The following is a 115,343-nucleotide window of genomic DNA, read 5'->3' as shown; positions in this document are numbered from 1 at the left end:
CCGCTGGTTGCGCGGCGTCCTGCCGATGGCGTCGGCCGCGATCGCGTGCGGCGCGGCCGTCGTCCTGGAGTGGTGGGTGACGCCGTCCGCCGGGGCCGTCCTGCTGGCGGGGCTGCTGGTCGGCGGGCTCGTCGCGCCCGTGCTGGCCGCGTCGGGCGCGCGCCGCGCCGAACTCCACGCCGCCGCCGCGCGCGCCACCCTCACCGCCCGGACCGCCGAGACCCTGGACGGCCTGCCCGAGCTGACCGCCTTCGGCGCGCTCCCGGACCGGCTCGCCCTGCTGAGCCGCGCCGACCGCGCCGTCACCCGCGCGGCCTTCCGGTCGGCCTGGACGGCCGGACTCGGCTCGGCGCTGACCGTCCTGGCGACCGGTGCGTCCGTGCTGGGGGCGCTCGCCTTGGGCGTCCCGGCCGTCCGCGAGGGACGGCTGCCGTTCGTGCTCCTGGCGGTGATCGTGCTGACGCCGCTCGCCGCGTTCGAGGCCGTCGCCGAGCTGTCCCAGGCGGCGCAGCGCCTCCTGCGCGCCCGCGAAGACGCCCGCCGCGTCGCCGCCGTCCTGTCCCTGCCCGAGCCCGTGACCGAGCCGTCCGTCCCCGCGCCGATTCCGGGCGGGCCGCCCCACCTGCGCATCGACCGCGTCACGGCCCGCTGGCCGGACGCGCCGTCCGACTCGCTCAGCGAGCCGGGCCTCCAGCTCGACCTGCCGCCCGGCCGCCGCCTTGTGATCATGGGTGCGAGCGGCGCCGGGAAGTCGACGCTCGCGGCCGTCCTCGCGCGCTTTCTCGACTACCGGGGCTCCGTGACGCTCAACGGCGCCGAGCTGCGCGACCTCTCACCGGACGCCGTGCGCCGCGTGATCTGCCTCGGCGGGCAGGAGGCGCACGTCTTCGACACCACGGTCGCCGAGAACGTCCGGCTCGCGCGGCCCGGCGCGTCCGACGAGGACGTCGCGGACGCGCTGCGCCGCGCCGGGCTCGGCCCCTGGCTCACCGTCCTCCCGGCCGGCCTCGCGACCCGGGTCGGCGAGCACGGCTCGGCCGTCTCCGGCGGCCAGCGCCAGCGCATCGCCCTCGCCCGCGCGCTCCTCGCCGACGCGCCCGTCCTCGTCCTGGACGAGCCGGACGCCCACCTCGACGACGCGACCGCCGTGACCGTCCTCACCGACCTGCTCGCCCGCGCCGGTGACCGCACGGTCATCCTCATCACGCACCGCGACGCCGTCCCCGGCGGCGACCCCGTCCTCCGCCACGTCCACGAGGTCGTCACGCTGTCCTAGCGGATCGGACCGGAGGCGTAGTAGGCCCTGCATGTGCCGCCGACCGCGTCCGTGGCGACCTCCAGCAGCGTGCGGCCGTCGGCGGACGGCAGCAGCGACGAGCTGTAGTTCTGGCACGGCAGGACGAGCCGCTTCTGCTCCGGCGTCAGCTTCTCGTCCCGGAAGTTCGTGATCCTCACCGGGGACGCCATCGTGCGCCAGCGGCCCGCGCCGCCCGCGTCGTTCACCAGGATCGTGGTGCCGCTGGCCTTCTTGTCCACCCTCGCGGGCGACCACTCGACCAGCCGCGCGACCAGCAGCAGCCGGCCCTTCGAGCCGCCCTTCGTCCACGCCAGCGTCGGCGCGTGGGCCAGCTCGCGGCCGTCCGGCGTCCTGACCAGCGTGCCGGGCTTGCGGGCGTCGCCCCAGTTCCAGCCGTCCTTGGACGTGCGGAAGTACACCCGGCAGCCGTGCCCGCTCGGCTTCGCGGAGGTGTCGCAGTACTCGAAGACCATCGCGTAACCGCGGCCCGGGTAGTGCCGGACGACCGGCATGCCGGGCGAGTCCTGCCTGCCGCCCACGGCGACCGTGTTGACCTTGCCGCTCCACGCGTCGCCGCCGTTCAGCGACCGCACGCGCGCGAGGACCTGCCCGTACTTCCGCTGCACCTTGTCCGAGAAGTGGACGACCAGGCCGCCGCCCGCCGCCGAGAACTCCGGCTCCCACAGGCCGTGCCCGCCCGCGCCCGTCACGATCGGCTTCGGCAGCGCCCTCCAGGTCCGTCCGTAGTCGGTGCTGCGCCAGCCGACGATCGCCGAGTGCGGGTCCGGCTTGGCGTCCCCGCCGCCGAGGTAGTTCACCGAGGCCGCCCAGACGAGCGTCCCGGCCGGGTAGCGGCCGAGCTTCTGCGGGTACTCGAACAGCGTCGAGCAGCACGAGAACTGGCCGCTCGCCATCGGCGTCCGGATCTCGCTGAGGCGGTGGAACGTCCGGCCGCCGTCGGTGCTCTCGGAGAACGTCCCGCCCGCGTTGGTGTTGGTGGAGACCACGATCCGCCCGCGGTGCGCCTTGTCGGCGGAGAACGACAGCCGGACGGCCCGCGGGTACCAGGCGGGCCCGCTGTGCAGCGGCGTCCCCTTCGCGACGTTCTGCGACTGGACGTCCGCTACGGCCCCGGCGCTGCCGCTCTTGCCCGCGTCCCCGCCCGTGCTCGCGACCGCCACGGCGACCGTGCCGCCGAGGACGACCGCGCCCGCCGCCGCGCCGATGATCCTGCCCCGCGTTGTGATCATGCCGGGCAGGGTAGCGATGTCCGGCCGATCCGGCAGCCGGCGGCCGGAGGCGGCCACCGGGGCGGGACGGTCGGAGGGGTCAGAGGGGGATGGTGAGGAGGGTCGTGGACTGCTGGTCGTCCACGCGGACCTCGAAGCGGGTGATCTCGGGGCGGGTCAGGGCGGTCCCGCCGTGGATGACCAGCGGGGACGGGGCGCCCGGGACGCCGTAGCCCTTCGCCGGGACCTTCCAGCCGGTGACCACCGTGCGCTCGCCCGTCGCCGAGACGGCTTCCAGGTGGCAGCGGAGGGGGCCCTTCACGCCGCGCAGCTCCAGCCCGACGTGCGTGCCCCAGCCCTTCTTCTCCAGGCCGATCGTGCCCGAGACGCCGGACGCCGCGTCGGACGCGGAGTGCTTCTCGCCCGTCAGGACGAGCGCCGTCGCGGGGGAGTGGTCGTGGCCGAGGGATCCGTCGTTCCCGGTGAGCTGGGTTCCGATCACGATCCCGGCCGCGAGGACGGCGGCGGCCGCGGCGGAGCCGATCACGTACGTGCCGCGCCGGTGCCGCCGGTCGGCCTCGCGCCGGCGCCGCATGAGGTCCACGACGTTGCTCCGGGGCGGCTCGTCCGCGGCCGGGGCCTCCTCGGGAGCCTCCCGGGGGGCCTCCTGGGGGGCCTCGTCGAGCGGGGTGATCCCGGCCAGGGCGTCGGCCATGCCGGACATCTCGTCCAGCTCGGTGCGGCACGGCGGGCAGCCGCGCAGGTGCTCCTCGAACGCCCGCCGGTCCTCGTCCTCCAGCAGGCCCAGGGCGTACGCCCCCACATCGGTGTGCTCGACATGCCCGGTCACGGCGTGACCCCCCTCTCCTCAAGCGCGACGCGCAGGGCGCGCAGGGCGTAGTAGACGCGCGACTTCGCGGTGCCGACGGGGATGCCCAGGGCGTCGGCGGCCTGGTTGACGGTGCGGTCGCGCAGCACCGTCTCGGTGAGGATCTGGCGGTGCGCGGCGGACAGCGAGTTCAGCGCCTCCGCGACCATGACCTTGCGCAGCAAGCCGTCCACCTCGTCCGCCGCCGGGAGGTTCTCCAGCGGCCCGTCGCCCACCTCGGGAGGCCGGACGTCGCGCGACCGCCGGTGGTCGATCACGATACGCCGGGCCACCGTCGCCAGCCAGGGCATCAGGGAGCCCGCGTCGGGGTCGAGGGTCCGCGCGCTGCGCCAGGCGCGGACCATCGTCTCCTGCGCCACGTCCTCGGCCCAGCCCCGGTCGCCGCCGGTCAGCCGCAGCACGAAGGCCAGCAGCGGCCGGTGGTACTCGCGGTACAGCGCGGCGACGATCTCCTCGTCGCCCGGCGGAGGGGCGTCCGAGGAGTGCCGGCGGCGGGCGGCCAGGCCGCGGAGTGCTGCCATTGCCGTGCGTCTCCGTCCGGTCGGGAGCGGCGGTCGGCAGGCAGTACGTCCCCGCTCCCGGCGGGGGTTCAACGCTTTTGAACCCGGCTTAAGGCCCACTTCCGGTTCCCGGGTTTCCGGACCTGTCCTATCGGGGGGTTTCGGAGACGTTCACCTGGCGCTTACGGTCCCTGCCCTACTGTCCCTGTCACGTGGCGGCCGGGTTCGCGGTGCGGGTGTGAGGGAATCCGGCCGCCCGGTTCAACGCGTCGGGGATGGCAGGTGCGGGAACTCACGGTCGGGAGCGCGCTCGCGAGCTGGACGGTTGATCCCGCCATGCTCGTCCTCGTGGTCGCGCTCGCTGCCTGGTACCTGCTGAGCGCCCGCCGCGCGGACGGCTGGCCCCTGTCCCGGACGCTCAACTTCGTCGGCCTCGGGCTCGGCAGCGTCCTCGCCGTCACCGTCACGTTCGTCGGCGCCTACGACGGCACGCTCTTCTGGCCCCGCGCCCTCCAGGTGATCACCCTGCTGGCGGTCTCGCCGCTGTTCCTCGCCAACGGCGCGCCGTTCTCGCTCCTGCTGGAGACCATGCCGAACGGCCCGCGCCGCGACCGGGTCAAGCGCGTCCTGGACAGCCGCGCCGTCGCCGTCCTGACCTCGCCGCCCGCCGGGACGGCCGCGCTCGTGGTGACACCCTGGCTGCTCTACTTCAGCCCGCTCTACGAGCTGACGCTGCGCAACGCCGCCGCGGACGAGGCCGTGAAGATCGCGCTCGTGCTGATCGGGCTCGTCTACTACTGGGCGCGGCTCCAGGTCGACCCGATGCCGCGGTCCTACCCGCACGTGCTGTCGATGGGCATCACGTTCGCCGAGGCCATGTTCGACGGCGCGCTCGGCCTCACGATCATGCTCCGGCACCACCCGCTCGCCGCGTCCTACTACGAGCACGTGCACCGGACGTGGGGCCCGTCGGTCCACCGCGACCAGCAGATCGGCGGCGGCCTGCTGTGGATGGTCGGGGACTTCGCGGGCATGCCCTTCCTGGTCGTCCTGGCCATCAGGATGCTGCGCCAGGACCGCGTCGAGGCCGAACGCGTCGACCGCGAGCTGGACGCCGAGCAGGAGCGGCAGGTCGCCGAGCGGGCCGCCGAAGGCGTCGTCGTGGACGAGCCGGAGATGATGCGCCCCTGGTGGGAGACCGATCCCGTCCTGTCCCGCCGCTACGGAACCGGCGGACGGCGCCCGCCCGGCTGAGGCTGGCGCCGTCCGGGAACGGGATCGGGATCAGCGGTGGCCGGAGCGGACCAGCTCGCCGCCGCGCTTCGACACCGCCCTGGCCTGCCGGGACGCGACCTTCGACGCCGCCTTCGAAGCGGACCTCGCCTGCTTGGAGGCGATCTTGGACGCGGCCCTGGCCTGCTTCGACGCCGCCTTCCCGCGCTTCGCGGTCGCCTTGCCCGCCTCGGCCAGCCCGCTCTTCACCGACGGCTTGCCCGAGCCGGACGAGACCGCGCCCTGGATCAGCCGGCCGAGCCCGGCGGGCTTCCGGGCCCGCTGCCGCGCCTTCCACACCCTGAGCGCCGCGTCCCGCTGGGCCGCCCTGGCCTCGCTGCGCGCCTGCCGCCGCAGGGCCTTCACCTCGGTCGCGGCCTGCTTGCGCAGCGCCTTGCCCTCCACGGCGGCCCTGGTCTGGGCCTCGTGCAGCTGGTGGCGCAGCTCGGCCGTCCGGCCCCGGCCCGGCGATCCCGCCACCATGAGCAGGGCGCCGAACAGCGCGGCGTTCTTCAGCAGGTGGGACCGCTCGCTCCGGCGCCGCTCCGGGTCGTCCTCGGTCCAGTAGCGGTGCTCTGTGGCCAGCGCCGGGACGAGCTGGACGGCCGCCAGCAGCGTGGTGAACCGGCGGAACCGGCCGGTCAGCAGCAGCGCTCCCGTGCCGAGGCTCAGCGCGCCCTGGATCCGCACGAGCGCCACCGGGTCCTTCGTCGGCAGCCAGTCCAGGCGGTCCGCGATGGGCTTGACGGCGGGCGCGACCTGCTCGGCGCGGGGGCCGGGATCGCGCAGGGCGTCCAGGCCGGTGATGATGTAAGGGGCCGCCACCAGCGGGCGGGCCGGGGTCGTGATGGGTCGCATGCTGAGCTACATGCCCACGACTTTGTCGGTCAAGCGCGGGAGGATGAGGCCATGTGCGGACGCTATGCCACCACGCGGGCGCGCCAGGAGCTGCTCGACCAGTTCGCGATCCAGGCGGACGAGACCGGCGGCGAGCTGGAGCCGGACTACAACGTCGCGCCCACCAAGCAGGTCCCGGCCGTCTTGATCCGCCGCCCCGGCGGCGATGACGAGCACGAGGAGGAGGCGCTCCGGCAGCTGCGCACGCTGCGCTGGGGCCTGGTCCCGTTCTGGGCCAAGGACCTCTCCGCCGGGGCCCGGATGATCAACGCGCGGGTCGAGACCGTCGCGGAGAAGCCCGCCTACCGCCGGGCCTTCGCGCGCCGCCGCTGCCTGCTGCCCGCCGACGGCTACTTCGAGTGGTACACGCCGGAGGGCGACCCGGCCGCCGACGAGAAGGGCACGAAGAAGAAACCGCGCAAGCAGCCCTTCTACATCCACCCCAAGGACGGCGCGATCATGGCGATGGCCGGGCTCTACGAGCTGTGGAGGTCGCCCGAGGACGAGTGGGTCTGGACCTGCACGGTGATCACCACCGACGCGCCGGACGACCTCGGCCGGATCCACGACCGGATGCCCATGATCGTCACCCCGGACCGCTGGGACGCCTGGCTCGACCCGGAGCTCACCGCCGCCGAGGAGGTGCGCGGGCTGCTCACCCCCGCCCTCGCGGGCACGATGGACGCCTATCCCGTCTCCACCGCCGTCAACAACGTGAGAAACAACGGCCCGCAACTCATAGATCCCGCCACGAACGGGGATAGTCCAGGCAGCACTTCCGGAACCCTGTTCTGACGCCCCGCCACGCGGATCTGGCGCGACCCCCCGCGCCCGGGCTCCGGGAGGAGAACGGAGCGCCGTGGACACCGTCGACACCGTCACCGCCCGCGCCCGCCTGGAAGAGCAGCGGGCCGGCCTGGACCGGTCGATCGAGATCCTGACCGGGGAGCGCCCGGCGACCGAGTCCTCGGTCGCCGACGCGGGCGCCTGGCTCACCGACGCCGACCGCGTCGAGGCCGCCCTCGCCTCGCTGCGGGCGCAGCGCGCGGCCGTCCAGGCCGCCCTGGACCGGATCGCCGAGGGCGGCTACGGCCTGTGCGTGACCTGCGGCAAGCCCGTCCCGCCCGGCCGCCTGGAGGCCCGCCCCGAGGCCGCCCGCTGCGTCTCCTGCCAGTCCAGGCACGACCGCCACCGCTACTGAGCCCGGCCGGTCCGGCCTTCGGGGCCCGGGGCCCGGGGCCCGGTGCCCGCTCCCGCTAGACGCGGACGGCGCTGGCCAGCAGGTGGATGCCCAGCGACTCGTCCCCCGGCGGGACGTTGAGCTCGGTCCGGACGAGCCGGGGCAGCGCGCTCGGCGAGGTCGCCAGGACGTGCTCGACCGTGGACGCCGACAGGGCCGTCCGCGGCCTGATCCACTCGACCTCCAGGCCCGCGTCGGCGAGCAGCTCGCGCAGCTCGTCGGTCTGGAAGCAGCGGGTGATCGTGCCGTCCGGCCAGGGCACCAGGACGACCTCGGCGCGCGGCACGTCCGACAGGTGCGCCCAGCAGTTCTGCTCGGCCAGCAGCGCCATGCCGAGGGTGAGCGAGTCCACGGTCAGCAGGACCCGGCCGCCCGGCCGCAGCACCCGCGCGATCTCCGCGACGGTGGACTCGGCGACCAGGTGCCGCGACAGCATCCGGTTCTCCGCGACCACGGCGTCCACGCTGGCGTCCGCCAGGAACGCGGGCGCGCCCGGGTCACCGACGACGCGCTGGACCGCCCCCGGCGGGACGGCCGGACGCGCCGGCACGAGCCCCGGGATGCGCGCCGCCCCGGCGGGCGCCCGCGCCGCGGACCCGTTCAGCCCGGCCTCCGGCGGCCTCCCGTCCGGCGGCGCCGCGTCCTGCGGCCCGCCGTCGGCTGGCGGCTCGTCCGGCGGTCTGGCGGGCGGCGTCGGGCCCGCCCCCGGCGCGGACCCGTTCAGCGCGCCGTCCGGGGGTTCGGGCGCCGGGGCGGCCGGTGGGCGGTCGAGGACCTCGACCACGGTGTGGCCCGACCGCGCGGCCTGCCGGGCGAACCGGCCGCCGCCGCCGGACAGGTCCAGCACGCGCGCGGGTTCGCGGGGGAGCCACCGGGCGAGCTGGGCCGCCGCTACCGCCCAGTAGAACGTCCAGTAGGGACCGAGGGCATCGCCGTCGGCCTCGCCGGAGGCGCCGGGGGCCTCGCGAAGACTGGCGATGGTGGGTTCTGGAGGCTGCGCCGGCACCGGTAGCAACGCTTTGCTCCTGTTCTCGCCGTGTATGAGCTTTCTTCCCCGCCAGCCCCGGACATCACCCTCCGTGCTGGCCGGGGGAAGGTGAACCGAACCATCCGGAAACTTGCCCCCCGCGTTACCCCCGGTGAGGGAATCGACCGGACCCTCCGTGCGTTGTCACGCACTGCACGTTCTACACAGACGGTCCGCACGCGTCGCGGAGCGAGGCACAGTAGTACAACGGAGGGGCCCTTGATGACCACAGCCGTTGCCGGGGCACGAAACGGTAAAACCGTTCCCCAGCCGCGGGGCACCGCCCCCGGCGGCGTGATGCGCGTCGCCGGACCGATATCGTCTGTTGGGTACGACGCCAAGGGGGGCGTCACCACAGCCGAGGGGGTGGGTCTGGTAGCGGGCACCACGGAGACCGTCGAGGAGCGCCAGGAGCGCTTCCAGCGCGACGTGCTCCCGTACTTGGACCAGCTGTACTCCGCAGCGCTGCGCATGACGCGCAACCCGGCGGACGCCGAGGACCTCGTGCAGGAGACGTTCGCGAAGGCGTTCGGGTCCTTCCACCAGTTCAAGGAGGGCACGAACCTCAAGGCCTGGCTGTATCGCATCCTGACCAACACCTTCATCAACTCCTACCGCAAGAAGCAGCGGCAGCCGCAGCAGTCGGCGACCGAGGAGATCGAGGACTGGCAGCTCGCGCGCGCCGAGTCGCACACCTCGTCCGGCCTGAAGTCGGCCGAGGCCGAGGCGCTGGAGCACCTGCCCGACTCCGACGTCAAGCGCGCCCTGCAGGACCTGCCGGAGGAGTTCCGCATCGCGGTCTACCTCGCCGACGTCGAGGGGTTCGCCTACAAGGAGATCGCCGAGATCATGGGCACCCCGATCGGCACCGTGATGTCGCGGCTGCACCGGGGCAGGCGCCAGCTGCGCGGCATGCTGGAGGACTACGCTCAGGACCGTGGCCTGACGCGCGCGGGGGAGGGGTCGAAATGACCCGCTCCCCGGACCGTGACGGCGTCCGCCCCCTGGAAGGTGAATGAGCGATGAGCTGCGGCGACCACCACGAGACCCCATGCAGTGAGGTCCTCGCCCGGGTCTACACCTATCTCGACGGGGAGCTCGACGAGGGCGGCTGCGGCGAGGTGCAGGAGCACCTGCACGAATGCGGCCCCTGCCTGCGGGAGTACGGCCTCGAAGAGGCCGTCAAGAAGATCGTGAAGAAGGGCTGCGAGTGCGAGTCCGCCCCCGAGGACCTGCGCGCCAAGGTGCTCGGCCGGATCGAGCAGATCTGCACCGAGCTCAAGCAGACCGAGACCGGCACCGCCGGCACCGTCTGAGCGGCACGTCTGAGCGGCGCCGATAGGGTGCTGGGATGCGCGTTCTGGTCACCGGCGCGGCCGGGTTCATCGGATCCCACCTGGTGGATCGGCTGCTGGCCGACGGCCACGAGGTGGCCGGGGTCGACGATCTGTCCACCGGCCGCCACCGCGACGAGGCCGTCGAGCTGTGGCGGCTGGACGTCGCGGACCCCGCCCTCGCCGAGCGCGTGGCGGCCTTCGGCCCCGAGGTGGTCTGCCACCTCGCGGCCCAGGTCAGCGTGCGGGTGAGCGTCGGCGACCCGCTCGCCGACGCGCGCACCAACGTGATCGGCACCGCGAACGTCCTGGAGGCCGCGCGCCTCGCGGGCGCGCGCAAGGTCGTGTTCACCTCCAGCTGCGCCGTCTACGGGGTGCCGGACGTCCTGCCCGTCCCGCCGGACGCGGAGCTGCGGCCCGCGTCGCCGTACGCGGCGTCCAAGGTGGCGGGCGAGGTGTACGCCCGGATGTACACGGCCCTGCACGGCCTCGACCACACCGTCCTGACGCTGGCGAACGTCTACGGACCGCGCCAGACGCCCGAGGGCGAGGCGGGCGTGGTCTCGATCTTCACCGACGCGCTGCTCACCGGGAGGCCGACACGGGTGTTCGGGGACGGCGGCCAGACCCGCGACTACGTCTACGTCCTGGACGTCGTGGACGCCTTCGCCCGCGCCACCGGCGACGGCGGGTCCGGGATGCGCCTCAACGTCGGCACCGGCCTCCAGACCACCGACCGCGAGCTGCACACCCTGGTGGCCGAGGCCGCCGGCGCCCCCGACGATCCCGAGTTCGCCCCGCCGCGCCTGGGCGACCTGCCCGCCATGTCCATCGACGCGTCCCGGACGCGCGAGGCCCTGGGCTGGCAGCCGCGGACTCCGTTGCTCGAAGGGCTGAAGGCCACCGTCGCGTGGGCCCGGGGCGTCCGTCCCGGGGCGTGAGAGGCGAATGCACGTGCAGGTGGCTTGTGCGTGTACTGCGGGTAAGGCTTCACCGGCGCTTCGCGACGCAGGGTGACTGAAAGTTCACGCTTTGCTCACGATTCCCGGCACGCCTGTGTGACCTGGGTCTCCCAGGTTAGGCTGGTGCCCGAAATCAGCGACGGGAGCACGTGCACGCCCGGGTAGGGACGGAGACGGGCTCGCCCCGGGCGGAGCCGGCCGCGGAAGCGGTCCGGACGGTCCCGGATGACGGGGGAGGCTTGCAAGCCATGTTCGCATCACCGCAGTGGACCGGTACCGGCCGTTCCGGGCATGCCGAGGTGTCGTCGCTGATGGTGCCCAAGGGCGTGTCCTGGGCCTAGGGGCGCGGCCGCGTCCCCGGGCCGGGCGGCGCCCGCGTACCGTCGAGGGGGGACGGCCCCCTCGCAGGCCTCCGCCCCCGCAGGGGCGGGGGCGTCGACTCCCGGAGGGGGCGGCATTGCGTGGACTACCTCTGGCTGCCTGGGCGTACGTCTGCGGTGTGGTGGCCCTCGCGGTCGGGCTCATCGGCACGGCGTCGTACGCGGAGGTGGACTGGCGGACGCTGGCCGTGCTGGCCGTGCTGTTCCTGGTCTGCGACTCCGCGCCCGCGCGGCTGAACGTCTCCAGCGCCAAGGTCTCGCTCAGCTTCGCCGCCAGCCTGGCCTCGGTCGTGCTCGTCGGCGCGGCCGGCGCGGCGCTGCTCGGCGGCTGCGCGCTGGTCACCGGCCAGCGCTTCTTCGCGCCGGAGAAGCGGCTGTTCAACGGCGCGCAGTTCGCGCTCAGCGGCTTCACCGCCGGGACGGTCTTCGAGCTGCTCGGCGGGCACCGCTTCGAGCCGCAGCAGGCGCAGTGGGCCGAGCACGTCATCGGGCCGTTCCTCGGCGCCCTCGTCACCTTCGTCTTCGTCAACATGGCGCTGACCGCCGGGATCCTGGTGCTGTCCCGCCAGGCCGCGCCGCGCGAGCTGGCGCGCGAGTCCGGCACGGTCGTGGTCGGGTTCCTCGGCTACGGCATGTTCGGGCTGCTCATCGCCGGGCTGTGGCCGCGGGTCGGGCCGTTCGCGGCGGTGCTGGTGCTGCTGCCGCTGTTCATCGCGCGGTGGGCCTTCGAGCAGGCGCACGACCAGCGGCAGGCGCACGCGGCGACGCTCGCTGCGCTCTGCCAGGCGGTCGAGACCAAGGACTACTACACCCGCGGGCACTCCGAGCGGGTGTCCCGCGGCTCGGTGATGATCGCGCAGGAGATCGGGATGCGGCCGGACCGGGTCGAGGCGATCCGGTACGCCGGGATGCTGCACGACGTCGGCAAGCTCGGCGTCCCGACCAAGGTGCTGCGCAAGTCCGGCAAGCTCACCGAGGAGGAGTTCGCGGCCGTGCAGCTGCACCCGATGCGCGGGCTGGAGATCGTCCGGGAGATCGGGTTCCTGGACGAGGCGCTCGCCGGGATCATGCACCACCACGAGAAGGTGAACGGCCGCGGCTACCCGATGGGCCTCGCCGGGGACGAGATCCCCGAGTTCGCCCGGGTGATCTCGGTGGCGGACGCGTTCGACTCGATGACCTCCACCCGGTCCTACCGGGCCGCGCGCAGCATCGAGGAGGCCGTCGCCGAGCTGCGCCGGGGCATGGACGACCACTTCGACCCGCTCATGGTCGAGGCGTTCCTGCGCGCGCTGGACCGGGACGGCTGGGAGCCGCCCGACGCCGCGCCGCCCCCGGACGACGACGTGGTGGAGACCACCCAGCAGGACCACGACGACCCGAGCGCCCCGATCCGCGTCGAGGGCGACGAGCGCGTCCCCCGCCAGGAGAGCGCCGAGAACGCCGCGCGGACGGAACGGCCGGGGGCGGCCGGGGACGGGGCGTGGCGGCGGTGAGCGCGCCCTCCCGCGGCGCGGCCCCGCAGGCGGCCCGGCAGCCGGTGGCGCGGCCGGCCTGGCAGGCGGTGGACGCGGGCCAGCTGCTGCTGGTCTCGGCGGCGGTGCTGCTGGTGATCGGCGCGGTGACGCAGGTCGCCGCGTCCGGGCTGCGGCAGTCGAACGTCGCGGTGGTGTTCGGCGTGCTGATCGCGCTCGGCGAGCTGTTCCGCATGGTGATGCCCGGCAACCGGGAGGTCGCGCCGATCGCGTCCGCCGGGGCGGTCGGGTACGCGCTGCTCGTCGGGGTCGGCCCGCGCGGGGCGCCCAAGGACGCGCCGTTCGGCGGCGTCCCGGCGACGCACTCGGCGTTCCAGGTGGTCGCGGTGACGGCGGTCGCCGCGCTGCTCGGCTCGCTGCCGCACCTGGCGGTGGGGCGCCCGCCGCGTCCGGACGCGGTGTCGCGGCGGCTGATCTCGGTCGCGGTGGTGGCACTGTGCTTCCGGCCGCTGCTCGCGCTGCACCTCGGCTGGCGGCTGCTGCTGGTCGTGATGGTGATCGCGGTGGTGCTGGCCTGCGCGGTCGACCTCGGGCTGGCCGCGCTGATCCGCGCGGAGGCGGTCCGGGCGCGGTTCGGCATCGCCGTCCGGGACGAGTTCAACGCCAAGGTCGGGCTGTGCGCGGCGACCGGCGCGACGGCGATGCTGATCGCGGTCGCGACGACGGCGCTGGGCCCGGTGGCGCTGGCGGTGTTCACCGCGCCGATCCTGGTCACGCAGGTCGCGTTCCGCCGCTACTCGGGCATCCGCGCGACCTACCTCCAGACCGTCCGGGCGCTGTCGCGGGTGACCGAGGTCGGCGGGTACGTGGAGCGCGACCACTCGCGGCGGGTGTCGCGGCTGGCGGTCGCGATGGGCCGCGAGCTGGGCATGTCCGAGAGCGAGCTGCTGGAGCTGGAGTACGCGGCGCTGATGCACGACATCGGCCAGCTGTCGCTCGGCGACCCGATCCCGGGCGGCGCGACCGTGCTGGCCTCGCCGGGCGAGCAGCGCCGGATCGCCCGGCTGGGCGCGGGCGTGATCGAGCAGACCGGCGTGCTGGACGGGGTGGCGAAGATCGTCCGGCTGTCGTCCGACCCGTACCGGGCCCCGGCGGCGCCGCCGTCGGACGGGCGGGTCGAGACCGACCGGCAGCTGCCGCCGGGCCCGCCGCTCGCCAGCCGCATCATCAAGGTCGCCAACGCCTACGACGACCTGGTGGGCGACTCCAACGACCGGGACCGCGGCGCGGCGGTGCTGGAGCGGCTGCGGCTCGACTCGGCCGCCGAGTACGACCCGTCGGTGGTGGAGGCCCTGAGCCGCGTGGTGGACCGGCGCCCGCGCACCTAGCCGTTAGGTTGGGAAGCCGGCCGCGGGTTCGGAACACGCCCGCGGTCCGGAACCGACCATGAAGGGTGTGTCCGCTCGTGTTCGAATCGGTCCTGGTGGCCAACCGCGGCGAGATCGCGAGCCGCGTCGTGCACACGGTGCGCGGGCTCGGCCTCAAGGCGATCGCCGTCTACTCCGAGGCCGACGCCGACCTGCCGTTCGTGCACGAGGCGGACGAGGCGGTCCTGATCGGCCCTCCCATCCCGGCGCAGAGCTACCTGGACGCGCCCGCCGTGCTGGAGGCGGCCCGGCGGCACAACGCCCGGGCCGTCCACCCCGGGTACGGGTTCCTGGCGGAGAACGCCGACTTCGCGCGCGCCGTCCAGGCCGCCGGTCCGGCCTGGGTCGGCCCGCCGCCGCTGGCGATCGCGCGGCTCGGCGACAAGATCAACGCGCGGAACCTGATGAAGGAGGCGGGCGTCCCGGTCGCGCCGGGCGTCTGGGAGCCGGTCCCGGACACCGAGACCGCGGTCGAGGAGGCCGCCCGGATCGGCTACCCGGTGATGGTGAAGGCCGCGGCCGGGGGCGGCGGCATCGGCATGGGCGTCGCGCACGACGAGGCGCGGCTGCGCGCGGTGTACCCGGCGGCGCGGTCCCGCGCGGAGATGTTCTTCACCAGCACCGACGTGCTGCTGGAGCGGTACGTGCGCGGCGCGCGGCACGTCGAGGTGCAGGTGCTCGGGCTGCCGGACGGCTCGGTCGTCGCGCTCGGCGACCGGGAGTGCTCGGTCCAGCGCCGGTTCCAGAAGATCGTCGAGGAGGGGCCGGCGCCGGGGCTGCCGGCGGCGCTCCGGGCGCGCCTCTACGCGGCGGCGGTCCGGGCGGGCGAGGCGGTCGGCTACCGCGGCGCGGGCACGGTCGAGTTCCTGATCGACCCGGCGTCCGGCGAGTTCTCCTTCGTGGAGATGAACGCGCGGCTCCAGGTCGAGCACACCGTGACCGAGGCGCTGACCGGGCTCGACCTGGTCGAGCAGCAGCTGCGGATCGCGGCGGGCGAGCAGGTGTCGTTCGACGGCGTCCAGTCCCGCGGGCACGCGATCGAGCTGCGGGTGTACGCCGAGGACCCGTTCCGGTTCGTCCCGCGGCCGGGCCGGATCAAGGTGTGGGAGGAGCCGGTCGGACCGGGCATCCGGATCGACGCCGGGTACGCCGAGGGCAACATGGTCACGCCCTACTACGACCCGCTGCTCGCGAAGCTCGTCGTCCACGCCGACACGCGCGAGGCGGCGCTGGAGCGGGCCCGCGCGGCGGTCGCGGCGTTCCGGATCGAGGGGACGCTGACCACGAACCTGCCGTTCCTGGCCGAGCTGCTGAAGAACCCGGAGTTCGCGTCCGGCGCCTACGACACCGGCCTCGTCGCGCGCATGCGTCCCGCGTCGAACTGACGGATCGATAATCGGGCGCGTGGCGGTACGGTGCATCTCGTGGAGAGCGATGCCTACTGCGACCGCTGCGGGGACGAGCTGGCCGGCGGCGACCATGCCGCGTGCCAGGCGGCCCGCGCCCTCGAACCGCCGCGCTACTGCGGCCGCTGCCGCCGCCGGATGGTCGTCCAGGTGACCCCCGCGGGCTGGACGGCCCGCTGCGTCGAGCACGGCAGCCTCAGCTCGGCCTAGCCGGGGCCCGGCCGGTCAGACGCCGGTGGTGGCCCGCGGGTAGGCGATGCCGGGGTCGGTCACGACGTTGACCAGGTACGGGACGTTCGCGGCGAAGGCACGGCGCAGGGCTCCGGCGAGGTCGGCGGGACGGGTGACGGTCTCGCCCGCGCCGCCGAGCGCGCGCACGACCTCGTCGTACCGGCAGCCGGGCTGGAGGTCGGCGGCGACGTCGTAGCCGTACAGGGCGCGCATCGGGTGCTTCTCCAGGCCCCACGCGCCGTTGTTGCCGACGATGATCACGACGGGCAGCCGGTGCCGGACGAGCGTGTCGGCGTCCATCAGCGAGAGCCCGGCCGCGCCGTCCCCGAGCAGTAGCACGACCTGCGCGGACGGGCGCGCGATCCGCGCGGCCATGGCGTAGCCGAGGCCGGTGCCGAGGCAGCCGTACGGGCCCGGGTCGAGCCAGGTGCCGGGGCGCTTCGGCTCGACGTACCGGCCCGCGTACGAGACGAAGTCGCCGCCGTCGCCGATGACCACGGCGTCGTCGTCCAGCACGCGGTTCAGCTCGCCGTACACGCGCAGCGGGTGGATCGGGTCGGCGCCGGAGTGCAGGAGCGGGCCGTCGGCGGCGGAGGCGGCGCGGACGGCGTCGCGGAGCCGGGCGAGCCAGTCCGGGTCGGTCTTGAAGCGGGGGAGCGCGGCGAAGACGGCGGACAGGTCGCCCGCGACGCCGGTCGCGTCCAGGTGCGCGGCGAGCGCGGACGGCGCGTCCGCGAGGTGCACGACGCGGGCGTCGCCGAACACGCCGTAGCCGAGCCGGAAGTCCAGCGGCGTGCCCGCGACGATCACCAGGTCGGCCTCGGTGAACGCGGTCCGCCGGGCGCGGGTGACCAGCAGGTCGTGCCCGCCGGGCAGCACGCCCCGGCCCTGCCCGTTCGCGACGACCGGGACGCGGACCTCCTCGGCGAAGGCGCGGGCCGCGTGCTCCGCGCCGTCCGTCCAGACGCCGGAGCCGATCACCAGGACGGGCCGCCGCGCGCTCTGCAGGACCGGCGCCAGATCGTCCAGCGGCGGGACGCCGGCCGGGCGCGGCGGACGGTCCGGACGGGCCGCCTGCGGGACGGCCGGGGCGAACAGGTGGTCCATGTGGATGTCGAGGAACACCGGCCCGCGGTGCGGGGCGAGCGCGGTGTCGAAGGCGCGCGTGACGTCGGCGTCCAGGGTGCCCGGGCCGGACGCGGTGCCCGCGGACTTGGTGATCGGCGCGACGAGCGGCGGGTGGTCGAGCTCCTGGAGCGCGCCGGAGCCCCAGCGGGAGGCGGGCGCGCGCCCGCCGAGCACGACGAGCGGGGAGCCGTTGAAGTGCGCGGTCGCGATCGCGCTGACGCCGTTGGTGACGCCCGGCCCGGCGGTGAGGACGGCGAGCCCGGCCCGGCGGGTGAGGCGCGCGGTCGCCTCGGCGGCGAACACCGCGGACTGCTCGTGCCGGACGTCCACGATCCGGGTGCCCGTCCGGACGGCCGCGTCGTACAGCGGGAAGACGTGCCCGCCCGAGAGGGTGAACATGGTCTCGACGCCGAAGCGCAGCGCGGCCGTGAGCGCGGTGTCGCCGCCGTGCCGCAGGCCGCCGCCGTGCCGCTCGTCCGGACCGCCGCCGTTCTCCGCACCGTCCATCTACGGACGTTAACAAGCGCTTTCTTGCCTGACCAGGCCCGACGCGCACCGAGTGCCAAAGGCCCGGCGCGGCTTTAGTAGTTAGGGCCTTGACGACGGCCGTGCCGGGCGGCTTGATTGGACGGGACAGGGAACCGGAGGGAGCCGCCGCGATGCCGATACCCCGTTCGATCCTCACCAAGGACGACCCTGCCGATCTCGACCTGGAGCTGGTCGCCGGCGCCTGGCCGGACGACCTGACCGGGCACTTCGTCGTCAGCTCGTCCGACCAGCGCACGCACCCGGTGCACGCGTTCTTCGGGGACGGGGTGGTCGCCCGGCTCGCGCTGCGCCCCGGCACGGACGGCGCGCCGCCGGGCCGGTTCGCGTGGCGGTCGCGGGTGACCGACACGCCGTCGGTCCGGCTCCGCCGCAGGCGCCCGGACCTGTTCCTGCCCGGCCCGGTCGGGACCAGCTCGCCGTGGGGGTTCGTGAACTGCGCGAACACCGCGCCGCTGCCGTGGGGCGACCGGCTGTTCACCGCCTGGGACGCGGGCCGCCCGGTCGAGGTGGACCCGGTCACGCTCGGCTTCGTCGCCGAGGTCGGGCACCGCGACGGCTGGAAGCCGACGATCGACCAGGCCGTCCTGCCGCTGGTGGCGTCGTCGGCGCACCCGGTCGTCGACCCGGACCGCGACTGCCTCTGGACGGTCAGCCGCGACGTGATGACCGGCGCCGTGTCGGTCGTCCGGTACGACGGGCACGGCCGGAACGTCCGCCGCTGGGAGGTCGAGGGCGCGGCGCTGCCGCAGGCCACGCACACCATCGCGCAGACGCGGGACTGGCTCGTCCTCGCCGACACGGCCTACAAGGTGGACGTCCAGGAGATCTTCGGGGCGGACCGGACCGTCGCCAACAATCCGGACGGCCCGGTCCTGCTGATCCGCAAGGACGACCTGGACGCGTCCCGGACGACCGTCGGCTGCCGCGAGTTCCGCATCGCGCCCGAGGTGAACCACTTCTACGCCCGCTACGACGACTCCGGCGGCCAGGTCGAGATCGTCATGGAGCACACGCCGGGCGTCGACATCGGCATGTACCTGCGCGAGGACGACCTCGACCTGCTCGGGCGCCCGATCGACCCGGCGCTGCGCGGCATGTACTGCCACGGCATGACGCCCGCGCTCACCACCGTGCTCCGCTTCGACCCCGAGACCGGACGCGTCGCCGAGCGGGCCCGCGCGTACGACCCGTCCCGGTGGTGGCAGGCGGAGCTGTCGGCGATCGACTGGAGCCGCGAGGGCCTCGCGGACCCGACCCGGCACCACCTGCTGTTCGCGGGCTTCCACCCTGAGGCGATCAACCAGCGGGCGCTGCGCAACTACGGCGACCGGATCGACCGGTCGCTGTTCCCGGCCGAGGAGACGCCCGCCGTCCTCGCCAGCCTCGACCGCGGCGACCTCAAACCGCTGTCGGAGTGGACGTTCGCGCTGGACGACTACCCGACCTCGCCCTCGTTCGTCCCGCGCGGGCTCGGCGCGCCGGGCCGCAGCACCTACGCCGGGGCCGACCCGGGCGGCCACGACGGCTACCTGGTCGTCGCCGTGCACAACGACGACCGCTTCCGGATCGAGGTGTTCGACGCGGCGGACGTCGCGCGCGGCCCGATCGCCGTGCTCGCCCCGCCGCGCGGGACCGTCCTGCCCTTCCTGATCCACTCGGCGTGGATGCCGCGCGCCGTGCCCGCCCCGTCCGACGTGGAGCGGCACCGCTTCTCCGACGACCTGGACGCCCGCCTGGACACCCTCGAACCCGAGCTGGCCGCCGTCGCCCGCGAGGTCGCCGCCGAACTGGACGAGCCCGGCTAGCCCGGGTCCTTTGCACGATCCGGGCCGCCGTGCGTTGAGCGGCCTGCGCCGCCGCCTTGAGCGATCAAGCCAAGGCGGCGGCGTTCGTCTTGGCGGAAGATGCCAAAGTTCGCCGGGCCGCCGAGCTGGTTCGGTGCCTTAACTGGGGTGGTCGCCGGGCGGCGCGGCGGCCGCTTCCGGCGGGGCTTGCCGGGCGGCGGACGGCTGGTTACGGTGCGGCTTAATTGAAAAGAAACTTTCCTAACTGATCAGTAGTAGCGCCATCGGGGTTCGGGGATCGGGGTTCCACGTCCGTCCGTCGTCACCGTGCCTCTGGAGTCGCGTTGCGCTCTCTCGTCCGCTCCCTCGCCGCCGTCGCGGCACTCGTCGCCGCCCTGCTCGTGCCGCTCGCCGCGTCCCCGGCGTCCCCGGCGCGCGCGGACGGCACGCCGACCGCCACCTTCACGAAGGTCTCCGACTGGGGATCGGGGTGGCAGGGCCAGTTCACGCTCAGCAACGGGTCGTCCCAGGCGGTCAACGGCTGGAAGGTCGCGTTCGACCTGCCCTCGGGCACGACCGTCGGCTCGTACTGGGACGCCCTGCTCACCTCGTCCCCGCCCCACTACACCTTCACCAACCGGGACTACAACGCGTCCATCCCGCCCGGCGGGACGGTCACGTTCGGCTTCCTCGGCTCGGGCTCCGGCGCGCCGTCGAACTGCACGCTGAACGGCGCGTCCTGCTCCGGCGGGACGACCCCGCCCGGCGGCGGCGTCGGCGCGCCCGGTACGCCGACCGTGAGTGCCCGCACCGACACGTCCCTCACCCTGACCTGGACGGCCGGCACCGGCACCCCGACCGGCTACCGCGTCTATGAGGGGACGGCCGTCAAGGCCACCGTCACCGGCACGTCCGCGACGCTGTCCGGCCTCACCGCCTGCTCGACGCACACCTACACGGTCAAGGCGTACGACGCGAACGGCGAGTCCCCGGCGAGCGCGTCCGTCACCGGCACGACCACCGGATGCGCGACCGGTCCGCTGCCCAAGCACTTCCTCACCGGCTACTGGCAGGACTTCGTCAACTCCGCCAAACCGCTCAAGCTGGCCGACGTCCCGAGCGAGTACGACCTGATCGCCGTCGCGTTCGGGGACGCCACGAGCAAGCCGGGCGAGGTCGCGTTCAGCCTCGACCCCGGCCTGTCCAAGGCGGTCGGCGGCTACACCGACGCCCAGTTCAAGGCCGACATCGCCGCCCTGCACGCCAAGGGCAGGAGGGTGATCCTCTCGGTCGGCGGGCAGAACGGGACGGTCCAGGTCAGCGACTCCTCGTCGGCGGGCAACTTCGCGACGAGCATGGGGAACCTGATCTCGTCCTACGGGTTCGACGGCGTCGACATCGACCTGGAGAACGGCGTCAACCCGACCTACATGGAGCAGGCGCTGCGGTCGCTGCGCTCCGCCGCCGGCGCGAACCTGATCATCACGATGGCGCCGCAGACCATCGACATGCAGTCCACCGGCGCGTCCTACTTCCAGCTCGCGCTGAAGATCAAGGACATCCTCACCGTCGTCCACACCCAGTACTACAACTCCGGCTCCATGCTCGGCTGCGACCAGAAGGTGTACGGGCAGGGCTCGGTCGACTTCATGACCGCGCTCGCCTGCATCCAGCTGGAGAACGGGCTGCGGCCCGACCAGGTCGCGCTGGGCCTGCCCGCCGGGCCGGGCGCGGCGGGCGGCGGCATCGTCTCGCCGTCGCTGGTGAACGGCGCGCTCGACTGCCTCGCGCGCGGCACGAACTGCGGCTCGTTCAAGCCGCCGCACACCTACCCCGACATCCGCGGCGCGATGACCTGGTCCATCAACTGGGACGTCTCGGACGGCAACGGCTTCGCGAAGACCGTCCGGCCGCACCTCGACACGCTCCCGTAGCCGCCTCCCGGAAGAAGCTCCACCCCGAAAGACGCTCCCCACCCCGAAAGAAGGATGACCATGCGATCTGCCCACGCGAAGGTCGCTCTAGCGGTCGCCGCCGTCCCCGCGGCGTCCGTGGTCGCCGTGCTGGCGACCCCCGCCGCGCCCGCGAACGCGCACGGCACGCTGTCCGACCCGCCCAGCCGCGTCTTCGTCTGCAAGCAGGAGGGCCCGGAGAACCCGAAGTCCGACGCCTGCAAGGCCGCCGTCGCGGTCGCCGGAACCCAGCCGTTCTACGACTGGAACGAGGTGTCCCGGCTGGACGCGGGCGGACGGTCCCGGGAGATCATCCCGGACGGCCAGCTGTGCAGCGCCGGCCGCGCCAAGTACCGCGGCCTGGACCTCCAGCGCGCCGACTGGCCCGCCAAGGCCGTCCGGCCGGGGCCGCTGACCGTCACCTACTACGCCACCGCCCCGCACCAGGACAGCAACTTCGAGTTCTACATCACCCGGGACGGCTGGGACCCGACGCAGCCGCTCCGCTGGGGCGACCTCGTCCCGCTGGCCACGTTCCTCGACCAGCACCCGTCCACCTACACGCAGTGGACCCTGAACCTGCCGCAGCGCACCGGCCGCCACCTGCTCTACTCCATCTGGCAGCGGGTCGTCGGCAGCGACGAGGCGTTCTACACCTGCTCGGACGTGGACTTCGGCGGCTCCACCACGCCCACGCCGCCCCCGACCACCCCGCCTCCCACGACTCCGCCGACGACTCCGCCGCCCACCACGCCGCCCACGCAGACGCCCGGCGACACCTGGGCGGCCGGGAAGACCTACGCCACCGGTGACCAGGTCAGCTATGGCGGCGTCACCTACACCTGCCTTCAGGCCCACACCGCGATCGCGGGCTGGGAACCGCCCAACGCTCCGGCGCTGTGGCGGGCCGCGTGACGGTCCGGTGGGCCGTCCTCGCCGTGGCCGCCGCGTGCGCGCTGCTCCTGCTCGGACGATGCGGGTCTGCTGGTGGCCCCGCGTCGTCGGCGGCGGCGCGCGGCGGCCCCGGCTTCAACCCCACCGATGTGATGTTCCTGCAGATGATGGCGCCGCACGAGGGTCAGGGCGTGACCCTGGCCCGGCTCGCCGCCGGCCGCGGGCGGGCGGTGCGGCCGCAGGTCGCCCGGCTCGCCGCGGCGATCGCGAGCACGCAGCTCACCGAGGTCCGGGCGATGTCGGCGCGGCTGCGCGCCTGGCACCGCCCGGCGACCGCCGCGCCCGGCTCGCACGCCGCGCACGGCGGGCTGCCGGCGACCTCGCCCGCGGCCGTCCGGTCCGTCCAGCGCGCCGCGCCGGACGGCTTCGAGCGCGCCTTCCTCAACCTGCTCATCGCCCATCAGGACGACGCGGTCCAGATGGCCCGGATGGAGACCGCCCACGGCCAGGACGCCTGGGCGCGGTCGCTCGCCGCGACCATCGACCGCTCACGTTCGGCGGAGATCGCCGCGATGCTGGCGCTCCTCGACCCCCGAAGTAGGTGACGGCCATGCGCCGACTGCTCGCCGCCCTGATATCCGTGTTCGCCGCCGTGGCGCTGGCACTGACGCCCGCGCACGCGGCGGACGGACGCCTCACCGCCGCCTTCAGCCTGTCCGGGACGACCGGCAAGTACGTCGTCTCGAACCCGGGCACGACCGCCGTCTCCGGGTGGACGCTGGTGTTCGAGCTGCCGTCCGGGGTGACCGCGTCCAACCCGCAGAACGCGACGCTCACCCAGAACGGCACGAAGGTCACGCTCAAGCCCGCGTTCTACATCGCCACTGTCCAGCCCGGGAAGAACACCGAGCCGTACAGCCCGACGTTCAGCCTCAGCTCCGCCGTCCAGCCGACGTCGTGCCTGCTCAACGGCGCGAACTGCGACGGCTCGGGCGCGCCGCCGCCGACCCTGACCGGTGTCACCGCCGACTACTCGGTCAGCGGGACGACCGGCACGTTCGTGATCGCCAACCACGGCACGACCGCCGTGAACGGCTGGACGGTCGTGTTCACGCTGCCGTCCGGAGTGACGGCGAGCAACGCGAGCAACGGCTCGATCAGCCAGTCCGGGACGACCGTCACGCTCACTCCGGCTTACTACAACACGACGATCGCGGCCGGGAAGACCACCGATCCCTACAGCCCGACGTTCTCGCTCAGCTCGTCCGGGGCGTCGCCGACGTCCTGCCGGGTGAACGACGCCAACTGCGGCGGGACGCCCGACACGCCGCCGTCCGCGCCGACCGGGCTCAAGGTCGTCGTGAAGACCACCAAGTCCGTCACGCTCGCCTGGGACGCGGCGAAGGCCGGGAGCCTCCCGGTCTCCGCCTACGACGTCTACAACGGCTCGGCGCTCGCGACCACCGTGTCCGGGACGACGGCGACGATCGGCGGGCTCACCCCGAACACCGCCTACTCGTTCACCGTGAAGGCCAAGGACCGCAAGGGCGGCACGTCCCCGGCGAGCGCGCCCGTCTCGGTCACCACCAACAACCCCTCGGACGACACGACCCCGCCGTCCGTCCCCGGGAACCTGCACAGCACCGGCAAGGACGCGTCCAGCGTCAAGCTCGCCTGGGACGCCTCGACCGACAACACCGGCGTTGCGAACTACGACGTCCTCGTCAACGGCAAGACCGCCGCGACCGTCACCGGGACGAGCGCGACCGTGACCGGCCTGTCGCCGTCCACGACGTACTCGTTCACCGTCCTCGCCCGCGACCAGTACGACAACGTCTCCGCGCAGAGCGCGCCGATCCAGGTCACCACCAGCGACGTGGTCAGCGGCTACGCCCGCGTCGGCTACTTCGTCCAGTGGGGGATCTACGGGCGGCAGTACTTCGTCAAGAACCTCGACAGCACCGGCAACGCCGCGAAGCTCACCCACATCAACTACGCGTTCGGCAACATCGACCCGACCAACCTGACCTGCCTCGAAGGCGTCACCAAGGGCACCACGTCCGACCCGGAGGACCCGAGCCAGGGCGACGGCGCGGGCGACGCGGACGCCGACTACGCCCGTCCGATGTCGGCGGCGCAGTCGGTGGACGGCCAGGCCGACACCGGCTACGAGGCGCTGCGCGGCAACTTCAACCAGCTGAAGAAGCTCAAGGCCAAGTACCCGAACCTGAAGGTCCTGATGTCGATCGGCGGCTGGACCTACTCCAAGTACTTCTCCGACGTCGCCGCGACCGACGCGTCCCGGAAGAAGTTCGTCGCGTCCTGCCTCGACACCTACATCAAGGGCAACCTGCCGTCCTACAGCGGCGCGGGCGGCCCCGGCACCGCCGCCGGGATCTTCGACGGCATCGACGTCGACTGGGAGTGGCCCGGCGCGGACGGCCACCCCGGCAACCACGTCAGCCCCAACGACAAGGCGAACCTGACGCTGCTGCTCGCCGAGTTCCGCACCCAGCTCGACGCGCTCGGGCAGCAGACCGGCAAGCGCTACCTGCTCACCGCGTTCACGCCCGCCGACCCCGCGAAGATCACCGCGGGCTGGGACCTCACCGGCACCGCGAAGTCCCTCGACATCTTCAACGTCCAGGGCTACGACTTCCACGGCTCCGGCAGCGACAACTCGTGGGAGCCCAACCGGACCGGCCACGCCGGGAACCTCTACGCCGACACCAACGATCCCTACTCGTTCCACTTCAGCGTGGAGAACGCCGTCAACGCCTACCTCACCGCAGGCGTGAACCCGCGCAAGCTCACCATCGGCCTCGCCTATTACGGACGCGGCTGGCAGAGCGTCACCGACGGCGGCGTCCACGGCCAGTGGCAGGCCGCGCAGGGCGCCGCGCCCGGCCAGTTCCAGGAGGAGGCCGGGACGCGCGGCTACAGCAACCTGATCTCCAGCGTCCCGAACTGCACCGTCTACCACAACGAGCAGGCCGTGGCCACGTACTGCTTCACCGGCGACAAGGGCCAGTGGTGGTCCTTCGACGACCCGTGGTCGATCGGCAAGAAGACCGCGTGGCTCAAGAGCAAGGGCCTGCTCGGCGCGATGATCTGGGAGATGTCCGGCGACACCGGCACCCTGACCACCGCGCTCGACACCGGCCTGAACCAACCCAGCCTGAACCAGCCCGCCCTGAAGAAGTAGCGATCACCCGGAGTTCCCGCCCGGCCACCCACGTCCCCGGTGGCCGGGCGGGTTTCGTGTTCGTGAGGCGGCTAGGCGAGGTCGTCGCAGGACTTCTCGTCCGGGAGCAGCGGCCGGTACCGGACGCTGTAGACCTGGCCGCCGCTGGTGAACTGGCCGACCGGGGCCTTCTCCGCCAGGCCGCGGACGCGCGCCGCGTCCCCGCCGGAGTAGACCGTGCACAGCCCGCCGCCGACCTGCTTGCCCTTGGTGAGCGGCGCCAGCGGCCACGCGGGCGTGCTGGACGACGCGTGCTCACCCGTCCCGAGCGCGCTCACCGCGTACCGCTCCGGCACGTACGTGTCGGGCGGGGACTGCTGGTCGCTCTGCTTCCACTGCTCGGGATGCAGCTTGTTCCACAGCCGCGTGGCCGGGACGCTCTGCGCCTCGGGCTGGACGATCTCCGTCCGCGCCTTCCCCAGCCACATCACCAGGGTCATCGCGTCGGCGATCTGGCCGTGGGGACCGATCTTCCGGGGCTGCGCCAGCCCGGCCGCGGTCGCCTCGTCGAACAGCGCCCGGGCCGCCTGCGGCTTCAGGTGGTACCGCTTGAGCCGCCCCTTCGCCCGATCGCCGGGGACGATCGCCGTCCCGTCCGGGTACAGGGAGAACTCGGGGACGGTGAACGCGCCGCCCAGCCCGGCGATGCCGCCGGTCATCCGCCAGCGGAGCACCAGCCCGGCGCCATTGTCCGTCGAGGGGTCGCCGCCGGACGGAGCCTGGGTGGCGGAGGTGGAGTCGTGCACGCCGCCCGCCTTCGTGCCGCCGGTCTGGGATCCGCAGCCGATGAGCAGGGACGAGCCCACCAGCACCGCTGCCACGCCACGGGCCATCATGCCCGCCGATCGTACGGAGGGAACCGCCATGGAGGTTGGACGCCATGCCGCGCCGCCCGGTTCCGTCCGGAACGGGCCGTCCGGAACCCGGGCGCGGACGGCCCGGATACAAACCGGGTCGTCCAACACTGTGGGATTCCGCGAGCGATCGTCCAGGGACGTCGCGCTATCGTGCCGGACGTGAGCGTGCTCGTGGTGACCGGGACCTGCACCGGAGTCGGGAAGACGGTGGCGACCGCGGCGGTGGCGTCGCTGGCCGCCGCGCGCGGATCGTCCGTGGCCGTGGTCAAGCCCGCCCAGACCGGCGTCGGGCCGGACGAGGACGGCGACCTCGCCGAGATCGGACGCCTCGCGGGCGTGTCCGACCTGCACGAGTTCGCCCGGTTCCCCGACCCGCTGTCCCCGGCCGCCGCCGCCCGGCACGCCGGGATGCCGCCGGTCGACCTGCCGTCCGCCGTCGCCCGGGTCACGGGCCTGGCGGCCGAGCGCGAGCTGGTCCTGGTGGAGGGCGCGGGCGGGCTGCTCGTCCGCTACGACGACGAGGGCAACACGGTCGCCGACCTGGCCCGCTGGCTCGGCGCGTCCGTGCTGCTGGTCGTCCGGCCGGACCTCGGCACGCTCAACCACACCGCGCTCACCCTGGAGGCCATGGCGCACCGCGGCCTGAACCTCGCGGGCGTCGTGATCGGCTCCTGGCCGGACGCCCCGGACCTCGCCATGCGCAGCAACCTGCGCGACCTGGAGACGCTCGCCGCGCGCCCCCTCGCCGGGGCGCTGCCGGCCGGCGCGGGCGCGCTCGACCCCGCCGAGTTCCTGGTCGCCGCGCACCGCGGCCTCGCCCCGGTGTTCGGCGGCTCCTTCGACGCCGCCTCGTTCCGCGACACCCACGCCCCCACCAAGGAGAGCCCGTGACCGACATCCTCGACATCGCCCGGCGGCAGGTCCTCGACGAGGGCCGCGGCCTCGACGCGGCGCAGACGCTCCAGGTGCTGACCCTGCCGGACGACCGCGTCGCCGACGCGCTCGCCCTCGCGCACGAGGTGCGGATGCGCTGGTGCGGCCCCGAGGTGGAGGTCGAGGGCATCGTCTCGCTGAAGACCGGCGGCTGCCCCGAGGACTGCCACTTCTGCTCGCAGTCCGGCCAGTTCACCAGCCCCGTCCGGTCCGTCTGGCTGAACATCCCCGAGCTGGTCGAGGCCGCCAAGGAGACCGCGAAGACCGGCGCGACCGAGTTCTGCATCGTCGCCGCCGTCCGCGGCCCGGACGAGCGCCTGATGTCCCAGGTCCGGGACGGCGTGAAGGCGATCAACGACGCCGTCGAGATCAACATCGCCTGCTCGCTCGGCATGCTCACCCAGGACCAGGTGGACGAGCTGGCCGCGATGGGCGTGCACCGCTACAACCACAACCTGGAGACCGCCCGCTCCCACTTCCCGAACGTGGTCACCACCCACTCCTGGGAGGAGCGCTGGGACACCCTGCGCATGGTCAAGGAGGCGGGCATGGAGGTCTGCTGCGGCGGCATCGTCGGCATGGGCGAGACCGTCGAGCAGCGCGCCGAGTTCGCCGCCCAGCTCGCCGAGCTCGACCCCGACGAGGTCCCGCTGAACTTCCTGGCCCCGCGCCCGGGCACCCCGTTCGCCGGCTACCCCGTGGTCGAGGGCACCGAGGCCCTCAAGACCATCGCCGCCTTCCGGCTGGCCCTCCCGCGCACCATCCTGCGCTACGCCGGCGGCCGCGAGGTCACCCTCGGCGACCTCGGCACCCGCGACGGCATGCTCGGCGGCGTCAACGCCATCATCGTCGGCAACTACCTCACCACCCTGGGCCGCCCGGCGGAGCAGGACCTGGACCTCCTCACCGAACTCCAGATGCCCATCAAAGCCCTCTCCAAGACCCTCTGACCCGGTCTGATCCGGCTGGCGACGGCGGCTCTCGGTCCTACCAGGTAAACCAGGACGTGGTGTCGATCTGAAGGTCGAACGGGTCGGGGAGATGGACGGTCTGGCCGAATGCCCAGGACTCGTCGTGCAGGTATGCCGCCGCGCCCTCGTCCGGAATGGAGTACAGAGTCGTCCTTGCGACCTTGGGGTCGGCGTCCACCAGCAGGTAGTAGGGGATGCCGCTCGCGGCGTAGCTGTTCCACTTGCTGGGGACATGCTGCGGTTCGAGCGGCCTTCGGTCGGCTTCCGCATTGCCCGGTGAAGTGATCTCGACGACGAGCTCGATCTCGTCGGCGGAGAACCGCTTCGTTCTGGACTCGTGGACGGCTTTGAGGACGTCCGCCGAGAGGATCATGAGGTCGGGGACGCAGCCTCGGGCCGATGCGCCGAGCCCCAGGCCACTGCCCGCCTCCTTGGTCCAGGGGAAGTCCGAACGGAGGTGCTGCGCGAGGGCTACGGCGTCGCCGATGACGGTGACGATGCCGTTGTGAATGGGAGCGGCGGAGGGAGACGCGACGACCTTGCCTTCGACGACCTCGACGCGCCAGCCGTCGGGGATATGGACATAGTCCGCGAGTTCGTCGCGCATCCACAGGTCGAACACGGTCTCGGCGGGAACCAGCGGCTCCCTGTAGTCGACCGACATGGGGAGCTTCACGTTAGGCGACCTTTCGCTCACGGTGTGCTCCGGCCATCGTAGGGAACGTGTGTTCGCATCGTACCCGGAATCAAACGATTGGTCGCTGAGAGTGAAGGGTGACGGAGGCCGGGGGAGACACGACGATCTCACCTCCGATGATCTCGACACGAGTCCCGTCGTGCGGGAGGCGGAGAAAATCGTGCAGCTCCCCGCGTGCCCACATGTTGGCGGGCGTGTCGGGGAGCACGGCCTTGTGCGCGGGAACGTCCACGATGATCACGTTCAGCCACCCTTCGTTCGCGATGCGCTCCGTCATCGTAGGGAACGAATGTGTCTGAACGTGCGGGGAATCGCACGCTCGGTATCAGAGGGTTATCGAGGCCGGAGGTGGGTCAGTCGCGGCGGAGGCGGGTGATGAACTTGTAGCGGTCGCCTCGGTAGAGGGACTGGGCCCATTCGACGGGCTGGCCGGTGGCGTCGAAGGCGTGGCGGGAGAGCAGGAGCATGGGGAGGCCGACGTCGACGCCGAGGAGCTGGGCGTCGTGCGGGGTGGCCAGGACGGTCTCGATGGTCTCCTCGGCCTCGGTCAGGTGGACGTCGTAGGCCGTGGCGAGGGTCTCGTAGAGGGAGCGGTGCCGGGCGAACTCGCGGCGCAGGCCGGGGAAGCGGCGGGCGGGCAGGTGCGAGGTGTCGATCGACATGGGCTCGCCGTCCGCGAGGCGGAGGCGGTGGATGCGCAGGACGCGGCCGCCGGGGCGGATCGCCAGGAGCGTCGCGAGGCGCTCGTCGGCGCTGACGTAGCCGGCGTCCAGGATGCGGGTCTCCGGGTGCAGGCCGTGGTGGCGCATGTCCTCGGTGTAGGAGACGAGCTGGAGCTCCTGGGAGACCTTGGGCTTGGCGACGAAGGTGCCCTTGCCCTGGATGCGCTGGAGGCGGCCCTCGACGACCAGCTCGGCGAGCGCCTGGCGGACGGTGGTGCGGGACGTCTCGTACTTCTCCGCGAGGGTGCGCTCGGGCGGCAGCGGGCTGCCCGGGGGGAGCGAGAGGATCAGCTCGACGAGCAGTTCCTTCAGCTTGTAGTACTTGGGGATGCGCGGCGCGGAGGCCGAGTGGTGGCGGCCGATGTCGCTGAGCGGTGTGCGCTCGTACCCGCCGGCGTGGCGGGTGGGTGTGCCCCTGACCTCCGTCACGGCCTCTCCTCACGTTCATCATCGGTTGTCCCCGATGTTACGTGTGCAGACTACGGCCGGTAGAGCGTGCGATCACCTCCAGGGCGCCCCGGAGGACGGTGAGTTCCGCCTCGTCCAGGGTGGCGCGCGCGGTCAGCCGCAGGCAGGACCGGCCGTCCGGGACCGACGGTGGCCGGAAGCAGCCGACCTTGAGGCCGTTCTTGCGGCACAGGTCGCGGGCGTGCAAGGCGTCCTCGGGGGCGCCGAGGAAGACCGGGACGACGGCGGCGGCCGGGTCCGGGGTGGTCTCCAGGCCCAGGCGGGCGGCGGACGCGGCGATCCGGCGGGCTCGGTCGCGGGCGCGTTCGGGCAGGTCGGGCTCGGTTTCGAGGACGTCCAGGGCGGCGAGTGCGGCGCCCGCGGCGGCCGGGTTGAGGCCGGTGTCGAAGATGAACGCGCGGCTGGCGTCCACCAGGGTCTCGATCACCTCGGGCGCGCCGAGCACCGCGCCGCCCTGGGACGCCAGCGACTTCGACAGCGTGAGGGTGAGGACGACGTCCGGCTCGCCGGCGATCCCGGCGGCGTGCGCGGCGCCGCGGCCGCCGTCCCCGACGACGCCGAGGGCGTGGGCCTCGTCCACGACAAGGAGAGCGCCGTGGGCCCGGGCCGCCTGGTGCAGCGCGGCGAGTGGCGCGACGTCGCCGTCCACGGAGAAGACGGCGTCGGTGACGACCAGGGCGTGGCGTTCGTCACGTTCGGCGAGGGCCCGCTCGACGGCGGCGACGTCCCGGTGCGGGGTGATCACGACCCGGGAGCGGGAGAGGCGGCAGGCGTCCACGATCGAGGCGTGGTTGGTCCGGTCCGAGACCACCAGGACGTCCCGCCCGCCCAGCGTCGCGATCGCGCCGAGGTTGGCCAGGTAGCCGGACGAGAAGACCAGCCCGGCGGCCGTCCCGGTGAGCGCGGCGAGCCTGCGGTCCAGCTCGGCGTGCAGCTCGGTGGTGCCGGTGACCAGCCGCGACCCGGTCGAGCCCGTCCCGTACTCGCGGACGGCGGCCTCGGCGCCCGCCGCGAGCCGCGGGTCCCGGCACAGGCCGAGGTAGTCGTTGGACGCCAGGTCGATCAGCCCGCCGTGGCCGCCGTCCCGGGGCAGCAGGACCCGGCGCAGTCCGGCGGCCTCCCGGGCCCGCGCGGCGGCGCGCAGCCGCTCCAGCGGATCGGCCCAGGCGCCGCCCGCCTCCGCCGCCGTCCCCCGCTCCGTCATGGCGTCCGTCATGTCCGGCATCCTGCCAGGTCAACGGGCCGTGCGGAGCACAGAATCGGTAGGCGATGATTGGACCGTGCCTACCTTGACCGATCTGGTCCGCGACCACACCGACCTGACCGACGAGGACCTGGAGTGGCTGCACGCGCTGGTCTCCGACTGGCAGCTGCTCGCCGACCTGTCGTTCGCCGACCTGGTGCTGTGGGTGCCGCTGCGGTCGGACGCGGTGCTGCCGCCCGCCGACCGGCGCGCCCGCCCGCAGCCGCCCGGCTCGGTGCCCGGCTGGGTCGCGATCGCGCAGATGCGGCCGACGACCGGCCCGACCGCCTACCCGGACGACCTGGTCGGCAAGGTCGTCCGGTCCGGGCGGCGCGGGCTGATCGACGTGGCGTGGCGGGAGCGGCGGATCGTCCGGGAGGGCGACCCCGAGTGGGGCAGCGGCATCCCCGTCCGGGAGGAGTCGATCCCGGTCCGGCGCGGCGCGAAGCTGCTCGGGGTGATCCAGCGCAGCACGAACCTGTCGTCCGCGCGGACCCCGTCCCGGCTGGAGCTGACCTACCTGCAGAGCGCCAGCGACCTCGCGCAGATGATCGCCGAGGGCCGGTTCCCGGTGCCGGGGGAGGAGCCCAACCTCGTCCGGTCGCCGCGCGTCGGGGACGGCCTGATCCGGCTCGACCGGTCCGGGCACGTCACCTACGCCAGCCCGAACGCGCAGTCGGCGTTCCGGCGGCTCGGCCTCGCCACCGACCTGGTCGGCGAGTCCCTCGGCCGGGTGACCGGCGACCTGTGCGACACCGGCGAGCCGATGGAGGAGGCGCTGCCGGTCGTGCTGTCCGGCCGCGCCCCGCGCGAGGTCGAGGTCGAGGCGCACGGCTCGGTCATGCAGCTCCGCACGATCCCGCTGGTCGTCGGCGGCAACCGGATCGGCGCGATCGTGCTCTGCCGGGACGTCACCGAGCTGCGCTGGCGCGACCGCGAGCTGATGACCAAGGACGCCACCATCCGGGAGATCCACCACCGGGTGAAGAACAACCTGCAGACCGTCGCGGCGCTGCTGCGCCTCCAGGCCCGGCGGCTGCGCATCCCCGAGGGCCGCGCCGCGCTGGACGAGGCCGTCCGGCGGGTCGGCTCGATCGCGATCGTGCACGAGACGCTGTCGCACACCCCGGACGAGCTGATCGACTTCGACGACATCGCGGACCGGGTGATCACCATGGCCGGGGAGGTGTCCACCCCCGAGTCCAAGGTCGTGCCGAGCCGCACCGGCAGCTTCGGCGTGCTGCCCGCCGAGGTCGCCACGCCGTTCGCGATGGCGCTGACCGAGCTGCTGCAGAACGCGCTGGAGCACGGCCTCGCCAACCGCTACGGGACGCTGGAGGTGCGCGCGTCCCGGTACGGCGACGGCGTCCCGGCCACCCCGCAGGGCGGCATCCGGGTCTGGGGCGACTGGCCCGCGGACGAGCCGTCCGCGCCGTCCCCGGACGGCTCGCCGGCGGGCGGCGGGTCGGAGCCGTCCGGCCGGCGGCTCGTGGTGATCGTCTCCGACGACGGAGTGGGGCTGCCGGAGGACTTCGACATGGAGGCCAGCAACAGCCTCGGCCTGCAGATCGTCCGGACGCTGATCGTCGGCGAGCTGGGCGGCACCCTGGAGTTCCGCGCCCGCGAGGGCGGCGGCACCGAGGTCGTCGTGGACGTCCCCCTCGACCACCACCAGCGCCCCCCGTCCGCCCCCACCGTCCCGTAACACCCGCCCCGCAGGGCCTCGAAGGCCCGCCCGGACGGGCCTGGCGGAAGCTTCGGCGAGCCGGACGCGGCCCACCCCGGACGCGGCCCACCCCGGAAGCGGGCCGTCCCGGACGCGGGCCGTCCCGGACGCGGGCTAGTCGGGGTCGATGGCGGCGAGGAGGTCGCGCAGGGTCTCGCGCTGCTCGGGGGAGAGCGGCGCGAACATCTCCTCGGCGGCGCGGATGCGGGTCTCGCGCATGCGGACGAGCGTCCGCCGCCCGTCCTCGGTCAGGACGACCCGGGTCGCGCGCCGGTTGGACGGGTCGGCCTCGCGGCGGATCAGGCCCGCCTCCTCCAGCGCGTCCACCAGCGTGGTCGCCGAGCGGGGCACGATGCCGAGCCGCTCGGCCAGCTCGGACATGCGCGGCGGCTCGCCGCCCTTGCCGATCACCCGCAGCGCCCGGCCCTGGGCGGGGGTGAGGCCGAGCGGCGCGAGCCGTCCGGACATCCCGCGGTGCACGCGCTTGGCGGCCCGCAGGAACAGCTCGCCCAGCTCGGGCCGCTCGCCGCCCTCGCGGCCCGGCTCGGGCCGCTCACCGCCGTCCGCCCGGCTCCCGGGATCCTTCCGCGTCATGGGTCTGAGTGTATCTCACTGTTGCATCGGAATAATTGTGAGCTAAGCTCAGTTATCACCTGGCGTCGAACCCCCCGAAGAGGAGCCGCCCGTGCCGAGCCCGTCGAACGCCGTGAATCCCCAGAACCCCTCGACCTCCAAGAAGGAGCGGCAGCTGCTCCGGATCGTCCGGTTGTTCCGGCCGTACCGGGCGCGGCTCGCCGCCGTCGGCCTGCTGGTCGGGCTGTCCGCGGTCGTCTCGCTCGCCTCGCCGTTCATGCTGCGCGAGGTGGTGGACGTGGCGCTGCCGCGCGGCCGCACCGGGCTGCTCACCCTGCTCGTCCTCGGCATGATCGCCGTGTCGGTGCTGACCAGCGTGTTCAGCGTCCTGCAGACCTACATCTCGACCGCCGTCGGGCAGCGCGTCATGCACGACCTGCGCACCGCCGTCTACGCCCACCTGCAGCGGATGCCGCTGGCCTTCTTCACCCGGACCCGTACCGGCGAGGTCCAGTCGCGCATCGCCAACGACATCGGCGGCATGCAGTCCACCGTCACCTCGACCGCCACCCAGCTGGTCTCCAGCCTGACCACGGTCGTCGCCAGCCTGGCCGCGATGCTCGCGCTGGACTGGCGGCTCACCCTCGTCTCGCTGCTGGTGCTGCCGTTCTTCGTCTGGATCAGCCGCCGGGTCGGCAACGAGCGCCGCAAGATCACCTCGGCCCGGCAGAAGCAGCTCGCCGCGATGTCGGCGATCGTGGAGGAGTCGCTGTCGGTCAGCGGCGTCCTGCTCGGCCGGACGATGGGCCGCTCGCGCGCGCAGACCGACCGGTTCGCCGCCGAGTCCGAGGGCCTGGTCGACCTGGAGGTCCGCGCCAACATGGCCGGCCGCTGGCGGCAGTCCACGATCTCGATCGTGATGGCCGCGATGCCCGCGATCGTCTACTGGGCCGCGGGTCTCACCGTCTCGCAGGGCCACCCGCTGGTCACCATCGGCACGCTCGTCGCGTTCACCACGCTGCTCACCGGCATGTTCCGGCCGCTGATGATCCTGCTCCAGACCGGCGTGGAGGTGCAGAGCTCGCTGTCGCTGTTCGACCGCGTCTTCGAGTACCTCGACATGGTCCCCGACATCCGGGAGCCGGACGCCCCGGCGCCGCTGGCCGGACGCCCGCGCGGCGAGGTCCGCTTCGAGCACGTCGGGTTCTCCTACGACCCGGACGGCGCGCCCGCCCTCCGCGACGTCGACGTGACCGTCCCCGCCGGGACGAGCCTCGCCGTCGTCGGCGAGACCGGGTCCGGCAAGACCACCCTCAGCTACCTCGTCCCGCGCCTGTACGACGTCACCGAGGGACGCGTCGCCATCGACGGCGTGGACGTCCGCGACCTGTCCTTCAAGGACCTGTCGGACACCGTCGGCGTCGTCTCCCAGGAGACCTACCTGTTCCACGCGTCCGTCGCCGACAACCTGCGCTTCGCCAAGCCGGAGGCCACCGACGAGGAGCTGGTGGCCGCGGCCCGCGCCGCCCAGATCCACGACCACATCGCCGGGCTCCCGGACGGCTACGACACCCTCGTCGGCGAGCGCGGCTACCGCTTCTCCGGCGGCGAGAAGCAGCGCCTCGCCATCGCCCGGACGATCCTGCGCGACCCGCCCGTCCTCGTCCTGGACGAGGCGACCAGCGCCCTGGACACCCAGACCGAGCAGGCCGTCCAGCAGGCCATCGACGCCCTCTCCCGGGGCCGCACGACGATCACCATCGCGCACCGGCTCTCGACCGTCCGCGAGGCCGACCAGATCATCGTCCTCGACCACGGGCGCGTCGCCGAGCGCGGCACCCACGCCACCCTCATGGCCGCCGAGGGCCGCTATGCCGCCCTCGTCACCCGGGACGCCGCGCTGGCCCCCGCCGCCTAGGGATGGAGAAGAGAACAACGGCGGGACGGCAATTCCGTCACTTCTCTCCCTTTCGTTGTGCCCACTCGTCATTCCGCGACGCGCCGAACCCGCGGCCGGAAAAGGGAAACGCCGGGACCGTGGAGAGTCGCCGCCTTGTACGGCGGAGGCCCTCCACGAGCCCGGCGTAATTCTCGTTATCGCGCTTGCGCCGTACCGACCAGGGGGTTCGGGTGGCGAAGGCGCCGAATTCAGGTGTGGTTCAGCGTCGCGACGCGTTCAGGCGGCGCGGCGGTGGTTCAGACGGCGCGGCGGTGGTTCGGACGGGGTTCAGGCGGTGGCGCGGGCGCGGGCCCGGGCGTTGCGGCGGCGCAGCGCACGGCGCTCGTCCTCGCCCATCCCGCCCCAGACACCGGAGTCCTGGCCGGAGCCGAGGGCCCAGCGCAGGCACGCCTCGGTCACCTCGCAGCGGCGGCAGACCTGCTTGGCCTCCTCGATCTGCAGGATCGCGGGCCCGGTGTTGCCGATCGGAAAGAACAGCTCGGGGTCCACGTCACGGCAGGCTGCCTCATGGCGCCAGTCCATGCGTCCACTCCTTCGTCAGCGGTGGCGGAAGTCACTCCACTTGTGAACGGATTCACATGTCGCGAACACCCCGGAACGGTCAAGGTTTCGTCAGGGGTGACAGTTCGGCGGCGCTGCGATCAGGTGGCTGCCTCATTGGGCCCCTGACGACCGGCGCACTTTGAGCGTGTCAGGGGGGCGTGGACAGACGCAAGACCTTTGAGAAAGGTTTCTCAAAGTATGAGTGTCGCATGTGTCACACGGGTGGGTCGGCCGTGTGACTTTGTTGTTAACAGATCACCGGATCGGCCTCAAATGACGATCCGTATCGCCTTCGGCACCGAACGGAACGTGATGCGCTCCACTTCACCGAGGTAATCGCCGTCCAGCTGGTAGGCGGTCGGGCGGTCCGCGGTGAGCGTGACCTGCGTCGCGTCGTGCACGTTCAGCACGCGGCGGCCGCGCACCGGCCGGACCCGCGCGGCGAACATCCCGGCGAGCGCGCCCAGCGTCGGCAGGACGTCCAGGGAGCGCATCCCGAACACGTCCAGGCCGCGCGCGAAGCTCGCCTTCGGGCTCGGATTCACCGGGAACGGACCGGCGAAAGTCCACGGCGCGGTATTCGAGACGAACGCCAGATACAGCTTTCCCTTCGCGGCGCGCGTGTCGCGGCCCGGCAGTTCCAGCGTCAGCGCGGGCCGCCGCCGGTCGGTGCCCGCGAAGAACTGCCGCACCCCCGTCCGGACGTACAGCAGCGGATCGGCCTTCGCACCGGCCAGCCGCGCCCGCTCGACCTCGCGGATCACCTCCGCGTCCAGGCCGACGCCCGCGCAGAAGGTGAAGTACCGCTCGGACGCGTCGGGCAGCACGGCCGCGCCGAGGCCGACCGTCCGGTGCCGTCCGGCGCGCAGCGCCTCCAGCACCTGCCGGGTCGCCCCGACCGTGTCGTTCGGCAGGCCGAGGGCGCGGGCGAACACGTTCGCGCTGCCGAACGGCAGCACCGCCAGGGCCGGGACGTCCGGTGACGGCCCGTCCGCCAGCAGCCCGTTGATCACCTCGTTCACCGTGCCGTCGCCGCCCAGCGCGATCACCAGGTCGAACCGCTCGGCGGCGGCCCGGGCGGCCAGCTCGGTGGCGTGGCCCCGGTACCCGGTCTCGGCGGTCTCCAGGTCGAGGTCCCCGGCGAACGCCCGGACGAGCAGGTCACGGGCGCGCCGGCTGTTGGAGGTCGCCTTGGGGTTGGCGATCAGCATCGCGCGCACGGCGCAAGGTTACCCAGCCCGCGACCGCGCCGCCGCGCCCCTCCCGTGCCGAAGCCCCGCCGCACGCCCGCGCGAGTGCCCCCTACACCCCGCGGCGGACGGCCTGCGCCCTGTTCCGGGGCGTCCGGACGGGCCGCTCGGGGCGTCCCGAAGCCGGACATCCGGAAGCGGCCGGTAGGGTGGCGGGTTGTGTCGAAGCGTCCCAGCATCGTGACCGCCGCCGCCGGGCTGCAGGGCCTGGAGGGCCTCGCCGCCCTGGCCTTCGGGCTGTTCTCCGGCGTCGAGACGGCCCTCGGCGAGGCCGTGGACCCGACCAGCGCGGTCGCGGTGACCGTGCTGGCCCTCGGGGGCGGCCTGGCCATGCTCGCCTGCGCCCGGATGCTGCTGCGCGCCGACACGAGGGGCCGCGCGCCGATCGTGCTGACACAGCTGTTCGCGCTGCCGATCGCCTGGTCGCTCTGGCAGAGCCACCAGCCCGCCTACGCCGTCCCGCTGGCCGTCGTGGCGGTCCTCGCGCTCGTCCTGGTCCTCAGCCCGCCCGTCACCGTCTGGCTCAACACTGAGGACGACGACGAGCAGGACGGCGAGGACGGCGAGGACGACGACACCGACGCCGACCAGAAGGCCGGATCCGGCTCCTGAGCCCCCGCCCCACCCCGCACCGGCGCTCGTGCCGCGTTCCCGAACCTGCCGCGTCCCGAACCTGCCGCGTCCCGGACCTGCCGCGTCCCGGACCTGCCGCGTCCCGGACGTGGTGAGGCCTGGACGTGGTGAGGCCCGGACGATGCGGGTTCGTCCGGGCCTCTGACAGCCGTCCGCGGCGCGGGTCACTCGTCCGCCGTCAGGCCCTCCCGGAGCTGCGCCAGCGTCCGCGCCAGCAGGCGGGACACGTGCATCTGCGAGATGCCCAGCTCGGCGGCGATCTGCGACTGGGTCATGTTGCCGAAGAAGCGGAGCAGGAGGATCTTCTTCTCCCGCGCCGGGAGCTTCTCCAGCAGCGGCTTCAGCGACTCGCGGTACTCCACGCCCTCCAGCGACTCGTCGATCATGCCGAGCGAGTCGGCGACCGCCGGCGCGTCCTCGTCACCGGAGTCCGGGGCGTCCAGCGACACCGTGGAGTAGGCGTTGGCGGACTCCAGGCCCTCCAGCACCTCCTCCTCGGTCATCTGCAGGTGCGCCGCCAGCTCGCTGACCGTGGGCGCGCGGCCCTCGCGCTGGGCGAGGTCGCTGATCGCCTTGGTCAGCGACAGCTTCAGCTCCTGGAGCCGGCGCGGCACCCGGACCGCCCAGCCCTTGTCGCGGAAGTGCCGCTTGATCTCGCCGACGATCGTCGGGGTGGCGTAGGTGGAGAACTCCACGCCGCGGCCGAGGTCGAACCGGTCGATCGACTTGATCAGGCCGATGGTGGCGACCTGGATCAGGTCGTCCAGCCACTCCCCGCGGTTGCGGAACCGCCGGGCCAGGTACTCCACCAGCGGCAGGTGCAGCTCGACCAGCTGGTCGCGGATGCGCTGGCGCTCGGGGTCGCCCTCCGGAAGCTCGGCGAGCCGCTCGAACAGGGCGCGGGCACGCGCGCGGTCCGGCACCGCGCTGCCTTCGCGCTCGTTGCCGGTGTTGCCGGGGCTGTCGCCCGCGAGCGTTGTCCTGTTCTCCGTCACAGGGCCCCCGCAGCACCGCGCCGCTTCTGCAGCGTCACGGTGACCCGGTCGTCGGTGCCGACCCGCGCGTCCACCTCGCCCGCCAGCGACGACAGGACGGTCCAGGCGAAGGTGTCGCGGCTCGGCTCGGTGCCGTCCATCGTGAGCACCGACACCGAGATCCGCATCGCGTCTCCGGTGAGCTCGAACTCGCAGGTCAGGTCGGTGCCCGGCACGGCCTGCGCGAGCAGCATCGCGCACGCCTCGTCCACCGCGATGCGCAGGTCCTCGATCTCGTCCAGGGTGAAGTCCAGACGGGCGGCGAGCCCCGCCGTCGCGGTCCGCAGCACCGAAAGGTAGGCGCTGGCGGCCGGCAGCCGGACGGTCACCACGTCACGCACGGACAACTTGGTACTGGCCGCCATGGCAGCGGTTTCCTCGGTCACGTCTCTCCCTCTTGGGGTGGTCCCGCTGATTCGAAACTACCGCCTGCGAGCCGTGTCCGGAGCGTCCGGCGCGCGCGGGTCGCGCACCGAAACAGCGGGCGACACCCCCGTCCGCGCCCAAACCCGGCCCGGACGGGAAAATCCTCACTCGCCGTGCTCCCGGACGGCTCCGCGGCTACGCCCCGCGGTCGCGCGCCAGCTCCGGGATGGCGTCGCCGGTGAGGCGGTAGACGGTCCACTCGTCCTGCGGGCGGGCCCCGAGCGCCTTGTAGAAGCCGATCGCCGGGGTGTTCCAGTCCAGGACGGACCATTCGACCCGTCCGTAACCCCGCTCGTCCGCGATCCGGGCCAGCTCGGCGAGCAGTGCCTTTCCGAGGCCGCGGCCGCGCACGTCCGGGTCGACGAAGAGGTCCTCCAGGTAGATGCCGTGCCGACCCAGCCACGTGGAGTACGAAAGGAACCACAGAGCGAAGCCGGCGACCTCCCCCTCGTGCTCGGCGACGTGGACGAAGGCCTTCGGGTCCGGCCCGAACAGGGATGCGTGCAGGTCCTCCTCGGTCGCCCTCACCTCGTGCGCGGCGCGCTCGTACTCGGCCAGCCGGCGGACCAGCCGCAAGATCGTCGGAACGTCCTCGGGACGTGCGGGGCGAATCATGTTTCCCAGGCTAACCACTGGCCCGCCCCGCAAACCAAACGGCGGCGCCGCCCCGCCAGGGACGGCGCCGCCGCAAGCCTTCAGCTCACCACTTGGCGGGCTTGCCCTTGGTGTACAGCCAGGTCCGGAACAGGCCGTCCAGCTTCTTGTGCGAGATCTTCTCCGCCAGCCGGACGAACTCCGGCGTCGACACGTCCCCGTTCCGGTGCTGCGCGACCCACGTCTTCAGCAGCGCGAAGAACGCCCTGTCGCCGATCCGGACGCGGAGCGCCTGGAGCGTCATGCCGCCCCGGTAGTACGGCGGCACCGTGAACATCGTCTGCGCGCCCGGGTCGCCCGCGGTGTTCCGGTTCCACAGGGCGTCGTAGTACTTCCAGCTCTTCGGCTGGTTGTAGTACTTGTCGAACGTCGCCTGCGCGGTCGGGCCGCCGTGCTGCTCGTCGTACAGCCACTCGGCGTACGTCGCGAAGCCCTCGTTCAGCCAGATGTCCGGCCAGCGCCGCACGCTGACCGTGTCGCCGAACCACTGGTGCGCCAGCTCGTGCACGACCGTCGCCATGTCCGGCGAGAACCCGTAGATCGGGCGGCCCTGCGTCTCCAGCGAGAAGTCCACGTCCACGCCGACCCGGATGCCGCCGACCGAGCGGAACGGGTACTTCCCGAAGACCGTCTCCTCCCAGTCGATCGCCTTGATCGTGTTCTCGTGCAGCGCCTTCAGCTCGGTCGTCCGGTTCGGGGACGCCCCGGTCAGGACCGGAACGCCGGTCTTCGTCCGTCCGGTGAGGGTCTGGTACTTCCCGATCGCCAGCATCGCCAGGTAGCTGGCCATCGGCGTCCGCTCGTTCCAGGTGAACGTCGAGCGTCCGCCCTTGGTGACCACCGGGCTCCGCTCGCCGTTCGACAGCACCTGCGTGCCGTTCGGGACGGTCACCCGGAACGTGTACGTCGCCTTGTCGGACGGGTGGTCGTTGCTCGGGAACCAGGACGAGCCGCCATCCGGCTCGGACACCGCGTACGCGCCGTCCGGCGTCCTGATCCAGCCGTACTTGCCGATGTCCGGCCGGTTCACCGGCTTCGGGTCGCCGCCGTAGGCGACCGCCACCGTGAACCCGTGGCCCTTGCGCAGGCCCTTGGCCGGCGTGACCACCAGCTCCTGGCCCTTGCGCGCGAACCTCGCCCGCTTGCCGTTCACCTTCACCGAGGTGACCTTGAGCTGCTTGAGGTCCAGGTCGAACCGGGACAGGTTCTGCGTCGCGCGCGCCGAGAGCGTCGCGGTCGCCTTCAGCGCGTTGGACGACGGCGTGTAGTCCAGCCCGAGGTCGTAGTGGAGGACGTCGTATCCGCCGTTCCCCTCAAGCGGGAAGTAGCGGTCGCCGACACCGGCCGCGCCCGGCGCGAACCGCGGGCGCGCGTCCGCCGAGGCGGGCGACGCGACGGCGAGCAGGCACGCGGACGCCGTGAGGGAGGCGGCGACGCGCGTGCGCGTGGAAGTCCTGGGGGGCAATGGACCATCCTTTCGATGACTGAAGCGTCATCGAACCTCATGATCCACCCCAAACGCCACGTCTGCCGCAAAGTTCTCCCAACGCTGCCACCCCACACTGGCAACATCTGCCGGAGGCGGCCCGGACGGCACGAGGCCCGCCCTCCCCAGCCGCAGGGGAGGACGGGCCTCGTCAGGAGGTCGGCAGGTCAGCCCTGCTTGGTCTCCCAGAAGATCTTGTCGATCTCGGCGATTTTCTCCAGCAGCTTGTCGGCGGCCTCGGCGTCGAGGCTGCCCTTGGTGCCGCCGGCGCCGGCCAGCTTGGTGGCCTCGTTGAACAGCGTGTGGAGCTGCGGGTACTTCTCGAAGTGCGGCGGCTTGAAGTAGTCGGTCCAGAGCACCCAGAGGTGCTCCTTGACCAGCTGGGACCGCTGCTCCTTGATCACAATGGCGCGCGCGCGGAACGCCGGGTCCTCGTTGGCGTTGTACTTCTCGATGATCGCCTTGACGGACTCGGCCTCGATCCGGGCCTGCGCCGGGTCGTAGACGCCGCACGGCAGGTCGCAGTGGGCGGAGACCGTGGTCTTCGGGCGCAGAAGGTTGACCAGCACCTGCGTTCCCTTCCCTCGATATCGGATCATGCTCAGGGCACCGACATTACTCTTGTGCCCGGTGGCGCGTTCGGCCAGGGCTCTCGGTCTTTGGGCGTAGGTCCCCGATCCGGGCGCGTCCATGCGTGCGGGGGCCCGCGCGCCGAGCGACGAGGCGAGGAGAGTCGATGCGGATGCGTCCCGGACGCGCGGCGGGGACGGCCGGGGCGTGCGTCGCCGCGGCGGGGCTCGCGGCGGTGGCATGGCGGCGCAGCGGGCTGCTCGCGGTCGCGGTGACCGGCGAGTCCATGCTGCCGGCGCTGCGCGCGGGGGACTGGCTGCTGGTCAGGGCGGGCGCGCCCGTGCGGGGCGGCGACGCCGTCGTCGCGCGGCACCCCTGGAACGAGGACCAGCTCATCGTGAAGCGCGCCGTCCGCGAGGAGTCGGGCGGCTGGTGGCTGGAGAGCGACAACCAGCGCGCGCACGGACGCCAGGACAGCTGGGACTTCGACGCCGTCCCGCACCGCCTGGTGCTCGGCCCGGTCGTCGCCCGCTACTGGCCCGTCACCCGCGCCGGCCTCCTCACCGCCCCGCCCCCTCCCAGATTGCCCTGACCCGCAGCCCCGGCGACGGCCCGCGGGCACTGCTTCCGGAGGGCCGTCAAACGCACCGCTTTGAGGTCGGCGCCTGCCCTGCGGCCTGCCTTCCTGCCAGCGTTGTGCCTTCGGGCCGGTCGGGGTCAGGGGCGGTGGGCGGGGGTTATGCCTCGGGGTGGGGTGTCGAGGTCGGCGCTGACGCGGGGGCGTGGGGGGACGCCGGCGGCCGCGGCGGCGGACGTGCGGCGCGCCGCGCACTCGGCGGAGCAGTAGCGGCCGGAACGTTCCCCGGGGGCGGCCAGGAAGGCGCGGCCGCAGGTCTCGGCGGCGCACAGGCGGAGCCGGTCGATGCCTTGCTCGGCGACCCGGACGGCGAGGCCCATCGCGGCGCGTGCCGCGAAGACGTCGGGGATCGCGCCGCTGTCGTTGAGGTGGAGGTGCCAGTCCTGGCCGTCGTGCGCGGACAGCTGGGGGTGGACGGGGTGCTGGATGAGCAGCTCGTTCAGCAGGTCGGCGGCCAGCTCGGGCTCGCCCCGGGCGGACGCGGCGAAGACGGCCCGGAGCTGGGCGCGCAGCTGGCGCATGGCGTCCAGGTCGTGGGGCCGGGGACGGCCGCCGAGGTGCGGGCGCCCGGCGAGCAGCTCGCGGAGCCCGTTGACGTCGCGCAGCCGGTCACCGCCGGCGCGGTGGTCGCTGTTCACCAGAATGATCGCCAGATCGGCGTACGAAGCAAGGTCCACGTGCACTCCTGCCGGAGTAGACCCGATGGTGCGATTCGCCGTACTGCATTCCCCCGTGCCGAGCATTACACCTCGGACGGCACCTGTTCGTGGCCGGAAAGGGGAAATCATTCGGTGTCGAGCATCCGAAACCGGTGATTTGTTCGTCGGGCACTCCGGACACGGCAAAAATCTCCGGCGTTATGGCCATGGCCGTATCCGGGAATGCGGACGGCCCGCTCTCCGGGTGCGGAGAGCGGGCCGTCCAGGAAATACGTGGTCAGGCCATATGCGAGGGTTGTACGGAGTGCGTGCCCGCGCGGCGGGCGGTCAGGAGCGGGCGACGCCGTCGGCCCGGGCCGCGGCGGCCACGGCCGAGGTGACGGCCGGGGCGACGCGCGGGTCGAACGGGCCGGGGATCACGTAGTCGGCGGTCAGGTCGTCCCCGACGATCGCGGCGAGCGCGTCGGCGGCGGCGAGCTTCATGCCCTCGGTGATGGTGTGCGCGTTGGCGTCGAACGCGCCCCGGAAGATGCCCGGGAAGGCGAGCACGTTGTTGATCTGGTTCGGGAAGTCGCTGCGCCCGGTGGCCACCACGCGGGCGTGCCGGCGGGCGATCTCGGGGTGCACCTCGGGCGTCGGGTTCGACAGCGCGAACACGATCGCGTCGTCGCTCATCGTCGCCACGCAGGACTCCTGGACGGTGCTGCCGGACAGGCCGATGAACACGTCCGCGCCGCGCAGCGCCTCCTCGGTGGAGCCGGTCAGCCGGGACCGGTTGGTGATCTCGGCGATCCGCTGCTTCACCGGGTTCAGGCCGTCCCGGCCCTGGTAGATGAGGCCCTTGCTGTCGGACAGCGCGATGTCGCCGATGCCCGCCTCGATCAGGATCCTGGAGACCGCGATGCCGGACGCGCCGGCGCCCGCGACGACCGCGCGCAGGTCCGACAGCGGGCGGCCGACGAGCCGGGCGGCGTTCTTCAGCGCGGCGAGCGCGACCACGGCGGTGCCGTGCTGGTCGTCGTGGAAGACCGGGATGTCGAGGGCGGCGCGGAGCCGGTCCTCGATCTCGAAGCAGCGCGGGGCGCTGATGTCCTCCAGGTTGATGCCGCCGAAGCTCGGCGCCATCCGGATCACCGTCTCGACGATCTCGTCCACGTCGGTGCAGTCCAGGGCGATCGGCACCGAGTCGACCCCGGCGAACTCCTTGAACAGCAGCGACTTGCCCTCCATGACCGGCATGGAGGCGGCCGGGCCGATGTCGCCGAGCCCGAGCACGGCGGTTCCGTCGGTGACCACCGCGACCACCCGGGACGTCCAGGTGTAGTCGCGGGCGAGCTCGGGGTTGTCGGCGATGGCGCTGCAGACGCGCGCGACGCCCGGGGTGTAGGCGAGGGAGAGGTCGTCGGCGTTGCGGACCGGGACCGACGACCGGACCTCCAGCTTGCCGCCCACGTGCAGGGCGAAAGCGGGATCGTCGTTGAGTGAGGCGGTGTGAGAGATGGGATGAGTGATGGGCTCGGCAGCCACAGCGACCCCTGTCAGAGTTTCGGCGATACGGACGATGCCGCCGCGGGTGGCGCCGGTCTGGTGGCCGGTGCCGGTCGGGGTGCATCTCGCGACGTACGGGGGTCACCCGTTGTCCGATTGTGCCACATCGGGCGCGGCCATCCGGGGAACACCCGTGATGGCCTGGGTCACGCGGCCGCGAACGGCCGTGAACGGCCGCGAGCGGCCGCGACCGGGCAGCGAAGGATGGCGCCGAGGGCATGGCGACGTGGCGTGTAATCCCGATCACACACCGTCAATTTACGCGTGTTCATCTGGATTTCGAGCACTGGCTTGTTGTCCGATTGTTTCGGAGCCTTAATCAAGGCCATGCGCACTGTGCGCCAAAATGTGCCTTCCAACCCGGGCCGGGACGCGGTCCGACGAAACGACTTGGAGGGGGACCAGTGAACACCGGTTCTCTGGGACGTCGCACCGCCGCGGCGGGCGCGCTCGTGCTGTCGGCGGCGCTCGCACTCTCGGCCTGTGGCGGGAGCAAGAAGGACACCGGCGCGCAGGGCAAGGACGTCGGTGACATCTTCTCGGCGATCAAGCAGGACCCGGCGCTGCACGACCAGCTGGGCGCCGCGGTCAAGTCGTCCGGCAAGATCGTCGTCGCGACGGACCCGTCCTACGCGCCGAACGAGTTCTTCGGCAACGACAACAAGACCCTGGTCGGGATGGACCTCGACCTCGGCAAGGCGCTCGGCAAGAAGCTCGGCGTCGACTTCGCCTTCACCAAGGCGAGCTTCGACGGGATCATCCCGGGCCTGCAGAGCGGCCAGTACCAGGCGGCGATGTCGTCGATCACCGACAACAAGGAGCGGGAGAAGACGGTCGACTTCGTCACCTACTTCACCGCCGGCACCGCGCTGATGGTCAAGAAGGGCAACCCGGGCGGGCTCAAGCCGGACGACCTGTCGCTGTGCGGCAAGAAGGTCGCGGTCGAGAAGGGCACCGTCCAGCTGGACGAGGTCTCGGCGACCGTGGACGAGAAGAAGGGCACCGGCAGCCGCACCAAGAAGTGCAAGGACGGCGGCAAGTCCGGCCCGACGGGCCAGGCGTTCCCGGACCAGAACGGCGCGAACCTGGCGCTGTCGTCCGGCCGCGCGGACGCGGTGCTGGCCGACTCGCCGGTCATCGACTACGCGGTGAAGCAGTCGAACGGGCAGTTCGAGACCGCGGGCGCGACCTACGACACCGCGCCGTACGGCATCGCGCTGAGCAAGCAGCTCGGCACCACCAAGGACGCCGTGCTGGCCGCGCTGAAGGCGCTGCAGACCGACGGCACCTACAAGAAGATCCTGGAGAAGTGGGGCATCGAGCACGGCGCCCTGGAGACCCCGGGCATCAACCAGGCGCAGAGCTGACCGCATGACGCTGACTGACGAGAACGTGCCGAGGGAGCGGCCCACCGAGATCAGGGCCGTTCCCGTCCGGCACTACGGACGGTGGGTGGCGGCGGCCCTGATCCTGTACATCGCCATCTGGGCGGTGTACAGCGTCGCGAACAACGAGCGGTTCGGCTGGGACACGATCAACGCGTGGTTCTGGGACGGCGCGATCCTCGACGGGATCGTGACGACCCTGGAGCTCACGGTCATCGCCATGCTGATGGGCGTGGTCGGCGGCGTGCTGCTCGCGGTGATGCGGCTGTCGCCGAACCCGCTGATCTCGGGTGTGGCGTGGCTGTACGTATGGGTGTTCCGCGGCACGCCGGTGCTCGTGCAGATCATCCTGTGGTTCTACGTGAAGGCGCTGATCCCGACGTTCTCGCTCGGGATCCCGTTCGGCCCGACGTTCGTCCATTTCAACGCCAACGACCTGATCACCGCGTTCGTCGCGGGCTGCCTGGGCCTGGGGCTGAACGAGGCGGCGTACATGTCGGAGATCGTCCGCGCGGGCATCCTGTCGGTGGACCCGGGGCAGAGCGAGGCGGCGACGGCGCTCGGCATGAGCCGGGCGAAGATCATGCGGCGGGTGGTGCTGCCGCAGGCGATGCGGGTGATCATCCCGCCGACCGGCAACGAGACGATCTCCATGCTGAAGACGTCCTCGCTGGTGTCGGTGATCGCGCTGTCCGACCTGCTGTACTCCGTGCAGATCGTTTACAACCGGACCTACCAGACGATCCCGATGCTGCTGGTGGCGAGCATCTGGTACCTGGTCATGACCTCGATCCTCACGGTCGGGCAGTTCTACCTGGAGCGCTACTTCGGGCGGGGCACCGCGCAGCGGCAGACCATGCTGGAGCGGTTCGTGGCGAACCTGCGGGTCCGCAGCGGGAGGAGGCCCTGATGGCGCTGTCGAAGCCGTCCCCGGAGGCCGGGGCGGGCGCCGAGCCGCCCGAGTTCATGGTCCGGGCCGAGAACGTGCACAAGAGCTTCGGCCGGCTGGAGGTGCTGAAGGGCATCGACCTGGAGGTGCGGCCGGGCGAGGTGATGGTGGTGGTCGGGCCGTCCGGCTCGGGCAAGTCGACGTTCCTGCGCTGCATCAACCACCTGGAGAAGATCAACGGCGGCCGGCTGTGGGTGAACGGCCACCTGGTCGGGTACCGGCAGAAGGGCGACCGGCTGCACGAGATGCGCGACCGCGAGGTCGCCGCGCAGCGCCGGGACATCGGGATGGTGTTCCAGCGGTTCAACCTGTTCCCGCACATGACCGCGCTCGGCAACGTCATGGAGGCGCCGGTCCAGGTGAAGGGGCTGCCGCGGGCGCAGGTCCGCAAGCAGGCGGTCCAGCTGCTGGAGCGGGTCGGGCTGGCGGACAAGACCGACTCCTATCCGAGCCAGCTGTCCGGCGGGCAGCAGCAGCGGGTCGCGATCGCGCGCGCCCTGGCCATGGAGCCCGCGCTGATGCTGTTCGACGAGCCGACGTCCGCGCTCGACCCCGAGCTGGTCGGCGAGGTGCTGGAGGTCATGAAGCAGCTCGCGGTGGACGGCATGACGATGATCGTCGTCACGCACGAGATCGGCTTCGCCCGCGAGGTGGGCGACTCGCTGGTCTTCATGGACGGCGGCGTGGTGGTCGAGAAGGGCCGTCCGCGCGACATCATCGACAACCCGCAGCACCCGCGCACGCAGGACTTCCTGTCGAAGGTCCTTTAAGGGGCCTGTAGCGGACGCGCGCTGAGCGCGGCCTCGGCGGGCGGCCGGAACCGGCCGCTCTCCGGGCCTGTTCCGGACGACGGTCCGTCCCTTTCGGGGCGGGCCGTTTTCGGTTGCGCCGAACCGGTGGCCGAATCGGAGCGTCTGGGGGAGAGTGGCCCCTCGGAGATCATCTCGGGTCGGGGCCGAGGATCGCCGGGGCGGAGACGGGCATCGGTTCTGGGACGGGAGGCGGATCGCCGGTGGGGAAGGGAATCGGGAACGCCTACACCGGCGATCTCGACATCGGCGTCCAGATCGCGAAGGTCGGGCCCGGCGGCACGGTCAACGTCGGCACCTGGTACGAGCTGGACCTGCGGCCGCACCGGCCCGCGCTGCCCCTGCTGCTGACGGGGCCGCCGATCGGGGGCGTGGGGGCGTTCCTGCTCGGCTGGTCCGGCTGGATCGGCGCGGTCGGCGCGGTCCTGGTCGCCTTCGGGCTGATGCTCACCGGGACCGGCGCGTGGTGGTTCTGGCGGAACCGCTGGGAGAAGTGGTCGATCACCGACGACCGGCTGAAGAAGCAGGCCGCCGACCTCGGTCCGGCCGTCCTCGCCGGGTACCGGCGCGAACTGGAGCAGGCGGGCGTGGACCGGGACAGCGCGATCGCCGTCCGGTGGGGCGTGCCGGCGGAGCTGCGGCAGCCGGCCAGCGCCGGGGACTTCCGCCGGTCGGGCGAGTACGGCGAGGCGGCGGACCTGCTGGAGAGCGTGCCGTCCGGGCGGCTGGTCATCCTCGGCCCGCTCGGCGCGGGCAAGTCGGTGCTGGCGACCGCGCTCGCCGTGCAGCTCATGGAGCGCCACCGGAACGGCCCGGTGCCGGTCCTGGTGCCGCTGGCGGGCTGGGTGCCGAGCCGCGAAGGGGTGTTGAAGTGGGCGGCGCGCCGGCTGGCCGCCGCGCATCCCGACCTCGGACGGTCCGTCGCCGACGCGCGGCTGGTCGCGGCCGGGCTGCTGGAGACCGGCCGGGTCATCCCGGTCCTGGACGGCCTGGACGAGATCCCCGCCGAGGCCCGCGCCACCGCGATCGCCGAGTTGAACCGGGTCGGCGCGGCGAAGCTGCCGCTGGTGCTGACGAGCCGTCCGGAGGAGTACACCGGCGCGGTCGAGGCGGCCGGGACGCGGCTGAAGGACGCGGCGGTGGTCGAGCTGCGGCCCCTGGTCGCGGGCCAGATCCTCGCCTCGCTGCCGACCGCCGACGACGGCACCGGCGCGGACGAGCGCTGGCGGCCCGTGGTGGAGGCGCTGGAGAGCGGCGACGCCGAACCCGTGCGGGAGGCGCTGGCGTCCCCGCTGATGGTCGGGCTGGCGCGCGCCGCCTACGGCCGTCCGGACGACGACCCGTCCGAGCTTCTGGACCTGGACGACGCGGAGAGCGTCGAGAACCGGCTGCTGGACCGGTTCGTCCCGTCCGCGTACGCCGATGCGGACGAGGAGCGCGCCGAGAACGCGCGCGGCTGGCTCGGCTACCTGGCCTGGCGGCTGCGCGAGAACGACGAGAACGACCTGGAGTGGTGGCGGCTCGACGAGGCGGTCCCGGCGACCGTCCGGGCGCTGGCCCCCGCGTCCGCGCTGCTCGCGGCGGCGGTGTCGGTCTGGGCGCTCGGCTACCGCATCCCGCACAAGTACTGGATCGCGCGGCAGCTGGCCCCGGACGCGACGTGGGTGGCGGTCTGGGCGATGTTCCCGATCCTCGCCTACTTCGGCCTCCTGGCGTGGTCGCAGATCGCGCGCGAGGGCTGGCTCATCCCGCCGCACCGGCTGCGCGGTCCGGGCGAGGTGCGGCGGGAGCTGAAGCGGCGCGGCGCGGGCACGGGCGGCCTGATCGCGCTGCCGCTGGCCGCGGTCGGCTTCGCCGCCCTCGGGATCTGGCTGGACGGTCTGCTCGGTCGTTTCGCCGCCGCCTCGCTGGTGCTGGTCGCAGTGATGCTGGCATGGGGCTTCGCGTGGCGGTTCAGCGTCGCGTCCGACCCGGCGGAGGAGTCGGGACCGCCCGGGATGGTGCGCGCGGACGGGCGCGCGGCGTTCGTGCTCGGCTGGGAGCGCGTCCTGGTGGACGTGTGGCCGCTGCCGCTGTTCCTGGCCACGCCGGCGCTGCTCGCGCTGCGCTGGGAGCCCAGGCTCGACCCGGCCGCGCTCGGGCCCGCGTTCCTGCTCGACATGGCCGTCCTCTGGTACGCCGGGGTCGTGCTGTCGTCCTGGGGGCGGTTCCGGGTGGCGCACGCGTGGCTGATGCTGCGCCACCGGGTCCCGCACGACCTCATCGGGTTCCTGGAGGACGCGCGGGAGCGCGGCGTCCTGCGGCAGTCGGGCGGCGGCTACCGGTTCCGGCACGGCGCGCTGCGCGACCGGCTCGCCGAGGCCTACGTCAGGGAGGCGAAGCGTCCGCCGCGTCCGCAGACCGAACCGCGGGTGCTCTGGGACGGGCGGCGGATGCTCGCCTTGGAGATCTTCTGCCTGGTGCTGTTCTACCTGGTCGTGCTGCCCGGGGCGGACGGCGGGCACGTCGTCGGCTTCTTCAGGTGGGGCACGGGTGACCACGGCGGGCACTGGAAGAACACGTGCGCGATGCTCCGTCCGGGGCTCGGCGGCCTCTTCTCCCAGCCGGTCGAGGCACGGGGCCGCAAGAAGACGATCTGCGACATCGTCGAGGGCGACCCGTTCCGGCCGGACCTGCGCGCCACCTTCGAGATCTCGTCGGCGGCGACCATCAGCAGCGACCCGAACCAGACCGGCACGGTCGACGTGCAGCCGAACAGCCGAGCCGAGATCAGCAAGTCCGGGCCGTTCAGGGCCGAGTCCGGGGCGACCTGGGGAGGCGACAACTACTCCCTGGTGCTGTGGAGCGAGGCGCAGGACCGCGAGCTGGGTCCGCGGGCGCGGTACGCCCTCGACCTGGCGCTCGCCCATGCCTTCGACGACCCGAAGAAGGCCCAGTACCGCGTCCAGGACGCCCCGCCTGGGCCGCTGCCCACCCCGTCCGATCCCCGGTTCGCGCTGTACGACCGGAAGCGTCCCGCGCGGATCGTGACCGGGCCGACCTGGGCGACGGGGGACCGGTCGCGGCTCTGGGCCCTGGACGGGCTCGGGTTCGCCTTCCGGGGCCCGGTGTTCGGCCAGTGCATCAGGGACGGCGGCCGCTGGTTCTGCGTGCAGCCGCAGGACATGCCGTCCGGGGCGAAGGCCGGGCCGTTCCAGCTGGAGATCGAGCAGCGACCGTGCGCGGGCGCGTGCCCGCCGCCGGCGCGTCCCGACTCGGGCGCCGACTGGCGGCAGCACGACGCGGGCACCTGGTACGCCGAGCGCTGGGACGGCCACGCCTACACGCTCGACGTGCACGCCGTCCGCGCCGGCAAGGCCCTGGACGTCCGCGTCGCGACCACCGACACGCTGGCCGACGTCGCCCGCAAGACCGCCAACGACATATCCGCCCAGTCGTCGCGGTAAGCGCCCCCTTTAGGGTGGCGGCATGTTCGCTGTCACGGCCACGAGCCTCGATGCAGACCAGCCCCTGACCGGCCTCACGCTCGGCGAGCGCCCCGACCCGGACGTCCCGGACGGCTGGACGACCGTCACGGTCAAGGCCGCCGCGCTCAACCACCACGACCTGTGGTCGCTGCGCGGGATCGGCCTCCCCGCCGACCGGCTCCCGATGATCCTCGGCTGCGACGCGTCCGGCGTGGACGAGGACGGCAACGAGGTCATCGTCCACGCGGTGATCGGGGACCCGGCGCGCGGCGGCGGCGACGAGACCCTCGACCCGAAGCGGACGCTGCTGTCGGAGTCCCACCCCGGGACGTTCGCCGAGAAGGTCGCGGTGCCGCGCCGGAACCTGGTGCCGAAGCCCGCCGGGCTGTCCTTCGAGGAGGCGGCCTGCCTGCCCACCTCGTGGCTGACCGCCTACCGGATGCTGTTCGAGAAGGCCGGGCTGGAGCCCGGCGCGTCCGTGCTGGTACAGGGCGCGGGCGGCGGCGTCGCGACCGCGCTGATCGCGCTCGGCTCGGCGGCGGGCTACCGCGTGTACGCGACGAGCCGCAGCGAGTCCAAGCGCAAGCGGGCGGTGGAGCTCGGCGCGGCCGAGGCGTTCGAGCCGGGCGCGCGGCTGCCCGAGCGGGTGGACGCGGTGCTGGAGACGGTCGGCCAGGCCACCTGGGCGCACTCGCTGAAGTCGCTGCGCCCCGGCGGCCGGATCGTGGTGTCCGGCGCGACCAGCGGCCAGCTGCCCCCGGCCGAGCTGAACCGGGTGTTCTTCCTCCAGCTGTCGGTCACCGGCTCGACCATGGGCACCCGCGACCAGCTCGAACGCCTCGCCCGGTTCCTGGTGAACAGCGGCGTCCGGCCGCGGATCGACCGCGTCCTGCCGCTCACCGAGGCCCGCGAGGGCTTCGCCGCGATGGCCGAGGGCGACCTCTTCGGCAAGATCGTCTTCACGCTCTGACGGCGAGCCGCCAGAGCGAGGTGACCTCCGCCGCGCGGGCGGCGTGCAGCGGGTCGGCGGCGTCCGCGGCGCGCGGGTGGACGGGCTTGGCGTCGAGCCGGCCCGCCACCCGCAGCCCTGCCCGCTCGAACCGCGCCAGCAGCTCCGCACGCGTCCGCAGGCCCAGGTGCTCGGCCAGGTCGGACAGCACCAGCCAGCCCTCGCCACCCGGCACGAGATGCGCGCCGAGCCGGTCGAGGAACCCGTGCAGCATCCGCCCGCCCGGGTCGTAGACCGCGCGGTCGAGCCCCGACACCGCCTTGCCCGGAAGCCACGGCGGATTGCACACCACGACGTCCGCGCGCCCGCGCGGGAACAGGTCGGCCTGCTCGACCCGGACGTCCAGCCCAAGCCGCTCGACGTTCTCCCGCGCGCACACGAGCGCCCGCTCGTCCATGTCGGTCGCCACGACCGTCCCGACACCCCGCCGGGCCAGCACGGCGGCGAGCACACCCGTCCCGGTGCCGATGTCGAACGCGACGTCCGTCCCCGGCAGCGGCGCCTGCGCGACCAGCTCGACGTACTCCTGCCGCGTAGGAGCGAACACCCCGTAATGCGGATGGATCCGCCCACCCACCGCGGGCACCGCGACCCCCTGCTCGCGCCACTGCTCAGCCCCGAGGATCCCCAGAAGCTCCCGCAACGGCATCAGCGAAGGCTCACCAGGCTCGTAAACCCGCCCGACCGCCACCCGCACATCCGGCGCCCTACGCAACACCACCGCATTCTCAGCATCCAACGGCACAACCAACCGCGACAGCAGCCGCACCTCGCGCGTCCGCGCCTCCCGGGACGCGTAGAAGACGGCCCGCGCATCGTCGCCCTTCGGCGTCTTGGCGTCCTTCCGCACCCGCCGCCCAAGCGCACTCAGCACCTGCCGAGCATTGTGGAAGTCCCCGCGCCACAGCAGCGTCGTCCCCTGCCTGACCAGGCGGTACGCCGCATCGGCGGTGAGTTCGTCGTCGACTGCGACGACGTTCTCAGGAGGCGGCCAGCCGCCCTCGCACAGCCACCTTCCGCTCAGTTCTCCGCCGTCCACGGCCGAGTGCACATGCGCCACGCGTCAGGCCGCGTTCGGATCCGCGCCGCGCAGGATGTAGACGTCATCCCCGAACACGGCGTTCACCTGCAGCTCACCGCCCAGCGCATGGACGTACCGGGCGATGGCCTCCACGGTCGCGACCTCGCCCCGCTCGATCTGCGAGACACGCCCCTTCGTCACACCCATGCGCTCGGCGACGTCCATCTGCGTCAGCTCCAGCACCTTACGCCGCTCCGCCAGCCGATACCCGTCGATGTACGCCTGGACCCGCCTGCCCGCCTCGGCGACGGCCTCCTCGCCGCCGGCGGCCGCCACGACCTCCTCGCGGATGTCGCTCCACTTCTCGAAGCCGGTCACTCCCGCCCCTCCTTCTCGGCCTGGCGTTCCTTGAGGTACTGCCCGAACAGCTCCTCGGCCTGAGGAATCATCCGCCGGTACCATCCGCTCCAGTCGCCTGACTTGTCCCCGCCGACCAGCATGATGGCCGATCGCCACGGGTCGAAGGCGAAGAGGATCCTGATCTCGGAGTTTCCGGCGGAGCCGGGCCGCAACTCCTTCAGATTGTGGATCCGTGACCCTTCGATCCGGTCGACCATCGGCCGTCCCAGGACCGGGCCGCCTTCGGCGAGCCGGTCGAGGGACCAGATGATCTGACGTCGTGTCGACGCGTCCTGGCCGTCGAACCAGCGGCGCCACTCATGCGTGACTCTGATCTCCCACTCCTCCATGCGGCGGAGTTTAGGAAGCACTCTACTTGGGGCGCAGGCGTATCGCCATATTGAGTGACAGTATTGCTGCGCTGGGTAACCAAGAATCTACTTGCGCCCGCTACCCCCTTGACTGACCTGCAGCGTTGCCCGGGTCAGTCGTGGGGGTGGAAGCGGTTGTGGAGGCGGGTGCGGGTTTCGGTTAGGAGGGTTTCTATGGCGGCCAGGTCGGCTTCGGAGAGGGAGGCCTTCTTGGCGTCCTTGCGGACGTCCTCGACGAAGCGGCGCATGAGGCGTTCGAGCTTGAGGCGGGCCACCTCGTCGGTGGAGCCGGTGACGTTGCGCCAGGCGTCCTCCCAGTTGAGGCGCCACTCCTCCTTCCAGGCCTCCTTCTGCTCGCGCCAGTACTCCTTCTGGCGGCGCCACTCGTCCTTCTGGCGCTCGGTGGCCTCCTTCCAGTGCTCCTTCTGCCGCTTCCACTCCTCCTTCTGCTGCTGGGTGGCCTCCTTCCACGCCTCCTTGGACGCGGCGTTGCCCGGGTCGCGCATGGTGCGGGCGGCGGCGGTCAGCTCCTCGCGCAGGGACCGGACGGTCTGCCGGACGTCCTGCTGCACCTCGCGGGCGAACTCCTGCGCGGACGCGGTGATCTCGTCCTCCAGCTCGGCCAGCTCGTCCATCCGGCGCTCCAGCTCGGCGCGGCCCTTGTCGGTGAGCGAGTAGACCTTCTTGCCCTTGACCACCTCGTGGCTGACCAGGCCCTCGGACTCCAGCCGGGCCAGGCGCGGGTAGATCGTGCCGGGGGACGGCGAGTACACGCCGAGGAAGCGGTCCTGGAGCAGCCGGATGACCTCGTAGCCGTGCCGCGGGGACTCCTCCAGCAGCTTGAGCAGGTACAGCCGGAGGCGGCCATGGCCGAAGACGGGGCTCAACTCGACTCCTTCAGTCTTCCAGGGCGTCGTGCGCGGGCCGGGACAGCAGCGTCACGTTGCCGGAGATGGTGTTGACGGTCAGGTCCGCCGAGCCGTCGCCCAGCTTTCCCGACACCGAGCGCGCGATGGCCCGGTCCTGGCGGGCGAGCTCGGGGAAGGACGCCTCGACGCGTCCGGTGCCGGAGTTCAGCACGACGCGGGTGGAGGCGTGCTCGGGCAGCCGGACGGCCACGTCCGCGGACACGGTCTGGATCTCGGTGCGGCCCTCGCCGCGCAGCTCGACGTCGGCGGAGACGCGGCCGCTGATCGAGCGGGCGGCCAGCCGGTCCAGCGAGCCGCCCGCCAGGGCCAGCTCCCCGGACGCGGAGATGAAGGTGACCCGGCCGTCCAGCCCGGACGCCTCGACGTCGCCCGAGACCGTGTTGGCCTCGATGTCGCCCGCCACGTCGTGCAGCGTCACGTCCCCGGTGGCGGACCGGACCTGGGTGCGGGCGTGGATGCCGGTGATGACGGCGTCCGCGGAGACCAGGTTGAGGCTGACCGGGCAGTCCGCCGGGACGGTCACCGTGACGTGCGCGCTGGCCTTCTGCGTGCGCAGCCAGCTCAGCACGCCCTCGATCAGCTTCTCGTGCGTGATCGCCAGCATCCCGGCCTCGTGCGCCACCTGCAGCGGCGGCCCGTCCACGCTGTCGACGTGCACCGAGGGACGCCCCGTCCCGGCGACCACCGAGACGCTCCCGGCGATCAGCGTGGCCCGCAGCGCCACCACCCCGTCGAATTCGAGCGTGGTCGGCTCGTCGATCGTCCACCGCGACATGGCGCCTCAACCCTCCGTCCGGAAGCAACACCTTACGGGACAACACGATATGTCGCGTCGCCGGAAAGTCAAGATGTATCGCGTTTTTCGGGCGCGTCGTCCCGCCCGCGATGCGGGCCGCCCGGGACGGGCTGCTACTCGTCGTCGGGGTCGTCGTCGTCCAGGCGGGCCATCCAGGTGGCCAGCCGCTCGACCGGCGTCTCGAACTCCGGGTTCAGGTCCACGAACTCGCGCAGCCGCTCGGCCAGCCAGTGGAAGCTCACCGACTCCTCGCCGCGCCGCTCCGCCAGCTCCTCGATGCCCCGGTCCGTGAAGTACATGGTCCTCCCTGCCGCACGGGAAGGGGCCCCGGCGCACCGCGCCGGGACCCCCTCGCCGAACTCGTTCCGCTACTTGTCGCCGAACAGGCGGCCGAGCAGCGCCTCCTGCTCCGCCTGGTGCAGCTTGGCCGAACCGACCGCGGGGGAGGACGACGCCGGGCGCGACACCCGGGTCATCTTCAACCCGTCGATCAGGTGCGGCAGCTTCAGCGCCATGAACGGCCAGGCGCCCATGTTCGCCGGCTCGTCCTGCACCCAGACGACCTCGACGCCCTCGGGGTACTTGGCCAGCTCGGCCTTGATCTCCTCGGCCGGCGCCGGGTAGAGCCGCTCGACCCGCACCACGGCGGTGTCGTTCCGCTCCAGCTTGTCCCGCTGCGCCACCACGTCGTAGTAGATCTTGCCCGAGGTGAGCAGCACCCGCCGCACGCCCGCCGGGTCGATCTCGGCGTTGCGCTCCGGGATCACCGGCTGGAACGCGCCCTCGGTGACCTCGCTGACCGCCGACGTCGCCGCCTTCAGCCGCAGCAGCGACTTCGGCGTGAACACGATGAGCGGCTTGCCCCGGCCCGACAGCACCTGCCAGCGCAGCAGGTGGAAGTAGTTCGCCGGGGTGGTCGGGTAGGCGACCGTCATGTTGTCCTGCGCGCACATCTGCAGGTAGCGCTCGATGCGCGCGGACGAGTGGTCCGGCCCCTGGCCCTCGTAGCCGTGCGGCAGCAGCAGGACGACGCTGGAGCGCTGCCCCCACTTCTGCTCGCCGGACGAGATGTACTCGTCCACGACCGACTGCGCGCCGTTGGCGAAGTCGCCGAACTGCGCCTCCCACGCGACCAGCGCGTTCGGGCGGGTCATGGAGTAGCCGTACTCGAAGCCCATGGCCGCGTACTCGCTGAGCAGCGAGTCGTGCACGTAGAACTTCGAGGTGCCCTGGCCGAACTGCTTGAGCGGCGTGTACTCCTCGCCGGACTTGCGGTCCACCAGCACCGCGTGCCGCTGGCCGAAGGTGCCGCGCCGGGAGTCCTGGCCGACCAGGCGGACCGGGTGGCCGTCGATGAGCAGCGAGCCGAACGCCAGCAGCTCGCCGGTCGCCCAGTCGATCGCGTTGTCGTCGACCGACTGCACGCGGCGCTGCAGGATCGGCTGCAGGCGCGGGTGCACCGAGAAGCCCTCGGGCAGGCTCACCTGCGACTGGATCAGCCGCTTGACCGTCTCGCCGCTGATCGCCGAGCCGGCCGCGGCGTGGTCGATCGGGATGATCTCCTCGACGTCCGGCTTGACCACCGCGCCCGGTTCGAGGGGCTTCTTGGCCGCCTCGCGGGTCTCGGTGAACGCGCGCTCCAGCTGCTCCTGGTAGTCGCGCAGCGCGGCCTCGGCCTCCTCGACCGTGATGTCGCCGCGGCCGATCAGCGCCTCGGTGTAGAGCTTGCGCACCGACCGCTTGGCGTCGATCAGGTCGTACATCAGCGGCTGGGTGAACGAGGGGTTGTCCGACTCGTTGTGGCCCCGGCGCCGGTAGCAGATCATGTCGATGACGACGTCCTTCTTGAACGTCTGGCGGTACTCGAACGCGAGCCTCGCCACCCGGGCGCACGCCTCGGGGTCGTCGCCGTTCACGTGGAAGATCGGCGCCTGGATCATCCGGGCCACGTCGGTGGCGTACACGCTGGACCGCGAGTACTCCGGCGCGGTGGTGAAGCCGACCTGGTTGTTGACCACCACGTGCACCGTGCCGCCGGTGCGGTAGCCGCGCAGCTGCGACAGGTTCAGCGTCTCGGCGACCACGCCCTGGCCGGCGAACGCGGCGTCGCCGTGGATCAGGATCGGCAGGATGGTGAACCCGGCCTCGCCGACATCCAGCAGGTCCTGCTTGGCGCGGACGACGCCCTCCAGCACCGGGTCGACCGTCTCCAGGTGGGACGGGTTGGCGACCAGCTCGGTGTGGATGGTGGCGCCATCGGCGGCGGTGAAGTCGCCCTGCGCGCCCAGGTGGTACTTGACGTCGCCGGAGCCCTGCGCGGACCGCGGGTCGAGGTTGCCCTCGAACTCGCCGAAGATCTGCCCGTAGGACTTGCCGATGATGTTGGCGAGCACGTTCAGCCGGCCGCGGTGCGCCATGCCGACGACGACCTCGTCCAGGTTCTCGGTCGCGGCCGCCCCGATCACCGAGTCGAGCAGCGGGATCAGCGACTCGCCGCCCTCCAGCGAGAACCGCTTCTGCCCGACGTACTTGGTCTGCAGGAACGTCTCGAACGCCTCGGCGCTGTTCAGCCGGCGCAGGATGTGCAGCTGCTCGTCGCGGTTCGGCTTGTCGTGCGGGATCTCGACGCGGGCCTGGATCCAGGCGCGCTCCTCGGGATCCTGGATGTGCATGTACTCGATGCCGATCGTCCGGCAGTAGGCCATGCGCAGCACGCCGAGGATGTCGCGCAGCTTCATGGTCGGCTTGCCGCCGAACCCGCCGGTCGCGAACTCGCGCTCCAGGTCCCACAGGGTCAGGCCGTGCTGCAGGATGTCGAGGTCGGGGTGGCGGCGCTGCTTGTACTCCAGCGGGTCGGTGTCGGCCATCAGGTGGCCGCGGACCCGGTAGGCGTGGATCAGCTCGTGCACGCGCGCGACCTTGGCCACGTCGTCCTCGTGCGTGGCCGAGATGTCCTTCACCCAGCGCACCGGCTCGTACGGGATGCGCAGCGCGGCGAAGATCTCGTCGTAGAAGCCGTCCTCGCCCAGCAGCAGCTGGTGGATCCGGCGCAGGAAGTCGCCGGACTGCGCGCCCTGGATGATCCGGTGGTCGTAGGTCGAGGTCAGCGTCATGACCTTGCTGATCCCCATGCGCGCGAGGGTCTCCTCGGACGCGCCGGAGAACTCGGCCGGGTACTCCATCGCGCCGACGCCGATGATCGTGCCCTGGCCGGGCATCAGCCGCGGCACCGAGTGGACCGTGCCGATGGTGCCGGGGTTGGTCAGCGAGATCGTGGTGCCCTGGAAGTCGTCCAGCGTCAGCTTGTTGCCGCGCGCCTTGCGGACGATCTCCTCGTAGGCCGCCCAGAACTGGCGGAAGTCGAGTGTCTCGGCCGCCTTGACCGACGGGACGACCAGTTGCCGCGTGCCGTCGGGCTTGCTCAGGTCGATCGCGAGGCCGAAGTTCACGTGCTCCGGCCGGACCAGGGTCGGCTTGCCGTCGACCTCGGCGTAGGCGTGGTTCATCTCCGGCATCGAGGCCATCGCCTTGACGATGGCGAACCCGATGAGGTGGGTGAACGAGACCTTGCCGCCGCGGCCGCGCTTGAGGTGGTTGTTGATGACGATGCGGTTGTCGATCAACAGCTTGGCGGGCACCGCGCGCACGGAGGTGGCCGTCGGCACCGACAGGCTCAGGTCCATGTTCTGCGCCGTGCGCGCCGCGACGCCGCGCAGCTTCTCCTGCTCGCCCGCCGGGACGGGCGGGCCGGCGGGCTTGGCCGCCTTCTTCGCGACGGCCTTGCCGTCAGCGCCGGCCTGGGGCTCCGGCGCGGCCGGCGGCGGCGTCGGCGCGGTGGTGGCGCTGTCGGCCGTGGTGGCGCCGCCCGCCGCGGGGGCCGTGGCTACCGGTGGAGACGCGGCCGGCCGGGAGCCCGGCTGGTAGTCCGCGAAGAAGTTCCACCACGCCTCGTCAACGGAGTTGGGGTCTTCGAGGTACTTCTGGTACAGCTCGTCAACCAGCCACTCGTTGGCACCGAAGTCTGTGGTCTTGGGGTCGGCACTGGTTGGCGCTGACTCTGTCGACACGGCGGAGATCGCCCTCTTCCGCAGCTCGCAGGTGAGTTCTGAGACGAGTCAAGGCTACTCGCACTTGGGCGTCCACCATGCCAGCGCGGGGCGCGCTCCGCGGCTCAAGACCCAAAACTGGGGATTTTGCCCAGTATTCAGGGGTTTAATCGGCGACGTTCACCACACCCGTGTCCGCGCAGGTCACGGGTGTGGCGACGGTCTCACCGCCCGGCTCCGACCGGGCCGTCCGGAAGGCGCCCGGCGAAAGTCGATCAGTGCGTGTGCTCGGGCACGGTCGGGCCCTCGCTGGACTGGACGAGCACGAAGCCCTGGCCCTGGAAGGCCAGCTGCATGGCCTCGCCGCTGCCGCGGCCGATCAGCGCGGCGGCCTTCATCGTCCGGTTGACGCCGACCTGGAGGCTGGTGCTCCACGCCACGGCGGCGTCGCCGTCGGCGAAGGTCGGGGCCCGGCCGGCGTCCAGCATGACCGGGGCGCCGTGCGTGTGCACCGCCACCCAGCCGGTGCCGCCGATCGTGGTGTTGAACAGGCCGCCGGACATCATGCCCGCGCCCTGGACCTTCTTGATGTCGGTCTGCAGGTGCGCGTCGTAGGCCAGGATGTTGGCCCCGTTCACGGTGATCTGCTCGTTCTCCAGGTAGAACAGGTGGATGTCCTCGGCGTTGTGCGCGAGGAACAGCAGGCCCTGGCCCTTGGCCCGCATCAGCGGCGCGCCCTCGCCGGTCAGCGCCTTCTTGAGGAACTTCCCGACACCGCCGGCACCCTGGTACTCGAAGTCCATCTGGCCCTGGAAGGCGACCATGGCGCCCTGCCGGGCGATGACGTCCCCGTTGAGGTGGACGCGGAGCATCTTGCCGTTCTGGAGCGTGAAGTGGCCGGGGACGGGCTCGCCCTGGTCCATGTTGTTGAAGAAGGGGCTGCGCATTTTCTGAGGGAGACCTTTCGGAGGGTCTGTTCGTGTGTGTGACGCCGCGGGGGATGCGTCCAGGAGGTGGGCCAGCGTAGTGATCGAACCTGAACGCTCCCTGAAGGTCTCCTCTAAGCGTTTAAGCAGGTGCTTAAGCGGAATCGGGTGAACGGCCCGCTATGTGGTCAGGCAGGTCCGAGCCGGGCGGCGACGAGGGCCCGCGGGTTGTGCGGTCAGGCCGGGCCGAGCTCGGCGCGGTCGTGCGGGGCGGTCCAGTCGACCTCGGGGCCCCTGGGGACGATCCCGGACGGGTTGATCATCTTGTGCGTCCCGTAGTAGTGCCGTTTGATCTGGTCGAAATCGGTCGTCCCGCTGAACTCCGGACGGGAGTAGAGGTCGCGGGCATAGCCCCACAGGTTCGGGTAGTCGACCAGGCGCCGCAGGTTGCATTTGAAATGGCCGTGGTAGACGGCGTCGAAGCGGGCGAGCGTCGGGTAGAGCCGGACGTCGGCCTCGGTGAGCCGGTTCCCGACCAGGTAGCGCCGGTCGGCGAGCAGCTCCTCCAGGCGGTCGAGCGTGGCGAACAGGGCGTCCACGGCCTCGTCGTAGGCGTCCTGCGAGGTGGCGAGCCCGGCCTTGTAGACGCCGTTGTTCACCGTCGCGTAGACCAGCTCGTTCATCCCGTCGATCTCCGGCCGCAGCTCCTCCGGGTAGAGGTCGGGCGCGCCGGGTTTGTGGAACGCGGCGAACTCGGTCTCGAACATCGTCGTGATGTGCGGGAAGTCGTTGGTGACGAGGCGTCCGGTCACGGTGTCCCAGACGCAGGGGACGGTGTAGCGCTTGCCGGTGTACTCGGGGTCGGTGGCCAGGTACAGCTCGGACAGGAAGGTCGCGCCGGTCACCGGGTCGGGCTCGGGGAAGCGCCAGCCGCGCTCGTCCCGGATCGGGTCCACGACGCCGAGCGAGATGGCGTCCTCCAGGCCGAGCAGCCGCCGGACGATCATGCTGCGCTGCGCCCACGGGCAGGCGTAGGACACCAGCAGCCGGTACCGCCCGGCCTCGGCGGGGTAGGGGCCCGGGGCGGCGGTGATCTCCCCGGTGAACCGGTTCGGCTGCCGGACGAACCGGCCCCGCTCGATCTCCTTCGGGACGTCCGAAACCGGCTCCTGCTGCTGCGCCGAGGTGTTCTGCTGCGCGGTCACGTCCGTGGTCCTCTCGGTGGGCGTCACTTCCCGGGACCCCTCCAAAGTAGGGCCTTCCCTGCGACCTCAGAGGGATCCACCAGGATCCGGGCGCTGACTACGATGAGTGCATCGACCGCACCGCGAGAAGCGCGGAGCGCCTGCCGCGGGGGACGGGATGCTGGAGAACTTCAACGCCTTGGTGGACGGCCTGCCGCCCGCGCTCATCTACCTGGTGATCGCGGCGCTGGTGTTCGCGGAGGCGGCCCTGTTCTTCGGCTTCGTCCTGCCGGGCGAGACGGCGATCGTGGTCGGCGGCGTGCTGGCGAGCCAGCACAAGCTGTCGCTGCCGCTGCTGCTGGTCATCGCGGTCGTCGCGGCCGTGACCGGCGACTCGGTCGGCTACGAGATCGGCCGCAAGCTCGGGCCCCGGCTGCTGACGACCAGGGTCATGGCCAAACACGAGGCCCGGGTCGGCAGGACCCAGGACATGATCCGCAAGCGCGGCGGGTTCGCGGTGGTCATCGGCCGCTTCACCGCGCTGCTGCGCGCCCTGATGCCCGCGCTCGTCGGCTGCTCGCGGATGCCGTATCCGAAGTTCCTGCTGTTCAACTTCATCGGCGGCGTCATCTGGGTCGTCACCTTCACCCTCGGCGGCTACTTCGCCGGGAACGCCTTCGAGCACGTCGCCAAGATCGCCGGCCGCGGCCTGGCGATCGGTGTCGCGGTGCTCGCCGTCGTCGCCCTGGTCGTCTGGCACTTCCGCAAGAAGAAGCGCGAGGCCGAGGAGGAGGCCGAGGCGCTCGACGAGCAGCCCCAGGAGCCCGTCCAGAGCTGACGGCCCGCCCGGACGAGCGATCGGCCCGTCCGGGGTCAGGCGTCGGCGAGGTGGTGGACGGAGGCGCGGCCGAGCACGGGCGGCAGGTCCAGGAAGGTGCGGATGCCGGGCGGCGCGGCGCAGACGACCGGGACGGCGTTCACCGCGTGCGCGGCCGCGGCGGCGATGCCATTGGTGACCCAGTCCTCCTCGGTGGTCAGGGTGATCGACGGACGGCCCTCGACCCGCACCGCGTAGCCGGGACGTCCCCACTCGGGCGCGACCGCCGGGCCCGCCTTGTAGATCGTCTCCAGGCCGATCACCGGGCGCCCGCCGACCATCGCGCTGAACGTCCAGCGGACGGCCGCGACCGTCCCCCTGCGGACCGTTCCGGCGGCGGCCTCGACGTCCTCGGTGGCGAGCCGGAACGCGACGTCGGTGTCCACCTCGGGCGCGGCGAGCCCGAGCCCGGCGGCGACCAGGTGCAGGCTCTCGCCGAAGTGGGTGCGCATGACCGGGCGGGCGTGCCGCAGGAACGCGCCGAACTCGTCCTCGGTGCGGCCGAGGCCGACCAGGTCGTGCAGCATCCGCTTCGAGGGGTGCCCGGAGAAGTCCGAGCACTCGCGCGCGAACACGTGCGTGACCTGCCGCGACAGCCGGGACAGCAGCAGCGGCATCACGTCCGACATGAAGCCGGGATTGACGCCGCTGCCGTGCAGGGACGACCCGCCGCGCGCGCAGGCGTCCTCCAGGCCGTCCACCAGGCCGGGGCCGTGCGCGTGGGGGTAGACGTAGCCGGTCGTGGAGATGACGTTCTTCCCGGACGCGAGTAGCGCGCGGACGGTCTCCAGGTCGGCGAACGGCGCGCCGCCGGGGGCGGGGGCGTAGATGACGCAGTCGGCGTCCAGGTCGAGCAGGGCCTCGGTGGACAGCGTCGCGGTGATGCCGGTCTCGGCGCGGCCCGCGAGCGTGCCGGCGTCGATGCCGTCCTTGGCCGGGTCGAACACCCGGACTCCGGCGAGCTCCAGGTCGGGGCGTTCCAGCACCGCGCGGATGGCGCTGCGTCCGAGCGCGCCGGTGGCCCACTGGACGACGCGGAGCGGGCGGCGCGGGCTCGTGCGGTCCGTCCGGCAGTGGACGGCGCGGGGCGGACGGTCGCCGGGAACCTCGGTCATGCGTGTCCTCCGTACTCGCCCGGATGGGGTGGGGTTCGAGTGGTAAGTCGGAGATCCGAAGCAGAGGAGACTACGCGGGATACCCCGTGACGTGGGCTGGTTGGTGAGATTTCTCAGCGGAGTCCCAGCCACCGGGCCCGCGCGGGGCCGCTGGGAGGGGCCGCGCGCTGTGAGGTGCGCCACCCCGAAGCCGAGCGGGATTCGGTTGGATGGTATTCAGTAACCGCCCAGTGATTACCTGGGAGTAGCAGCCGCCGCGAGGTGAGGAGAACCGGATGTCGGAACTGCGCTATGACGGACGCGTCGCGATCGTGACGGGCGCCGGGCACGGGCTGGGCCGCCAGCACGCGCTGGAGCTGGCCGCGCGGGGCGCGAAGGTCGTGGTCAACGACCTGGGCGGGGACCGCTCCGGCGTCGGCGCGTCCGCCGGCCCGGCCCAGGAGGTCGTGGACGAGATCACCAAGAACGGCGGCGAGGCCGTCGCCAACCCGGACAACGTCGCGACGCCCGAGGGCGCCGAGGCGATCGTCCAGACCGCCGTGGACGCCTTCGGCAAGGTCGACATCGTCGTCAACAACGCGGGCATCCTGCGCGACAAGTCGTTCAAGAACATGACGGTCGAGGAGTTCGACGCGGTCATCGCCGTCCACCTGCGCGGCTCGTTCCTGGTCACCAAGGCCGCGTGGCCGCACCTGCGCGAGAACGGCTACGGCCGGATCGTGAACACCTCGTCCCCGGCGGGCCTGTTCGGCAACTTCGGCCAGGCGAACTACGCCACCGCCAAGATGGGCCTGGTCGGCTTCACCAAGACGCTCGCGCACGAGGGCGCCAAGTACGACATCAAGGCCAACGCGATCGCCCCGGTCGCGTGGACCCGGATGACCGAGGACCTGCTGCCCGCCGACTTCAAGGACCACCTCGGCGTCGACAAGGTCACCCCGCTCGTCGCCTACCTGGTGCACGAGTCCAACCCGGACTCGGGCGAGGTCTACACGGTCGGCGGCGGCCGGATCGCCAAGATGCTCGTGGCCGAGGGCCCGGGCTGGGGCACCAAGGACGCGCTGAGCGTCGAGGCCGTCCGGGACAACTGGGCCGCGATCAACGCGGCCGAGCCGCACACCGTGCCGAAGAACGTGGGCGAGCAGATGGGGCCGCTGATCCAGCAGCTCACCTCCTGAGCCGATGGGCTCGCTGAGGCTCGACCGGCGGGACGGGGTGCTCACGATCGCCCTGTCCCGCCCAGAGCGGCTGAACGCGGTCACCGCCGAGCTGACCGAGGAGATGCTGGACGTCCTCAACGGGCTCATGGGCGACCCCGCGACCCGCGTCGTCGTGCTGACCGGCGAGGGCCGCGGGTTCTGCTCCGGCATGGACATCCTCGGCGACGGCCGGGAGGACGAGTCGTCCGAGGGACGCGTCCAGCGGCTCCACCGGGGCATCGCGCGCGGCGGCGAGGTCACCGCGCGGCTCCGCGAGATCCCGCAGCCCGTGATCGCGGCCCTGCACGGCCCGGTCGCGGGCATGGGCGTGTCCTGGGCGCTCGCCTGCGACCTGCGCGTCGCCGACCCGACGACGCGCTTCGTCGTCCCGTTCACCGACCTCGGCCTGTCGGCGGGGGACTGCGGCCTGTCCTGGCTGCTGCCCCGCCTCGTCGGCCCGGCCAAGGCCGCCGAGCTCGCCTACCTGTCCGAACGCCTGGACCGGGACACCGCCGACGCCCTAGGGCTGATCACCCAGAAGGCGGCCCAGGGCGAGGACCTCGCGGACGCCCAGGCCCTCGCCGACCGCCTCCTGCAGAAGTCTCCGTACGGACTCCGGCGCACGAAGGAACTCCTGAACGCGTCCCTGGACGCCCCCGGCCTACGCGGTCACCTCCTGACCGAGACCAGCGTCCAAACCCTCGCCTTCTTCACCAAGGACCTGGCCGAAGGCATGAAGGCCGTCCTAGAAAAACGCCCCCCCGACTTCCACAACCAGTGACCCCAAACCAAGCAACCCGTCACCGCAACCTGTGACCCCGAGCCACGCAGCCTGTCACTTAGAACCACGCGACAACCGCAACCGGCGCGAACGCGTTAACAACCGTGCGGGGCGAAGCCGAAGGCGAGCCCCGCGCGGTTGATCGCGAAGCGATGCAGCGTTCGCACGAGCACCGGGCCGCGCCCGAGCCGCTAGGCGAGGGCGCGGAGCCGGGGCTCAGGAAGCGAGAGCGCTAGCGAGCGCTTCCGCATAACGCAGAGCCGCGAGGCGGGCGAGTGCGGGGTGGGCGCCGAGCGGGTGGGCCGCGGTGCCACCGACGGCGGCCGCGGCGCGGGTGATGCGGTCGGGGGAGACCTCGGGGCCGATCAGGTGCGGCGCGAGCGCGACCGTCCGGACGCCGGAGGCGCGCAGCTGGTCGGCGGCGCCGCGCAGCGCGGCCTCGTCGTCCAGGGACGCGGTGAAGACCGGGCAGGCGAGCCGGGACGCGAGCAGCACGCTGGTGATCTCGGCCTGCCGGACCGCGGACGCGTCGCCCGGCGCGGCGACGACCACGCCGCCCGCCTCGGTGACCATGGTCATCATCCGGATCCGGTCGGCGCGGGCGAGGCCGGACTCGGCGAGCCGGTCGTGCAGCGCCTCGGCGATCAGCGGATGCGGGCCGAGCGGGTCGGCCGCGACGACCGGGACCGGCGCGGTGGCGACGGCCGCGGCCACCACGCTCATGATCGCCGGGTCCGGGCCGGTGATCAGCGGGACGACCACCGCGGCGGGCTCGTCCGGACGCGCCGGGGCGAGCCGGGACAGCACCGCGCCGAGGCCGTCCGGGCCGCCGCCGATGCTCGCGACCAGCGCGGGCTGGCCGGTGTTCTCCAGCTCGACGTCGCGCGCGAGCTCGGCCGCGACCGCGCCGGCGTGGCCGCTCGCCGGTCCCGGGACGGCCAGGACGAGCGCGGGCGAGCCCGGGGGCAGTAGGAAGGATTCGTCTCCGCGGTGCCGTCCGCCGCGCAGGGCGCGGCTCCGGCGCGACGGAAGTGCCTCGGATGCCTGGCTTTCGGGAGTCACGGCGGGAATCGTAACGCCGTCGGTAGCGCACCGGAACTCACGGTGTCGGAGATGCCCCCGTTCAACGGGGGGTATCGCACCCGTCCGTTACCTGGACAGCGCCCTCGACAAGGGGCGTCCGCCCGGGTCGACAACGGGCCGGTCACGAACAGATCGCGGAGGGGGCGGCGCGGCGTGATCGCGGCATAGTAGGCTCCGCAGACCCCCGCACAATACGCATCGGGAGGGAATCCCGCAGATGTCGTCTAAACGACGGCGGTTCTCCTCGATTCGGACGAGGATCGCCGTGCTGGCCCTGGTGCCGCTCGTGTCGATGGTCGCCCTCTGGGCGTTCGTCACGACGGTGCTCTTCGGCGATGCCAACAGCCTGCTGCAAGGGGGCAAGTTCCAGGACAAGTCGCTGCTGCCCACGCAGCGGCTCATCGTGGAGCTCCAGAAGGAGCGCCGCCTCACCCAGGTCTACATCGGCTCGCACGGCACCCGCGACCAGGTCGACCTGTCGGCCCAGCGCGACCACACCGACGAGGCCGCCGCGGTCGTCCGGGCGGGCGCCCGCGACAAGGGCCTGCGCGGCAGCGTCGGCACGCAGGCGCTGCGCGCGATCGACGGGCTGGTCGCCAAGGCGCAGACCCTCCCCGCGATCCGCCGCTCGATCGACTCGGGCAACCTGCAGCGGCCCGGCGCGCTGGTCGACTACAGCGAGATCATCGACGCCGGCTTCTCCATCTACAACAACGGCACCCCGAGCGGCAGCGGCGCCCTCGCCGTCGACGCCCGGACCCTGACCTCCCTCGCCCGCGCGCACGAGTACCTCTCCCGCGAGGACGCGCTGCTCGCCGGCGCGCTCGCCGCCGGACGGGTCACCGTCGCCGAGCGCGGCGAGTTCGCCCGGCTGAGCGGCTCGCAGCGCACCCTGTACGCCGACACCGCGCCGATGCTGAAGACCGAGGACCGCGCCGAGTGGTCCCAGATCGAGCAGTCGCCGGTGATGTCGCAGCTGCGCGAGATGGAGGACGACGTCGTCCAGAACCTCGCGCCGAGCGAGAAGCGGCTGCACCGGCTGCCGCCGGTCGACGACGACGCCTGGCGCTCGGCGTCGGAGATCATGCGCGACCGGCTGTACAAGTTCGAGAACCAGGTGCTCGACCACATCGTCCGCGACGCGCGCGGCGTCGGCATGGGCGTGTTCCTGCGGCTCGGCATCGCGGGCGGGCTCGGCCTGGTCGCGGTCGTCGCGTCCGCGGTCATCGCCTGGCGGGTCGCGCGGCGGCTGGTCGAGGAGTGCCGCCGGCTCGCGTCCCAGGTGGGCGACTTCGCCCGCGACAAGCTCCCGGTGCTCGCCGAGGCCGCCCGCCGCGGCGAGGCGTTCGACCCCGTCGAGGCGCTCGGCGGCGAGGAGAACCGGGACTACCGGATCCACGAGATCCGGCGCATCTCCCGCGCGTTCGTCCGCACCCGCGACGCCGTCCTGGAGGCGGCCGCTGGCGAGCTGGCCGCGCGCCGCGGCGTCAACGAGGTGTTCGTCAACCTCGCCCGCCGCAACCAGGCCCTGCTGCACCGCCAGCTCGGCCTGCTCGACACGCTGGAGCGGCGCACCGAGGACCCGGCCGAGCTGGCCGACCTGTTCAAGCTCGACCACCTCGCCACCCGCATGCGGCGGCACGCCGAGGGCCTGGTGATCCTCGCCGGCAAGCACGCGGGCCGCGGCTGGCGCAACCCCGTCCCGCTCGTGGACGTGGTCCGCGGCGCGGTCGCCGAGGTGGAGGACTACCCGCGCGTCCGGGTGCAGCCGCTGCCCCGGCTGTCGGTGGTCGGCACCGCCGTCACCGACGTGGTGCACCTGCTCGCCGAGATCGTGGAGAACGCCACCGCGTTCTCCCCGCCCGGCGCGCCGGTGCTGGTCACCGGCCACCGGGTCGGGCACGGCCTGGCCGTCGAGGTCGAGGACCGCGGCCTCGGCATGGACGAGGCGGCGCTCGCCGACGCCAACTCCCGGCTGTCCGACCCGCCGGAGTTCGACCCCGCCGACAGCGCCCGGCTCGGCCTGGCGATCGTCGGCCGGCTCGCCGCCCGGCACGACGTCAAGGTCACGCTGCGGCCGTCCCCGTACGGCGGCACGACCGCGATCGCGCTGCTGCCGGACGCGCTGCTCGTCGACAACCCGGAGCCGGTCGCGATCGCGCGCCGTCCCACGGGCTCGATGACGCCGGCGCCGCTGTCGGAGGGGCCGTCCAACGGCCGCGCGACCGCGACCGCGCCGGCCGTCGTCCGGCTCGTCGCCGAGCCCGTCGCGGACGCCGCGCCCGCTCCGGATGCCGAGTCTGCTTCGGACGCTGAGACGGAAGCGGGGCCGCCGGTCGGGCCGGACGGCCTGCCGCGCCGCCGCCGCAAGCGCCTGGACCCGACCGCGTCGGCCCGTCCGGACCGCTCACCCACCCCGCCGACCGGCGGTCTGAACGGCGCGCTGAACGGCCGCGACGGGCTGAACGGCCGCGACGGGCTGAACGGCATGGACGGCGACCCGACGCGGACCGTCAAGGACACCGCCACTTCGGCCGGCTCGTCCTCGGACGGGGCGTCCGCGGGCTCCGGTTCGTCCGATTCGGAGACCAGCGCGAGCGGGCTGCCCCGGCGCAAGAAGCAGACGCACCTGGCTCCGCAGCTGCGGGACCGGGTGGACGCCCGCCTGGCCGCGCAGGGACGCCCGGCTGCCCAACCGCGTCCGGACGCGTCCAACGGCAACCGCGCGGACGCACCGAACTGGCCGGACGCGAACGGCAACCACCCAGACGCATCGAACGGCAACCGTCCGGACGCGAACGGCGGTCGGCCGGACGGCGCGTACTCCGCGGGGCCGGACGGCTACCCGGCCGCGCCGCACGTCGCCCCCGGCGACCTGGACGCGGCGACGACGGGACCGGTCCCGATCGTCCCGGCGGCTCCGGACCCGAGCGCGAGCGGCCCGTTCGCCGCGCCCGTCCCGACCGGCCCAGCGGACGGCGAGCGCTCGCCCGAGTCGCTCCGCTCGATGCTCTCCGCGATGCAGGCGGGCTGGCAGCGAGGCCGCGCCGAGTCCACCGACGGCATCCGCCAGCCCGAGGCCGGTCCATCCGGCACCGGTCCGTCCGATACCGACCCGCCATCCCACGACAGCCGAGCCGCCGAACCCGGCGCGCCGGACCCGTCACCGACCCGCGCAGCGGGCCCCGACGCGGCGCCCACACCCGCCGCAGGACGCGAGGCAGCGCACGACCCCGCCGCTCCCCCAGGCCCCCCGGAACCGACCACTCCATCCGACCAGGAGGACCAGATTCCATGACACAAGCCCAACAGGCCGGTGGTGCGGCGGCAGGCGAGCTGAACTGGCTGCTCGACAACCTGGTGCAGCGCGTCCCGCAGGTGCAGAACGCGGTGGTGCTGTCCAGCGACGGGCTGCGCATGGCGTCGTCCAGCGGGCTCGCCCGGGAGGACTCCGAGCACATGTCGGCGGTCGCGGCGAGCTTCCAGAGCCTCGCCCGCGGCGCGGGGGAGACCTTCGGCGGCGGGGCCGTCCGGCAGACCATCGTGGAGATGGAGCACTCGTTCCTCATCATCTCGGCGGCCGGGCACGGCGCGTGCCTGGCCGTGCTGGCCGACGCCGGGGCCGACCTCGGCGTGATCGCCTACGAGATGGCGATGCTGGTCACCCGCGTGGGCCAGCACCTGTCGGCCGACCCGCGCTCGGCCGTCGCGGCCGGTCAGCAGGGCGGCGCCTAGCCATGGCCCCGCCCGAGCAGCCGCCCGAGCGGCCCGTCCCGGACGGGCCCGCGGGCGACGCGTTCGCCGGCGCCGGGGAGCGGATCGCCGCCGGCCCCGCGTCCGGCGACCCGTCCGGCCCCGGCCAGGACGGGACGACCGCACCGGCCGCACCGCCCCAGGGCGGCGACGGCTGGTTCGACGAGGCGGCCGGCCCGGTCGTGCGCCCGTACGCGCTGACCGGCGGCCGCACCCAGTACGACGGCCACGACCTCGACATGGTCGCGCTCATCGAGACCTTGGACGACCCGGGCGAACCGGGGCAGGTCCACGGCCTGCGGACGGGCGGCCGCGCCGACGCGCTGGACCCCGAACATGAGATGATCTTGTCGCTTTGCCGCACTCCGCTGTCGGTCGTCGAGATAGCGTCGGACCTTGAACTCCCCCTCGGGGTCGTCCGGGTACTGCTCGGCGACCTGCTCGACCGCTCGCTGGTCCGGGTCCGGCGCCCCGCACCGGTGGCCCAGTTCCCCGGCGAGCGCGTACTCAAGGAAGTGATTGATGGAATCCGTGCGCTCTGATCCTTCCCCGCAGGGCGATTCGGCGCTGACCGTCAAGATCCTGGTGGCCGGGGGCTTCGGCGTCGGCAAGACCACCCTGGTGAGCGCGGTCAGCGAGATCCGGCCGCTGCGCACCGAGGAGGCGCTGACCGAACGCAGCATCGGGATCGACGACACCACGGCCGTGGCCGGCAAGACCACCACGACCGTGGCGATGGACTTCGGCCGCATCACGCTGCCGAACGGCCTGGTGCTGTTCGTGTTCGGCACGCCCGGCCAGGACCGGTTCTGGTTCATGTGGGACGAGCTCGCCAAGGGCGCGCTCGGCGCGGTCGTCCTGGTCGACACCCGCCGGCTCGCCGACTGCTTCCCGTCGGTGGACTACTTCGAGCGGCGCGGCCTGCCGTTCATCATCGGCGTGAACCAGTTCGACGGCTCCGGCCTGCACACCCCGGACCAGGTCCGGGACGCGCTGGACCTGTCCGCCGACATCCCGGTCATCACCTGCGACGTCCGCGACCGCGAGTCCGCCAAGCAGGTGCTCATCACCCTGGTCGAGCACATCATGCGCTCGATGGTCCGCCGCGACCCAGGCGCCCTGACCCGCTGACCCCCGCGGCCCGCCCCCGGCCCCGCGCGTGCCGAAGCGCGCGGGGCGGGTCAGGCGCGTGGCGCGGGTCGGGTAGCGGGGTCGGCGCGGGCCCCCGGGTCAGGCGCGGAAGTCGGCGAAGTCGAAGCCGGGGGAGACGACGCAGCTGACCAGTACCTCCCGGTCCCCGGAGGGACGGGCGGCCTGCCAGTGCCCCGCCGGGACGAGTGCCTGCGGTACCTGGCCGGCGACGACATCGGGCCCGACCACGATCGTCGTCGTCTCCGCGGACGGCCCGTCGCCGTCGCCGCCGATGACGAGGTCGAGCGGCCCGCCCGCATGCCACAGCCACACCTCGTCCGAGCGGACGGCGTGCCACATCGACTCCTCGCCGGGCGGCAGCAGGAAGTAGATGCCGGTCGCGCTGCTGCGCGGCCCCGGGTAGCCCTCCGGCGTGAAGGTCTGGCCGGTGCGCCAGGTCTCGCGGTACCAGCCGCCTTCGGGATGCGGCAGGAGGTCCAGCGCCTCGGCCGTCGCGGGCCGGTCGAGCAGTGCGGAGTGCCGTCCGTCCGGGCCGCGACGCAGGTACCGGACGCGCCGGGCGTCCGACGCGTCCACGACGCCTCGCGGCGGTCCTGAGTCCGGTGCGGGGTCGAGCTCCACCGCGACCACCTGGCCGCCGTCGAACGAGGCGTCGGCGAGCGCGAGCAGCTCGGCGGCGTCCGCGCCGTCGGGCACGTCCGGCCCCCACACCGCGCCGTTCTCCGACAGAACGAACCGGGCCCCCGAACGGCCCTTCCACCCATCGAGCGTCGTCAGCAGCAGCACCCGACCACCGTAACCCCACCCACCCCGTCCGCCTCGAACCACCCAGCCGCACCCTGCCCGCCGCGTCCGCCCCGGCCCACGGAGCGCGGTGCGGATCGGGGGCCACGCCGTGCCGTTCGGTTCGGGGTGGGCGGGGGCGGGGGCGGATCAACATTGGTTCTGACGTGCGTTGATCGGACGTTGATCCTGGTCGGGCAGAGTGTGCCGTGCACGGTCGAGGACCGCGCCGGGACGACTGCGGGCTTGGGGAGCCCGCGCGGGGGCCGTCCGGTCGCGGGGTGACCGTGCGGACTTGCGTCCGGTGGACGGCCGTCGCCCAGGGGGTTTCGGCGCGGGGCCGTCCACCGGCCAGGCCACCATCCGGCAGCGGACGCGCCGAAATTCGCTTGCCCTCCCACCCGCGCCGCGGGCATCGTTGGACGGTCAGGCCACCGAGTGGGGGGAACGGTCCCGAATGCGCCAGGTCCAGGTGATCTCTCAGAGCCGTATCCGGACGAGCGTTCCCAAGGACCTGACCGCACATGACCACCCTGAACCTCGGCGTGCTCGCGCACGTGGACGCGGGGAAGACCAGCCTCACTGAACGACTCCTCTTCGACGCCGGGGCCATCGGCCGCCTCGGCAGCGTCGACGGCGGCGACACCCACACCGACACCGGTGACCTCGAACGCCGCCGCGGCATCACGATCCGCTCCGCCGTCGCGTCGTTCGCGCTCGGCGGGCTGACCGTCAACCTCGTCGACACGCCCGGCCACACCGACTTCACCGCCGAGGTCGAGCGCGCCCTCGGCGTGCTGGACGCGGCCGTGCTCGTCCTGTCGGCGGTGGAGGGCGTCCAGGCGCGTACGCGCGTGCTCGCGCGGACGTTGCGCCGCCGGGGCGTCCCGACCCTGCTGTTCGTCAACAAGATCGACCGGACGGGCGCGCGCGACGCGGACCTGCTGGCGTCCGTCCGCCGCCGCCTGTTCCCAGGCACGGTCGCGTTGAACGCCGTGCACGGCATCGGGACGCGTTCCGTCCGGACCACGCCCTGCGACTTCGCCGACCCGTCCTTCCGCGAGGCGACCGCCGAGATCCTCGCCGAACACGACGACGCGCTGCTCGCCGAACTGGTGGACGGCCGCGTGCCCGAACCGTCCCGCGTCCAGGCCGTCCTGCGCGCCCAGACGGCGGCCGCGCAAGCGACGCCCCTGATCTTCGGCTCAGCCCTCACCGGCCAAGGCACCCACGACCTCCTGGACGCCATCGCGACCTACCTGCCACCCGCACGGCCCATCGCATTCGTGCAAGGCGGCGCTGCAACGCAGGCCGTCGCGTCCGCACAGGGCGGCGCGTCTGCACAGGAGGGTGCCGGTGGACGGTTGCGGGGGACGGTGTTCGCCTTGGAGCGGGGCGCGACGGGCGAGAAGACCGCGTTGGTGCGGCTCTTCGAAGGGGAGTTGCGGCCACGCGCCAAGGTCGTCCTGCGCAGTCCTCATGCGCTCGACCGTCAGGCGCGGGTGACCGGGCTTCGCGTCACCACTGGCGGACGATGGGCCGGGCCTGGTGACATCGTGCGCGTGCGCGGGTTGGCCGAGGCGCGCGTTGGGGACGTCGTCACGACACCCGAAGGCGCCGCCACAGCGGACGTCGCGGAACCGGAGTTCGGACGTCCCACCTTGGAGACGGTCGTGCGCGCGCGGGACGGCGCGGACGCATCGCGCCTGCGGGCGGCGCTCCTCCGCTTGGCCGAGGAGGATCCGCTCATCGATGTCTCGCCGCTTCCCGGCGGGACGACCTCAGTACGGCTCTATGGAGAAGTGCAGAAGGAGGTCATCGGCGCGACGCTGCGCGAGACGTTCGGTGTGGAGGCCGAGTTCGAGGAGAGCCGGATCGTCCACCTTGAGCGTCCTGCCGGGGTGGGCGAGGCGGTCGAGGACATGGACTGGCGCCGGCGCCAGCCGGACTTCTGGGCGACGATCGGGCTGCGCGTCGAGCCGGGGCCGCCCGGCTCGGGCGTGACGTTCCGGCGCGAGACCGAGCTCGGCGCGCTGCCCGCCGCGTTCGACCGGGCCATCGTCGAGACCGTCCACCTGACCCTGGAGCAGGGGCGCTACGGCTGGCCGGTGACGGACTGCGCGGTGATCCTGACGGCCTCCGGGTTCGCCGGGCCGGTGAGCACCGCCGCCGACTTCCGGGGTCTCACGCCGATGATCCTCATGCGCGCGCTCGGCGCCGCCGGGACGCGCGTGTACGAGCCGTACAGCAGGTTCGAGCTGGAGGTCCCGGACGACGCGCTCAGCGCGGTGACCTCGCGCCTCTCGGCGCTGGGCGCGGACATTCAGGATGCCAAGCCCGACCCCGAGGGCTGGCGGATCGAGGGCGAGTTGCCTGCCCGCCGGGTCGGCGCGTTCGAGCGGGAGCTGCCGGGACTGACCGGCGGCGATGGTGTCTGGTGGCCGCGCCCGTCCGGCGACCGTCCGGTGCAGGGGCGTCCTCCAACGCGTCCGCGCACCGGCCCGGACCCCCTCGACCGCAATGCCTACCTCCGCACCCTCTGACCGGGCCCGCCCGTTACTCCATTTCGGAGAGGCGGGCGGGGTCGAAGGTGACGGGGAACGGCAGGTCCAGGCGCACGTCCTCGCCGGAGCGGGCGCGGCGGTGCACTCGGTAGGCGGGGCGGTACGGCGTGCCGTCCAGTTCCAGGACGGTCATCGCGGGACGGGGCTCCAGGTCGACGATCCAGTAGTGCCGGATGCCGGTGGCGGCGTATTCGGCGACCTTGCGGACGCGGTCGGTGCGCTCGCTGGCCGTGCGCGGGGTGACGATCTCGGCGACCAGCAGCAGGTCCGGGCCGTAGTAGGTGCGGGTACGGCGCTCCAGCGCGAGCCGGGCGACGTCGCGGTGGACCACGAACGCGTCCGGGCGGCGGATGCCCGCCGAGGTCGCCACCTCCTGCGGCGCGCCCGCCACGTGCACGTCGGCGTTCGACTGGCGGGCCGCGTCCTTGAGGATGGCGCGCAGCCGCTCGGCGGCGTTGTCGTGCCACATGTCGCCGGGCAGCTCGTGCAGCCAGCCGTCGGCGAGCTCGTGGCGGCGGCCCTCCTCGGGCAGCTCCTCCAGGTCGTAGAGCGTGTAGGGGCCGTGCGGATGGCCCGCGGTGGCGGTCATGTCCGGCACGGGCGAGGACGAGTGATCATCACCTCGCCGAGCGTAGTGGACCGTTCCCGCCGGGTCCCGGTGGCGCGGCCGGATGATCGTCTCGAAAAGCGAGGGAAAGTGAGTTAAGATACATCGCGACTTGGAAGGAGTCCTGATGAGCGACGAGCCTTCGAACACGGTCGCCCACGCGGACCGCACCGGCACGCCCGAAAAGGCCCCCGGCGCAGGAGGGCTGCGGGCGTCCGACCGGGACCGGGACCAGGTGCTCGTCCGGCTGCACAGCGCGTTCGCCGAGGGACGGCTGACCGAGCCCGAGCTGGACGAGCGGATCGAGCGGGCGCTGGCCGCACGCACGATGGCCGAGCTGTCCGCGCTGTCCGCCGACCTCCCCGACCCCGGGACGGCCCATGCCGCGCCCGTCGGGACGTCCGGGAAGAGCGGATTCGGCGGCCGGTTCCAGCTCGCCTACAAGAGCGGCATCCGGCGCGGCGGGCGCTGGCGGCTGCCCGAGCGGCACACGACCGTCGTCTACAAGGGCACCGCGCTGGTCGACCTGCGGAACGCCGAGCTGGAGTCGGCGGAGACGACGTTGCGGGTGGTCGCCTACAAGTCGAACGCGACGATCATCGTCCCGCCGGGCGTCCGGGTGGACGCGGGCGGGCTCGGCGTCTCGACCGAGCTGCACACCGACCCGACACCGGACGCGCCGCTCATCCGCCTGAAGGGGCTCGCCTACAAGGGCGCCATCGACATCACCGACCAGCACCGCGAGCCCGAGCCGCGCCGCCTGCCCACCTTCAACCGCCACGGCTACCGAGGCCACCCCTAACTCACGGTCCGCGACAGCCCCGCAGTGGTCACTGCCGGGTTGCGGTGGGTGGTGCTGTTTCGCAGGAAGGCGTGGGACGGCCCGCCGCCCTCGGTGGGCGGCGGGCGTCGGTTGGTCGGTCGGGTTTTCGGTCAGCCGTTGCAGCCGCAGGAGCAACCTTTCGGGCAGGAGCAACCGCCGCCGTGTCCGCAACTGCATCCACCACTTGTCATGCCTCGGAACGTACCTTCCTCGCGGCGGCGGGGGTAGGGCCGGAGCCGGAAGGGAAGTCTGCCCCTCCGGCCACCCCGGCCGGGGCGGACCGGGCGCGGCAGGACCGCGCCGGCCGCACGTGTCAGCCGTGGATGTGCAGGTCCGCGCCCAGCAGGACGAGGAACCAGAGCAGGATCGCCAGCAGCGCGCCCGCGATGCGGCGCAGCAGGTCGCTGGTCAGGTAGCCCCGGTTCCAGGCCACGAACACCCCGACCACCAGGTAGAGCGTCCCCAGTAGTCCGATGTGGGGGCGGATTCGGATCGCCATCGCCGCGGCGCCTCCTTCCGTGGTGACGGCGGTCGCCGTCGCCCCACGGCTGCCCCGGCGGGTGGGAGGTGAAACGGCGACCGGATTGAGTCCCGACCCCCCGGTCCAATTTCGGCCCTGATCAAACACCGGCCCGGCGCGGCACGTGCGGCGGGAGGCCGCGTGTGCGGTGGGGAGGCGGGTCAGGAGGCGGGGAGGGGCGCGTCGGGGCGGTTGGCGGGGCTGCCGGGTTGGGCGACGGGGGTGGTGGTGGGGGTTACGGGGCCGGTGAGGGTGATCCGGACGACGGACGGGTCGTGGTCGCCTGCGCGGTCGGCGAACTCCGAGGCGCGGTGGACGATCCGGTAGTCGTGGGGGCGCTTCGCCAGCGCGGGGCTGAGCAGGATGTGGTCGAGGTCCTCGGCGACGCCGCCGGAGTCGGCGGTGTAGCGGTCCTGCGGGGCCAGGTCGGACGACAGGTCGCGCAGCCCGGTGTCGGGGGAGGTCAGGGCGCGCAGCGCGGCGGAGCCGTCGCCGGTGCCGAGGTTCCCGGTGACGATCACGTTCGCGTCCGGGGCGGTGCGGCGGACCGTCCGGACGAAGCCCGCGACGGCCTTCGCCTGCGCCTCGCGGCGGGCCTCGCTCGGCCGGTCGAGCGGCTGGCGGCGGCCGTAGGCGATCGGGTCGGCGGACGTCCGGCCGAACCAGTGGTTCGCGACGACGACGAACCGCCGCCCGCGCCAGGTCAGCTCGCCCGCGAGCGGTTTGCGCGACTCGTCCCAGGCGGGGTCGGACGGCGCGACGCGGCCGGGGCTGAGGGTGAGGCGCGCGCCGCCCCGTCCGTCCGGCTGGACGTGGGTCGGCGCGGCGGCGAGGTCCGGCACACCCGGCGCGCCCAGGTCGGACGAGCCGGACGGCCGGTCGGCGAACGCCAGCCCGCGGTCGGTGCGGAACAGGAAGCCGATCCGCCCGTTGGCGCCGCGGTCGCCGCCGTCGGCGTTGTCGTGCGGGGCGACCGAGCGCCACTCGTAGGCCGGGCCGCCCGCCGCGCTGACCGCGGTGATCAGCTCGGACACGGTCTGGTCGGCGGCGACGGTGCCGTCGTCGGCCGCGCCGGAGTTGTCCTCGACGCCGGTCACCGTGACCAGGTCGGGGGAGCCGAGGCCCTCGACCAGGTCGTCCGCGAGGGCGGTGACCCGGTCGGACGGGGTGTCGGGGCTGAGGCCCTCCAGGTTCAGCGTGCCGACCGACAGCTGGTCGGCGCCGGCGGCGGGCGCGGCCTGCGGCTTGAGCCCGCCGTCCGTCCGCGCCGGAGTGGCGGTCGGTAGCAGGACGAAACCGGCCGCGGTGTAGTCGAGGACGCCGTCCACCGGGCCGGGCAGGCGGTCGCCGACGTCGGCGGACGGGAGCGGCGCGAGCGCGTCGGCGAGGACGATCCGCGCCGGGTCGGGCAGCCCGCCCGGACGCGCGAGGGAGCCGCCGCGCCGCGTCCGGTCCTGGGCGCCCGCGCCGCCCGCGGGCAGGACGGGCAGCGCGCCGTCCCGCGTCGGGCCGATCGCGACGGCGTTCACGATCCGGACGCGCATGCCCTCCAGCGAGGAGTAGAACGCGAGCGGGTCGGACCTGGTGTCGAAGGTGCGGTCGGCCTCCGCGTCCCGCTGCGCGCCCGGGAACGAGGCCGGCGCCTTGCGGCCGCCGGGCCCGCCGAGCACGACGGGCGCCGGCAGCGGCTGGTCGTGCGAGGACACGACGGTCTCGGTCGCGTCGATCTCGGTGCGGCTCAGCGCGGACGACCCGGGCCCGCCCGGCCGGAACTCGCTCACCCGCCCCGTCACGCGCACCGCGTCCCCCGGCCGGACCTGCGGCCGGGTGCGGGTGAACACGAAGATCCCGTCAGACGCCGCCCCACCGCCGCCGGGGGCCGGGTCCTGCATCCAGAAGCCGGAGTCGGTGACGGCCGTGGCGACGCCCGCGACGCCGGTGACGTCCCGTCCGTTCAGCGGGGACACGTGCCCCGCGCCCTGGACGTCCCGGATCCGCGCGGCCACCGGCGCGCCCGGATCAGCGAGCGCGACCGCCGACGGAGCGGCCTGCGCGACCGCCCCGAGGGGAGCGGCGAGCGGTGCCGCGAGCCCGGCCGCGGCGAGGCACGCCGCGACCCGTCCAACAGCCGCCGACCTGGTCAATCATCGCTCCACTCGGGTTCCCCTCCGACCGACCGTGCCAGCATGGCACGCCGGTCGCGCGCCGCGGTAGCCGTCGCCCGGAACTCTCAGCGGACTTCGAGTTCCGGACGAAGCGCACACCAGGGATGGAGCTAGTCGAAGAGGACGACCTGGCGGATCACGTCGCCCTTTTCCAGGGCGCGGACGGCGTCGTTGAGGTCCTCGAAGCGGATGCGGCGGCTGATCAGGCCGTCCAGGTCGAGCTTCCCGGCGCGCCACAGGTCGACGAACAGGGGGATGTCGCGCTTGAGGTCGCTGCCGCCGTAGAGCGAGGCCTTGACGTTCTTGCCCTCGAACAGCAGCGAGAACGCCGACATCTGCCAGTTGTCGTCGGCCGCGCCGGCGCCGACCACGATCACGTCGCCGCCGCGGCGGGTGAGGTTCCACGCGGTGGTGATCGCGGCGGACTTGCCGACCACCTCGAAGACCTGGTCGAAGCCCTGGCCGAGGGTGAGCAGGCCCTTGGTCTCCTCCAGGTTCTCCAGGGTGGCGGTGTGCGTGGCGCCGAACTGCTTGGCGGCCGGGTGCTTGGCCTCGTTCGGGTCGACCGCGAGGATCGTGGACGCGCCGCAGATCCGCGCGCCCTGGATCGCCGACAGGCCGACGCCGCCCGCGCCGACCACCGCGACCTTGGAGCCGGGCTTCACCGCGGCGGTGTTGAACGCCGCGCCGACGCCGGTCGGGATGCCGCAGCCGAGCAGCGCCGCGTACTCGAACGGCACGTCCTCGGCGATCTTGATGACACCCTGGTAGGGCATCACCAGCTCCTCGGCCCAGGTGCCCGCGCCCGCCATGCCGAACGCCGGGGTGCCGTCGCCGAGCCGGAACCGCGGCTCGGAGAACGCCTGCCCGATGAAGCCCATGCACAGGTAGGGCTCGCCGCGCAGGCACTCGGGGCAGACGCCGCAGTCGGGCGTCCAGTTGACCACCACGTGGTCGCCGACCTGGACGTTCGGGACGCGGTCGCCGACCGCCTCCACGATCCCGGCGCCCTCGTGGCCGATCACCGCGGGCGGGACCGACGGCAGCACGCCGGACATCGTGGACAGGTCCGAATGGCAGACCCCGGTGGCCCGGATGCGGATCTTCACCTGGTCCGGACCCGGATCGACGGCCGTCACGTCGTCGCGCAGGTCCAGTTCCTTGTCGCCGACCGCGTGCAGTACCGCGGCACGTGCCATGAGACGCCTCCACAGTGAGGGCGGACGCCGGGTCCGTGGGGCGCGGCGTTCCGAGGGGGTGGGTTGGATGTGGCGTTCGCGAACGGACGATGTGGGCGACGTGACGGCGGGCGGGCGCGGGGGGGCCTTCGGGACGCCCGGGGCGACGGACGACCGGGACCCCGGGCGCCGGGCGGCTACTCCTCCAGGCTCAGCGCGGCCTTCGGGCAGGACCGCACCGCGTGCCGGACCTTGTCCTCCTGGCCGGCCGGGACCTCCTCGTGGAGGATCACCAGCTCGTCGTCGTCGGTGAGGTCGAAGACGTCTTCGGCGATGCCGACGCAGACGGCGTTGGCCTCGCACACCAGCGGATCGACTTTCACTCTCATCGCCTTCTCCGTTCACTTGCCGGTGAGCGCGCGGAGGGCCCAACATACCGAACGTAGTTCGGCACGGGCCACGGGTCGGCGGCCCGCCGCGCTCGCCCACGACAGAAAGTAGAACACGTTTCAGTCTGGTGTCACAAGACCTCGACCGACCGGATAAAGTGCGCGGCGGAGGAGATCAATGAACGACACGACGGCGTCCACCCCCGCGGGGACGACCAGCGACCCGGCCGACCCGTCGGCCGAGGCGCAGCCCGAGAAACCGGCCGGCGTCCCGGACATGCCCCCTCATCTGCTGCGGATCGCCCGCGCGGCCAAGGGGTTCATGCCGGACGACGAAGGTCGGGCCCTGTACGAGACGGCCTTCGCCTACGGCTCGAAATTCGGCGCGGACGCCCCGCTGCTGGAGATCGGCTCCTACTGCGGCAAGTCCGCCGTCTACTTCGGCGCGGCCGCCCGGCACAGCGGCTCCACGGTCGTCACCGTGGACCACCACCACGGCTCGGAGGAGAACCAGGCGGGCTGGGAGTACCACGACCCGTCCCTGGTCGACCCCTGCACCGGCCGCATGGACACGCTCCCGAGCTTCCGCAAGACGATCGCCGCCGCCGACCTGGAGGACGTCGTCGTCGCCGTCGTCGGGACGTCCGCGACGGTCGCGACGTTCTGGAAGACCCCGCTGGCGCTGCTGTTCATCGACGGCGGCCACGCCGAGGACCTCGCGCAGGCCGACTACACCAACTGGGCGCACCACGTCGCGCCGGGCGGCGCGCTGGTGATCCACGACGTCTTCCCCGACCCGGCGGACGGCGGCCAGGCGCCCTACCACGTCTACCTGCGCGCGATCGAGTCCGGCGACTTCGAGGAACGCCGCGTCGTCGGCTCCCTGCGCGTCCTCGAACGCATCTCCTGACCTACGCCCCCGGCAACGGAGAAGGCTCTCGCGCGGTGGCGCGGGAGCCTTCTGTGTAACGGGTTCTAGTGTCCGCCCGGGCAGCGGGGTGCCGCGATGTGGGGTGGGCGGTATGTGGGGTTAGGGGTGCCTGTGGGGTCAGCGCCGGGTGCGCACCGGGTTGGCCAGCTGCCGCGGGACGTCGGGCGGGCAGCCGCACGCCGCCGGGTCGGACGCGGCGGACGGTCCCAGCGGCCGTCCGGCGATCTCCTTGAACAGCCGGGCGCCGGGTGAGGCGTCCGCGAGCACGTCGGCGGCGAGGATCACCGCGGCGGCCGTGTAGGTGGAGCGGTCCCCGGGGAAGTGGCGGCGGTTCTCGAACTGCCAGCCCGTCCAGTACGAGCCGTCCTCGTGCCGGAGGTGCTGGATGGTCGCGAACAGCTCCAGGGCGCGGTCCCGGTCGCCCGCGGCGTCCAGGGCCATCACCAGCTCGCAGGACTCGGCGGCCGTCACCCACGGCTGGTCGGAGACGCAGCGGCAGCCGAGGCCCTCGGCGACGAAGGTGTCCCAGCGCGAGGCGATCCGCGCCGCGGCGTCCTCGCCGCGCACCGGGCCCGCGAGCACCGGGTAGTACCAGTCCATCGACCAGCGGGACTTGTCGGCGAACGCCTCCGGGTGGGCCGCGACGACGTGGCCGAGCTGGTCGGCGGCCAGCTCCCACTCCGGCTGCGGCTCGCCCAGCCGCTCGGCGAGCGCGACCGCGCAGCGCAGCGACTGGTAGACCGACGAGCAGCCGGTCAGCAGCGCCTCGTCCGCGACCGAGCCGTCCTCGTGCCGGATCCACATGATCTCGCCGCGGCGGGTCCGCAGGCCGAGCGTGAACTCGATCGCGCGCCGCACCACCGGCCACATCTCGCGGGCGAACGCCTCGTCCCCGGTGACGACCAGCTCGTGCCAGACGCCGACCGCGACGTAGGCGGCGTGGTTGGACTCGCCGCCGGGCTCGGTGACCTTCCCGAGCACCCACTTGGCGGGCCACGACCCGTCAGGGCGCTGGACGGACGCCAGCCACGCGTACGCGCGCCGGGCCCGGTCGCCGAGGCCCGCGACGGTCAGCGCCATCGCCGCCTCGACGTGGTTCCAGGCGTCCACGTGGCCGGGCACGCCGTCCAGCGGGGCGAACCAGGGGATCGCCCCGGACGGCTCCTGCTGGCGGGCGATGCTGTGCGCGGTCGCGAGGATGTCGGCCGAGGTCACGACGCCATCGACGGACGGCGCCGGGACCTCAGACCGCATCCGCGGTCTCCCTGACGCTCGGCTTCGAGGGCTGCGCGGGCTTGGTGACGTACACGACCACGCTCTTGCCGATGAGCGGGTTCAGCGCCTTCTCGGCCAGGCGGGTGGCGAGCGGCCGCTTCATGATGTCCCACACCAGCACCTGGTGGTAGGCCTTGGCGAGCGGGTTCGCGTCGTTGTTCACGCCGACCGCGCACTTGATCCACCAGTAGGGCGCGTGCAGGCCGTGCGCGTGGTGGTGGCCGTCCACCCGGAATCCGGTGGACTTCAGCTTCGCCTCCAGCTCGGCGCGCGTGTAGATGCGCACGTGGCCGCCGGGGGCGGTGTGGTAGTCCTCCGACAGCGCCCAGCACAGCCGCTCGGGCAGCCAGGACGGGACGGTCACCGCGAGCTGCCCGCCCGGCTTCAGCACGCGCAGCAGCTCGCGCATCGCCCGCATGTCGTCGGGGATGTGCTCCAGCACCTCGGACGCGACGATCTTGTCGAAGTGGTCGTCGGGGAACGGCATGGTCAGCGCGTCGCCCTGGACGGTCTCGGCGGACGCGTCCGCGGAGACCTCGCCCTCCAGTCGCATCGCGCCGAACATCTTCTCGACGCCCGCCAGCTCCTCGGCGTCGAGGTCGAAGGCCACGACGTGCGCACCCCTGCGGTACAGCTCGAAGGCATGCCGTCCGGCGCCGCACCCCATGTCGAGGACGCGCTCTCCGGGGGTGACGCGGAACCGCTGGAAATCCACGGTCAGCAGGGTCGTGCTCCTTCCGTACTGGGGACCTCCCCGGGGGACCGGTCCCGCATCCGTACCCGCGCGGCGGCTCGCGTGGGCAGCGCCGCCGTCCGGGCCGCCGCTACTTACCCGCGGCTTTCCGCAGGTACTCGCGCTGGGTGATCGCCTCGCGGTAGTGGCCGACGGTGGCCTGCGCCACCGCCCGCCACGCGAACCGCGCGCGCACCCGGGCGAGTCCCGCCTCGCTCCACCTCGCCCGCTCCTCTGAGGAGTCGTGCAGGCGGCGCAGGACGGCTGCGAGCTCTTCCACGTCACCGGGCTCGACCAGGATCCCGGCGTCGCCCACCACCTCGGGCAGCGCGCCCGCTCGGCTGGCGACCAGCGGGGTGCCGGACGCCATGTGCTCCACGGCGGGCAGCGAGAAGCCCTCGTAGCGGGACGGCACGACCGCGACCTCCGCGGAGGCCAGCAGGTCGCCCAGCTCGTCGTCGCTGATCCCGGACACGAACCGGACCCGGTCCCCGAGCGCCAGCTCCTTGACCAGCCTCTCGGTCGGGCCGCCCTCCTTGGGACGGGACACGACGACGACGTGCACGTCCCGCTCGGTGGCGACCTTGGCGACCGCGCGGAGCAGCACGTCCACGCCCTTGATCGGGGCGTCCGCGCTGGCCATCGCGACGATCCGGCCGGGCACGCGCTCGCTCAGCGGACCGCGCGGGTGGAATACCGAGGTGTCCACGCCGAGCGGCAGGATCTCGATGTCGCGCGGGTCGACCTTGAAGTCCCGGACGATGTCGATCTTGGACGACTCCGACACCGTGAGCACGGTCCCGATCCGCCGGGCGACCTGCGACTGCATCGCCACGAACCCGTACCAGCGGCGCTTGCCGAGCTTGGACTTCCAGTCCTCGGCGGCGTCCAGCTCGATCTGCCGGTCCACGCTGATCGGGTGGTGGATGCTGGTCACCAGCGGCAGGCCCAGCCTGGAGATGCCGAGGTTGCCGACGCCGAGCACCTGGTTGTCGTGCGCCACGTCGAAGTCGCGGCGCCGCCGGCGCAGCTCGCGCAGCACCCGGATGCTGAAGGTCAGCGGCTCGGGGAACCCGCCGGTGCGCATGTGCGCGAACTCCAGGACGTCGATCCAGTCCCGGAACTCCTCGCGCTTCGGCGTGCGGAACGGGTCCTCGTCGCGGTAGAGGTCCAGGCTCGGCACCTTGGTCAGGGCGATCTCGTCCCGGTCCAGCTCCGGATAGGGCTGGCCGGACAGGATCTCCACGGTGTGCCCGAGATCGACCAGCTCGCGGCTCAGATGCCGGAGGTAGACGCCCTGCCCGCCGCAGTGCGGCTTGCTCCGGTAGGACAGCAGGGCCACCCGCAGCGGCCGCTCTCCGGCGTCCGGCCCCGCGCCGGAGTCCGCGCCTGCCCCGGAACCCGCGTCGGTCACGCCGGCCCCGGACCCCGCCTCAGTCACGACCGTCCCAGCCCACGCGTCACTCCTGTCCGTCGGGTGGACGCCGGGGCCGTCGGCCACACCGGCATCACGAACGCCTCGTTGAAACCAGACTGTCGAAACTAGACCTTAGCCTCCGCACGTTACCGGAGAGTTCAATACTGGGCATCGCGTCCAAAAGTGTTTCGAAAAGCACATGAAGGTCCAGGCAGGGGCGGGTTCCGGGGCCCGCCCGGGACGGGCCCGCGGACGTCCCCGCGCCGCCGACCGAATGGCGCTCTGATCAGCGGCTCGACGGGGTGGACCAGACCGGGATCAGTGGTTCGACGGGGTGAAGCGGACCGGCATGTCCTTGGTCCCGTTGACGAAGTTGGACCGCAGCCGGCGCGCCGGGCCCGCCGGCCGGATGTCCGGCATCCGGGACGACACGGTCTCGAAGATCATCTTCAGGTTCATCCGGGCGAGGTGCGTGCCGAGGCAGAAGTGCGGCCCGCCGCCGCCGAACCCGAGCTGCGGGTTCGGGTCGCGGGTGATGTCGAAGCGGAACGGGTCCTCGAAGACGCGCTCGTCCCGGTTGGCCGACCCGTAGAACAGCACGACCTTGTCCCCGGCCCGGATCTGCCTGCCGCCCAGCTCGGTGTCCTGCGTGGCCGTCCGGCGGAACTGGTTGATCGGGCTCACCCAGCGGACGATCTCCTCGACCGCCGTCGGCAGCAGCGCCGGGTTCGCCTTCAGCAGGTCCCACTGGTCCGGGTGCTCGAACAGGGCCTGCATGCCGCCCGCCGTGGCCGTCCGGGTGGTCTCGTTCCCCGCGATCGACAGCATCAGGACGAACAGCTGGAACTCCTCGACGGTCAGCGTCGTGCCGTCCGCGTCCGGCTGGACGAGCTTGGTCGCGATGTCGTCGCCGGGCTCGCGCATCCGGCGCTCCCGCAGCTCGGTCGCCCAGCCCATGAACTCGGCCGCGCAGGCGATCGACTCGCTCTTGTCCCCGATGAACTCCGGGTCGTTGAACGCGACCAGGGTGTTGGACCAGGTGAAGATCTTCTCCCGGTCGGCCAGCGGCGCGCCGAGGATCTCGCAGATCGTGTAGAGCGGCAGCGGCGCGGCGAAGTGCTCGACGAAGTCGCACTCGCCGAGCGGCGCGGCGGCGTCGATCAGCTCGTTGCAGATCGCCCGGATGTGCCCCTCCAGCTTCTTGATCATCCGGGGCGTGAAGCCCTTGTTCACCATGGACCGCAGCCGGGTGTGGTCCGGCGGGTCCTGGAACAGCATCATCTGCCCGTACAGGGCGATCTCGTCGTCGGTGAACTCCTCGAACATCGCCGTCCGCGTGTGCGAGGAGAACAGCTCCGGATGCCGCGACACCCACGTCACGTCCTCGTGCCGCGTCACCGCCCAGAAGCCCGGCACCGACGGGTTCGGGTCGGTGTGCCAGTGCACCGGGTCGTGGTCGCGCAGCCACCGGAACTGCTCGTGCGGGATGCCGCCCGCCTCGTACACGGCGGGGTCGATGACGTCGATGACGGGCGAGTCGATCGTGCCGGTCTTGGGTGACATGAAGGGATCCTTCGCCGGGTGGGGTGGGCAGGGGCCAGCGACCGGTCGCGCCTTCGCGGTCGGGAGTGTCGTGCGGGCTGCGGGCTGCGGGGTGGGTTGCGTGGGCGGGGTGGATCGTCAGCGGGGCTTCTGACGTGCGAGGACGCGCGTGCACGCGCGCTCGACTAAGCGCTTGCTTGGCTAGCCGTGCCTAGTGCGATTCTCACATGAGACTGCAGTCTCATCAAGGGTCTAGCCTGCGGGCCAACTGTGCCCTATGCCACGTTTGAACCCCGGCGAAGCACCCCAAGTGCCCAGGTGGCAGCGGGCGGTGAAGCCCGGCGCCGCGGCCGAGCGCGAAGCTCTCCGGCGCGCGGGGGAGGCGGGCGTGGGGTCAGCGGGCGGTGAAGGTGAGGGGGTCGTCGCTCCGGCGGGACGCCTGGCCTCGCGATTCGAGGACGCGGAGGTGCGCGGCGGCCTCGCCCGCGGCCATCTGCCGGGACTGGAGGGACATCTCGGGCCACGCCTCGCGCCAGATGAGGGCGGACGCGAGATCCCACAGCGTGCGCGGCTCGCCCGTGAGCAGGGCGGCGAGTTCGGCGAGGCGGGCCTCGTGGTGGGCGGCGATGTCGCGGGTCCGGGCGGCCAGGCCGTGGAAGCGGAACTGGTGGGCGGGGAGCACCTCGTCCACGGGGAGGTCGCCGACGCGGGCGAGGGAGGCGAGGAAGTCGCCGAGCGGGTCGACGTCCGTCCGCTCGTACGGGTAGAGGCCGATGTGCGGGGTGATGCGGGGCAGGACGTGGTCGCCGGTGAAGATCCGGTCGCCGTCCTCCAGGTGCAGGCAGAGGTGGCCGGGGGAGTGGCCGGGCGTCCAGATCGCGCGGAGTCGACGCCCGGGGACGTCGATGAGGTCGCGGTCCTCCAGCTCGCGGTCGGGCTGGGCCGGCGGGTCGACGGGACGGCGGTGCGAGCCGTCCGCGAGGTCGGCCTCCCGCGCGCCCGCGCGTCGGAGGGAGTCCGACATCCAGGCGCGGTCGGCGTCCTGCTCGACCATGGCGCGGAACGCGCGGACGAGGTCGGCGTCCGCGCGGTGCATCGCGATCCACGCGCCGGACGCTTCCCGCACCCGGCCCGCGAGGCCCGCGTGGTCCGGGTGGTGGTGCGTGACGACGACGCCGTACACGTCCGCGACGTCCATGCCGAACGCGGCGAGGCCGCCGGACAGCGCGTCCCAGGCGTCCTCGTGCTCCCAGCCCGCGTCCACGAGGACGGGCCCGCGCGGCGTCTCCAGCGCGTAGACGAGGGTGTAGGCGAGTGGATTGCCCGGAATCGGCACCGGAACGCTCCACACGCCCCCGCCCAGATCCTCCGCCTTCGGCGGTCCGTTCTTCGGACGGCTTGCCGGACGGCCGTTCGGCTCGGTCAACGCAGCCGTTCCAGGACGGTCGCCGTGGAAAGCGCGCCGCCGCAGCACATAGTGACCAGGGCGGTCCCGGCGTCGCGGCGTTCCAGCTCGTGGAGGGCGCTGGTCAGCAGGCGCGCGCCGGTCGCGCCGACGGGGTGGCCGAGCGCGATCGCGCCGCCGTTGACGTTGACGGTGTCCATGTCCGGTTCGTGGACGGACGCCCACGACAGGACGACCGCCGCGAACGCCTCGTTGATCTCGGTGATGTCCATGTCGCGCATGGACATCCCGGCGCGGGCGAGGACGCGCTCGGTCGACTGGATCGGGCCGTCCAGGTGGTAGTACGGCTCCGACCCGACGAGGGCCTGCGCCCGGATGCGCGCGCGGGGACGCAGCCCCAGCGCCCGCGCCTTCGCCTCGTCCATCACCAGGACGGCGGACGCCCCGTCCGAGATCTGCGAGGACGACCCGGCGGTGTGCAGCGCGCCCTCGCCCATGACCGGCTTGAGCTTGGCGAGCCCCTCAAGAGTGGTCTCGCGGAGGCCCTGGTCTCGGGTGACGGTCCGGGTCTCGCCGGTCGCGTTGCCCTCGGTGTCGAGGACGGGCGCGTTGATCGGCGCGATCTCGCGCTCGAACCGCCCGTCCGCCCACGCCTTGGCGGCGAGTTGCTGGGACCGCAGGCCGAACGCGTCCACGTCGTCGCGGGTGAGGCCGCGCCGCTTCGCGATCCGCTCGGCCGCCTCGAACTGGTGCGGCATGTCGATCGACCAGTCGTCCGGACGTGGTTTGGCGGGCAGCACGTTGCTGCCGAGCGGCGCGCGGCTCATCACCTCGACTCCGCAGCCGATCGCGACGTCCACGACACCGGCCGCGACCTGCGCCGCCGCGAGGTGGACGGCCTGCTGCGACGACCCGCACTGCGCGTCGACCGTCGTCACCCCGGTCTGCCACGGCAGCCCCGCGTACAGCCACGCGTACCGTCCGACGTGCCCGCCCTGCTCGCCCGCCTGGGTCACGCAGCCGGCGAAAACCTGTTCCACTTCAGCGCCGTCCAGATGGGCCCGCTCCAGCAGCGCGTTGAGCGCGTGCGCGAGCACGGCCTGCGCCTTGAGCCCGGCCAACCAGCCGTTCCGCTTGCCGAGCGGCGTCCGAACCGCCTCCACGATCACCGGGGTGCCCATCCGCGACTCCTTGCTGGAATGACGTTCGGCCTCCGACTGTAACGTGTTCTAGTTTTGCGGGGAAGGGCACGGGGTCCGCGAGGAAGGGCACGCACGGGGTTCGCGGGAAAGGGCACGGGGGCGGACGGGGGCTCCTTGCGGCGGTCCGGGCGGTGGCTCCTTGCGGCGGTCCGGGCGGTGGGGAACGATCGGGCTCATGCCGGACGAACTGCCGCCCTTCGACGACGACTTCATCGCGGGCGCGTCCATCTCCGAACCGTCCGCCCGCCAGCGCGCCCGCCGCCGCCCGCGCCTGCCGAGGCCGCCGCGCCGCCGTCCCGCGCGGTCCCGGCGCGGCGCGAGCGGCGAGACGATGAGCTACCTGAAGGCGTCCGGGCTGGTCGGAGGTGCCGTGGTGGTGCTCGGCGCGGCCGCCACCGGGATGTGGTGGCTCGGCCGGGACGACTCGCCCAAGCCGTCCTCCATCACGTTGAAGCTCCAGAGCCCGACGCCGAGCGCCGCTCCCTCCGACCCCTTCGCGGGGAGCCCGGCCGCCTCGTACGCGGACGGCGAGGCCGGCATAGAGATGCCCGCCGCCAAGGCGATGAACGGCCTGACCGGCACCGATGTCGAGGCCGCGTACGCGCGGATCAAGCGCATCCTGGTCGCCGCCGATCTCGACCAGGCGACCGTCTACTCAGGCGACACCAAGCCGCTCGCCGGCGCGCTCGACCCCGAGGAGGCGAAGGCGCTGCCGTCCCACCGGGCGTGGATGACCGCGTTCGCGCCCGGTTCGGCCGTCGCGGCGACCGGGACGGTGAAGGTGCACGGCACGGTCGTGCCGTCCGCGGGCAAGGACGGGCTGACGGTTAAGACCGACCACAACTTCGTTTACGCCGTCCACCCGCCGAACCGTCCTGACCTGGTGCAACGCGTCATCGTCCGGCGCTCGGCGGTGTTCACCGCGACGCGGGAGGGCGGCGACGTGCGGGTCTGGATGAACGAGTCGGGCCGCAGCGCCGCGCCTGCGCCGTGCGCGGCGAAGGACGACTGGATCAGGCCGACGTTCCGCGGCGATCCGAGCGGCGGCGGAACCGATACGAACCGCCCCGAAGACCCGTACGACATGTCGAAGCCGCCTACCTACGACAATGCCTGCCATTCGGTCATTCGCACCTGAACTGGCCGTTCTCCCGGCATCGCGGGGTGAAGGCTGCCAGGATGGCTCCTTTCGCGAAGGGAGCCGATCATGACTCTGCCACCGGACGCGCTGTGGGCGCACGGGGCCGTCCGCGCCGCCGCGGGCCGCGGGTTCACCCTGGACGCCGACGGGATCGCGTCCGAGGACATCGGGAACGGCTGGTGGCGCCTGCTCTGGGTATCCGGAGGCCGCGCGGTGCTGGTCGGCTTCGACAACGACTACAGCGACACCTTCACCGAGGGCCCGCCGATCGACCTGCTCGCGGGCGCGCCGGACTGGCTGCCCTGGGAGCGGGTCGACGCGATCCTGCACCGCTCGTGGCCCGTCGGGTTCGTGTACTGGTGGGACGGTTCGTCCTGGGGACACCGGTCCTACTCGCTGGAGGACGGCGCGGAGCTGATCCTTCCGTCCGATGACGCCGACTTGCTTGAGCTGCTCGGCGGCTCCGACTCGGTGGATCTGGCCCGCGCAGGGAACCTGCCGCAGTCGGGCGTCGAGGGCCTGGACCTCGCCGTGCTGCAGCGCGCCGGGCTCGTGGACGGGTCCTCCAGGCCCGAGGTGCCCGCCGGGCAGGGCGAGCCGTCCGGGCGGAAGGTGCCGTGGCACATACTGCCTGAGCTGCACGCTTCTGTCGTCGGCATGGCCATGAAGCAGGCGGACGAGCGCCCGCGGCCCGTCCCGGGGCCGAGCGCCGAACTCACCGCCGTCGTAGAGTACCTGCGCGCGAACGGCCGGGACGAGATCGTCGCCGGTTACGTGGGGGACAACTACTCCTCCTTCAGGGAGCCGCACGGCCCGGAAGTGAAGAAGGAGCTGTGCGTGCTCCTCGAAGCCCTGCGCGCGCACGAGGGCGACCCCGAGTCCGGGCACTGGCTTTACGTTCGCGTCACTGCCGATGGGGACGTCTCGCGCGCGTACGATTCGCTGCCCGAGTGGTGGAAGCCCGCGTACGACAGGCTCTGGTCGTGGCCGGAAATGCTCAAGCCGGAACTCGCCTCCCGTACGGAACCGTGGCGTCCCGCATGGGAATGGGTGCTCGACGCGGCCGCCCTAGGCAACGGCGTCCCTACAGACCTCTGCCGCTAGGCGCTTGGGGGCGCTCTGAGGGCGGCGCTGTGCTGTTGCGGTGGCGCTGTGCTGTTGCGGTGGCGCTGTGCGGTTGTGGTGGCGCTGTGCGGGTGCGGGTGCGGGTGCGGTGGCGCTGTGCGGGTGCGGTTAGGCGGAGGTCTTGACGAGCAGCTTCGTGTAGGTGGGGACGAGTGCGCGGCGCGCTTCGACGCGATGCGTGATCTGGTACGGACGGCCCGATGCCAGCAGTGCGCGCAGCGTCGAGGCCGCCTGGGCGCGTGCGACGGCCGCGCCCAGGCACAGGTGGCGTCCCGCGCCGAACCACAGCTGCCGCGTCTCGGGCACGTAAGGACGCGTGATGTCGAACGGGCCGACCGCGTTGTTCGCCAGGTAGGTCAGGACCAGGACGCGCTGCCCCGCGCGCAGCTCGGCGTGCGGGGCGAGCCGGACGTTCCGGGCGACGTGCCGTCCGATCAGCGGGGCCGGGGTCGCGACGCGCAGGCCCTCGCGGACGGCGGAGGCGAGCAGCTCCGGGTCGTCCAGCAGGAGGCGCTGCTGGCCCGCGTCGTGCAGGAGCGAGACCGTGCGCAGCGTTCCGGACACCCCGGTCTCGGTGCCCGCGACGACGAGCAGCGTCGCGAGGCCGCGCGCGACGTCCTCGCCGAGTCCGAGCATGCGGCATCGGCCCAGCAGGGTGGACGGCCCTGACGAGCGGTACGCGGACGGGACGGCGGCGGTCAGCTCGTCCACGATGGCACCCGCCTCCGACAGAACCGCCGCTGGCAGGTCAGTGGACGCCGTCGTGCCGAGCGCGAGCGACGCCAGCCGCTCGCCGAGCGTGAACAGCCGGCGGTAGTCCTGCGGCGGCAGGCCGAGCAGGTCGCAGACCATCCGCCCGGCCAGCACGCGGGCGGAGTCGGCGAGGTCGACGGTCGCGCCCCCGGCGAGGTCCACGGCGAGGCGCGCGTGGTGCGGGCCCTGCGTGCGCGCGATCAGGTCGTGCGCGGCGTCCTCGGTGAACAGGTCGCGGACGGCCGTGCGCAGCTCGGCGTGTCGCGGGCCGTCGAAGAAGCGTCCCATGTCCGGGCCGAAAAGCTGCGCCCACAGGTGCCCGACACCGCCCTCGCCGCCCATGGTGAACGCGGCGTGGTCGTTGAGCACCCGCCGCGCGAGGACGGGGTCGGTCACCACCCACCCCACGCGCGGCACGCGGGTGAGCGGCCCGGCGTGCCGGAACGCGCAGACGAGGGCGTAGAGCCAGGGGTTGGCGGCCCAGAGCAGCCGGGCCTCGGGTCGGGTCAGCACGGCTCGATCCTGCCGGGCTTCAGGTCGGGTCAGCACGGGTTCGATCCTGCCGGGCGCGGCCGCCCGATGGGATGGTCCGAAACCCCGGATCGGGGTAGGCGAAGGTACTCAGGCCGGGATGAGTGCCGCATGCACCCAAGTTTCCGTACGAACTCCCTGGTGAGGGGACCTGTCCGCAAGCGAGTCTGTTGCCAGACGCCACGCCGGGCCTATCGGGGGCTCCGGCCGTGGCGGACCGGAAGACCGGAAGCGGGGGACGAGGACCGTGATCAGAGCGCGCATCGCCGGTGCCGCCGCGTACCTGCCCGAGACCGTGCTGACCAGCGCGGACGTGGAGGCGCGGATCGAGGGGTACCGGCCGCACCCGACCATCGTGGAGCGGATGACCGGAATCCGGGCCCGGCACGTGCTGGGTCCCGAGCAGCAGGCGTCCGACCTTGCGGTCGAGGCCGCCCGGCGGCTCGGCGCCGACCCGGCGAGCCTGGACCTGCTGGTCTTCGGCTCCGCCTCGCAGGACCTGGTCGAGCCCGCGACCGCGCACATCGTCGCGGACAAGCTCGGCGCGTCCTGCCCCGTCTTCGACGTCAAGAACGCCTGCAACAGCTTCCTGAACGGGCTGCAGACCGCGGACGCGATGATCCGGACCGGCCAGGCCGAGCGGGTGCTGGTCTGCACGGGCGAGGCGCCGTCCCGGGCCGTGCGGTGGCGGGTCCGCGACCGGGCCCAGTTCGTGGACGCGTTCGCCGGCTACACCCTCTCGGACGCGGGCGCGGCCGTGCTGGTCGAGGCCGATCCGGACGGCCGCGGGATCTTCTACCGCGACTTCGCCGCCGTGTCGTCCGCGTGGCGGATCGGGACGCTCCCGGGCGGCGGGTCGATGCGCCCGCGCGACCCCGAGGCCACCTACTTCAGCGGCGACGGCCGCCGGCTGAAGGAGGCGTTCCTCGCCGCCGGACCCGAGATCTTCCTGTCCGCGCTGGAGAAGAACGGCCTGACCTGGGACGACTTCGCCGTCGTGGCCGTCCACCAGGTGACACTTCCCTATCTGGAAGTGCTGCGGTCCTTGCTCGGCATCCCGCCGGACCGGCTCGTGGTGACGCTGCCGGAGCACGGGAACATGGCGTCCGCGACGCTGCCCGTCCAGCTCGCGACCGCGTGGCGGGACGGCCGCTGCGGCCCGGGCGACCGGGTCGCGATGATCGGGCTGGCGGGCGGCGTCAGCCTCGGTGTGATCTTCATGGAGCTGTGATGGACCTCTGGGTCGTCGTCCCCGCCTACAACGAGGAGCGGTCGATCGGCGCGACGCTGCGCCGGCTCGCCGCCCAGACCGACCCCGGCTTCACCGTGGTCGTGGTCGACAACGCGAGCACCGACCGGACGGCCGAGGTCGTCCGCGAGTTCGCGGGGCTGAACCCGAAACCCGAGATCCGGATCGTCCACGAGGCGGTGAAGGGCACCGGCGCCGCGGCCGACACCGGCGTCCGGCACGCGATCTCGGCCGGCGCCACGCACGTCGCCCGCACCGACGCCGACTGCCTGCCCGACGAGGGCTGGCTCGCCGCCCTGAAGCGCGCCTTCGACGACGGGCTGGAGATGGTCAGCGGGCCGCTCCGGCCGCGCACTGACGAGTTCCCGCTGAAACTGTGGGAACGGCGGCTGCTGCCCGCGGTGATCACGGTCGCCGCCTGGTTCGGCCGGTTCCGTCCCGGCAACCAGGACCCGCTCTACCTGGGCCCCTACGTGATGATGCCGGGCTGCAACGTCGCGATCACCGCCGAGCTGTACGAGCGCTCCGGCGGCTTCCCCCGCACCCGCATCGAGGACGTCCACGAGGACCGCGCCCTGGTCAACCGCGTCCGCTACCTCAGCGACCGCTACGGCCTGCGGCCCGACGTCGTCGTCTACGGCTCCGTCCGCCGCCTGCGCGCCTTCGGCCTCGTCCGCACCCTCGGCTGGTACGCCGACCACCGCTACCGCCCCACCGTCGTGGACATCCGATGAGCCCGTTCCGAAACAGCGAGCTCTCTACGGCGGGACGCTTGGCACGGGATGCAAGGCCGTCTTGGGTGGATTGGGAGGCGCGGGTTTATCTGGCCGCGCATCCGGTGGCGTATCCGCTGCTGCGGGGGCTGGCGCGGCGGGGGCCGGTGGTGCGGGTGCCGGGCGTCGGGGTCGTGGTGAACGATGCGGGTTGCGCCCGCTCCGTCCTGATGGACGGGGAGACCTTCCGGAAGGACGGCCCGGGCTCGCCCGGCGACCTGTGGACGCCCGTCCTCGGCCCGTCCGTGCTGCTCAACATGGAAGGCGGGGCGCACCGCGCGCTGCGCCGCCGCCTCACCGACCTGTTCACGCCCGGGTACGCCGAAACCCTGGTGGACGACGTCCTGGACGCCCCGCTGCGGGACGTGTCGGAGCGCCTGGCGCGCGGCGAGACCGTGGACGTCGTGGCCCTGATGCACGTGATGGCCGGGGCCGTGATCAGCCGGGTCATCGGGCTGGAGACGGCGTCCGAAAAGGACTTCCGGTCGCTGTTCGAGGCGGGCGAGCGGATCGTGTCGATGATCTCGCTCCGGACGCGCCGACTGTCACCCTCGCAGATCGCGCGCGCACGAGCCGTCCTCGACCCGCTGGGCGACATCGCCGCCAAGGCATATGCGGAGGGCTCGTCCTCGACGGTGATGGGACGCATGCGCGCGCTCGGCCTGTCCGAGGCCGAAGCACGCGGCGCGGCGGGCGCCTTCTTCCTGACCGGGACCGAAACCGTCGCGACGCTCGTCCCGCGCCTGATCGCGCTGCTCCACGACACCGGCACGCTGGACGAGGCGGCCGCCTCTCCCGCGTTCCTGGACCGCGCGATCGACGAGGCGATGCGCGTCACCACGCCCACCCCGGTGATGCTGCGCAGCGTCCACGCCGAAACCCGGATCGCGGACGTTCCGGTACGTCCCGGCGACCGCGTCCTCATCGCGACGCACAACTGCTGCCGCGCGTACGGGCCGTTCGACCCGTCCCGTCCGCAACCATCTGACCTGCGGAGACTCTGGTTCGGGGCCGGGCCGCACTTCTGCCTGGGCTACCCCTTGGCCATGGCCGAGATCCGGACCATCGCGCGGACGCTCCTGGCGTCCGGCCCGCTGACGATCACGGACCGGCGGGCCGCCCGGGGCGTCCTGATCCCGGCCTACCGTCGGCTGAACGTCCGGCTTGAGGAGAACGCCCGATGACCTTGATCCGACGCCTCCTGGACCAGGCGGCGCGCACGCCCTCCGAGGTCGCGCTCATCGCGGGGGACGGCACCGAGCTCACTTACGGCGACCTGCGGCGGAAGGTTCTGGCCGTCCGGAACGGGCTGCGCGCCCATGGCCTGCAGACGGGCGACGGCGTGCTGTTCTCCGTGCGCCCGTCGCCGGACAGCCTCGTCCTCGCGCTGGGTGTCGTCGCGGCCGGGGGAGTGGTCGTGTTCGCCGATCCGGGCGCGGGCCCGGAGATGTTCGCCGCTCGGTTGCGGCTGGCGTCTCCTCGCTGGTCAGCCGCCGAATCCGTGCTGTACGCGGCCAGCCGCCTGCGTCCCGTGCGTGCGCTGGCGCGCCGCCGCGGCCTGCTCCTGCCGCACCTGGCCGACCTCCCTCTCCGCCACATCTACACCGGCCGCCGCCTCCCAGGCGTCCCCGCCGCCGCCCTCTCACTGAACGCCCTGCTGGCCACATCCTCGGCCGGATCTTCTGCCGATGCGTCGTCGGCTGGGGCTTCTGCCGATGCGTCGGACGTCGATGTCGAGGTCGATGTCGATCCGGACGCGCCGGCGGCGGTCATCTTCACGTCCGGAACGACGCAGCACCCGCGTGCGGTCGTCCACACGCAGGCATCGCTGGTCGCCGCGCTCGACCTGTTCCGCGAGCGCATCCCGCTGGGCCCGGGCGACGTCGTTCACACCGACCAGCTCATGCTGGGGATTCCGACGCTGGCGTCCGGCGCGCGCTGGTCGATGCCGCCGCTTTTCGCGTCGCCGACCCGCTTCGCGCTGCACCTGCGCGAACGCCGCGCGACGCACACGTTCTGCGTCCCCGTCCACCTGTCCGAAATCCTGGACGTCGAACCGTCCCTGCCCAAGACCCTGCGCTACGTCCTGCTGGGAGCTGCGCCCGCTCCTGCCGGAGTCCTGCGGCGCGCGATGGAGGCCGCGCCCCATGCCGAGGTGCTCTCCGTCTATGCGATGACCGAAATCCTGCCCGTCGCCATAGCGTCCGCCTCGGAAAAGCTCGCGCACGCCGGTCAGGGCGACTACCTCGGCGTCCCCCTCGTGCGCACGCGCGTAGCGCCGGACGGCGAACTCTGCCTCTCCGGCCCCAACCTCTGCCGCGGCTACCTCGGCGAGCCACCACTGCAGGAACTCCCCACCGGCGACCTCGTCCGGATGGAAGGTGACCGGCTGGTACTCATGGGCCGCAAGAAGGACATGCTCATCCGCGGCAAGTTCAACTTGTACCCCGGCCTCTACGAACCCGCGATCAGCACCCTGGACGGCGTGGACGAGGCCGCCATCGTCGGCGTCCCCGACCCGGAGACGGGCGACGAGGAGGTCGTCCTCGCCATCACCGGCACCGCGTCCCCCGAGTCCCTGCGCCGCCGCCTCCCGCAGCTCATCGACCACGACGCCCTGCCAGACCGGATCGTCGTCCTCCCGTCCCTCCCGCGCTCCGGCCGGACCCGCAAACTCGACCGGACACTGCTCAAAGAGGCCGTCCAATGACCACCGACCCGTCCGGCCGGATGAGGATCGCCGTGACCGGCGCGTCCGGCTTCGTCGGCGGGGCCGTCGCGCGCGCCCTGGCCGCCGACCACGACGTCCTCGAATTCGGACGCCGTCCCGGCTACCGCTTCTGGGACCTCACCCGCGGCCCCCTGACGTCCCCGCCGCCCGTCGACGCGGTGATCCACTGCGCGGGCAGCGTCACGGACTGGGGCCCGGCCGCCGACCTCTTCGCCGTCAACCTGTCCGGCACCCGCGCCGCGCTCGCCACCTGGCCGGACGCCCGCTTCGTCCACGTCAGCACCGCCAGCGTGTACGACCCGTACGTCCCGCACGTCATGACGACCGAGTCCGAGGGGCCGTCCAGGCGCCACATCAACGCCTACGGCGCGTCCAAGGCGGCGGCCGAACGCGACGTCCTGCGCCATCCGGACGCCGTCGTCCTCCGTCCGCACGCCGTGTACGGCCCGGGCGACACGACGCTGCTGCCGCGCGTCCTCTCAGCCGTCCGCGGCCGTTACCTGCCCGCCGTCGGCACCGGCCGCCAGCGCATCAGCCTCACCTCGATCGACAACCTCGTCCAGGCCTGCCGCCGAGCCCCGACCGCCCCGCCCGGCGTCTACAACATCACCGACGCCGAACCCGTCACCCTCGACACCGCGCTCCGGACCATCCTCAAGGAGCGTCGCATCAACGCCCGCCCCCTCTACCTCCCGCACTGTCCCGCGGCAGCCCTGGCCGCGGTGGCCGAAGCCGCCTTCCTCCTCGTCCGCAGCCCCAGGCCACCCCGCCTGACCCGCTACGCGATCAGCCACCTGGCCCAGGACCGCACCTACGACATCACCGCCGCCCGCCAAGCCTTCGGCTACACCCCGACCCCCACCACCTTCAAGTCCGCCGCCACCTGGTAGCCGGAGAGCCCAACCGCGATCGCCTAGCCGCGGATCGCGAAACCCTCCTCCAAGGGCGAATTCAGGCGGCGCCCGTGGCCGCGCCGAAGGGATTGTCAATGACGTAACGCCATCGGCCGTCCGCCCCCCTCCGAGCGACGTCCGTAGCCGTCCCTTCAATCTTCACGGCCGCGCCATCGACGCCCTCACCCTCAATGACCCAGTCGACGATGAGCAGGGCGACATCGCCCGCGACGTACACATGCCGCGGCTGAACCGTGATCGGCAACCCCAGCCCCACGAACCGGGCGTTCGCAGCCAACGCCCGCTCACCCTCCAACGGCGTGCCCGGCTCGGGAACGAACAGCGCGCCGTCCTCGTACACCTGCGCCACCGCCGCCACGTCGCCGCTGTTGAACCGCTCGGCGAACACCATCGGCACGTCCTCGGGACGCTCGGCCAGACTCCTCATTCGTGCAACACCCCTCACCTTGAGAAAATGCGCTGAAACGGACGTTAGGAGGCGCTCTCGTGGCTCACCAAACGGTTGGTCACGCGCGGCTCGAAGCAGCCGCGCCACCCAAGCCGGGCCTCCCGGACGACCCCCACATCCACGTCCCCGAACCGACACCGACCTGCCCCGTGGAGATCACCCTCGCCGTCCTGCGCGGCCGCTGGACGACCCTCGTGATCCGCGAGCTCCTGAAGGGCGGCCGCACCTACACCCAACTCCGCGAAGCCCTGCCGACCCTCTCGGACAAGGTCCTCTCCGACCGCCTGGCCCACCTGGCCGAAGCCAACGTCGTCACCCGCCACCGCACCCCCGCCTGGCCCCCCACCACCCACTACGAACTAACCCCCCAAGGCCAAGCCCTAGGCCCCGTCCTCCAAGCCCTATGGACCTGGTCCACCACCCCCCACCCCCACTAACCCCACCCGCCCCCCTCAGCTCCCTGGCTAGCCCCCTGAGCCGGCAACGAGCCTGATCCCAGAACACTCGTGTCCGAGCCACGACCCCGCACAGCACCCGCGGAACGCACACCCAGCCCAACCCTGCCGACGTGCCTCCTGTCTGGCACCCACCCGCGCCCGCGTCTGACGCAGCACAGCCACACCAACCCCTGCACCCCGAGCCCGTGTCTCGACACGCGCATCCCCACCCTTACCCGTGGCACAAAGCCGCGCGCGAAATGTCCCAGGCAGTGCAGCGAAGAGGCCCTGCCGTAGTCGCTCGTCCGCACGTTGAGACAACGCACCCTGCGCCGGACGCTGCGCCCGGCACGGACTGACGCCTAGGACGCACCCGCACGCGACCCGAGCTGCCGCATGCTGCCCCCACCACCCGTCCCGCGCACCGAACGCCTGCAGCGCCCAGAACGCATACCCGGACGCGGCGCGGAGGCCACGCATGTGGGAGCCCGTGTGAGGGCAATAGGCCGTGATGTCCACGCTGGTGCGCTATCCCTTCGGGTGCGCATGGCCCTGCGCGGACGCGCCAAACACGCGTGCCGGGTTGGGCGACGGCCTGGGGGGACGCGCCTGCACTGCGCGCCCGGGCGCGGCGTATGCCGGGTGGGACGTGCCATGTGCGCGTACCGGGTTGAGCGACGCCCTTCGGTGGACGTGCCTGTGCTGCGCGCGTCCGTGCGTGAGGGCAGCAGGCGGTGGTGTCCACGTTGGTGCGCTCTCTTCGGATGGCGCATGGCCTTGTGTGGACGCGCCAGTCACGCGTGCTGGGTTGGGCGACGGCCTGGGTGGACGCGCCTGCAATGCGCGCCCGGGCGCGGCGCATGCCGGGTGGGACATACCCCAGCGTGCGGACCGGGCGTTGAGTGACGCCTTTCGGTGGAGGTGCCTGTGCTGCGCGCGCCGGGGCACGGCATAGGCCAGGCGGGACGTGCCATGTGCGCGTGTCAGGGGTGGGCAACGTCCTGTGCTGCGCACGTCCATGTGCTGCGCACGTCCATGTGCTGCGCACGCCCGTGTGCTGCGCACGCCCGTGTGCTGCGCACGCCCGTGTGCTGCGCACGCCCGTGTGCTGCGCACGCCCGTGTGCTGCGCATGCCGGGTGGGGCGTGCGCATGTGCGGGTGGCGGGGGGTTTGCGGGGCGGCTTGGGGTGGACGTGGCTGGGCTGCGTGCGATCCTGCGCGGTACGTGCCGTGCGGGACGCGTTGCACGGGTACTGCGGCGCCCTGGGAAGACGCGCATGGGGGGCGGCGCGCCTGTTGCTGGGGTCAGGGGTGCACGTGTGGTGCGCCTGCGTTGTGCGGACGCGTGAGGTTGGGGTGTTGGTGGGATGGCCTCCTTTGGGTTGGGGGCGGGAGGTAGGTGGTGGGCGTGTGTGTTGGTTGGGGGCGGACGGGTGGGCGTGCGGGAGTTGGGGGTGGGTTAGGCCGGGGCTTGGTGGTGGGTGGCTTGGTAGGCGGCTTCGTGGGCGTCCACTAGTTCGTCCCAGTGGTCTTCGGCCCAGGCGCAGGCGGCGGCCATCGGGGCGAGGAGGCTGCGGCCCAGCGGGGTGAGGGCGTACTCGACGGAGCGGGCCTGCTCGTGGCGGGAGATCAGGCCGCTTCGTTCCAGGCCGCGCAGGGACTGGGTGAGGGACTTCGGGGTGACGTTGCGCAGGGGGACGCGCAGCTCGGAGAAGCGGCGGGGGCCGTCCTCCAGGCAGCGGATGATCATGCCTGCCCACTTGTCGCCGAAGCGGATGGGGCTCACGGAGCTCGGGCAGAGCTCGTCGAACATGTCCGGTGTGAGGGGTGTGCGCACGCGTTCACGGTATCCAAGGGGATACCTCCCTTCTGGTTAGCGTCCTGCCATGACCGAGATCACCGTTTTCGGAGCGGGCGGACGCGTCGGACGCGCCGTCGTCCGCGAGGCCCTGGCCCGTGGCCACCGCGTCACCGCCGTCGTCCGCGATCCGTCCGCCCACACCAGCGTGGTGCAGGACGACGCCGAAGTGAAAGCCAAGCCCCGACCTGTGGATAACTCCCACGAAAGTGCGGACGCCCCCAGCGTCACGTACGTCCGCGGAGACATCACCGATGCGGAGGCCGTCGCGCGGCTCACCGAGGGGAAGGACGCGGTGGTGAACGCCGCCGCCGACCTCGCCGCCGACCCCGGCGAGCACTTCCCGGCGGCCAATCGTGCGCTCCTCGCGTCCCAGGCCCCGCGCGTCATCGCGGTCGGTCTGGCGACCTACCTGGAGATGGCCGAGGGTGGCCTCTGGATGGACCTGCCCGAGTTCCAACCGGAGTGGCGGCCGTTCGCCGAAGGGCATCTCGCGGGCGTGAACGTGTTGCGCGACGGCGGAAACGGGCTGGACTGGCTGGTCCTGAGCCCGTCCGGCGACTTCGACCACGAGGCGGAGGGGACGGGGGAGTACCGCGTCGCGCCGGGCGATCCGTCCAGTCGCATCTCGTTGCCCGACTTCGCGCTCGCAGTGCTCGACGAGATCGAGAAGCCCTCGCACTCGCGCGCGCACGTTGGCGTCGAAAACCAGATGCGTTCATGAAAGTCGGCGGATAGAACGTCCGCATGGACGAACAAGCCTTGCCCGGCGGCAAGACGACCGGGACCGTGCGCGTCGGAGACACCGTCCGCCGGACGGCCCAGCCCTGGACGCCGTCGGTGCAGGCCCTCCTCCGGCACCTTGAGGCCGCCGGATTCGACGGCGCGCCGCGCGTCCTCGGCTTCGACGACCAGGGCCGCGAGGTGCTGACGTTCATGGAGGGCGACGTCGTCGGCGATGCGCGGCCCTGGCCCGCGTGGGCGGTATCGGACGAATCGCTCGCACAGGCCGGGGCCTGGGCGCGGCGCCTGCACGACCTGACCGCCGAGTTCGTCCCGCCGCCGGACGCGCCGTGGTTCACCGGCCGTCCCTGGCAGCCGGGCCTGATCATCGCGCACAACGACGCCGCGCCCTACAACGCCGTCTGGCGGGACGGACGCCTCGCCGGATTCGTCGACTGGGACACGGCCGGCCCGACCACCCGCGCGTTCGAGCTCGCCTGGATGGCCCTGACCTGGGTACCGCTCAACACGCGGAGCTATGCCGACGTCTTCGACCCGGGCGACGAGGCCGACCGCTCGCGCCGCCTCCACGTCCTGCTCGACGGTTACGGCTACGACGGCGACCGCACGGCCCTCCCCGAGGTCATCGCCCGCCGCGCCCGCATCAACGCCCAGGTCATCCGCCAGATAGCGTCCGGCGGCGACCCCGTCTACAAGGCCCTCCTCCCCTTCGCGGACGACCAGGACCAAGCCGCCGAAGACGCCCTAGCCCTCCCCGCTTCTTTCTGGCGCCCCTAAGCACCCGCTGCGCCGGGCGTCCACCCCAAGGGGCGGTCGCGCCGCGTTCGGCCCCTGCACCAAGCCACGCCCCTAACCACCTGCCCATCGCAACAACCATGCCCCCAGCCCAGCGCCCGCGCCCGCCTTCCGCGCTCTGCGCCCGCGCCCGCCTTCCGCGCTCTGCGCCCGCGCCCGCCTTCCGCGCTCTGCGCCCGCGCCCGCCTTCCGCGCTCTGCGCCCGCGCCCGCCTTCCGCGCTCTGCGCCCGCGCCCGCCTTCCGCGCTCTGCGCCCGCGCCCGCCTTCCGCGCTCTGCGTCTGCGCTCCGAGTCCGCGTCTGCGTTCCGCGTTCCGCGTTGCGCGTTTCGCGTCTGCGTCTTGCTTGCGCTGGGGCGGGTTGGGTGGGGTGGGGCTGCTAGTGGGGGTGGTTAGGCGGGGAGGGAGATGAAGAGGGCTTCGGCTTGTTTGTGGTAGCCGACTCGGGCGTAGACGCGGGCGGCTTGGTCGTCGGCTGGGGTGAGGAAGAGGGTGGTGATTCCGGCCTGGGCTCCTGCGCGGGTGAGGGCGGCGGTCACGGCGCCTGCTATGCCTCGGCGGCGGTGGGTGGGGGCGGTGGCGATGCCTGCGACTTCGGCGACGCCTGCGCGCGGGGGGAGGAGTTGGCCGGCGCCGACGATGGCGCCGGTGGTGGTGTCGCGGGCGGCGGCGATCAGGCCGTCCTCGGCGAGGAGCCTGAGCATGCGGGTGAGGTCGTGGTCGGCGGGCGGGGGCGCGTCGAAGGCGGCGTTCGTGATGCGGGCGACGGACCAGAGGTCGTCGGTCGCGGAGGCGGGGACGAGGGAGACCTGGATGTCCGGGTCGAGCGGGACGTCCAGGACGTCCGAAGGCGGGCAGACCAGGAGCGGGTAACGGCCCTCGGGGGTGAGGCCGGCGGCCAGGAGGGCGGCCTCGACCTTGGGCGCGGCGCGCGGGACGTACTCCAGGCGGGGGACGCGGGCGCGGGCGTGGAAGGCGGCGATCAGGGCGGCGACGTCGTCCGGGGTGGGGTCGGCGCCGTCGTCGGGGACGGCGTGGTTGAACGGCAGGTCCGGATCGTCCGGGTCGATCTTGGCGGTGAACGGGCCGACGCGGAGGCGGCGGTCGTCGGGGATCGTTCGGAGGAAGGCCTGCACGTCGTTGATCAGCACGTTTCCGCAGGGTACGCGCGGGTTCCGGGAGGAGCGAGTGAATTTTCCGGGGGTCGGGATCAACGGATTTGTCATGATCAGCCGTTGTTCGGGGGAGGTGGGCGTGTTGGTCTGCTGAGGACGCGGACGGAAGGGGTCGACGATGACCGACACGAACGCCGAGCGCTACCATCGCCTCGGATGGTGGCGGGACGGGACGTTCCTGGACGACCTGGACCGCTGGGCGCGCGAGGCTCCGGACCGGCTCGCGGTCGTCGGGCACTGCTGGGAGACCTCGCACGGGCCCGACCGGGTCCTCACCTACGCCGACCTGCAGGACGCCGTGGACCGGTGCGCCGCGGGCCTGGCCGAACTCGGCGTCCGGCGCGGCGACCGGGTGGCGATGCAGCTGGTCAACCAGTGGCAGACGACCGTCCTCGCGCTCGGTTGCGGACGGCTCGGCGCGGCGGTCGTGCCGTACTTCATCGCGACCGGCGCGTCCGACACCGAGTGGATCCTGCGGCGCAGCGGCGCGCGGGTGGCGGTGGCGATCGACGCGGTGCGGGGGCTCGAACCCGCCGCGGTCATCGCCGGGATGCGGGACCGGCTGCCCGATCTGCGGCATCTGGTGGTCGTGGGGGAGAAGGTCCCCGAGGGTGCGCTGAGCTTCGACGACGCGCTGCTCGCGCCGTCCGTCCGGCTCGATGAGCTCGAACTGGAGCGGCCCGGCCCGGACGAACTGTTCCAGATCATGTACACGTCCGGAACGACCGGAAGGCCCAAGGGCGTCCGGCACACGTTCAACACCCTGTACGCGATGGCGCGCGGCTACGTCGACCCGCTTGGGCTCACCGGCGAGGACGTCCTGACCACGCCGTGCGTCGTCGGAGGGCAGGGCGGCTGGCTGTACGGGATGCTCGCGCCGCTGCTGGCGGGCGCGACGGCCGTCTGGGCGGACGCGTTCGACGCCGCCGACCTGCTCGACCTGGCCACCGAGTACGGGATCACGGTCGGGTACATCACGCCGTCCGTCCTGGGCGATTTCATCGAGGAGCAGGACGCGCGCCCGCGCGAGGTGAAGCTGCGTCACCTGGTGTCGGGGTCGTTGCCGATCCCGCCGACCATGCCCGCGCGCGTGCACGAGGTGTTCGGCCTTCCGCTGCTTCCGCTGTGGGGGATGACCGAAAACGGCGGCGTCACTATCGGACGCCCAGGTGACCCCGTGGACATCGCCGTCCACAGCGACGGCAAGCCTGTCGACTGGATGGAGCTGCGGCTGGTCGGGGACGACGGCGAACCCGTCCCGGACGGCGAGCCTGGTCGCCTGGAAGTGCGCGGCGCGAACATGTGCCTCGGCTACCAGGACGACGACGCGCTGTTCGCCGAGTCCCTGCATGACGGCTGGTTCGCGTCCGGCGACCTCGCCCGTCCGGACGGGCGCGGCGGCATCAAGATCGTCGGACGGGTGAAGGACATGGTCAACCGCGGCGGCGTGCACGTCCCCGGCGTCGCGGTCGAGGGCGTCCTGCGCGAGCATCCGAACATCGCCGAGGTCGCGGTCGTCGGCGAACCCGACCCGGTGCTCGGCGAGCGCGTCGTCGCGGTGGTCGTCCCGTCCGGCGAGCCGCCGACCCTGGACGACCTGCGCGACCTGGCCCGCAAGGCCGGCCTCACCCGCGGCTTCGAGCCCGACCGCCTCGAACTGGTCGCCGACCTCCCCAAGACCCCCACCGGCAAGATCCGCAAACGCGACATCGAGCAAGACCTCGCCCGCCGCGCCACCGATCCGTCTCGTCCTGCCGCGACCGAGGCGGACGAGCCGGGCCCGGCGGCCAGTGCGTCCGGCGAGGGCGGCTCGACGCGCGATGCGTCCGGCGAAGGGGGGCGCGAGGAAGGTCCGGCGCCGCGCGCCGCTAGCGCGTCTCGTCCTGCCGCGACCGAGGCGGACGAGCCGGGCCCGGTGGCCAGGGCGACCGGCGAGGGCGCTTCGACGCGCGATGCGTCCGGCGAAGGGGTTCGCGAGGACGATCTGGCCCGGCGCGCCGCTAGCCCGTCTCGCTCTGCTGCGACCGAAGCGGACGAGTCGGGCCCGACGTCCAATGCGTCCGGTGACGGCGGCTCGAACCGTGATGTGTCGGGCGCGGGGGATCGGCCTGCGTTGGGTGAGGGCGGCTCGACACGCGACGCCTTGGGTGAGGGAGGCTCGGCCGTTGCGGGGGAGGCGGGACGCGGAGCGGGGGCGGTGGGGCCTTCGGGCCCGTGAGGGGGCGCGGGGGCGGGGTGGACGGGCGGAGGGTTTTCGCGCTCGGGTCGGTGATCGTCGCGCAGGTGATGGCGGTCGTGGACTACAACGTCGTCAGCGTCGCGATCCCGCGGCTGCTGCGGGACTTCCGGGGCAGCTCGCTCGCCGGCCTGTCGTGGACGATCACCGGGTACACGGTCGTGTTCGCGGCGGTGCTGCTTCCGGCGGGCGGGCTGGCCGACCGGTACGGGCCGCGGCGGATCTACCTGTCGGGGCTCGCGGTGTTCACGGCCGGGTCGCTGGCGTGCGCGCTCGCGTCCGGGCCGGGGACGCTGGTGGGCGCGCGGCTGCTGCAGGCGGCGGGCGGCGGGATGGTCGTTGCGCTCGGGATGTCCATCGGCGTGGACGCGTTCCCCGGCCGCCGCTCGCAGGCGTTCGCGCTGTTCGGGGCCGTGTCGGGCGTCGCGGCGGCGGCCGGGCCCGCGCTCGGCTCGGCGCTGATCGCGCTCGGCGGATGGCGCTGGATCTTCCTCATCAACCTGCCGCTCGGGCTGCTGGCGCTCGGCTGCGGGGCGTTCGGCGTCCGGGCCGTCCGCCGGGAGGACGGGGCGGTGCGCGGCCTGCCCGACCTGCTCGGCGCGGCGCTGCTCGCCGTCGGGGTCGCGGGGATCGTGCTCGGGCTCGTGCGCGGGCCCGACTGGGGCTGGACGTCCGGACGGGTGCTCGGATCCGCGCTGGCCGGGGTGGCGACGACGGCGCTCGGTGTGGTCGCGTCGCTGCGGCATCCGCGTCCGGCGGCGGACTTCACCCTGCTCAGGGCCAGGACGACCGCGCTCGGCAACGGCGGGATGGTGCTGGCGGCCGTCGTGTCGTTCGCCGTGCCACTGGCCGCCGCGCTGTTCCTCACCGCGCGCTGGAACTACTCGACGCTCGGCGTCGGGCTCGCGCTGACCCCGGCGCCGCTGACGTCGGCGGTGTCGTCGTGGCTGTCCGGGCCGCTCGTGCGGCGGCTGGGGACGCGGGCCGTCCTGGTGGCCGGGGGAGTCGCGGGCGCGGCGGGCTGGTCATGGCCCGCCGTCACCGGATCGGACGGCCCGTACGCGCTGGTCCTGCTGCCCGCGCTGATCGTCGGCACCGCCGGGACGGCCGTCCTGACGATCGCGCTCCAGACGCTGGCGATGGCGGCCGTCCCGACCGGGCGGTCCGGCAACGGCAGCGCGCTCATCATGCTCGCCCGGTCGGCGGGGGCGGCGATCGGGATCGGCGGGCTCACCGCGCTGCTGCACGGCGCGTCCGGGGACGGATTCAGGGCGGTCTGGGCGGGTATGGCGCTGTCCCTGGTGCTGATCGCCGCGATCGGCGGGACGTACGCGGGGCGCCCGCCACCCGGAGGGAGTGGCGGGCGCCGGGACGCGACCCAAGGAGGAGGCCACGCCGCTGACAGCGTTCCGTGACCGGACCGCGCAACCGGGCGGAGGCGAACCCCCGGCCCTCTGCGAAATCCCGGTCGGCGCCGTTTCGGATCTTTACCACGGAGGCGTGCGCATCGCGGTCACTCCTTTCCCATAAGTCCTGCCGTGACATTTGTGTTATTCATGTGATGGGGACGTTGAATTGTTCCGGCGACACACGGCCCATCGCCGGAACAAACGTGCCCGGCGGGTTACCACGGGGGCGTGCGCATGCGGCTCACCTCCAATTCGGCCAGGCTTGTGCCCGGTGATCTCCGGGACGACGGGAGCGGGGAGCGGAGAAAAGGCGGTTCGGCGGGCGGGACCCGCGGAAAGGGCGGCTCGCCCGGCCGGGAGCTGGGCGGACGCGGTGCGACGGGCGGGGAGCCGGGGTTCGTCGGGCATGGATCCGGAGTGGCGTCGGGCGGGGAGCTCGGGAGGGTCGCGCGTCGGGCGGAGGAGCTGGTCTAGGGCGGGAGCCGAGGCGAGGAGCTGGTTCTGGGGCTGAAGCCGGGGCGAGGAGCTGGTCTGGGGCTGAAGCCGGGGCGATGAGTTGGTCTGGGCGAGGAGCTGGTCTGAGGCGGGGAGCGGGGCGGAAGAGTGCGTCGTCGGGCGGGGGTCAGAGTTCGAGCAGGAGGAAGTGCTGCGGCAGGTGCAGGGCCAGGCCGAGCCGCATCGTCGCGACGATCGCGGCCGAGCCGTCCGGCGCGGAAGGACGGCGCAGCGCGAGCGTCGACTCCTCGCCGTCCAGCAGGGTGATCCCGGCGCGGAAGTCGCCGAGCAGCACCTGGTCGCGGTCGATCATGCGGGTGCGGGTGATGCGCAGGCCGGCCGCGTCCAGCGCGGGGAGCGCGCCGGAACCGACCAGCCGCCAGTAGTTCGCCGGGTGCATGACCAGCCCGTCGCACGAGCCGCCCATCTCCTCGACGCCGGCGCAGCCGTCCATCAGCGCGTCCAGCAGGCGCTTCGGCCCGGCCGAGCCGTGCCGCACGCCGGGCGCCGCGAGCAGCCCGGTGATCGCGCCGTCCGCGGAGCCGCGCAGCAGCACCTCGTTCTCGACCGTGCACAGCCGCACCACGACCCGGTGCTCGACGAACCGCGCGAGCAGCGCGGGGTCGGCGCACAGCTCGGCCGGGACGGGCACCCGCACCGACAGCTCGGTCAGCTCGGCCTTCGCCACGGACGGCCGGAACACCGCCTCGGGCGTGCCCGCGTAGACCGTGCCGGACCGCTCGCCGCCCTCCTCGTCGCGGAGTTCGCGCACGTAGCGCAGGGCGTGCTCGGTGACGGTGCCGCCCTTGGTCTGCTCGCGGACGGTCGGCCGGGGACGGGTGGAGGCGAGCGGGAACAGCGTGGTCAGGGGCGTCCGCACCCGGACGGCGGCGTCCCCGCCGCCGGCCCGCGCCACGGCGAGCGCGAATTCCTCGCCCACGCTGCGGCTGCGGAGGGCCGGATCGTCGATGAGGTAGTCCAGCACGGCGAACTCCCATCGTGTAAAGCCGTTTCCGGCGCGTTCCGGATCGCGGTCCGGCCGGTTCGGCGCACTCGATCTTGTCTGCGCCAGTTCGGAGACTAAGCAACGCGCGCACAAATGGAAAGGGGGTGGCGCAATCTTGTTGGATAAATACTGGCCGTGATAGAACGGGCCCAGCCGATTGGTCTCGGACCGTTCGAGGTGATGGGGTGCCGCAATTCATCGACGAACCGAACGCGGAACGTCACCATTCCCCCCGGGACCAGCGGCATATCCCATCCCCCGATGCCGCCCCGGCGCGCGGGAACTCACTCCCCGTGCGCATCCGGCGACCCCCGCCTCCCTCCGGCTCCTCCTATACCGACCCGGTCCTGGATCCGCTGACCGGCACTGGCCCCCGTCCGGCCCGCCGCCCTGCGCCCGCCTGCCCCGTCCACCCCACCCCGCCGCCGCTCCATACCGACCCCGCAAACGACGCGACAACCCGCGAGCCCCCCGCACCCCGCGAGCCGGCCCCGAAGCCCGGCCGCAGTGAACGACCCGGAGTCGAGCGCGGACGCGCAGCTTCGGCGGTAGACCGCGGAGGCAAACCCTCTGAGTGGGGGATTCCCTGGTGGGACGCTCTGCGGGCGAGTGAAGACGAGACGTCCGAGCCCGCCTGGCACCGCACCTTCCGCAATGCCTACGAGCACCTCGCGGAGCCGCACGAACTTCCCACCGACCAGCCTCATGCGGACGATCCGCCCGCCGAGCAGCCCCTTACGGACGATCCGCCCGACGACCTGGACCTTGCTGGCGGACTGCCCGACGACCTGGGGCTCCTTGAAATAGCTCGCCCCCTGCTGGCCGCCGCGCGCCGCAGGCTCATCGCCGCCCTCCCTGCCGACCTTGCCCAAGCCCTCTCAGTCGACCCGCCCTACGGCTGGCTCACCATGGCCGTCGAGCCGTCCCTAGCCCAGGAACTCCGCAAATCCGCCCCAACCCCCGTACCCGCGGGGACGCCCGTGCCTGCGGGGGAGGCGGGGGATGGCGGGGAGCGGGGATTTCGGGAGTTCGTGCGGGGGTTGCGGGAGCCTCGGCGGGCGGTCGAGGTCTGGGCGGCGTATCCGGTGCTCGCTCGGCAGGTGGTGGACGTGCTGGACGGGTGGGTGGGGGCGCGGATCGCGTTCGCGCGGGACCTTGTCACAGATCTACCTGCACTTCGGGACGTGTTCGGGGACGGGGACGCGGACGTGGACGCGGACGGGGACGTGGACGCGGGCGGGCTGGGCGGGCTGCGGTCGGTGCAGTTCGGGTCGGCTGAGACGCATCGGGGCGGACGGACCGTCGCGCTCGTCCGGTTCGAGAACGCCACGGTGGTCTACAAGCCGCGCGGGTTGGGCATCGACCTGGCCTTCGACCGGTTGCTCGGGTGGTTCAACGAGCGCGGGCCCCGGTTCCCGCTGCGGCGGTTGACGTTTCTTGATCGCGGTGACCACGGCTGGTGCGAGTTCGTCCAGGCGGCGCCGACCGCCGAGGCCGACGCGCCCGCGCTGCTCTGGCGGACGGGCGCCCTGCTGGCGCTGATGCACGCGGTCGGTGGCTTCGACCTGCATGCGGACAACGTCATCGCGGACGGTGCGGACCCGGTCGTCATCGACCTTGAGGCGTTGTTCCACACCGAACTCACGCAGCCGCTCGTCCGGCGCGCGCGGCTGGGTGATCCGGCGGCCGAGCGGTTGGCCACGTCCGTGCTGCGCACCGGGCTGCTCCCCGGTCCGCTGGTCATGCCGGACGTCTTCACCGAGCGTCCGTTCGGCGTGGACATCAGCCCGTTCGGGCCCGTCGAGCGCAGGACGCTGATCCCGACACCCAAGGTCGAGAACCCCGGGACGGACCGGATGCGCGTCGGCCGCGGCTACCGGACCGTCCCCGCGCCTCCCGGACGCGCACGCCACGAGGACGGCACGCCTCTCGACCCGCGCCCGCATCGGGACGCGCTGCACGAAGGGCACCGCTTCGCCTACCGCCTCCTCGCACGCTCAGGCTCCGCCCTCCTGACCTCCACCGACGCCCTCCTGTCGTCCACCGATGGAGAGGACGCTCCGCTCGCGGGATGCGCGGACGTCTCGATCCGACTCGTTCAGCTATCCACCTTCCTGTACGTCCGGTTGCTGCTGGAGAGCTGGCGCCCGGAAGCCATGCGGCATGCGGACGAGCGGGAACGCGGCCTCGCCCGGCTGGACGCGGGATGGCCCGGTGTCCCGGAACGCGAGCGCCTCATCGACGTCGAACGTGACGCGCTCTGGCGCGGCGAAGTCCCGGTCTTCGAACTGCGCCCAGGCCACCGCCACCTCTGGCTGGAGGACGGAACGGTCCTCCGGGACGTCCTCCCCAGCACACCCCTCGCCGAGATCGCCGAACGCCTCGACTCCCTGAACGAAGACGACCTCCGCTTCCAGACCCGCATCATCGACATCGCCCTGGAAACCACCCCGCCGCCTCTCACATCCACGCCCACACCAACGCCCAGCACCGCATCGCCGCCGTCCCCTCCCACGAGCACCGGGGGAGGTCCGGAGGGTGGCTACGCGGGGGCGGTCTCCTTGGAGTGGGCGGGACGGGTGGCGGACAGGGTTGCCCAGGAGCTGGACGAGACGGCGGTTCGCGACGGCGGCGGCCGGATCGGGTGGATCACATCCGAGTGGGTGGACGGCACGTCGCGGCGCGTCGCGGCCGCCGGGCTTGATCTGTACAACGGTCTGCCTGGCATCGGGCTGTTCCTCTCCTACTTCTCGGCTCTCACTGGTAACAACGCGCGACTGGCCGAGAACGTTGGGGACGAAATCGGACGACGTTGCGAGCTTGCCGCCGAGATGCCCACCCGCGACGACCGCTTTCGCCTGCACGGACTCGGCGCGGTCTACTACCTCGCCCACGCCGCGGCCGTCCATCAGCGGCCTGACCTGGCCGAATGTGCTCGGGCGACGCTGATCCGCCAGGGCGTGCCCGAGGAGTCGGACGCGCTGGACGGCGCGGCCGGCACGGTGTTCTCGGCGCTCGCGCTGCATGCCGTCCTGCCCGATGACGCGATCCTCGACATGGCGCGGGCCGCAGGCGATCAGCTCCTGGTGAGAGCGCCTGACGGACCGGGGTTCGGCTACGGCGCGCCGGGCGCTGCGGTTGCGCTCGCTCGCTTGCATCGGCTGGTGCCGGACGCGCGGTACGCGGAACGGGCGCGGCGTTTGCTGCTGTCCGCCCGTCCGGAAGATGGAGCCGGATGGTGCCGAGGACCCGAAGGCACCGCGCTCGCGCTGAAGGAACTCGGCGAAGGCGACGACGAGCTTGCTGCGCTGCTCGAACGAGCGCTTGAGGCCGTCCGCCGGCGCGAGACCGCGCCCGATGACGGCAACTCGTTCTGCCACGGAGCGCTGGCCCGGGTCGATCTCCCCAAGCTGGCCCGGGTCGATCTCCCCGAGCTGGCTCGGATCGATCTCCCCGAGGGCGCGAGCATGCCCCCAACGTTCGCCGCGATGTCCGCGATGCCCGAAACGAGCGGGCCTGTGCTGGTCGCGCGCGGGACTTCAGGGGCGGGACGGGCCGTGCCTGGACTGTTCGCCGGGCTGGCGGGGATCGGGTTCGGAGCCCTCCGGATGGCGCGTCCGGACGTCGTGCCCAGCCTGCTCGCGCTCGCGCCGCCGTCACCGCTGCCGCAGCCGCAGCCGCAGCCACCGCAAGCGCCACCGCAAGCGCTGCCGCAAGCGCCACCGCAAGCGCTGCCGCAAGCGCCGCAGCAGGCGTCGTCCCCGCAGCCGCCGCAGGCGCAGTCGCCGCTGCCTTGATGTTCCGCCCCACGACCCGCCCGCTCCCTGGAGGATCCCAGATGTCCGTGGACGTCGAACCGGACCGACTCGCCATCGACGGCGCGCGGCCGGTGCGCGCCGAGCCCTGGCCGACCTATGACAAAGGCGACGTCTTCATCGAGGACGAGGATCTCGACCTCGTCCTGGAGACGATCCGGGCCCGCCTGTACTTCCGTTACGACCACCGGCCCTACGAGCTGACCCAGACCGGCGGCCTGGAGCGCGACCTCGCCGCGTTCTTCGGCGTTCCGCACGCGCTGGCCTGCGCCAGCGGGACGACGGCGATCGCGCTCGGGCTGCTCGCGCTGGACCTGCCGCCCGGCTCGGCCGTGGCGTGTCCCGCGTTCACGTTCGCCGCGACGCCGAGCGCGGTCCGGCTGGCCGGGCACCGGCCGGTGCTGGTCGAGTGCGACGACGACCTGCACCTGGACGTCGCGGACCTGCGCCGGCGCATGACACCGGAGGTCAAGGCGATCGTCGTCGTGCACATGCGCGGCTTCGCCTCCGACATGGACGCCGTCCTGGAGGTGGCGAGGGAGTTCGGCGTCCCGGTCGTCGAGGACGCCGTCCCGGCGCTCGGCGCGCGCCTCAACGGACGTCCGCTCGGGACGTTCGGGGACGTCGGGGCGTTCAGCACGCAGTCCGACAAGTCGCTGAACACCGGCGAAGGCGGCTTCCTGCTCACCAGCGACCCGAACGTCCACGCGCGCGCGATCGTGTACGCGGGCGCGTACGAGGGGCGGATGGCGCGGCACTTCGACGGCGACCCGCCGCCGGTGGACGACCTGGCGATGCCGATTTTCGGTCTCCGGATGGACGAGATCAGGGCGGCGCTCGCGCGCGGTCTCCTGCGCCGGCTCCCTGAGCGGCTGGCGGCGCACCACCGCAACCACGACCGCGTGGCGGCGGGCCTCGCGGAACTGCCGGACGTGGCACTGCGCCGTCCGGTGGCCGATCGCGCCTACCTCGGCGAGGCGCTGGTCTTCCGGGTTCCGGACGCGTCGTCCGCGCAGACCGCGTGGATCGCGGCGGCGCTGCGGGCCGAGGGCATCGCCGCCCGCGCGCTGGGCGATCCCGGCGACACCAACGTGCGCGCGTTCTGGAACTGGCGGTTCCTGTTCCCGGACGCGGCGAAGGCGCGCGCCGAGTTTCCGGTCACCGCGCGGCGGCTGGACGAGGCGATCGACATCCCGCTCTCGGCGAACCTCGGCGAGCGGGACTGCGACCAGCTCGTCCAGGCCGTCCGGAAGGTGCTGGCGGCGCGCGGCGGGAGGGGCGCGTGACCCGGGTCCTCTACATCACGGGCTGGTGCCGCAGCGGGACGACCCTGATCGGCAACCTGCTCGCCGAGCTGGACGGCGTGGAGCACGTCGGCGAGCTGCGCTACCTGTGGACGAACGGCGTGCTCGGCACCGGCACCAACCGGCTGTGCGGCTGCGGCGACAAGATCGAGGACTGCGGTCTCTGGTCGGCCGTCCTCACCCGCGTCGCCGGGGACGACCCGGACAAGCGGCGCGAATACGCCGAGCAGGCCGTCCACCGCCAGGACCTGTCGCTGAGAACCCGCCACACCCGCGCCCGCCTGTCCACCGCACGCCAACCCGAAGCGGTCGGGGACATGGTCCGGCTGTACGAGGCGATCGCGGCGGAGTCCGGCGCGTCGGTGATCGTGGACAGCGGCAAGTTCCCGGCCGAGGCCGCCGCGCTCTGCCGGGTGCCGGGCGTGGACGTCCGCGTCCTGCACGTCGTCCGCGACCCGCGCGCGACGGCCGAGTCCTGGCGGACGGTCAAGGAGTACATCCCGGCCATGGCCCCGGGGCGCAGCACCGGCTACTGGGTCGCGTTCAACCTCGCGTCCGAGCTGATCGGGCGCGCCTTCCCCGAACGCTACCTGCGCGTCCGCTACGAGGACTTCACCCGCGACCCGCGCGCCGCGCTCCAGCGGATCATGCGGCTCGCCGACCTCACCGGCGAACCCCCCGTGGACACCGAAGGCAACGCCGTCCTGCACGTCAACCACACCGTGACGGGCAATCCGGACAGGCTCCGGCGCGGCCCGCTGCGGGTCCGGCGCGACGACCGCTGGCTGAGCACGCAGCCCCCGCGCGACCGCGCGCTCGCCACCGCCGTCGCCCTGCCCCTGCTGCCCGCCTACCGATACCCCCTCGTCCCCCGCCGAAAGGGAGTCTGATGGAGTTCAGCGAGGTGCTACCC

Annotated in this window: 102 protein-coding genes (2 of these 102 only partly in view); 53 read left to right on the top strand and 49 right to left on the bottom strand. The window is 72.8% G+C overall.

Annotated elements, in window-relative coordinates; genetic code table 11:
* On the top strand, positions 1-1,276 hold the 3' portion of the coding sequence (cydC, locus tag FHU30_RS26965) for a thiol reductant ABC exporter subunit CydC (protein WP_253879477.1). Its footprint begins 347 nt before the window's first position; 1,276 of the gene's 1,623 nt are visible here — the last part of the coding sequence; its start codon lies off the left edge, out of view; the stop codon is at positions 1,274-1,276.
* Here the strand turns inward: cydC and FHU30_RS26960 are convergent.
* The 3 genes from FHU30_RS26960 to FHU30_RS26950 form a co-directional block, all read right to left on the bottom strand.
* Positions 1,273-2,547 carry a glycoside hydrolase family 183 protein gene (locus FHU30_RS26960; protein WP_253879475.1) on the bottom strand — a complete coding sequence of 425 codons (1,275 nt, stop codon included), beginning with the start codon at positions 2,545-2,547 and terminating at the stop codon, positions 1,273-1,275. The genes cydC and FHU30_RS26960 overlap by 4 nt on opposite strands.
* 79 nt (positions 2,548-2,626) lie before the next feature.
* Entirely contained in the window at positions 2,627-3,376 is a 750-nt protein-coding gene (locus FHU30_RS26955; protein ID WP_253879474.1) for an anti-sigma factor family protein, read from the bottom strand.
* Positions 3,373-3,936: a sigma-70 family RNA polymerase sigma factor gene (locus tag FHU30_RS26950; RefSeq protein WP_253879472.1), complete on the bottom strand. Its 564-nt coding sequence runs from the start codon at positions 3,934-3,936 to the stop codon at positions 3,373-3,375. The genes FHU30_RS26955 and FHU30_RS26950 overlap by 4 nt, the downstream gene beginning before the upstream one ends.
* A gap of 261 nt (positions 3,937-4,197) precedes the next feature.
* On the opposite strand from FHU30_RS26950, the gene FHU30_RS26945 reads away from it, so the two are divergent.
* A complete protein-coding gene (locus FHU30_RS26945) occupies positions 4,198-5,169 on the top strand; it encodes a cytochrome c oxidase assembly protein (RefSeq protein ID WP_253879470.1) in 972 nt (323 codons plus the stop codon).
* Positions 5,170-5,199: 30 nt separating this feature from the next.
* Here the strand turns inward: FHU30_RS26945 and FHU30_RS26940 are convergent, their stop codons facing one another.
* On the bottom strand, positions 5,200-6,045 hold the full coding sequence (locus FHU30_RS26940) for a DoxX family membrane protein (RefSeq protein WP_253879469.1): 846 nt from the start codon (positions 6,043-6,045) through the stop codon (positions 5,200-5,202).
* Positions 6,046-6,096: 51 nt separating this feature from the next.
* Here FHU30_RS26940 and FHU30_RS26935 point away from each other — a divergent pair, with 51 nt between their 5' ends.
* Both FHU30_RS26935 and FHU30_RS26930 read left to right on the top strand, forming a co-directional pair.
* A complete protein-coding gene (locus tag FHU30_RS26935) occupies positions 6,097-6,879 on the top strand; it encodes an SOS response-associated peptidase (protein ID WP_253879467.1) in 783 nt (260 codons plus the stop codon).
* Positions 6,880-6,943: 64 nt separating this feature from the next.
* On the top strand, positions 6,944-7,285 hold the full coding sequence (locus tag FHU30_RS26930; protein WP_253879466.1) for a TraR/DksA family transcriptional regulator: 342 nt from the start codon (positions 6,944-6,946) through the stop codon (positions 7,283-7,285).
* Positions 7,286-7,340: 55 nt separating this feature from the next.
* Here the strand turns inward: FHU30_RS26930 and FHU30_RS26925 are convergent, their stop codons facing one another.
* Entirely contained in the window at positions 7,341-8,339 is a 999-nt protein-coding gene (locus FHU30_RS26925; protein WP_253879465.1) for a methyltransferase domain-containing protein, read from the bottom strand.
* A 306-nt stretch (positions 8,340-8,645) separates the two neighbouring features.
* On the opposite strand from FHU30_RS26925, the gene FHU30_RS26920 reads away from it, so the two are divergent.
* The 7 genes from FHU30_RS26920 to bsaP all read left to right on the top strand — a co-directional run bounded on the left by FHU30_RS26920 (position 8,646) and on the right by bsaP (position 15,545).
* Complete coding sequence (locus FHU30_RS26920) at positions 8,646-9,323, top strand: sigma-70 family RNA polymerase sigma factor (RefSeq protein ID WP_253879638.1); 678 nt, start codon at positions 8,646-8,648, stop codon at positions 9,321-9,323.
* Positions 9,324-9,373: 50 nt separating this feature from the next.
* A complete protein-coding gene (gene rsrA, locus FHU30_RS26915) occupies positions 9,374-9,667 on the top strand; it encodes a mycothiol system anti-sigma-R factor (protein WP_253879463.1) in 294 nt (97 codons plus the stop codon).
* 35 nt (positions 9,668-9,702) lie between these two features.
* Entirely contained in the window at positions 9,703-10,626 is a 924-nt protein-coding gene (locus FHU30_RS26910; protein ID WP_253879462.1) for an NAD-dependent epimerase/dehydratase family protein, read from the top strand.
* Between the two features lie 478 nt (positions 10,627-11,104).
* On the top strand, positions 11,105-12,523 hold the full coding sequence (locus tag FHU30_RS26905; RefSeq protein WP_253879460.1) for an HD-GYP domain-containing protein: 1,419 nt from the start codon (positions 11,105-11,107) through the stop codon (positions 12,521-12,523).
* Complete coding sequence (locus tag FHU30_RS26900) at positions 12,520-13,890, top strand: HD-GYP domain-containing protein (protein WP_372503964.1); 1,371 nt, start codon at positions 12,520-12,522, stop codon at positions 13,888-13,890. The genes FHU30_RS26905 and FHU30_RS26900 overlap by 4 nt, the downstream gene beginning before the upstream one ends.
* Positions 13,891-13,967: 77 nt before the next feature.
* Positions 13,968-15,314, top strand: coding sequence for an acetyl-CoA carboxylase biotin carboxylase subunit (locus tag FHU30_RS26895; protein ID WP_253879458.1), 1,347 nt, complete (start codon positions 13,968-13,970; stop codon positions 15,312-15,314).
* Positions 15,315-15,353: 39 nt separating this feature from the next.
* On the top strand, positions 15,354-15,545 hold the full coding sequence (gene bsaP / locus FHU30_RS26890) for a biotin synthase auxiliary protein BsaP (protein ID WP_253879457.1): 192 nt from the start codon (positions 15,354-15,356) through the stop codon (positions 15,543-15,545).
* Between the two features lie 15 nt (positions 15,546-15,560).
* On the opposite strand, the gene FHU30_RS26885 is transcribed toward bsaP, so the two are convergent.
* Positions 15,561-17,201, bottom strand: a complete 1,641-nt coding sequence (locus FHU30_RS26885) for an acetolactate synthase (RefSeq protein WP_253879456.1) — start codon at positions 17,199-17,201, stop codon at positions 15,561-15,563.
* A gap of 152 nt (positions 17,202-17,353) precedes the next feature.
* On the opposite strand from FHU30_RS26885, the gene FHU30_RS26880 reads away from it, so the two are divergent.
* The 5 genes from FHU30_RS26880 (at position 17,354) to FHU30_RS26850 (ending at position 25,078) form a co-directional block, all read left to right on the top strand.
* On the top strand, positions 17,354-19,048 hold the full coding sequence (locus tag FHU30_RS26880; RefSeq protein WP_253879454.1) for a carotenoid oxygenase family protein: 1,695 nt from the start codon (positions 17,354-17,356) through the stop codon (positions 19,046-19,048).
* 323 nt (positions 19,049-19,371) lie between these two features.
* The gene (locus tag FHU30_RS46345; protein WP_301323642.1) at positions 19,372-20,961 is read left to right on the top strand and encodes a chitinase; all 1,590 of its coding nucleotides are present in this window, start codon (positions 19,372-19,374) and stop codon (positions 20,959-20,961) included.
* 60 nt (positions 20,962-21,021) lie between these two features.
* Complete coding sequence (locus FHU30_RS26860) at positions 21,022-21,894, top strand: lytic polysaccharide monooxygenase auxiliary activity family 9 protein (protein WP_253879452.1); 873 nt, start codon at positions 21,022-21,024, stop codon at positions 21,892-21,894.
* Entirely contained in the window at positions 21,891-22,478 is a 588-nt protein-coding gene (locus tag FHU30_RS26855; protein WP_253879450.1) for a DUF305 domain-containing protein, read from the top strand. Before FHU30_RS26860 ends, FHU30_RS26855 begins: the two co-directional genes overlap by 4 nt.
* A 5-nt stretch (positions 22,479-22,483) precedes the next feature.
* Entirely contained in the window at positions 22,484-25,078 is a 2,595-nt protein-coding gene (locus FHU30_RS26850) for a glycosyl hydrolase family 18 protein (RefSeq protein WP_253879449.1), read from the top strand.
* Between the two features lie 71 nt (positions 25,079-25,149).
* Here FHU30_RS26850 and FHU30_RS26845 read toward each other — a convergent pair whose 3' ends face one another.
* A complete protein-coding gene (locus FHU30_RS26845; protein WP_253879448.1) occupies positions 25,150-25,953 on the bottom strand; it encodes a hypothetical protein in 804 nt (267 codons plus the stop codon).
* Between the two features lie 180 nt (positions 25,954-26,133).
* Here FHU30_RS26845 and bioD point away from each other — a divergent pair, with 180 nt between their 5' ends.
* Both bioD and bioB read left to right on the top strand, forming a co-directional pair.
* Positions 26,134-26,865, top strand: a complete 732-nt coding sequence (gene bioD, locus FHU30_RS26840; RefSeq protein WP_253879446.1) for a dethiobiotin synthase — start codon at positions 26,134-26,136, stop codon at positions 26,863-26,865.
* On the top strand, positions 26,862-27,857 hold the full coding sequence (gene bioB, locus FHU30_RS26835) for a biotin synthase BioB (protein WP_253879442.1): 996 nt from the start codon (positions 26,862-26,864) through the stop codon (positions 27,855-27,857). The genes bioD and bioB overlap by 4 nt, the downstream gene beginning before the upstream one ends.
* 37 nt (positions 27,858-27,894) lie before the next feature.
* Here the strand turns inward: bioB and FHU30_RS26830 are convergent, their stop codons facing one another.
* From FHU30_RS26830 to FHU30_RS26815, 4 genes are all read right to left on the bottom strand, one after another.
* Positions 27,895-28,554 carry a Uma2 family endonuclease gene (locus FHU30_RS26830; RefSeq protein WP_253879441.1) on the bottom strand — a complete coding sequence of 220 codons (660 nt, stop codon included), beginning with the start codon at positions 28,552-28,554 and terminating at the stop codon, positions 27,895-27,897.
* A gap of 70 nt (positions 28,555-28,624) precedes the next feature.
* Complete coding sequence (locus FHU30_RS26825) at positions 28,625-28,852, bottom strand: hypothetical protein (protein WP_253879440.1); 228 nt, start codon at positions 28,850-28,852, stop codon at positions 28,625-28,627.
* Between the two features lie 76 nt (positions 28,853-28,928).
* Positions 28,929-29,726: a GntR family transcriptional regulator gene (locus tag FHU30_RS26820; RefSeq protein ID WP_372503958.1), complete on the bottom strand. Its 798-nt coding sequence runs from the start codon at positions 29,724-29,726 to the stop codon at positions 28,929-28,931.
* Positions 29,727-29,763: 37 nt separating this feature from the next.
* Positions 29,764-30,981 carry an 8-amino-7-oxononanoate synthase gene (locus tag FHU30_RS26815; RefSeq protein ID WP_253879438.1) on the bottom strand — a complete coding sequence of 406 codons (1,218 nt, stop codon included), beginning with the start codon at positions 30,979-30,981 and terminating at the stop codon, positions 29,764-29,766.
* A gap of 64 nt (positions 30,982-31,045) precedes the next feature.
* Between FHU30_RS26815 and FHU30_RS26810 the strand changes: the two genes are divergently transcribed.
* Positions 31,046-32,713, top strand: a complete 1,668-nt coding sequence (locus tag FHU30_RS26810) for a GAF domain-containing sensor histidine kinase (protein ID WP_253879437.1) — start codon at positions 31,046-31,048, stop codon at positions 32,711-32,713.
* 135 nt (positions 32,714-32,848) lie between these two features.
* On the opposite strand, the gene FHU30_RS26805 is transcribed toward FHU30_RS26810, so the two are convergent.
* The gene (locus FHU30_RS26805; RefSeq protein WP_253879436.1) at positions 32,849-33,328 is read right to left on the bottom strand and encodes a MarR family winged helix-turn-helix transcriptional regulator; all 480 of its coding nucleotides are present in this window, start codon (positions 33,326-33,328) and stop codon (positions 32,849-32,851) included.
* Between the two features lie 91 nt (positions 33,329-33,419).
* Between FHU30_RS26805 and FHU30_RS26800 the strand changes: the two genes are divergently transcribed.
* Positions 33,420-35,225, top strand: a complete 1,806-nt coding sequence (locus FHU30_RS26800; protein WP_308211401.1) for an ABC transporter ATP-binding protein — start codon at positions 33,420-33,422, stop codon at positions 35,223-35,225.
* Positions 35,226-35,534: 309 nt separating this feature from the next.
* Here FHU30_RS26800 and FHU30_RS26795 read toward each other — a convergent pair whose 3' ends face one another.
* Together FHU30_RS26795 and FHU30_RS26790 are read right to left on the bottom strand one after the other, a co-directional pair.
* Complete coding sequence (locus FHU30_RS26795; protein ID WP_253879435.1) at positions 35,535-35,789, bottom strand: WhiB family transcriptional regulator; 255 nt, start codon at positions 35,787-35,789, stop codon at positions 35,535-35,537.
* A 290-nt stretch (positions 35,790-36,079) separates the two neighbouring features.
* Positions 36,080-37,021 (bottom strand): diacylglycerol/lipid kinase family protein, encoded by a 942-nt coding sequence (locus FHU30_RS26790; protein WP_301323752.1) that lies wholly within the window; start codon positions 37,019-37,021, stop codon positions 36,080-36,082.
* 198 nt (positions 37,022-37,219) lie between these two features.
* Here FHU30_RS26790 and FHU30_RS26785 point away from each other — a divergent pair, with 198 nt between their 5' ends.
* Positions 37,220-37,672 (top strand): hypothetical protein, encoded by a 453-nt coding sequence (locus FHU30_RS26785; protein WP_253879432.1) that lies wholly within the window; start codon positions 37,220-37,222, stop codon positions 37,670-37,672.
* 185 nt (positions 37,673-37,857) lie between these two features.
* Here FHU30_RS26785 and FHU30_RS26780 read toward each other — a convergent pair whose 3' ends face one another.
* The 5 genes from FHU30_RS26780 to sodN form a co-directional block, all read right to left on the bottom strand.
* Complete coding sequence (locus FHU30_RS26780; RefSeq protein WP_026413784.1) at positions 37,858-38,616, bottom strand: RNA polymerase sigma factor SigF; 759 nt, start codon at positions 38,614-38,616, stop codon at positions 37,858-37,860.
* Positions 38,617-38,684: 68 nt separating this feature from the next.
* Entirely contained in the window at positions 38,685-39,113 is a 429-nt protein-coding gene (locus FHU30_RS26775) for an ATP-binding protein (RefSeq protein ID WP_372503956.1), read from the bottom strand.
* Positions 39,114-39,288: 175 nt separating this feature from the next.
* Positions 39,289-39,768 (bottom strand): GNAT family N-acetyltransferase, encoded by a 480-nt coding sequence (locus tag FHU30_RS26770; protein ID WP_253879430.1) that lies wholly within the window; start codon positions 39,766-39,768, stop codon positions 39,289-39,291.
* An 85-nt stretch (positions 39,769-39,853) separates the two neighbouring features.
* Entirely contained in the window at positions 39,854-41,272 is a 1,419-nt protein-coding gene (locus FHU30_RS26765; protein WP_253879429.1) for a M1 family metallopeptidase, read from the bottom strand.
* A gap of 188 nt (positions 41,273-41,460) precedes the next feature.
* On the bottom strand, positions 41,461-41,862 hold the full coding sequence (gene sodN / locus FHU30_RS26760; RefSeq protein ID WP_308211407.1) for a superoxide dismutase, Ni: 402 nt from the start codon (positions 41,860-41,862) through the stop codon (positions 41,461-41,463).
* A gap of 167 nt (positions 41,863-42,029) precedes the next feature.
* Between sodN and FHU30_RS26755 the strand changes: the two genes are divergently transcribed.
* Positions 42,030-42,455, top strand: a complete 426-nt coding sequence (locus FHU30_RS26755; RefSeq protein WP_253879426.1) for a S24 family peptidase — start codon at positions 42,030-42,032, stop codon at positions 42,453-42,455.
* Positions 42,456-42,580: 125 nt separating this feature from the next.
* Here the strand turns inward: FHU30_RS26755 and FHU30_RS26750 are convergent, their stop codons facing one another.
* A complete protein-coding gene (locus tag FHU30_RS26750; RefSeq protein WP_253879424.1) occupies positions 42,581-43,177 on the bottom strand; it encodes a CGNR zinc finger domain-containing protein in 597 nt (198 codons plus the stop codon).
* Between the two features lie 309 nt (positions 43,178-43,486).
* Positions 43,487-44,686, bottom strand: a complete 1,200-nt coding sequence (locus FHU30_RS26745; protein ID WP_253879422.1) for an NAD(P)-dependent malic enzyme — start codon at positions 44,684-44,686, stop codon at positions 43,487-43,489.
* Between the two features lie 425 nt (positions 44,687-45,111).
* Between FHU30_RS26745 and FHU30_RS26740 the strand changes: the two genes are divergently transcribed.
* The 5 genes from FHU30_RS26740 (at position 45,112) to FHU30_RS26720 (ending at position 52,287) form a co-directional block, all read left to right on the top strand.
* Complete coding sequence (locus tag FHU30_RS26740) at positions 45,112-46,074, top strand: ABC transporter substrate-binding protein (RefSeq protein ID WP_253879420.1); 963 nt, start codon at positions 45,112-45,114, stop codon at positions 46,072-46,074.
* Between the two features lie 4 nt (positions 46,075-46,078).
* Positions 46,079-47,002: an amino acid ABC transporter permease gene (locus FHU30_RS26735; protein WP_253879418.1), complete on the top strand. Its 924-nt coding sequence runs from the start codon at positions 46,079-46,081 to the stop codon at positions 47,000-47,002.
* Complete coding sequence (locus tag FHU30_RS26730; RefSeq protein ID WP_301323640.1) at positions 47,002-47,811, top strand: amino acid ABC transporter ATP-binding protein; 810 nt, start codon at positions 47,002-47,004, stop codon at positions 47,809-47,811. Before FHU30_RS26735 ends, FHU30_RS26730 begins: the two co-directional genes overlap by 1 nt.
* Positions 47,812-48,053: 242 nt before the next feature.
* Positions 48,054-51,296: an NACHT domain-containing protein gene (locus FHU30_RS26725; protein ID WP_253879417.1), complete on the top strand. Its 3,243-nt coding sequence runs from the start codon at positions 48,054-48,056 to the stop codon at positions 51,294-51,296.
* 22 nt (positions 51,297-51,318) lie between these two features.
* The gene (locus FHU30_RS26720; RefSeq protein WP_253879415.1) at positions 51,319-52,287 is read left to right on the top strand and encodes a zinc-binding dehydrogenase; all 969 of its coding nucleotides are present in this window, start codon (positions 51,319-51,321) and stop codon (positions 52,285-52,287) included.
* Here the strand turns inward: FHU30_RS26720 and FHU30_RS26715 are convergent.
* From FHU30_RS26715 to FHU30_RS26675, 9 genes are all read right to left on the bottom strand, one after another.
* Entirely contained in the window at positions 52,277-53,386 is a 1,110-nt protein-coding gene (locus FHU30_RS26715) for a methyltransferase (protein ID WP_253879413.1), read from the bottom strand. The genes FHU30_RS26720 and FHU30_RS26715 overlap by 11 nt on opposite strands.
* A gap of 3 nt (positions 53,387-53,389) precedes the next feature.
* Positions 53,390-53,725: a helix-turn-helix domain-containing protein gene (locus tag FHU30_RS26710; RefSeq protein ID WP_253879412.1), complete on the bottom strand. Its 336-nt coding sequence runs from the start codon at positions 53,723-53,725 to the stop codon at positions 53,390-53,392.
* Positions 53,722-54,096 (bottom strand): type II toxin-antitoxin system RelE/ParE family toxin, encoded by a 375-nt coding sequence (locus FHU30_RS26705; RefSeq protein ID WP_253879410.1) that lies wholly within the window; start codon positions 54,094-54,096, stop codon positions 53,722-53,724. The genes FHU30_RS26710 and FHU30_RS26705 overlap by 4 nt, the downstream gene beginning before the upstream one ends.
* Before the next feature lie 134 nt (positions 54,097-54,230).
* The gene (locus FHU30_RS26700; RefSeq protein ID WP_253879409.1) at positions 54,231-55,004 is read right to left on the bottom strand and encodes a PadR family transcriptional regulator; all 774 of its coding nucleotides are present in this window, start codon (positions 55,002-55,004) and stop codon (positions 54,231-54,233) included.
* A 10-nt stretch (positions 55,005-55,014) separates the two neighbouring features.
* On the bottom strand, positions 55,015-55,821 hold the full coding sequence (locus FHU30_RS26695; protein WP_253879408.1) for a DUF4097 family beta strand repeat-containing protein: 807 nt from the start codon (positions 55,819-55,821) through the stop codon (positions 55,015-55,017).
* A gap of 134 nt (positions 55,822-55,955) precedes the next feature.
* Positions 55,956-56,141, bottom strand: a complete 186-nt coding sequence (locus FHU30_RS26690; protein WP_117361200.1) for a DUF6104 family protein — start codon at positions 56,139-56,141, stop codon at positions 55,956-55,958.
* A gap of 69 nt (positions 56,142-56,210) precedes the next feature.
* Positions 56,211-59,909: a multifunctional oxoglutarate decarboxylase/oxoglutarate dehydrogenase thiamine pyrophosphate-binding subunit/dihydrolipoyllysine-residue succinyltransferase subunit gene (locus tag FHU30_RS26685; RefSeq protein WP_253879406.1), complete on the bottom strand. Its 3,699-nt coding sequence runs from the start codon at positions 59,907-59,909 to the stop codon at positions 56,211-56,213.
* Positions 59,910-60,163: 254 nt separating this feature from the next.
* Positions 60,164-60,835, bottom strand: coding sequence for an AIM24 family protein (locus FHU30_RS26680; protein WP_253879405.1), 672 nt, complete (start codon positions 60,833-60,835; stop codon positions 60,164-60,166).
* A gap of 215 nt (positions 60,836-61,050) precedes the next feature.
* Entirely contained in the window at positions 61,051-62,019 is a 969-nt protein-coding gene (locus FHU30_RS26675; RefSeq protein ID WP_253879404.1) for a glutathione S-transferase family protein, read from the bottom strand.
* Between the two features lie 106 nt (positions 62,020-62,125).
* Here FHU30_RS26675 and FHU30_RS26670 point away from each other — a divergent pair, with 106 nt between their 5' ends.
* Positions 62,126-62,836, top strand: coding sequence for a DedA family protein (locus FHU30_RS26670; RefSeq protein WP_253879402.1), 711 nt, complete (start codon positions 62,126-62,128; stop codon positions 62,834-62,836).
* A gap of 35 nt (positions 62,837-62,871) precedes the next feature.
* Here the strand turns inward: FHU30_RS26670 and FHU30_RS26665 are convergent, their stop codons facing one another.
* The gene (locus FHU30_RS26665) at positions 62,872-63,990 is read right to left on the bottom strand and encodes an NAD(P)H-dependent amine dehydrogenase family protein (protein WP_253879400.1); all 1,119 of its coding nucleotides are present in this window, start codon (positions 63,988-63,990) and stop codon (positions 62,872-62,874) included.
* A gap of 275 nt (positions 63,991-64,265) precedes the next feature.
* On the opposite strand from FHU30_RS26665, the gene FHU30_RS26660 reads away from it, so the two are divergent.
* On the top strand, positions 64,266-65,168 hold the full coding sequence (locus FHU30_RS26660; protein WP_253879399.1) for an SDR family oxidoreductase: 903 nt from the start codon (positions 64,266-64,268) through the stop codon (positions 65,166-65,168).
* A gap of 4 nt (positions 65,169-65,172) precedes the next feature.
* Positions 65,173-65,970: an enoyl-CoA hydratase/isomerase family protein gene (locus FHU30_RS26655; protein WP_253879398.1), complete on the top strand. Its 798-nt coding sequence runs from the start codon at positions 65,173-65,175 to the stop codon at positions 65,968-65,970.
* 216 nt (positions 65,971-66,186) lie between these two features.
* Here the strand turns inward: FHU30_RS26655 and FHU30_RS26650 are convergent, their stop codons facing one another.
* Entirely contained in the window at positions 66,187-67,032 is an 846-nt protein-coding gene (locus FHU30_RS26650) for a sirohydrochlorin chelatase (RefSeq protein WP_253879397.1), read from the bottom strand.
* Positions 67,033-67,270: 238 nt separating this feature from the next.
* Here FHU30_RS26650 and FHU30_RS26645 point away from each other — a divergent pair, with 238 nt between their 5' ends.
* The 4 genes from FHU30_RS26645 to FHU30_RS26630 all read left to right on the top strand — a co-directional run bounded on the left by FHU30_RS26645 (position 67,271) and on the right by FHU30_RS26630 (position 71,937).
* Entirely contained in the window at positions 67,271-70,351 is a 3,081-nt protein-coding gene (locus FHU30_RS26645) for a sensor histidine kinase (RefSeq protein WP_253879396.1), read from the top strand.
* A complete protein-coding gene (locus FHU30_RS26640; protein ID WP_253879391.1) occupies positions 70,348-70,788 on the top strand; it encodes a roadblock/LC7 domain-containing protein in 441 nt (146 codons plus the stop codon). The genes FHU30_RS26645 and FHU30_RS26640 overlap by 4 nt, the downstream gene beginning before the upstream one ends.
* A gap of 200 nt (positions 70,789-70,988) precedes the next feature.
* Positions 70,989-71,348, top strand: coding sequence for a DUF742 domain-containing protein (locus FHU30_RS47715; RefSeq protein WP_253879632.1), 360 nt, complete (start codon positions 70,989-70,991; stop codon positions 71,346-71,348).
* Positions 71,329-71,937, top strand: a complete 609-nt coding sequence (locus tag FHU30_RS26630) for a GTP-binding protein (RefSeq protein ID WP_253879389.1) — start codon at positions 71,329-71,331, stop codon at positions 71,935-71,937. Before FHU30_RS47715 ends, FHU30_RS26630 begins: the two co-directional genes overlap by 20 nt.
* 99 nt (positions 71,938-72,036) lie before the next feature.
* Here the strand turns inward: FHU30_RS26630 and FHU30_RS26625 are convergent, their stop codons facing one another.
* Positions 72,037-72,744 (bottom strand): cupin domain-containing protein, encoded by a 708-nt coding sequence (locus tag FHU30_RS26625; protein WP_308211399.1) that lies wholly within the window; start codon positions 72,742-72,744, stop codon positions 72,037-72,039.
* Between the two features lie 521 nt (positions 72,745-73,265).
* On the opposite strand from FHU30_RS26625, the gene FHU30_RS26620 reads away from it, so the two are divergent.
* Complete coding sequence (locus FHU30_RS26620; RefSeq protein ID WP_253879388.1) at positions 73,266-75,284, top strand: elongation factor G; 2,019 nt, start codon at positions 73,266-73,268, stop codon at positions 75,282-75,284.
* Positions 75,285-75,297: 13 nt separating this feature from the next.
* Here FHU30_RS26620 and FHU30_RS26615 read toward each other — a convergent pair whose 3' ends face one another.
* Complete coding sequence (locus FHU30_RS26615; protein WP_253879386.1) at positions 75,298-75,894, bottom strand: Uma2 family endonuclease; 597 nt, start codon at positions 75,892-75,894, stop codon at positions 75,298-75,300.
* Between the two features lie 145 nt (positions 75,895-76,039).
* Here FHU30_RS26615 and FHU30_RS26610 point away from each other — a divergent pair, with 145 nt between their 5' ends.
* Positions 76,040-76,714 carry a DUF1707 SHOCT-like domain-containing protein gene (locus FHU30_RS26610; protein ID WP_253879384.1) on the top strand — a complete coding sequence of 225 codons (675 nt, stop codon included), beginning with the start codon at positions 76,040-76,042 and terminating at the stop codon, positions 76,712-76,714.
* Positions 76,715-77,048: 334 nt separating this feature from the next.
* On the opposite strand, the gene FHU30_RS26605 is transcribed toward FHU30_RS26610, so the two are convergent.
* The 4 genes from FHU30_RS26605 to FHU30_RS26590 all read right to left on the bottom strand — a co-directional run bounded on the left by FHU30_RS26605 (position 77,049) and on the right by FHU30_RS26590 (position 80,987).
* A complete protein-coding gene (locus tag FHU30_RS26605; protein ID WP_253879383.1) occupies positions 77,049-77,234 on the bottom strand; it encodes a hypothetical protein in 186 nt (61 codons plus the stop codon).
* A gap of 182 nt (positions 77,235-77,416) precedes the next feature.
* Positions 77,417-79,399, bottom strand: coding sequence for a DUF8508 domain-containing protein (locus FHU30_RS26600; RefSeq protein WP_253879382.1), 1,983 nt, complete (start codon positions 79,397-79,399; stop codon positions 77,417-77,419).
* A gap of 131 nt (positions 79,400-79,530) precedes the next feature.
* Positions 79,531-80,619, bottom strand: coding sequence for a Zn-dependent alcohol dehydrogenase (locus FHU30_RS26595; RefSeq protein WP_253879380.1), 1,089 nt, complete (start codon positions 80,617-80,619; stop codon positions 79,531-79,533).
* Between the two features lie 176 nt (positions 80,620-80,795).
* Positions 80,796-80,987, bottom strand: coding sequence for a ferredoxin (locus FHU30_RS26590; protein ID WP_253879378.1), 192 nt, complete (start codon positions 80,985-80,987; stop codon positions 80,796-80,798).
* Positions 80,988-81,264: 277 nt separating this feature from the next.
* Here FHU30_RS26590 and FHU30_RS26585 point away from each other — a divergent pair, with 277 nt between their 5' ends.
* On the top strand, positions 81,265-81,897 hold the full coding sequence (locus tag FHU30_RS26585) for a class I SAM-dependent methyltransferase (protein ID WP_253879630.1): 633 nt from the start codon (positions 81,265-81,267) through the stop codon (positions 81,895-81,897).
* Between the two features lie 138 nt (positions 81,898-82,035).
* Here the strand turns inward: FHU30_RS26585 and FHU30_RS26580 are convergent, their stop codons facing one another.
* From FHU30_RS26580 to FHU30_RS26555, 6 genes are all read right to left on the bottom strand, one after another.
* Complete coding sequence (locus FHU30_RS26580; protein ID WP_253879377.1) at positions 82,036-83,172, bottom strand: glycoside hydrolase family 15 protein; 1,137 nt, start codon at positions 83,170-83,172, stop codon at positions 82,036-82,038.
* Entirely contained in the window at positions 83,162-83,917 is a 756-nt protein-coding gene (locus FHU30_RS26575) for a class I SAM-dependent methyltransferase (protein WP_253879629.1), read from the bottom strand. The genes FHU30_RS26580 and FHU30_RS26575 overlap by 11 nt, the downstream gene beginning before the upstream one ends.
* A gap of 100 nt (positions 83,918-84,017) precedes the next feature.
* Positions 84,018-85,268, bottom strand: a complete 1,251-nt coding sequence (locus tag FHU30_RS26570) for a glycosyltransferase family 4 protein (RefSeq protein WP_253879628.1) — start codon at positions 85,266-85,268, stop codon at positions 84,018-84,020.
* Positions 85,269-85,661: 393 nt separating this feature from the next.
* Positions 85,662-86,906: a cytochrome P450 gene (locus FHU30_RS26565; RefSeq protein WP_253879375.1), complete on the bottom strand. Its 1,245-nt coding sequence runs from the start codon at positions 86,904-86,906 to the stop codon at positions 85,662-85,664.
* A gap of 373 nt (positions 86,907-87,279) precedes the next feature.
* Positions 87,280-88,311 (bottom strand): MBL fold metallo-hydrolase, encoded by a 1,032-nt coding sequence (locus FHU30_RS26560; RefSeq protein ID WP_253879374.1) that lies wholly within the window; start codon positions 88,309-88,311, stop codon positions 87,280-87,282.
* The gene (locus FHU30_RS26555; RefSeq protein ID WP_253879373.1) at positions 88,308-89,471 is read right to left on the bottom strand and encodes a steroid 3-ketoacyl-CoA thiolase; all 1,164 of its coding nucleotides are present in this window, start codon (positions 89,469-89,471) and stop codon (positions 88,308-88,310) included. Before FHU30_RS26555 ends, FHU30_RS26560 begins: the two co-directional genes overlap by 4 nt.
* Before the next feature lie 196 nt (positions 89,472-89,667).
* Here FHU30_RS26555 and FHU30_RS26550 point away from each other — a divergent pair, with 196 nt between their 5' ends.
* Together FHU30_RS26550 and FHU30_RS26545 are read left to right on the top strand one after the other, a co-directional pair.
* Positions 89,668-90,630 carry a hypothetical protein gene (locus FHU30_RS26550; protein WP_253879372.1) on the top strand — a complete coding sequence of 321 codons (963 nt, stop codon included), beginning with the start codon at positions 89,668-89,670 and terminating at the stop codon, positions 90,628-90,630.
* A gap of 69 nt (positions 90,631-90,699) precedes the next feature.
* Positions 90,700-91,737, top strand: coding sequence for a hypothetical protein (locus FHU30_RS26545; protein WP_253879370.1), 1,038 nt, complete (start codon positions 90,700-90,702; stop codon positions 91,735-91,737).
* A 129-nt stretch (positions 91,738-91,866) separates the two neighbouring features.
* On the opposite strand, the gene FHU30_RS26540 is transcribed toward FHU30_RS26545, so the two are convergent.
* Entirely contained in the window at positions 91,867-93,024 is a 1,158-nt protein-coding gene (locus FHU30_RS26540; protein WP_253879368.1) for a cytochrome P450, read from the bottom strand.
* Positions 93,025-93,289: 265 nt separating this feature from the next.
* Between FHU30_RS26540 and FHU30_RS26535 the strand changes: the two genes are divergently transcribed.
* The 5 genes from FHU30_RS26535 to FHU30_RS26515 all read left to right on the top strand — a co-directional run bounded on the left by FHU30_RS26535 (position 93,290) and on the right by FHU30_RS26515 (position 98,685).
* The gene (locus FHU30_RS26535; protein WP_253879367.1) at positions 93,290-94,273 is read left to right on the top strand and encodes a 3-oxoacyl-ACP synthase III family protein; all 984 of its coding nucleotides are present in this window, start codon (positions 93,290-93,292) and stop codon (positions 94,271-94,273) included.
* A complete protein-coding gene (locus FHU30_RS26530) occupies positions 94,273-95,025 on the top strand; it encodes a glycosyltransferase family 2 protein (protein WP_253879365.1) in 753 nt (250 codons plus the stop codon). The genes FHU30_RS26535 and FHU30_RS26530 overlap by 1 nt, the downstream gene beginning before the upstream one ends.
* A 65-nt stretch (positions 95,026-95,090) precedes the next feature.
* Positions 95,091-96,248 carry a cytochrome P450 gene (locus FHU30_RS26525; protein ID WP_253879364.1) on the top strand — a complete coding sequence of 386 codons (1,158 nt, stop codon included), beginning with the start codon at positions 95,091-95,093 and terminating at the stop codon, positions 96,246-96,248.
* Positions 96,245-97,774, top strand: a complete 1,530-nt coding sequence (locus FHU30_RS26520; RefSeq protein ID WP_253879363.1) for a class I adenylate-forming enzyme family protein — start codon at positions 96,245-96,247, stop codon at positions 97,772-97,774. The genes FHU30_RS26525 and FHU30_RS26520 overlap by 4 nt, the downstream gene beginning before the upstream one ends.
* Positions 97,771-98,685 carry an NAD-dependent epimerase/dehydratase family protein gene (locus tag FHU30_RS26515; RefSeq protein WP_253879361.1) on the top strand — a complete coding sequence of 305 codons (915 nt, stop codon included), beginning with the start codon at positions 97,771-97,773 and terminating at the stop codon, positions 98,683-98,685. Before FHU30_RS26520 ends, FHU30_RS26515 begins: the two co-directional genes overlap by 4 nt.
* A 61-nt stretch (positions 98,686-98,746) precedes the next feature.
* Here the strand turns inward: FHU30_RS26515 and FHU30_RS26510 are convergent, their stop codons facing one another.
* The gene (locus tag FHU30_RS26510; RefSeq protein WP_253879356.1) at positions 98,747-99,136 is read right to left on the bottom strand and encodes a YybH family protein; all 390 of its coding nucleotides are present in this window, start codon (positions 99,134-99,136) and stop codon (positions 98,747-98,749) included.
* Positions 99,137-99,195: 59 nt separating this feature from the next.
* On the opposite strand from FHU30_RS26510, the gene FHU30_RS26505 reads away from it, so the two are divergent.
* Positions 99,196-99,594, top strand: coding sequence for a winged helix-turn-helix transcriptional regulator (locus FHU30_RS26505; protein WP_253879355.1), 399 nt, complete (start codon positions 99,196-99,198; stop codon positions 99,592-99,594).
* A 1,460-nt stretch (positions 99,595-101,054) separates the two neighbouring features.
* Here the strand turns inward: FHU30_RS26505 and FHU30_RS26500 are convergent.
* Positions 101,055-101,432: a winged helix-turn-helix transcriptional regulator gene (locus FHU30_RS26500; RefSeq protein WP_253879353.1), complete on the bottom strand. Its 378-nt coding sequence runs from the start codon at positions 101,430-101,432 to the stop codon at positions 101,055-101,057.
* A 49-nt stretch (positions 101,433-101,481) separates the two neighbouring features.
* Between FHU30_RS26500 and FHU30_RS26495 the strand changes: the two genes are divergently transcribed.
* Both FHU30_RS26495 and FHU30_RS26490 read left to right on the top strand, forming a co-directional pair.
* Positions 101,482-102,177, top strand: coding sequence for an NAD(P)-dependent oxidoreductase (locus FHU30_RS26495; RefSeq protein ID WP_253879352.1), 696 nt, complete (start codon positions 101,482-101,484; stop codon positions 102,175-102,177).
* Between the two features lie 23 nt (positions 102,178-102,200).
* Complete coding sequence (locus FHU30_RS26490) at positions 102,201-102,974, top strand: phosphotransferase (protein WP_253879350.1); 774 nt, start codon at positions 102,201-102,203, stop codon at positions 102,972-102,974.
* 408 nt (positions 102,975-103,382) lie between these two features.
* Here FHU30_RS26490 and FHU30_RS46340 read toward each other — a convergent pair whose 3' ends face one another.
* Positions 103,383-104,141, bottom strand: a complete 759-nt coding sequence (locus tag FHU30_RS46340) for a GNAT family N-acetyltransferase (RefSeq protein ID WP_308211398.1) — start codon at positions 104,139-104,141, stop codon at positions 103,383-103,385.
* Positions 104,142-104,283: 142 nt separating this feature from the next.
* On the opposite strand from FHU30_RS46340, the gene FHU30_RS26475 reads away from it, so the two are divergent.
* Positions 104,284-106,383: an AMP-binding protein gene (locus FHU30_RS26475; protein WP_301323638.1), complete on the top strand. Its 2,100-nt coding sequence runs from the start codon at positions 104,284-104,286 to the stop codon at positions 106,381-106,383.
* A 17-nt stretch (positions 106,384-106,400) separates the two neighbouring features.
* Positions 106,401-107,816, top strand: a complete 1,416-nt coding sequence (locus tag FHU30_RS26470) for an MFS transporter (protein WP_253879348.1) — start codon at positions 106,401-106,403, stop codon at positions 107,814-107,816.
* A 616-nt stretch (positions 107,817-108,432) separates the two neighbouring features.
* Here FHU30_RS26470 and FHU30_RS26465 read toward each other — a convergent pair.
* Positions 108,433-109,290, bottom strand: coding sequence for a family 3 encapsulin nanocompartment shell protein (locus FHU30_RS26465; protein ID WP_253879346.1), 858 nt, complete (start codon positions 109,288-109,290; stop codon positions 108,433-108,435).
* Between the two features lie 314 nt (positions 109,291-109,604).
* Here FHU30_RS26465 and FHU30_RS26460 point away from each other — a divergent pair, with 314 nt between their 5' ends.
* The 4 genes in view from FHU30_RS26460 to FHU30_RS26445 are tightly spaced (at most 41 nt apart) and all read left to right on the top strand, a layout consistent with a single transcriptional unit that may run on beyond the window.
* Positions 109,605-113,108 (top strand): type 2 lanthipeptide synthetase LanM family protein, encoded by a 3,504-nt coding sequence (locus tag FHU30_RS26460; RefSeq protein ID WP_253879344.1) that lies wholly within the window; start codon positions 109,605-109,607, stop codon positions 113,106-113,108.
* Positions 113,109-113,149: 41 nt separating this feature from the next.
* Positions 113,150-114,412, top strand: coding sequence for a DegT/DnrJ/EryC1/StrS family aminotransferase (locus tag FHU30_RS26455; RefSeq protein WP_253879343.1), 1,263 nt, complete (start codon positions 113,150-113,152; stop codon positions 114,410-114,412).
* On the top strand, positions 114,409-115,320 hold the full coding sequence (locus tag FHU30_RS26450) for a sulfotransferase (protein ID WP_253879337.1): 912 nt from the start codon (positions 114,409-114,411) through the stop codon (positions 115,318-115,320). The genes FHU30_RS26455 and FHU30_RS26450 overlap by 4 nt, the downstream gene beginning before the upstream one ends.
* Positions 115,320-115,343 carry the start of a nitroreductase family protein gene (locus FHU30_RS26445; RefSeq protein ID WP_253879335.1) on the top strand. It continues 585 nt past the right edge of the window, so only the first 24 of its 609 coding nucleotides appear in the window; its start codon is at positions 115,320-115,322; its stop codon lies beyond the right edge, outside the window. Before FHU30_RS26450 ends, FHU30_RS26445 begins: the two co-directional genes overlap by 1 nt.

It is taken from the genome of Actinomadura rupiterrae, assembly GCF_024172125.1.
Taxonomy (GTDB): Bacteria; Actinomycetota; Actinomycetes; order Streptosporangiales; family Streptosporangiaceae; genus Spirillospora; species Spirillospora rupiterrae.
Note: the sequence above shows the minus strand (reverse complement) of the source record. Positions and strands in the feature narration are given on the sequence as shown.

Bases quoted from the DNA above. Each gene is read 5' to 3' on its own strand.
- FHU30_RS26595 (WP_253879380.1), bottom strand. From the start codon at position 80,619: ATGGCACGTGCCGCGGTACTGCACGCGGTCGGCGACAAGGAACTGGAC.
- FHU30_RS26950 (WP_253879472.1), bottom strand. From the start codon at position 3,936: ATGGCAGCACTCCGCGGCCTGGCCGCCCGCCGCCGGCACTCCTCGGAC.
- FHU30_RS26610 (WP_253879384.1), top strand. From the start codon at position 76,040: ATGAGCGACGAGCCTTCGAACACGGTCGCCCACGCGGACCGCACCGGC.
- FHU30_RS26510 (WP_253879356.1), bottom strand. From the start codon at position 99,136: ATGAGGAGTCTGGCCGAGCGTCCCGAGGACGTGCCGATGGTGTTCGCC.
- FHU30_RS26850 (WP_253879449.1), top strand. From the start codon at position 22,484: ATGCGCCGACTGCTCGCCGCCCTGATATCCGTGTTCGCCGCCGTGGCG.
- FHU30_RS26615 (WP_253879386.1), bottom strand. From the start codon at position 75,894: ATGACCGCCACCGCGGGCCATCCGCACGGCCCCTACACGCTCTACGAC.
- FHU30_RS26555 (WP_253879373.1), bottom strand. From the start codon at position 89,471: ATGGGCACCCCGGTGATCGTGGAGGCGGTTCGGACGCCGCTCGGCAAG.
- FHU30_RS26790 (WP_301323752.1), bottom strand. From the start codon at position 37,021: ATGCTGATCGCCAACCCCAAGGCGACCTCCAACAGCCGGCGCGCCCGT.
- FHU30_RS26815 (WP_253879438.1), bottom strand. From the start codon at position 30,981: ATGACGGACGCCATGACGGAGCGGGGGACGGCGGCGGAGGCGGGCGGC.
- FHU30_RS26940 (WP_253879469.1), bottom strand. From the start codon at position 6,045: ATGCGACCCATCACGACCCCGGCCCGCCCGCTGGTGGCGGCCCCTTAC.
- FHU30_RS26515 (WP_253879361.1), top strand. From the start codon at position 97,771: ATGACCACCGACCCGTCCGGCCGGATGAGGATCGCCGTGACCGGCGCG.
- FHU30_RS26680 (WP_253879405.1), bottom strand. From the start codon at position 60,835: ATGCGCAGCCCCTTCTTCAACAACATGGACCAGGGCGAGCCCGTCCCC.
- FHU30_RS26490 (WP_253879350.1), top strand. From the start codon at position 102,201: ATGGACGAACAAGCCTTGCCCGGCGGCAAGACGACCGGGACCGTGCGC.
- FHU30_RS26720 (WP_253879415.1), top strand. From the start codon at position 51,319: ATGTTCGCTGTCACGGCCACGAGCCTCGATGCAGACCAGCCCCTGACC.
- FHU30_RS26590 (WP_253879378.1), bottom strand. From the start codon at position 80,987: ATGAGAGTGAAAGTCGATCCGCTGGTGTGCGAGGCCAACGCCGTCTGC.
- FHU30_RS26880 (WP_253879454.1), top strand. From the start codon at position 17,354: ATGCCGATACCCCGTTCGATCCTCACCAAGGACGACCCTGCCGATCTC.
- FHU30_RS26730 (WP_301323640.1), top strand. From the start codon at position 47,002: ATGGCGCTGTCGAAGCCGTCCCCGGAGGCCGGGGCGGGCGCCGAGCCG.
- FHU30_RS26545 (WP_253879370.1), top strand. From the start codon at position 90,700: ATGACTCTGCCACCGGACGCGCTGTGGGCGCACGGGGCCGTCCGCGCC.
- FHU30_RS26645 (WP_253879396.1), top strand. From the start codon at position 67,271: ATGTCGTCTAAACGACGGCGGTTCTCCTCGATTCGGACGAGGATCGCC.
- FHU30_RS26640 (WP_253879391.1), top strand. From the start codon at position 70,348: ATGACACAAGCCCAACAGGCCGGTGGTGCGGCGGCAGGCGAGCTGAAC.
- FHU30_RS26475 (WP_301323638.1), top strand. From the start codon at position 104,284: ATGACCGACACGAACGCCGAGCGCTACCATCGCCTCGGATGGTGGCGG.
- FHU30_RS26770 (WP_253879430.1), bottom strand. From the start codon at position 39,768: ATGATTCGCCCCGCACGTCCCGAGGACGTTCCGACGATCTTGCGGCTG.
- FHU30_RS26885 (WP_253879456.1), bottom strand. From the start codon at position 17,201: ATGGACGGTGCGGAGAACGGCGGCGGTCCGGACGAGCGGCACGGCGGC.
- FHU30_RS26550 (WP_253879372.1), top strand. From the start codon at position 89,668: ATGCCGGACGAACTGCCGCCCTTCGACGACGACTTCATCGCGGGCGCG.
- FHU30_RS26630 (WP_253879389.1), top strand. From the start codon at position 71,329: ATGGAATCCGTGCGCTCTGATCCTTCCCCGCAGGGCGATTCGGCGCTG.
- FHU30_RS26910 (WP_253879462.1), top strand. From the start codon at position 9,703: ATGCGCGTTCTGGTCACCGGCGCGGCCGGGTTCATCGGATCCCACCTG.
- FHU30_RS26795 (WP_253879435.1), bottom strand. From the start codon at position 35,789: ATGGACTGGCGCCATGAGGCAGCCTGCCGTGACGTGGACCCCGAGCTG.
- FHU30_RS26520 (WP_253879363.1), top strand. From the start codon at position 96,245: ATGACCTTGATCCGACGCCTCCTGGACCAGGCGGCGCGCACGCCCTCC.
- FHU30_RS26660 (WP_253879399.1), top strand. From the start codon at position 64,266: ATGTCGGAACTGCGCTATGACGGACGCGTCGCGATCGTGACGGGCGCC.
- FHU30_RS26695 (WP_253879408.1), bottom strand. From the start codon at position 55,821: ATGTCGCGGTGGACGATCGACGAGCCGACCACGCTCGAATTCGACGGG.
- FHU30_RS26605 (WP_253879383.1), bottom strand. From the start codon at position 77,234: ATGGCGATCCGAATCCGCCCCCACATCGGACTACTGGGGACGCTCTAC.
- FHU30_RS26690 (WP_117361200.1), bottom strand. From the start codon at position 56,141: ATGTACTTCACGGACCGGGGCATCGAGGAGCTGGCGGAGCGGCGCGGC.
- FHU30_RS26845 (WP_253879448.1), bottom strand. From the start codon at position 25,953: ATGATGGCCCGTGGCGTGGCAGCGGTGCTGGTGGGCTCGTCCCTGCTC.
- FHU30_RS26860 (WP_253879452.1), top strand. From the start codon at position 21,022: ATGCGATCTGCCCACGCGAAGGTCGCTCTAGCGGTCGCCGCCGTCCCC.
- FHU30_RS26755 (WP_253879426.1), top strand. From the start codon at position 42,030: ATGCGGATGCGTCCCGGACGCGCGGCGGGGACGGCCGGGGCGTGCGTC.
- FHU30_RS26960 (WP_253879475.1), bottom strand. From the start codon at position 2,547: ATGATCACAACGCGGGGCAGGATCATCGGCGCGGCGGCGGGCGCGGTC.
- FHU30_RS26705 (WP_253879410.1), bottom strand. From the start codon at position 54,096: ATGGAGGAGTGGGAGATCAGAGTCACGCATGAGTGGCGCCGCTGGTTC.
- FHU30_RS26495 (WP_253879352.1), top strand. From the start codon at position 101,482: ATGACCGAGATCACCGTTTTCGGAGCGGGCGGACGCGTCGGACGCGCC.
- rsrA (WP_253879463.1), top strand. From the start codon at position 9,374: ATGAGCTGCGGCGACCACCACGAGACCCCATGCAGTGAGGTCCTCGCC.
- FHU30_RS26735 (WP_253879418.1), top strand. From the start codon at position 46,079: ATGACGCTGACTGACGAGAACGTGCCGAGGGAGCGGCCCACCGAGATC.
- FHU30_RS26585 (WP_253879630.1), top strand. From the start codon at position 81,265: ATGCCCCCTCATCTGCTGCGGATCGCCCGCGCGGCCAAGGGGTTCATG.
- FHU30_RS26665 (WP_253879400.1), bottom strand. From the start codon at position 63,990: ATGACCGAGGTTCCCGGCGACCGTCCGCCCCGCGCCGTCCACTGCCGG.
- FHU30_RS26455 (WP_253879343.1), top strand. From the start codon at position 113,150: ATGTCCGTGGACGTCGAACCGGACCGACTCGCCATCGACGGCGCGCGG.
- FHU30_RS26620 (WP_253879388.1), top strand. From the start codon at position 73,266: ATGACCACCCTGAACCTCGGCGTGCTCGCGCACGTGGACGCGGGGAAG.
- FHU30_RS26565 (WP_253879375.1), bottom strand. From the start codon at position 86,906: ATGTCACCCAAGACCGGCACGATCGACTCGCCCGTCATCGACGTCATC.
- FHU30_RS26580 (WP_253879377.1), bottom strand. From the start codon at position 83,172: ATGCGGTCTGAGGTCCCGGCGCCGTCCGTCGATGGCGTCGTGACCTCG.
- FHU30_RS26655 (WP_253879398.1), top strand. From the start codon at position 65,173: ATGGGCTCGCTGAGGCTCGACCGGCGGGACGGGGTGCTCACGATCGCC.
- FHU30_RS26935 (WP_253879467.1), top strand. From the start codon at position 6,097: ATGTGCGGACGCTATGCCACCACGCGGGCGCGCCAGGAGCTGCTCGAC.
- FHU30_RS26825 (WP_253879440.1), bottom strand. From the start codon at position 28,852: ATGACGGAGCGCATCGCGAACGAAGGGTGGCTGAACGTGATCATCGTG.
- FHU30_RS26805 (WP_253879436.1), bottom strand. From the start codon at position 33,328: ATGACGCGGAAGGATCCCGGGAGCCGGGCGGACGGCGGTGAGCGGCCC.
- FHU30_RS26530 (WP_253879365.1), top strand. From the start codon at position 94,273: ATGGACCTCTGGGTCGTCGTCCCCGCCTACAACGAGGAGCGGTCGATC.